Source organism: Chitinophaga sp. 22308 (assembly GCF_052045305.1).
GTDB classification, from domain to species: domain Bacteria; phylum Bacteroidota; class Bacteroidia; order Chitinophagales; family Chitinophagaceae; genus Chitinophaga; species Chitinophaga varians_A.
In genome coordinates this window covers 615,827-731,169 of sequence record NZ_JBQEOP010000005.1, presented here as the reverse complement: position 1 = coordinate 731,169, position 115,343 = coordinate 615,827, and the positions used below count along the sequence as shown (strand labels likewise).

Genomic DNA, 115,343 nt, shown 5'->3' with positions numbered 1-115,343 from the left:
TATCCTCGAAGGATATAAAGTGGCAGATAAAATGAAAGCCCATGGCGCCGGCGCCGGCACTTTCGCCGACTGGTGGGCATACAAAATGGAAGTACAGGACGCCATCCCTTACAATGCCGCCATCATGCATAAGGTAGGCGTGGTCACCGCCATCAACTCCGATGACGCTGAAATGGCCCGTCGCCTGAACCAGGAAGCCGGCAAAATCGTGAAATACGGTGGTGTGCCGGAAGAAGAAGCGCTTAAAATGGTAACGCTCAATCCTGCCCGCCTGCTGCATGTAGATAACCGCATGGGCAGCATCAAAGTAGGTAAGGATGCCGATCTGGTGCTGTGGAGCGATAATCCGCTGAGCATCTACGCCAAAGCAGAAAAAACAATCGTGGACGGTATCGTGGAGTTTGACCGCGACTATGACCTGCAGCTGCGTCAACGCATCGCTGCAGAGCGCAACCGCCTCGTACAGAAACTGCTGGGCGAAAAGAAAAAAGGCACGCCTACACAGAAAGCCGCCTTCACACCAGACGAAATGTACCATTGTGAAGATCTGCAGGCTGGTCACCAGGAAGGCCTCGGATTAACTACCAACGCCGGTTTATAAAAAACTGAAACATCATGAAAAGAAGCATATATCTACTGGCCCTGGCCTTCAGCGTAAGTTCCGCCTATGCCCAGGAGACCATTTTGCCGGCCCGCCCGCAGGACAAGCCGGTATATCTCACCAACGCAGTTATCCATGTTGGCAACGGTCAGGTGATTGAAAACGGCACCATCGCTTTTGCCAAAGGAAAAATAACGGCTGTCGGCGCGAGCGTGTCCGCTTCCGGCGACGCTACCGTGCTGGATATGAAAGGACAGCATGTGTACCCGGGCATCATTGCGCCGGACACCAAACTGGGACTGGTGGAATTTGAAAGCGTGAGAGCCACCATCGATGCCCGAGAAGTAGGGGAGATCAATCCTTCCATCCGCTCCATCATCTCCTATAATACCGATTCCAAAGTGATCAACACGCTGCGGTCCAACGGTATCCTGCTGGCGCAGGTAACGCCGGAAGGAGGCATTGTCAGCGGTACTTCCTCTGTGGTGCAGCTGGACGCGTGGAATTGGGAAGATGCTGCCTATAAAACAGACAACGGGCTGCATTTCTTTATGCCCCGCCTGATGAATGTAGGCTCCGGCCGTGGCTTCAGAGGTCCTCAGGCCAAAGATCCAGTGAAAGAAGGCCTGGAAAAAATTGAAACCGTCAGGGTGTTTTTCCGCGAGGCGAAAGCATATCTCCAGGAAAACAAACATGCTGCTACCAACATCAAATTTGAGTCGATGCGCAAGCTGTTCGGCCGTGAACAGAAACTGTTCATCCACTGTGAACTGGTAAAGGAAATGCTGATCGCCATTGACTTCGCCAAAGAGTTCAACATGGACGTGGTAATTGTTGGTGGAGCAGACTCCTGGCAGATCGCCGACCTCCTGAAGCAAAACAACATCGCCGTAGTGCTCACGCAGCCGCATAGCCTGCCGCTGATGCAGGACGATGATATTGATCAGCCTTATAAAACGGCCGCGCAACTACAGAAAGCGGGCGTGTTGTTTTGCCTGAGCAATGAAGGCTTCTGGCAACAGCGCAACCTTGGCTTCGAAGCCGGTACCGCCAGCACTTTTGGCCTGAGCCGCGAAGAGGCGCTGTCGGCAGTAACGCTGAATGCCGCTAAAATACTGGGTATTGACAAAATAGCCGGATCGCTGGAAACGGGCAAAGACGCCAATATCGCCGTGAGTGCCGGCGATATGCTGGATATGAAGTCCAGCGTGATCACACGCGCTTTTATCCAGGGCCGGGAAGTAAATCTGGACAACAAGCAGCATCAGCTGTATGAAAAATATCAACAGAAATACCAAATAAAGTAATTACGAATTACGAATTACGAATTACGAATTGAGGGCTTCCTTATAGAGCGGTTATTAAGTAACCTATCCATAAGGAAGCCCTCAATTCGTAATTCGTAATTCGTAATTTGTAATTGATTACACCGCTTTTACGAGGAAATAGTTTTTCCCTTTCTGGAGCAGTATATATTTATCCCGGAGGAGAGAGCTGGTGTTGATCACCATTTCGACACCGGGCACTTTTACTTTATTGACGCTTACACCGCCACCCTGCACGGTTTTGCGGGCTTCGCCCTTGCTGGGGAAGATACCGGTTTCCGCGAGGAAGCTAACGATATCTTTGCCTGCTTCGAGTTCTGCTTTCGCTACTTCATGTTGAGGCACGCCTGCCATTACCTCCACCAGGTCTTCTTCAGACAGGGACAGCAGCAGGTCGGCCGTATTTTTATTATACAGGATAGAAGAGGCTTCTACTGCGAATTTATAGGCATCTTCCCCGTGGATAAAGGTGGTTACTTCCTGTGCCAGCCTTTTCTGCAGCAGGGTTTTGCCTGGGTCTTGCCTGTGTTCGGCGATGAGTGCGTCTACTTCTTCCTTCTCCATGAAGGTGAAGATTTTGATGTAGCTTTCTGCATCGTCGTCTGTGGTGCGCAGCCAGAACTGGTAAAACGCGTAAGGCGAAGTCCTTTTCGGGTCCAGCCATACGGTACCTTGTTCGGTTTTACCGAATTTGGTGCCGTCAGCTTTTTTGATCAGCGGGCAGGTGAAGGCGAAGGCCTGGCCCTGCGCCTTGCGGCGGATCAGTTCTGTGCCGGTCACGATATTGCCCCATTGGTCGGAGCCGCCCATCTGCAGTTTACAGTTTTTGGCGGTATACAGATGAAAGAAGTCGTATCCCTGAATGAGCTGATAGGTAAATTCGGTGAAAGACATCCCGTTATCGCCTTCGATTCTTTTTTTCACAGAATCTTTGGCCATCATATAATTAACGGTGATGTGCTTACCCGTATCGCGGATAAAGTCGAGGAAGGAAATGTGTTGAAACCAGTCGTAGTTATTCACCATTTCCGCCGCATTAGGTTTGGCAGGATCAAAGTCCAGGAAGCGTTCCAGCTGTTTTCTGATACCGTCCACGTTTTTACGGAGGGTTTCATCGTCGAGCATCTTCCTTTCTTCTGCCTTGAATGAGGGGTCGCCCACCATACCGGTAGCGCCGCCCACTAACGCCAGGGGCTTATGTCCTGCCTTTTGCAGGTGCACCAGCAAAAGGATGGGTACCAGGCTACCGATGTGCAATGACTCTGCAGTAGGGTCAAAACCAATGTAAGCAGTGGTCATTTCCTTTTGCAGTTGCTCTTCCGTGCCAGGCATCATATCCTGTAGCATACCCCGCCAGCGCAGTTCTTCTATCAGATTCATGATTCAATAACAATTTTTGCAAACCTACACAAAAATGTCTGAACAGGGGAGATAAGCTGTAAAGCACTGTTTTTTCGGCAGCTTGCGGAAATGCCGTATTTTTAACCAGAAGCCATGATCAGGCTGGTTGCAATCACATTTATATACCTTGTTATATATTATTTCCAAAATTTATTTGTTATGAAAAAAGGATGGTGTTTTATCCTGATGTTACTATTGGCCGGGTCACTGTCAGCACAGGATTGTGCCGGTTATTATTACCTGCTCAACAATGCGCAGGTGGAAATGACCATGTACGACGGAAGCAACGCCGCGGTGGGCAAAACGGTTTATAAGGTGAGCAATGTACAGAAGGAGGCAACAGGCACCACCTCCAATTTCACGGCAACTGTATTTGATAAATCCGATAAGATGATCACCACCAGCCAGGGCACTTTCAAATGCGGTGGTGACGGTATTGCGCTGGATATGAAAATAGGCATGCCTTCACTCTCCCAGTTGAAAGACCTGAAAATGGAAGCTAAAACCACCAATGCCTTCCTGAATTATCCGGCTAATATGCAGGTAGGACAGGAGCTGAAAGGGGGGACATTTGAAATGGCCGGTAATATGGGCGGTATGGACATTGGCATTGCCTACACCGTGAGCAACCGGAAAGTGGTGGGCAAAGAGAAGGTTACTACTCCTGCCGGCAGCTGGAACTGCTATAAAATCAACTACAACCTCTCGTTTAAAATGCAGATGCTGGGAAACAGTGTGCCCATGGACCTGACAGCCACTGAATGGTTTGCGCCCGGGTTCGGGATGGTGAAGACGGTATCTTACAGAGAAGGAAAAGAGGCTGGCTCCACGATGATCACCAGCTTCAAAAAATAACGGCACTACTTAAATAAAAACGGCCTTGTATCACTACAAGGCCGTTTTTTATTTACATCCTCCGGAGGCATTTCACCAGGCTGTCGCGCCAGTAGGGAATATGTATGCCAAAGGTGTTTTTGATTTTTTCTTTGTTCAGTACGCTGTAGGCAGGCCTTGAGGCAGCTGTCTTGTATTTGTCGGAAGTAACAGGCAGTACTGTAGTGGTAGCAGCGGTGAGCTCCTTAATGGTAACGGCAAAGTCGTACCAGCTGGTTACGCCTTCGTTGCTATAGTGGTAAACGCCACCGAGTGAAGCGTCGGGATGATCTGCTTTGTATTGCAGGATGTCCAGCAGGGCAACGGCGAGGTCGCCTGCATAGGTAGGCGTACCTGCCTGATCAAACACTACGCTGAGCTCTTCTCTTTCCCGCATCAGTTCCTGCATACGTTTCACGAAGTTGACCGCGTACTCGGAATACAGCCAGGAGGTGCGTACCACGATAGTATCGGGGTTGTACCCGGTGGCAGCAGCTTCTCCGCGAAGTTTGGATGCGCCGTAGATGCTCTGTGGGTCGGTATCGTCGGTTTCTGCGTAAGGCACGTTCTGTTTGCCGTTGAACACATAATCGGTGGAGATGTGTATCAGCTGGGCGTTATGCTGTGCACAGATTTCCGCCAGTGATAAAACAGCCTGGAAGTTGAGCCTAAAGGCATTTTCCTCATCAGCTTCCGCTTTATCTACTGCCGTATAGGCGGCACAGTTAATACAGGCATCTATCTGGTTGGCGCTGAAATAAGCGGCCAGCGATTCAGCGCTGGTGATATCCAGTTCGTTGGCATCAGTAAAGAGCAGGTTGAACTGTGGATAAGCTGCTGACGCGCTTTTCAGGGATTGTCCCAATTGGCCGTTTCCGCCGGTAATAAGAATATTTTTCATGACAAATAGCTGCTGTTAAAAGACAAAGTTATGGGTAACATCTGCCAGTTTGGGCAGTAGGAGATCTTTTTCTGAAACCAGCGCCTTCTCCAGGTCAATGCCCCAGTCGATGTCCAGCGCCGGATCATTAAAGATAATGCCGCCTTCACTGCCTTTATGATAGAAGTTATCACATTTATACATGACTTCGGCGGTTTCGCTGATAACGGAATAACCGTGAGCAAATCCTTTAGGGACCAGCAATTGCTTCTTGTTTGCTGCGCTAAGCTCTATCGCGTAGGACTTGCCATAGGTAGGCGAACCTTTGCGGAGGTCCACTACTGCGTCTACGATAGCACCTTCCAGCACTCTGATGAGTTTGGTTTGTGCGTAAGGTTCCAGCTGATAGTGTAACCCTCTCAATACTCCGTAGGTGGAGCGTGCCTGGTTGTCCTGAACGAAATTGTATTCTATGCCGGCAGCACGAAAGGTATTAGCATTGTAGCTCTCGAAAAAATATCCACGATGGTCTCCAAATACGGTTGGCTCAAATATGATCAATCCGGGAAGTCCGGTTTCTGAAAATGGCATAACTATAATTATCTCTTTTGATATTGCTCCTGATAATAATTTTGATAATCGCCGCTGGTCACGTGTTGTAACCATTCTTCGTTGGCAAGGTACCACTCTACTGTTTTTTCCAGGCCTTCTTCAAACTGGAGGGATGGCTCCCAGCCCAGTTCCTTGTTCAGCTTGGTGGCGTCTATTGCGTAGCGCAGGTCATGGCCGGCACGATCTTTTACAAAAGTGATCAGTTGGGCGGAAGTACCTTCCTGGCGGCCCAGTTTCTGGTCCATGATACGGCACAACAGCTGTATCAGGTCTATGTTTTTCCATTCGTTGAACCCACCAATGTTGTAAGTTTCACCAATGCGGCCCTTGTGGAAAATAGTATCAATGGCGCGTGCATGATCATTTACATACAGCCAGTCACGCACATTTTCTCCTTTTCCATATACGGGTACCGGCTTGTTGTTCTTGATGTTATGGATCGCCAGCGGGATCAGCTTCTCAGGGAAATGGTGTGATCCGTAGTTATTGGAACAGTTGGAGATAATGGCCGGCAGATGGTAAGTATGGTAATAAGCCATTACAAAATGGTCGGAGCTGGCTTTGGACGCAGAATACGGTGAGCGCGGGTCGTAGGCTGTTGTCTCATGGAAAAAACCTTCTTCACCGAGTGAACCATATACTTCATCGGTAGACACATGATAAAACAGTTTGTTGTCCATGTCATCTTTCCAGTATTTGCGGGCGGTATTGAGTAATACGGCCGTGCCCATTACATTGGTCCTGATGAAAGCCAGCGGGTCCATAATAGAGCGGTCCACATGGCTTTCAGCAGCAAGATGTATTACGCCATCAAACTGGTACTTTTCGAAAAGCTGATCGATGAACGCTTCGTCAGTAATATCTCCTTTTTCAAAAATATAATTCGGAAGATCTTTTACATCCAGCAGGTTTTCGAGGTTACCGGCGTAAGTCAATGCATCCAGGTTCACGATCTGATAGTCGGGATATTTGGTGACAAATAATCTGACTACATGTGACCCAATGAAGCCTGCCCCGCCAGTAATAAGTATTCTCCGTTTCATGGAATGGATAATAATTTTTTTATTTTAATAATGCTTGTTTGAAATATTCGTAGGTGATCTTTAATCCTTCCTGTCTGCCCACCTTTGGTTCCCATCCCAGCAGGGTACGGGCTTTGGTGATGTCCGGCTGCCGTTGTTTGGGATCGTCTTTGGGCAATGGGTGATAAACGATCTGTTGTTTGGAACCTGTCAGTGCGAGAATTTCCTCTGCAAACTGGTTGAGCGTGATCTCTTCCGGATTGCCGATGTTCACGGGCAGATGGTAATCGCTCAACAGCAGGCGGTAAATACCTTCAACGAGATCATCTACATAACAGAAAGAACGGGTTTGTTTGCCGTCCCCGAACACGGTCAGGTCCTGTCCGCTCAGTGCCTGGCTCATAAAGGCCGGTAACGCACGGCCGTCGTTAAGGCGCATGCGTGGGCCGTAGGTGTTAAAGATACGGACGATCCGGGTTTCTACGCCATGAAAATTATGATAGGCCATGGTGATGGATTCCAGGAATCTTTTGGCTTCGTCGTACACGCCCCGTGGCCCTACTGGATTTACATTGCCCCAGTATTCTTCGGTTTGCGGATGTACGTTGGGATCGCCATATACTTCAGAAGTGGAAGCTACCAGTATGCGGGCTTTCTTTTCCTTGGCCAGTCCCAGTAGGTTGTGTGTACCCAGCGATCCTACTTTCAGGGTCTGGATCGGCATTTTCAGGTAATCTATAGGGCTGGCCGGCGAAGCGAAATTAAGGATATAATCCAGTTTGCCCGGTACATGGATAAACTTGGTCACATCATGATGATAATATTCGAAATCCTGCAAGGGGAACAGGTGTTCAATGTTTTTGATATTGCCGGTAAGAAGGTTGTCCATGGCAATCACATGAAAACCTTCCTTAATGAAGCGGTCGCAAAGATGCGAGCCCAGGAAGCCGGCGGCGCCGGCTATCAGGATTCTCTTTTTTTCCATGTATTCAGGGGTATGTGGTGATCGTTAAGCAATGGCAGCACGGCCTACACTCTCATAATGGTATCCCATCTCCTTCATACGCGCTACTTCAAAAAGATTGCGGCCATCGAAGATGGCTTTGTGTTTCAGTGCAGCGGAGATCTTGTTGAAATCCGGTGTTCTGAACACGCTCCACTCGGTGGCAATGATCAGTGCATCGGCCTTGTCCAGGCAGGTGTACTGATGGTCGGCATATGTTATTTTATCGCCTACTACCTGCCTTACGTTTTCCATCGCTTCAGGATCAAACACGGTAACGGTGGCGCCGGCGGCCAGCAGGGCATCGATGATGTACAAGGCAGGCGCTTCGCGGATATCGTCTGTGTTAGGCTTGAATGCCAGTCCCCATAATGCGAAATGTCTGCCTTTCAGGTCGTCATTAAAGAAGGCTTTTATTTTAGGCAACAAAAACAGCTTCTGTTTTTCGTTGACGTCCATAACAGCGTTCAGTATCCGGAAGTCGTAGTTGGCATCCCGGGAAGATTTTACCAGTGCCTGTACGTCTTTCGGGAAACAGCTGCCGCCGTAACCGATACCGGGGAACAGGAATCTTTTTCCGATACGGTCGTCGCTGCCAATGCCTCTGCGGACCATGTCCACATCGGCGCCCAGTTTTTCACACAACACCGCAATCTCGTTCATGAAAGAGATTTTAGTGGCAAGGAATGAGTTGGCGGCGTATTTGGTCAGCTCAGCGGATTTTTCATCCATGTATATAACCGGGTTGCCCTGTCTTACAAAAGGAGCATAAAGCTCACCCATGATTTTGCGGGCCCTTTCGGAATTGGTGCCGATGACAACACGGTCGGGTTTCATAAAATCGTCGACTGCCACGCCTTCACGCAGAAACTCCGGATTGGACACTACATCGAAAGGCGTCTTGCAGTTTTGTGCAATCGCTGCGGTCACTTTTTCGGCCGTACCTACCGGTACTGTGCTTTTGTCAACGATCACCTTATAATCGGTCATCAGTTTGCCCAGCTGGTCTGCTACTCCCAGTACAAAAGACAGGTCAGCAGCACCGTCTGCACCAGGGGGTGTTGGCAGCGCCAGGAAAACAACTTCCGCATGGCGGATGCCCTCTTCCAGGCTGGTGGTGAAAAACAAACGTTCTTCCTTGAGGTTGCGTTCAAACAGTTTCTCCAGTCCCGGCTCATAAATGGTGATCTGGCCGGCGGATAATTTCGCTACTTTGTTGACATCGATATCTACGCAGGTAACCTCATTGCCTGTTTCGGCGAAACAGGTACCGGTTACCAGCCCTACATAACCGGTGCCTACTACTGTAATCTTCATGCTGGGGGATGATTTAGAAATGATTTGACAGAATGAATAATGTGATCTAACTGATCTTTGTCCATTTCAGTGTGTATCGGCAAGGAAATCACCTTGGTGGTGAGGTTATCGGTTACGGGTAAATCAAAGGCCGCACTGCCAAAATGCTCGAACATTTTCTGACGATGGGCTGGTACGGGGTAATAGATCATGGACGGCACCTGTTTTTCTGCCAGGTATTGTTGCAGCTTGTTCCTGTCTGCTCCGTTTAACTGGATGGTATATTGGTGAAACACATGATAGCTGTTGGCGGCACGATGAGGCGTAGTGATCTGCGGCATATCGGCGAAAGCGGCGTCATAAGCATCAGCCACGGCCCTGCGGGCATTGATGTATTCGTCGAGTAATGGCAGTTTGATACGCAATACCGCTGCCTGTACGGAATCAAGGCGGGAGTTGACCCCTACCACGTCGTGATAGTAGCGGGCTGACTGGCCGTGGTTGGCCACCATCCTGATTTTGGCTGCCAGGGCGTCGTCGTTGGTAAACAGCGCGCCACCATCGCCATAACATCCCAGGTTTTTGGAAGGGAAGAAGGAGGTGCAGCCGATGTGGCCAATGGTACCGGCTTTTTTCACGGTGCCATCTGCCAGGGTATAGTTACCGCCGATGGCCTGTGCGTTATCTTCAATTACATACAGGTTGTGTTTGGCCGCAACAGCCATCAACGGCTCAAGGTCTGCCACGTGCCCGTACAGGTGTACCGGCACGATTGCCTTGGTTTTAGGAGTGATCGCTTTTTCCACGGCAGCCACATCAAGACAGTAAGTCTTAGGGTCTACGTCCACAAATACGGGCTTCAGCTGGAGGAGCGCTATCACCTCTGCGGTGGCGATAAAAGTAAAGGAAGGGGTAATCACTTCGTCACCGGGCTGCAGGTCCAGTGCCATCATCGCGATTTGTAAGGCATCGGTGCCATTGGCGCATGGGATCACATGCTTGATGTCCAGATATTGCTGCAGCTCTTCCGCAAACTTCTGCACGGCCCCGCCGTTAATAAAAGCGGCACTTTCCAGTACTTCCTGGATAGCAGCGTCCACTTGCGGTTTAATCTTCGTATACTGGCGTTTCAAGTCAACCATCTGAATAGGCACCATATAATATGTATATTTTTATTTTGTTTAAAGTGTGCAAATTTACAAATTTTGGGATTGGGTGGGGATTATCTTTGCAGGACGATTAAATTTCAGTAAAAGTACGCAGGCGAATGTTAGCAAGGGCAATTTATAATACAGGTATCCGTTTGTACAGGGCAGGAGTGGGCCTGGCAGCCATGGGCGGTAAAAAGAAGGCATCTTTATGGCTGAATGGCCGTCAACACTGGCGTTCACGGATGCAGCAGGCCGGTATCGGCCGGCACCCGCTGATTTGGGTACATGCCGCCTCCCTCGGCGAGTTTGAACAGGGCAGGCCGGTACTGGAAGAACTCCGCCGGCAGTATCCCGGATATAAAATTTTGTTAACATTTTTTTCGCCCTCCGGATACGAAGTCAGAAAAGACTACCCCGGCGCCGATTATGTATGTTACCTGCCGCTCGATACTTACCGCAATGCAAGGGATTTTATCGACATCGCCAGGCCTGCGCTGGCCATCTTTATTAAATATGAATTCTGGTACCATTTCCTCACGGAACTGTATACACGAAAAATACCGGTACTGCTCGTATCGGGTATTTTCCGGGAAGGCCAGATTTTTTTCAAAGGATATGGCGGCATGTTCCGCCGGTTGCTGCAACAACTGACGCATATCTTCGTCCAAAACGAAGCGTCCCTGCGCCTCTTACAGGGTATCGGCATTCAAACGGCCAGCATTAGCGGGGATACGCGGTTCGACAGGGTGGCGGCGCTGCTTACCGAACAGGTTTCCCTGCCGCTGATGGAGCAGTTTGCAGGTGGCCACCGGTTGCTGGTGGCGGGCAGCACCTGGCCGGAAGATGAGCAACTGCTGGCTTCCTGGTGGCAGCAGGCCGACCGTCAGGGCATGAAACTGGTCATCGCCCCCCATGAAATCCACGAATCACATATCCGGCAAATACAGTCACTGTTTCCCACAGCGGTGACCTGGTCCGCCCTGAAGGCGGGCGCAGCTCCCTCCGATGTGCTGGTTATCGATAATATAGGTATGCTCACTGCCCTGTATAGCTACGCATATATCGCCTATGTAGGTGGCGGCTTTGGAAAAGACGGTATCCATAACCTGCTGGAACCGGCAGTATACCGTAAACCCGTGATCATCGGTCCGGAGTACAGCAAATATTTTGAAGCGGTGGAACTGGTGGCGCTGAAAGGTGCGCTGGCCGTGTCGGGGCTCACTAACCTCGATGACTATATGAAACGGCTGCTGAACGAGCCCGCTTTTTATGAGAAAACCGCGTCTGTAGCGGGGAAGTATGTGATGGACAATAAAGGGGCTACCGGAAAAATCCTGCAATACATTCAGGAAAACCGTTTCCTCAGCAGGGAATAGAACTGCTTTACCAGGTGATGGTCATCCTGCCATCCCTGAATGATCTTGATTTCCCGCTGAATCCAATAATCGGCTTCCTGCAGAGTGTTACATTCATTAATGGTTTTGACAGAACGTTCGTAGAGGTCAGTGTCACCGCGGAACAGTTCCTGGATGAACTGGTACTTGTCGTTGATACCGATGGCTGCGCGCAGGTCTTTTACCGGCATGTCTCCCAGTTTCTGGGCTACTTCCGTTTGTTGCTGCCGCAGGCGGTCGTTCAGGGAAAGGCCGCTATGGTTGCCTACCAGTTCATTAAGGTCTTTGCGGATGCCGTTGGTGTCGGGTACTGCCTGGGATTTAGCAGGCGCCGGAGCTGGTGTGGGGGCTGGCGGCGGTGGGGCCGGTGCCTCGGTCTGGTCGAACAGGGTGGCCGGGGCTGGTGTCTTCTCCTTCTCTTTTTCCTTTTCTTTTTCCCTGACAGGAAGATCCTGGAAAACAGGTTCCTGTAAAGGCTCTCTGGCAGGGAGGGGGGTATTGGCGGCCAGCGTGGGAATAGGCTGGGCCGTTATTACCGGTTCCGGTTTGGAAGGAACAGGATCTGCTGCCACAAAGGATTGTGGATAACCTGCAGCGGGTACTTCCGGTTTATCTGCCGGTAATGTTGTAGTTTGCGCTGCGGTTGTAACCGGTACGGATAAGGGGGCCTGCACAGGCATGATCACAGCAATGTCTTGTCTGTTCTGCATCTCCTGCTGCTGTTGTTTGTTGCGCACATACAACACCTCCGCCTGCAGCAACTGTACATAGTATGAAATCGCCTGCAGGTCTGCACCGGAATTTTTCAATTCCTGTAACTTCTCAATTAATGCATTTATTTTTTCCATGCCTTAATTGTTAACGCTTAGTGATAGGAATTATTTTATTTAGATAAAATTAGCGTATTTTAATTAATTAGTAATCAAAATAATACAATATGTTTATTGAACCTTCTCTTGCAGGAGGACGGAGGGGCTGGATCGAGGTAATTTGCGGCTCTATGTTCTCGGGAAAAACCGAAGAGCTGATCCGCCGCCTGAAACGTGCCCGTATTGCCAACTTAAAGGTAGAGATCTTTAAACCGGTGATAGATACACGTTATGACGAAGGTAGCATAGTATCGCATGATGAAAATAAGATTGTTTCCACACCCATCGAGAACTCCCAGCAAATTTTGTTGCTTGCGCAGGGAGTGGACGTGATAGGCATAGATGAAGCACAGTTTTTCGATGCGGAGCTGCCCAATGTGTGCGACCAGCTGGCGTTACAGGGCATCCGTGTGATAGTGGCCGGACTGGATATGGATTATACCGGTAAGCCCTTCGGGCAGATACCGTTTATGCTGGCCAAAGCCGATTATATCACAAAACTGCATGCCATCTGCGTGTGCTGCGGCAACATCGCCAATTATTCCTACCGCAAATCAGCATCAACGGAAACGCTGCTGCTGGGCGAAAAAGACCTGTACGAGCCCCGTTGCAGGCACTGCTACTACGAAGTAAAATAACAGTATACATCATAAAAACGTATGGCCGGTCTCTGAGCAGACCGGCCATACGTTTTTATGAATAGATTGTTGCCCTGGGCTTCAGTCCCTGGACTTTTAAGGTGCTGGCCTCAGCCAGCGGTTTGTTTTACCTTAAAAGTGAATTTTTTCTGGGTGAGATAGCTGAAAGTGACTACCAGTGCTGTAGTGAAAATCTTGCCCACGGTAGGATAGAAGTGCAGTTTGTCTACAAACAGCTTCATGAAGAAGTAGTTGAGCAGAATGCAGATACCTACCAGCAGGAAGTAGCGGAACAGCTGCACACGGCCCCGGATATTGGAATCCGAGAACACCACGTATTTGCTGAGCAGGAAGCCTGTAGGGAACGTCACTGCCATAGACATAAACAGGGCCGCGATGTGGGCGCTGATGTCAATAAAGGGGAGATGTACCATTTCCTTCTGCAATACAAAGTTGTAGCAGATGAAATATAGAAAAATATCCATAGCCGTATTTCCGCCACCACAGGCAAGGTAACGAAAGGTCTGCCGGGGCATTACCCGGGCAAACGGCTGATAGAAAAAGTCGATTATCTGTAGTATGATCCTGCGTAACATGTTAAAAGCTGGCGCAAAGTTAGTCGTTTTCGAATTTTTCGCCGACCTATTTAAACTTATCTTAACATATTTCTTTTTTTCCAGGCAGATGAGGGCTGTTTTTCATAACCGGTCGCTGACTGTAAAGCTACGTTTTGTTGCTGCCACACCTGTGCAGCCAGTATAGCCGCCAGTTTATCTATCTCCGGGCGCTCTTCCAGCAAGGCTTGCGGCGTATAATATTTATTGATAAAATTGGTATCAAAACGGCCTTCAATAAACGCCGGCTGTTGCAGTGCCCAGTGGCCGAAGGGGAGGGTGGTGCGGATGCCTTTCACCTGGTATTCTTCAATGGCCCGGATAAGGCGGTGGCGCGCTTCTTCGCGGGTACTGCCCCAGGCAATAAGTTTGGCGATCATCGGATCATAAAAGATAGGGATGTTCATGCCTTGTTCGTAGCCGTCATCTACCCGCACACCGTAGCCCTGCGGGCGCACATATGTTTCCAGGCGGCCGGTGTCCGGCAGGAAGTTGTTGGCCGGGTCTTCGGCGCATATACGCAGTTCTATGGCATGTCCGTTGATGGTGAGGTCTTCCTGCGAAAACGACAGTTTTTCGCCGCGGGCCACCCGTATCTGCTCCTTCACCAGGTCGAGTCCCGTGATCAGCTCTGTGACAGGGTGTTCCACCTGCAGGCGGGTGTTCATCTCGAGGAAATAGAAATTCAGCTGCTCGTCTACCAGGAATTCCACGGTGCCGGCGCCATAATAATTACAGGCTTTGGCCACGTCCACTGCGCATTTGCCCATAGCGGCCCGGATAGCGGGCGTTAGTACGGACGATGGCGCTTCTTCTATCAGTTTCTGGTGGCGGCGCTGGATAGAGCATTCCCGCTCAAAGAGGTATACACAGTTGCCGTGCTGGTCGCCCAGTATCTGTATTTCAATGTGACGGGGAGCGCCCACGTATTTTTCAATGAAAACGGCATCATCGCCAAAGGCGCTGAGGGCTTCACTTTTAGCCAGCCGGATCTGTTCTTCCAGTTCTTCGGGAACGTTGACCACGCGCATGCCTTTGCCACCGCCGCCGGCGGAAGCTTTGATCAGGATAGGGAAACCGGTTTTTTTCACTACTTCCCGCGCTTCTTCCACGCTGCGCAGCGGCGTTTCAGTGCCAGGCACCATCGGTACCCCGAACTTTTGCGCGGCCTGTTTGGCGGCCAGTTTGCTGCCCATCACCTCAATGGAGGCGGCAGCAGGACCGATAAAAGTGATACCGGCGTCGGTCACCTGTTGCGCGAAACGCGCATTTTCGCTCAGAAACCCGTAGCCCGGATGGATAGCGTCTGCGCCTCTTTCTTTAGCCACTGCAATGATCTTTTCTCCCAGCAGGTATGACTGGCTGGAAGGTGCCGGTCCTATACATACCGCTTCGTCGGCATACTGCACAAAAGGCATGGTACGGTCGGCTTCAGAATAAACGGCTACTGTCTTGATTCCCATTTCATGCGCAGAACGCATGATGCGTAAGGCTATTTCTCCACGATTGGCTACCAGGATCTTTTTCATGCAAAAATTTTAACAGGCAGCTAATATAAGCAATTACGAATTATGAATTATGAATTACGAATGAAGGGCCTCCTCACAGCGCGTTTCCTTGGCAACCGTGCTACAAGCGGCTCCCTAATTCGTAATTCATAATTCGTAATTCGTAATTGGTTCTTCGTAATTTCGCCGGATGAAACAATCCGTCCACCAAATATATACCCTCGTCCGGAAAGACCTGGTGCTGGAACTGCGGCAGCAATACGCGTTTTATGGGGTGTTGTTGTATATCATTTCCACTGTTTTTGTGATCAACCTCATGATGGGCAAGCCGGACGATAAGTTGTGGAACGCCCTTTTCTGGGTGATACAGCTATTTGTGGCGGTAAACGCGATCGCTAAAAGTTTCATGCAGGAGAACAGAGGCCGGCTGTTGTATTTCTATTCACTGGTGCCTGCCAGGGTGTTCATCGCGGCCAAACTCATCTTTAATGTTATCCTGATGATGTTGATGAGCCTGATCGCACTGGTGTGCAGCTTTATGTTCCTGGGCAATCCCCTTCATAATACATGGTATTTTGTAGGCATAGTACTGTTGGGCGGCACGAGCCTGAGCCTGTTGTTTACCGTGCTGGCGGCCATCGCGGCCCAGGCCAACCACAACGCGGCCCTGATGGCGGTCATGGGCTTCCCCCTGATGATGCCCATGCTGATGCTGCTGGCCAATGTGTCCTTATCGGCTTTTGTGACAGTGTACCAGCCGGGACTGCCTAAGATGTTCTTCCTGCTGGGAGGAATGGACGTCCTTACCATCGCCCTTACCATGGTGCTCTTCCCCTTTCTGTGGAAAGACTGATTTTGAAATATCGAATATTTCTGCTACTTATATAAACGGATTTTAACGGGTAATTCAGGATTTTGGATAAACTTAAAATCGCGTAAAATCTTTGCGATTAAGGATAAAACGTGTAGGTTTGCCCCGGAATATAGCTATTAAAAATGGCCAGACATTGGTGGAAAGCATTAGCGATACTGCTTCTGATTTACGTAATTATCGCCGGGTTCACTATCAGGATACCAATCATAGGAACCAATGGACAATCATCCCGTGGATTGTTTTTTCATGTGCCAATGTGGATATGTATGTATACCATGTTCACCATCTCCGTTGTCAACTCCCTTCTTTACCTGTCCAAATATGATCTGAAAAAAGATGTATATGCCTCCAGTGCTGCACGGGTAGGCGCCTTTTTTGGCGTGTTGGGTTTTGCCACCGGTTCCCTCTGGGCTACCTATACCTGGGGCGGCACACTGACAGACGATCCCAAACAGATGTGCACCGCCATCGCCATCCTCATCTATATGGCTTACCTGGTACTGCGCATCTCCATCCATGATATTGATAAAAGAGCCCGTATCTCTGCGGTGTTCAACATTTTCGCCTTCGCCCTGCTCATCCCGCTGACGTACATTATCCCACGCATGGTGGATTCCCTTCACCCGGGAAGCGCCACTACGCCCGGATTTGCTTCAAAAGATACAGATGGCGGTATGAAAATGGTACTGTACCCCGCCTTTATTGGCTGGACCCTCCTGAGCGTGTGGATCTACACCCTGGTGGTCCGCTATAAAAAACTAGAGCTTAAAAATATTTTTAAATGATCAACAGAGCGTTTTCATTTTGCCTGACACTCACCCTCCTGCTGGTGTCTGTACTGGCAAATGCACAACAACAGGATACAGAGCATGGGGCTTTAAACCAGTTCTTCCGCAGCAATGACAAGATATATGTGATCGTGGGCGTTTTAGTGATCATCTTTCTGGGTATAGTACTCTTCCTCATTAACCTGGACAGAAAGATCAGCAAGCTGGAGCAGCGGGACAAAAAATAATCCGTGATAATCTAATCGTTATACCAAAACAATACATATTATGTCGCAAGATCAGCATTATAGCTTTTTCCAGAGTGTGGAAAGAAGTTTCGACAAAGCCGCGGTATTCACCAAGTGGGACAAAGGTATTCTGGAACAGATCAAGGCTTGTAACGCCGTTTACCAGATCAAATTTCCGGTAAGAATCGGCGATGGCGTACAGGTAATTGAAGCTTACCGTGTACAGCACTCTCATCACAAACTGCCTTGTAAAGGCGGTATCCGCTTCAGCGATGAAGTAAACCAGGATGAGGTGATGGCACTGGCTTCCCTGATGACCTACAAATGCGCGATCGTAAACGTGCCTTTCGGTGGTGCTAAAGGTGGTATCAAAATCAATCCCCGCAACTATACTCCTTTCCAGCTGGAAGCTATTACCCGCCGCTATACCGCGGAACTGGTAAAGAAAAACTTTATCGGGCCCGGTACAGACGTTCCGGCTCCTGACTATGGTACCGGCGAAAGAGAAATGAGCTGGATATTGGACACGTACATGAGCCTCCGTCCGGGTGAAATCGACGGCTACGGCTGCGTTACCGGTAAACCGGTATCTCAGGGCGGCGTACGCGGACGTACCGAAGCTACCGGCCTCGGTGTGTTCTACGGCCTGCGCGAACTGTGCAACATCAAAGAAGACATGGAACGCCTCGGCCTCACTACCGGCATCGAAGGCAAACGCGTAGTGGTACAGGGTATGGGTAACGTAGGTTATCACGCTGCCAAATACTTCCACGAAGCAGGTGCCAAAGTGATCTGCCTTATCGAATGGGACGGCGCCATCTTCAACGAAAACGGCCTCGATCCTGACGCAGTGCTGAAACACAAAAAAGAAACCGGCTCTATCATCAACTTCCCTGGCTCTGCCAACCTGAATAAAAATACAGACGGCCTGGAACTGGAATGCGAAATCCTGATTCCCGCAGCCCTGGAAAATGTGATCGACAAACACAACGCTCCCAACGTAAAGGCAAAAATCATCGGTGAAGCAGCCAATGGCCCGCTCACACCGGAAGCTGACGAAATCCTGAACAAAAAAGGTGTTATCGTAGTACCTGACATGTTCCTGAACGCCGGCGGTGTGACCGTTTCCTACTTCGAATGGCTGAAAAACCTGAGCCACGTACGTTATGGCCGTCTGGGCAAACGCTTCGATGAAAACATGAACATGCACATCCTGCAAACCATCGAAGACCTGACCGGCAAAAAAGTGTCTGATAAAGAAAGAAAATTCATCGCCCACGGTGCAGACGAAGTAGACCTGGTTTACTCCGGCCTCGAAGAAACCATGCACGCCGCCCTCCACGAAGTACGCGACGTGATGATGGCCAACCCGCAAATCCATGATATGCGTACCGCCGCTTACGTGGTAGCTATCAACAAAGTGGGCGCCGCTTACGAGCAACTGGGTATCTTCCCTTGATCGACAGACCATCTGGTTATTATTGAAGTTAGCTATTATAAAAAAACAGCGAAGACCGTCAGGCGCTTCGCTGTTTTTTATTGAGACAGGTTGCTGTCAGCTTTTAAAAGGCTGGTATGGCCTCCAGAAAGACCCATTGTCTTGACGCCGTCTGATAAGTGCAGCAAAAAGTATGGGTACCGTTGGTCATCACCAGGTAAGTGGCCGGAATAACCATATTATAACGCACCACCTGTTCCAGCGTTTGCTGGCTGATAGGCACATTCATCTCCTTGCACTCTATCAGCATCCAGGGTTCCATATTACGGTTGTACACTACAATGTCAAACCGCTTTTTCAGTTCTCCCAGCATAATCTCCCGCTCAATCCCGATCAGGGAAGCCGGATATCCCATGGACTTAACGAGGTAGTTAAGAAAGTTTTGCCGTACCCATTCCTCCGGGGTAAGCCGTACAAACTTCTTCCGGTAGCGGTCAAAAATCAGTTCCTTGTCCTGCTCCCTGCTAATCCTGAAATCCGGTGGTGGAAAGTTAATGGTGATCAATACCTTGATATTTATACTGGTACGAAGATAGGGGGATAATATGGAGAATAGCGAATAAAACCCTATATTTGCTTGTCAAAAGGCTATGAAGACAAAAGAAGAAATTGTAGCTAATTGGCTTCCCCGCTACACTGGTGAAAAGCTGGACCGCTTTGGGTCTCACATTCTCCTCACCAATTTCAGTAATTACCTGACCATGTTTGCCGAATGGAACAACGTCGAAGTGATCGGAGCTGGTAAACCCATGCAGTGCGCTACTGCCGGCGACATTACCATCATCAATTTTGGTATGGGCAGCCCCGGCGCCGCCACTGTAATGGACCTGCTCAGTGCCATCCATCCCAAAGCCGTGCTGTTCCTGGGTAAATGCGGCGGCCTGAAAAAGAAAAATGCCATCGGCGACCTGATACTACCGATAGCGGCTATACGGGGCGAAGGTACTTCCAATGATTATTTCCCGGCCGAAGTGCCCGCACTGCCGGCATTTGCGCTGCAGAAGGCTATCTCCACCACCATCCGTGAACTGGGCCACGATTACTGGACCGGTACCTGCTACACCACCAACCGCCGCGTGTGGGAGCACGACGCTGAATTCAAGCAATACCTCGAACGCGTAAGGGCCATGGCGGTAGACATGGAAACAGCTACTATTTTCTCCGTGGGCTTCTTCAACAAAATCCCTACCGGCGCCCTGCTGCTCGTATCCGACCAGCCCATGGTCCCGGAAGGCGTTAAGACCGAAGAAAGCGATAAAAAAGTAACCACCAAATTTGTGGAACGCCACCTCAAAATCGGTATTGAATCCCTGCAGAAACTGATCGACAGTCACCAGACCGTGAAGCACCTGCGTTTTTAGAATTGTTGTATCTTCCGGGCATGCATTCTACGCGCCTGGAGATACAAGATATGGAAGTCACCTTCCATGCACACGATACCACCGTTAAAGCTGTCAACCATCTGAACCTGTCTGTAGGCAGGGGAGAGATCATTGGGGTAGTAGGAGAATCCGGTTCCGGAAAATCTGTTACCTCTCTCTCCGTGATGCGCCTGATCCAGGCGCCGGGGAAAATTTCCCGCGGGAAGATCCTCTATCACCATGCCGACGATCAGGTTACAGACCTGGTACAGCTCTCCGACACTGCCATGCGGGCTTACCGTGGCAATGAAATTGCCATGATCTTCCAGGAGCCCATGACCTCCCTGAATCCATTACATACCTGTGGCGCCCAGGTCACAGAAGCTATCCGGCTGCACAAAGGCATTCCGTTGAAAGAAGCCCGTGAGCAGGCGAAAGCGCTCTTTGCCCGGGTGAAACTGCCCGATCCGGCGGCCATTATGGACCGCTATCCACATGAACTGTCCGGCGGACAAAAACAGCGCGTCATGATCGCGATGGCCATCTCCTGTGAGCCACGCCTGCTGATAGCTGACGAACCTACCACCGCGCTGGACGTGACAGTACAGAAAGCCATACTGGAGCTGCTGAAAGAACTACAGCAACAGATGGATATGAGCGTGCTGTTTATCACGCATGACCTGGGCGTGGTGGCTGAACTGGCAGAAAGAGTGGTGGTGATGTACAAAGGCAATATCGTAGAGGAAGGGCCGGTGCAACAGGTGTTCCTGCAACCGCAGCATCCCTATACCAAAGGGCTGCTGGCTTGCCGGCCACCGCTGGACAAGCGCCTGTCAAGGTTACCGGTGACCCGCGATTTTATGGAGACAGACGCAGAGGGGCGTATACAGGAAAAGGCTGGCGCCATAGCAGAAGTGGTCAACAGGCTGATCGTCAGTGACAGTGCATTAAAGGCCCGGCAGGCGTTGCTGGCCGGCAGTCCGCCGCTGCTGGAAGTACACGGGCTGCAGACCTGGTTTCCCGTGAAGAAAAGCATTACCGGAAAAGTGCTGCAATGGTACAAAGCGGTAGATGATGTCAGCTTTACCGTGGTGAGCGGTGAAACACTGGGGCTGGTGGGAGAATCCGGCTGTGGCAAGACAACTTTGGGAAGATCTCTTTTACGGTTGATAGAACCAACTGGTGGAAGTATTGTTTATAAAGGGCAGGACCTGCGTAGCCTGTCACCCGCAGGTATGCGGGCGCTGCGGAAAGATATGCAGCTGATTTTCCAGGACCCGTATGCTTCCCTGAACCCGCGGAAGTCCATCGGGGCGGCCATACTGGAGCCGATGCAGGTGCATGGCCTGTATGGCAGTGAGCGGACGCAGAAAGAAAAGGTGTTGGAACTGCTGGAGAAAGTGAACCTGCTGCCGGAGCATTTTAACCGTTACCCGCATGAGTTTTCCGGTGGACAGCGTCAGCGGGTGGTAATAGCCCGGGCGTTGGCGGTAGATCCTTCTTTCATCATCTGTGACGAGTCGGTAGCAGCGTTGGACGTGAGCGTGCAGGCGCAGGTGCTCAATCTGCTGATCCGCTTGCGTGAGGAGTTTGGCTTCAGTTGTATTTTCATCTCGCATGACTTGTCGGTGGTGCGCTTTATCAGTGACCGGATGATGGTGATGCAGAAGGGAAAAATTGTGGAGACAGGACCGGCAGACGAGGTGTATGGTCATCCGCAACATCCTTACACGCAGCAGCTGATTGCTGCCATTCCTAAAGGAATGTAATGCATATATAAATGATTATCATGCTTATATGTCATTTTTTGATGGAATAGGTAATAATCAGTACCTTTGCACCCACTAAAAATTTCTTATTCATACCGTAATATGAAACTATCACAGTTCAAATTCGATCTCCCTTTAAACCTGATCGCACAGCACCCTTCCAAGACAAGAGATGAATCACGCTTAATGGTGGTAAATCGCGCTACCGGAAAAATTGAACACAAGGTATTCAAGGATATCCTGGGTTATTTCAATGACAAGGATGTGATGATTGTCAACAACACCAAAGTGTTTCCGGCAAGGTTGTATGGCCGTAAGGAGAAGACAGGAGCAAAAATTGAGGTTTTCCTGCTGCGTGAGCTGAACAAGCAGAATCGCCTGTGGGACGTTATTGTTGACCCGGCACGTAAAATCCGCGTAGGCAACAAATTGTATTTTGGTGACGATGAGTCACTGGTGGCAGAAGTAATTGATAATACTACTTCCAGAGGCCGTACCATCCGTTTCTTATTTGAGGGCAATGACGACGAGTTCAAACAGGTGCTGGACACACTGGGTGAAACGCCGCTGCCTAAATATATCAAGCGTAAACCGGAAGAAGAAGACAAAGAGCGTTATCAAACCGTGTATGCCAAGTATGAAGGTGCCGTAGCAGCGCCTACTGCTGGTCTGCACTTCAGCCGTGAGCTGATCAAACGCCTGGAAATTAAAGGGGTGAAATTTGCAGAAGTAACGCTGCACACCGGTTTGGGAACTTTCCGCCCGATCGAAGTAGAAGACCTGAGCAAACACAAAATGGATGCTGAGTATTTCCACATCGAGGAGCATGCGGTAAAAGTGGTGAACAAAGCGAAAGAGGAAAACCGCAGGATCTGCGCTATCGGTACTACTTCCGTACGTGCCGTGGAATCTTCTGTTACTGCGCAAAACCACCTGAAAGCGGCAGAAGGCTGGACCAACACCTTTATCCATCCGCCGTATGATTTCGCTATTCCGAATGCGCTGGTAACCAATTTCCACCTGCCTAAAACCAGCTTGCTGATCATGGTGTGTGCCTTTGCGGGATACGATCTGATCATGGAAGCTTATCAGCAGGCCATCAAGGAAAAATACCGTTTCTTCAGCTATGGTGATGCCATGCTGATTATCTGATAACGACTATCGGAATTACGAATTACAAATTACGAATTACGAATTGAGGGCTTACTGTCTGAAAGGTTATTAAGTAAACCTTCGATAAGTAAGCCCTCAATTCGTAATTCGTAATTTGTAATTCGTAATTTTTTTATGGGCAATAGAAAAAAAACAGCCATCATTGTTGCAGGTGGCTCCGGTTCCCGGATGCAGAGCGCTGTACCCAAACAGTTCCTGGACCTTGCAGGCAAACCGGTACTGTATCATACTATTACAGCTTTTACGGAGGCTTATCCGGATATAGATATTGTGCTGGTATTGCCGGAGAATCATATCAGTTATGCCAACAATTTGTTGCAGGCTTTTGATAGTATTCCGGCCATCACCATGGTACAGGGCGGTGAAACGCGCTTCCATTCGGTGAAAAACGGCTTACAGCAGGTAAAGGAAGAGGGAGTGGTATTTGTACATGACGGGGTAAGACCGCTGGTATCGCCGGCGTTGGTGCGTACCTGTTATGAAGCTGCATGCAGCCATGGCAGCGCTATCCCGGTGATTGATATGAAGGACAGTGTCCGGGAGGTAAACGGGGAGCATAACAGGGCGGTGGACAGGGGGCGTTTCCGCATTGTGCAAACGCCGCAGACGTTTGTGTCATCGTGGATATTACCGGCTTTTGAGCAGCCTTATGATCCGTTGTTTACAGATGAGGCTACGGTAGTGGAGCATTTTGGGCATTTCGTGCATCTGGTGCCAGGAGAGGAATCGAACCTGAAGATCACGAAACCGCTGGATTTGGTGATGGCGAAGGCTTTCCTGGACCTGCGCGGGTAGATCACGCAAAGGCGCAAAGGTTTTTACAAGACTTACAGGAAAACAAAGGGGCGAAGGTCATATTTGATCTTCGCCCCTTTGTTTGTTTACTATTTTCTTCGTGCCTTTGCTGCTTTGCGTTTTGGCGTGAACCCTATGCTTTAGCGGTTTCGTTCAGGCTTTTATTGATTTTCTGCAGGATCTGATGGGCCACGTCCAGTGCCTGGAGGCCGTCGATGGCGTTTACGGGCACGGGTTTGTTTTGGAGGATGGCGTCGCGGAAGAGTTCCAGTTCCATGCGGATGGCGTTGGATTGTTTTACTTCCGGGTTATCGATCGCGATGGTTTTTTTACCGCTGTTGGTTTCGATATCGAGGGTGAAGAGGCCTTCGTCTTCCGGTGTTTTCAGTTTGATGATTTCTGATTTTTTATCGAGGAAGTCGATACCGATGTAGGCATCTTTCTGGAAGAGGCGCATTTTGCGCATCTTTTTCAGGGAGATGCGGCTGGAGGTAAGGTTGGCCACGCAGCCGTTATGGAATTCGATGCGTACGTTGGCGATATCGGGTGTGTCGCTCATGACAGCTACGCCGCTGGCCGATATACGGCTAACAGTAGATTTCACGATGCTGAGCACGATGTCGATGTCGTGGATCATGAGGTCGAGGATCACGCTCACGTCGGTACCGCGCGGGTTGAATTCTGCGAGGCGGTGCACTTCGATGAACATGGGCTTCAGGTCATAACCTTTTAAGGCGAGGAAGGCGGGGTTGAAGCGTTCCACATGGCCTACCTGGAATTTGATGTTGGCTTCATCCACCAGTTTCACCAGTGTTTTAGCTTCTTCCATGGTATTGGTCATGGGTTTCTCCACGAAGATGTGTTTGCCATTGCGGATGGCAAGTTCACATAATTTAAAGTGGAGGGTGGTAGGCGCTACGATATCGATGGCGTCTACGGCCAGGATCAGTTCTTCCGCTGTAGTGTACCGGGTGATGTTGTATAGCTCTGCCACGCTGGCCGCGTTGGCGTCGCTGGGATCATAGAAGCCAACTACTTCCACGTCTTTCATGGTTGAAAGTTGGGAGAGATGAATTTTACCCAGATGTCCTACCCCGAAGATTCCTATTTTGAGCATAGTGGTTCTTAATAAATAAATGCGAAAGTAAATACATTTGGTTATTTTTTGATTTTTATATCACACCTTCTTCCACGAGGCTGTAGTAGCCTGTTTCTGACACGATAATATGGTCCAGGACGTCTATGTCAAAGAGCTGGCCCTGTTCCTTTATTTTCAGGGTGATGCGGATATCGGCCTGGCTGGGCCGCAGGCTGCCGGAGGGGTGGTTGTGGCAGAGGAGCAGTTTACAGGCCTGGGCTTCGAGGGCTTCGCGGAAGATCATGCGGGTGTCCACGATGGTGCTGGTCATGCCGCCGGTGCTGATGCAGCGGTAGTTCAGCACTTTATTGGCCTGGTTGAGGAACATGACGTAGAAGGTTTCGAAGGAGTGGTCTGCCAGGATGGGTTTAAAGAAGAGGGCGGCATCTGCGCCTGCGCGGATAACGGTTTTTTTGTGGATGGGGCTTGCCTGCCTGCGCCGTGCCAGTTCCATGGCGGCGATGACGGTTACGGCTTTGGCACTGCCCATGCCGCGGAGCTTTTGCAGCTTCCGGACGCTGATACGGCCCAGTTCCGGTAAGTTGTGATGTGCCAGCTGTAATACTTCCCGTGCCAGGTCCAGGGCGGATTTGTTTTTATGGCCGGTGTGAAGCAAAATGGCGAGCAGTTCTGTATCGGAGAGGATGGCTGCACCATGCTGGAGCAGTTTTTCCCTGGGTTTTTCGGCATCCGCCCATTTACGGATGGCCACATGGGGTTGTGGTTTCGGGCTAACAAACATATTTCATTGCATTTCTCCGAATTTACGTAATCTTCCCCGGACCCCGGTCACTCATTCCTTACTTTCTTTTTGATAAAAACCATCGAAAAACAAACGTAATTATTTAATTTAAAATTTATTAGATATTTAAATTAAATTAAATCTAATTTTTGATCGAAAAAAAATCACGCCGGTAGCCCTAAAAAATCATAGTTTTGCCACCTCTTTTCTACTAGCAGTATGCAACCTTCAGTTAAAATCTTCACAGGCAACAGTAATCCGGCATTGGCTGAGAAAATTGCCAAAAGATACGGCAACGGACTCAACAGCCTCGGTAAGTTAAAAATTCAGAAGTTCAGTGATGGCGAGTTTCAGCCCGTTTTCCTGGAAAGTATCCGTGGTGACTATGTTTTTCTCGTGCAGGGCACCAACGCACCGTCAGACAACCTGATGGAGCTGTTGCTGATGATTGACGCGGCAAAACGTGCATCAGCCGGTTACATTACGGCGGTTATCCCTTATTTCGGATTTGCGCGGCAGGACAGGAAAGACAAGCCCAGGGTGGCGATCGGGTCTAAACTGGTAGCCAATCTGCTCACTTCTGCAGGAGCTAACAGAGTGATTACCATGGATTTGCATGCTCCGCAGATCCAGGCGTTCTTCGATATCCCGGTAGACCACCTGGACAGTTCCGCTATTTTTATTCCCTATATTGAGCAATTAAAGCTGGAAAATCTTACCTTTGCGTCCCCTGACGTGGGCAGTACCAACCGGGTGCGTGAAGTGGCCTCCTACTTCAATGCGGAGATGGTGATTTGCGACAAACACCGCAAAAGAGCCAACGAAATAGCATCCATGGTAGTGATCGGTGATGTGAAAGACAGGGACATTGTGCTCATTGACGATATTTGCGATACTGCCGGCACGCTGTCTAAGGCAGCTAACCTGCTGAAGGAAAAAGGAGCCAGAAGCGTTCGCGCTTTCTGTACCCATCCGGTGTTCAGCGGTAAAGCATATGAAAACATCGAAAATTCCGTACTGGAGGAGATCGTGGTATGTGATACCATTCCCATCCGTCCGGAAAGTTCTAAAGTGAAAGTGGTGTCTGTGGCAGAGCTCTTTGCAGTGGCCATTCGCAACATGCATGAGAACAAGTCTATTACCAGCCTGTTCATTCACAGCCACCGCAAGCAATAACAACGTATATTTTATCATTTATATAAACTGTATAAACAATGAATACAATAACCATCGAAGGACAACTCAGGAGCGAATTCGGCAAAAAAGCCACCCGCCAGATCCGTTCTGAGGAAAAAGTGCCTTGTGTTATTTACGGGGGTGCAGAAACTGTTAATTTTTCAGCTCCTGCCAAAGCATTCAAAAACCTGGTTTACACTGCTGCTTTCCAAATCGCAGAAATTAAACTGGGCGCTAAAACTTACAGATGCGTACTGAAAGATCTGCAGTTTGATGTGGTAACAGACGAACTGGCTCACGTTGATTTCATGGAGCTGGTAGAAGACAAAGCTGTGTCTGTAACCCTGCCTATCAAACTGGTTGGTTCTTCTGTAGGTGTAAAAGCCGGCGGTAAACTGGTAAGCAAACTGAAAGCGCTGAAAGTAAAAGCTCTGCCTAAACACCTGGTTGAGAACATCGAAGTGAACATCGAAAACCTGGAACTGAACGCCAACATCCGTGTTGAAGACGTGAAAGTGGAAGGTATCGAAATCACCAACTCTCCGCGTATTCCTATCGCTTCTGTGGTAATGACCCGTCAGCTGCGCCAGGAAGAAGCTACTGCTGAAAAAGACGCTAAAAAGAAATAATCTTTTAGAAATATTTTTCCAAAAAGCCTCTCTACTTGTAGAGGGGCTTTTTAATTTGAAACACGATGAAATACCTGATCGCCGGTTTGGGCAACATTGGAGAAGAATACCGTCATACCCGCCACAATATAGGGTTTGACGTGGCAGACGCTTTTGTGGCCAAACATAACGCCAGCTTCGATAACGACCGGCTGGCAGAAGTGGCAACCTGTAAATGGAAAGGCAAAACGTTTATCGTTATCAAACCCACCACCTACATGAACCTCAGCGGTCGCGCCGTCAAATACTGGATGGACAAGGAAAAGATCGCTATGGAAAACCTGCTCGTGGTGATGGATGAACTGGCGCTTCCGCTGGACGTGCTTCGCTTGCGCCCGGGTGGCAGCGATGCCGGCCACAACGGCCTGAAAAGCATTCAGGAATCTTTAGGCTCTAATCAGTACCCGCGCCTGCGCTTCGGCATCGGTAACGATTATCCTAAAGGACGGCAGGCGGATTTTGTGCTGAGCAAATGGAAGCCGACGGAAATACCGGTCGTGCAGCAAAAAATCAATGCCTGCTGCGATATCATCGAAAGTTTTGCAGGGATTGGACTGGCCCGTACCATGAACGAGTACAATAAAATGGTTTTTCCGCTGTAAAGTAAATTTGCAAATCTGCCCGCTATCTGCTTAATTTATCTTCTAAAACTCACGCATTATGAAAATTATTTGCGTAGGCAGGAACTATGCCGACCATGCCAAAGAATTGAAAAATGAGGTGCCAACTGAACCGGTGTTGTTCATGAAACCCAAGAACGCGCTGCTACAGAACGGCCACCCGTTTTATTATCCGGAGTTTACCACCAACCTGCATTACGAATGTGAGCTCGTACTGCGCGTCAGCAAAAACGGCAAACACATTCAGGAAAAATTTGCAGATAAATATTATGATAAAATTTCTGTGGGAATCGACTTTACTGCCCGTGACCTGCAGGATAAACAAAAAGCCAAAGGACTGCCCTGGGAAATAGCCAAAGCCTTTGATAACTCCGCCATTGTAGGCAACTTCATTCCCATCACGCCGGAGATGGACAAGAAGGACATTAACTTCTGCCTGTATAAAAACAAAACACTGGTACAACAGGGCAATACCAAAGATCTCCTGTTCTCCTTCGATTTTCTAGTTTCCTATATTTCGAAATTCTTTACCCTGAATATCGGTGACCTGATCTTTACCGGCACGCCGGCGGGGGTAGGACCTACCGCGATCGGTGATTCCTTTGAGGCGTTTATCGAAAATGACAGCCTGCTGGAATTCGCCGTAAAATAATTTACGATTTTTTGATTTAGAGATTTGGAATGCAGCGAGATCATCATCGCGCTTTTTTAAATCTCTAAATCAAAAAATCCATAAACCGTAAATCAGATTTTTGTGGGGACATTGTTATAGATCGTGTCCAGTATCCTTGTTAACTCCGCATAGTCAGCTTCTGTCAGCGATTTCCAGCCTGTTTTCCGCATTTCATGTACCAGCGGCTTTACCTGTTTGTATTTTTCCGTTCCTTCCGGCGTGAGCTGCAGATATACCTTCCTTCGGTCATAGGTATCGGCTTCCCGCTTTACCAGCCCCTTTTTTACCAGTAATTCTATAATACGGGAGATAGTGGTGATATCCTTGGAGGTATTACGGGCCAGCTCGTTATGGGTCGTTTTTTTATGCTTGTACAGGTTCTCGACCAGCAGCCACTGGTCCACCGTAATATCCATCTGGCGGGAATCGAACATTTTCTGCCAGTAGTTGCGCAGTTTTTTCAGGGTCGCATCCAGCTTAAAAAAAGAGGGATTATTGATAAAAGTATCAGCCATATTAATTAATTTGCAATAGCAATAGTTGTTATAGCAACTATTTTGCTTAAACTACCATCGTCATCACCAAAACAGTTTTACGTGTTTAAAGATAGTACAAGCGTTTCAACTTTAAAAGCCGGTACTAACGGCCAGCACGGGAAAAAGAGCGAGCTGGCGGAGTTACTGGCCGCTTACCGGTGGATGTGCCAGGCGGGCCAGATGGCCGCCACCTATGAGGCCAACCGGCCGATATGTAAGTATGTGCATTCCACTTCACGGGGGCACGAGGCCATCCAGATTGCCACGGGAATGCAGTTACGGCCATGGGACTTTGTCAGCCCGTACTATCGCGATGAGAGCATGCTGCTGGCCATGGGCTTCGAACCATATGAACTGATGCTGCAGCTGCTTGCCAAAGCAGACGACCCTTTTTCCGGCGGAAGGTCCTATTATAACCACCCCAACAGCCGCCGGCCGGACAAACCCCGGATTCCCCATCAAAGCAGCGCTACCGGCATGCAGGTAATACCTGCCACCGGAATGGCACAGGGCGTACAATACCTGGAAACCATCCACTCTCAGCTGTTACAGACAGGTCCTAACGGCGAGCTGCCGGTAGTAGTTTGTTCCCTGGGCGATGGCAGCGTGACGGAAGGGGAAGTCAGCGAAGCTTTTCAGTTTGCCGTCCTGAAACAATTGCCGGTCATCTACCTTGTACAGGACAACGACTGGGGCATTTCAGTCACCGCCGCGGAAGCCCGCGCCATGGACGCGTATGAATACGCCGCCGGCTTTAAAGGGATGGAACGGATGCGGGTGGACGGCAGCGATTTTACGGCCAGCTATGCCGCTATGGAAACGGCTATCGGGTATGTGAGACAGGAACGCAAGCCGATCTTAGTGCAGGCTAACGTACCGTTATTAGGGCATCATACTTCCGGTGTCCGGAAAGAATGGTACCGTACTGCTGAAGACCTCGAAAAACATACCGCCAAAGATCCTGTACCAAAACTACGGGCGTTGTTACTGAAACACGGCGTGGCAGAGGCTACCCTGCAGGAGATAGAACAAACAGCCAGTGAAGATATTGAAGCTGCTTTTGCGGCGGCTGTGAAAGCGGCCGAACCGGCCCCCGAAACTGTCCGTGAGCATGTGTTTGCGCCTGCTGCGGTCACACAGGAGGCAGGAACGCGCGTACCGGCCAATGGCAGCAAAGTGGTGATGGTGGACGCTGCCCTTCATGCAGTGGAAGAAATTATGCAGCAATATCCCGAAGCCATCTTCTTCGGGCAGGATGTGGGTAAACGGTTGGGCGGCGTGTTCCGCGAGGCGGCTACCCTTGGTGATAAATTCGGTGACCACCGTGTATATAATACCGCCATCCAGGAAGCATATATTATCGGCGCTACGGCGGGCCTGTCGGCCACTGGCGTAAAGCCCATTGTGGAAATACAGTTCGCGGACTATATCTACCCGGGATTCAACCAGCTGGTGACGGAAATATCCAAATCCTGCTACCTGAGCCAGGGCAAATTTCCGGTGCAAACACTGATCAGGGTGCCTATCGGCGCTTACGGTGGCGGCGGCCCCTATCATTCCGGCAGTATTGAATCCACTTTGCTGAGCATCAAAGGCATCAAAGTGGTGTACCCCTCCAATGCGGCAGATATGAAAGGTTTGCTCAAAGCGGCCTTCCTGGACCCCAACCCGGTAGTGATGCTGGAGCATAAAGGGCTTTACTGGAGCAAGGTGCCCGGTACCCAGGATGCCATGACCATAGAGCCGGCGGCAGATTATGTGCTGCCATTGGGCAAAGCCAATGTGGTATTGCAGGCACACCCAAAAGATGTGCAACGCGGGGAATCTGTATGTATTATCACCTACGGGATGGGCGTATACTGGGCAAAGGCCGCAGCACGCGCGTTCCCCGGAAATGTGGAAATAGTGGACCTGCGTACCCTCTTCCCGCTGGATGAAGAACTGGTGTTTCAAACCGTCCGCAAACACGGCAAATGCCTGCTGCTGACGGAAGAGCAGCTCAATAATTCCTTTACACAGGCACTGGCCGGCCGTATTCAAAAAGAATGTTTCCGGCAGCTGGACGCCCCGGTGCATATGCTGGGGGCGCTCGATCTGCCGGCGGTGGCGCTTAACACCAGCCTGGAAGCCGCCATGCTGCCTAATGCGGCCAAGGTGGAGGCGATGATACAAGCATTAATGTCCTACTGAGAACTAACCCATACGTTTATGCAACGAGGCCCTGCCAGAACACTGACAGGGCCTCTCTCTTTTTTATCGGGTAAGGATAGTATGAATATTTACCAAATACTGGTGAAGCCGATAGACGGCTTGTCTACACTGGTATAGCCAATGAGGAAACCACCGGGAAAGGTGGCATAACTGATGGCCAGCCTGTTGTTGGTCAACATATCCGTCAGTGGCTTGGCCTGCGGGCTGAGGGCATTGGCATTGCTGCCCTGCGCATCGGTTGCAAACGGCAATGGAGTGAAGGTATATACTCCGTTTGCTGTCCTGGTGTATTTAAAGGAATATCTGCCTACATAACTGGCGAAGGTGATATTCACATTCAGTACGCCGGGCACCTGGAAATCAAATACCACTTTGGATAACGGGAAACCCCGGGTTTTGAACTTGTTGGCCATGTCATTCCAGATGGCCTTAAAATCTGCTGACCAGCCGGGCAGCGCCAGTGAGCTGGGAGGTGGCAGCGTTTGCAGGCCGGACAGCTCTGTGCCCAGCAGGTAATGCGCTGGCAGCGGAGGAAGCGCGCCCTGCTCCAGGTAAGCTTTTGCTTTGTCGACTGTTGCATAGAAATTGAGCACATCGCTGTCCCAGTTCAGGGTAGTGAAGGCCTGGCCTCCCGCCTGTACGGGATGACGTAGCAGGATGCCGGTGGTCGTATAGGCGTAACCGCTACCGGCGGAGGTTTTGATATCATTGGCTACGGCCGCGAAGCCTACGCTTTTGTCAGACACATTGAAATACACCATGGTAGGCGCATTGTTTTGTTTGAGTGACAGATAGCCGGCGTTATTGATAAAATCCGTGGCCTGGCTGATCACAGCCTGCAGTTTACCGCTGGTGTAAGCTGTTTTTACCTGGGCGCCGGCTTTTACCAAACGGAGCTCATCACTGTACTTGTTGCCAAGCAGTACCAGGGTATCGCCGCTGATATACCGGAACGCATAGGCGGTGTCCACGCCTCTTTTGGAGACCAGTTTGATGTCCCCCAGCTGTGAACCGGCGCCGAAACTAATGGTGGGATTGACCTTCTGGGCAACGTACACGTTAAAAGGGCTTTTGCTGGGCGTGGCGGCACTGGTGGCGCTGAGGTCGGAGTACAGGGTGGCTTCACCCTTTCCATTGTCGAGTTGCAGGTATACGCTGAAGAGTTGATTGCTGCTGCCGGGAACGAGCGCGCCTACCCATCCGTCAGGTGCTGTGCCCAGTATGGTTTTGAAGGAGTCTAGCTGTTTGGACGGATCTGGGAAGGACGGCTCGACCGGAATGTCGAGTGAATTGTCCTTCCGGCAAGACGCCACTACCGTAGCGCATAAGAGTGTATATAAAGCGATTTTTTTCATTTGGAACGATTACGGTTGAACGAATTATCTGAGTGTGCCACCCAGTATGAAAGCAGGATCATCTAGGCCAAGAATGCGGCCCATCTGGGGATTGCCAGGCATGGAGAAATAATCCACCCGGTATTTGCCGGTGGCCAGTTTATCCAGCAAAGGCTGCATAGCAGGGAGGATAATGGAAGCCACGTCTCCCTTAACATCCTGTGGAGTGAAAGAAAATACGCCGTCTTTACTTTTCGTATAGTCGTATATGAAAGGAGCGGTGAACCTGTTGGCTCCCTGGTATACTTCCACAAGGACAACCAGCTGCTGATTGGCCGTATTGAATATGAAGTTCATGCTGGTGAGTTGCAGATTGGCGGCGGTAGTGGGTATCCTGGCTTTGATTGTTTTCCACATGGTCAGGAAGCCGGGAGAGAAAGAACCCTGCGAAGCGTCGGTAACGCTGATTTGTCCGTAGGCTATGCCCAGGAGCAGATGAAGGTCAAAGATAGGACCTGTTGCTTCCTGGAACTCGATGTTTTTACCGTTATCCTTCAGATATAACACCTGTTTTCCGGCATCAAAAAATACTTCCTGGTAAAAGCTGTTACCGATTTTAAAAGGATCTTTGGTGATGATGCCGGTTAACGTATAGGCGTAGGGGATAGACAGCGTTTTAGCAGTGCCGTTTTCTTCGTATATCAGTGAAAATACGCGGGAGTCGGGCACAATGGCCGTCTGTACCTTTTTACCGTCGGCCGTGGAAACATACAATGTCGAATGTTGATCAATGTAGTCTCCGACCGCTGTCCGGATCGTATTGAGGCCGCCTGCCTTGTAGGCTGTTTCCTCTGCGGCGCTGGCCCTTACCAGCAGCATCTTGCTCTTGTTGGCCGCACCGGTAAGAAATACCGTGTCGGTACGGGTAGAGTCATATCCAAATTCAAAGTCGGCATCATAACCTCTGCCACGCAGGCCGCCAAATACCCTGTCATCCGGATCAGACAGCATATGGATATAACTGTAGGTGTCAAATACGAGTGAAGGCCGCTGTAAGGCGCCCATTCTGTAGGAACTCTCGGCGAGGTCCTGCCCGGTGACAGGCGTCAGGTCGCCCAGCATATTCACCCGGTCATTCTCCCCGAATTTAAAATAGAAGCCGAAGCCTTCGCCGCCATCGGGGAAGAGATAGGCTTTCCAGCCGTTGGCGCCGCCGGTGAGTTGTTTTTTATAGGCCGTCAGTGTGGTGTTCATCCGTTCTTCCGGCCTGGTGCCGAAAACGGAGCCGTCATTGTCTTTGCGGCATGATGTAGCCAATGTGCATAACACCATTCCTGCTATGATAAATTTTTTCATATATCCGTTATAGTTATAATCCATTTACTTAAAAACTACTTGATCGCTTCGGCAATAGCAGTGGATGTTTTAGCCTGCAGGCTGTCAAAATTTATTTTCCAGCTGTTCTGGAAATAGTTTCTGACGATCTGTGCTTTCTGCTGTAACATGTTTTTGCCGTTGTCAGTAGCGGCCTGGTTAACTATTGCTTCAAAGCCATCTTTGCCTTCGGTGAGCATGGTAGACACCATTTCCACAAAGTCTTCATCTGCTTTGGACCGCGCATAGGGCGTGATAAAGCCAAGATCAAGCGCCTCCTGGTCGGTGGTGTTGTTCCACGTGCCGGTATAACCGCTGGGAGTAAGGGATTTGTACTCCTTTGGATAGAAGATGGTCTGATGCAGGATGTGTGCAAATTCATGGTGAATGGTATGTAACATGAACTTCACGAAACCTGCGTTCTTTTTGTCAAACTGGTTAAGCCGCAGCAGTTGTATGGTTTTACCGCCTTCCGCCTCCCCGAGGGTAATGGTACCGTTGGAGTTGTACCGGGGGCTGCCTACCAGTATGATCTGTTTGGGGCTGTATTTAAGAAAGAAGGGTAATCCAACTTCTTTGATATAAGGCTCCACCCAGGTTTTGTGTATGAGGTCCATCACCGGTATTACCATCGATTCTTTAACGGGGATAAGGGTTTTGTCGGTGGCCACCGCATAAGGGTCCCACTTGTATTTGACCTCGATATTGTATGGTTTGGTATAATTATCTGTGATCCAGTTGTCGAGCGCTGTTGGCTGCCCGGTGCTTTCCGGGAACAGGTTGGAGATATCCAGGTTTTCTTTTTTGCTGCAGCCGGAAAGAACGGTGATCAGTCCTGCTACCAGTATGGGAATGATATAATGACGTTTCATATTTACAAGTTTGAGCGGTGGTTATCGTGGATTTAATTCCAGGCCAGACAGTTGTGCTTCCTGTGGTATTTGCACCATTCGGCGCGGGTCGTTGGCGCCCAGCACCATTTTGGTCTTACCATCGAAAGAGGTGTGCACGACCGGTATTTTGTGGCGGAGAATATCGAACCACCGGAGGCCTTCGAACATATACTCCACCTTTTTGTAGTACAGGATGGCCTGAATGATGGCTGAGCGGCTGTCTACCGTGCGATAGTAGTTCCTAACCTTGCCTACGGAGAGGTTATGTGCGCTGGCAACATAACCATCCACGCGCTGGCTCAGGAAGTCGTTGATATCAGCGATGGCGGCATCGAAGTTGCCCAGCTCGGTATTGGCTTCCGCTCTGTTGAACAGCACTTCTTCGGCGGTGAACAATGGTATCATATCCCATCCGTCGCCGATGTTGGCGTTCTGGTCCACACGGATAAACAGTTCATAGAACTTGGGAACGAAGTAGTCTTCCGGCCGAGAGTAGTATACTTTATAGCTAAGTCTTGCACCGGAAGGGTTATCACGGCTGTTGAGCATGGCGCCGAGTACGGGGTCGCAGCCGTAGCGGTTGGTCCGCAGGTTCCTTGCCCACCAGGACTGGGATTCGGCCAGCAACAGGTTTGCTTTCTGTGTGGCCCTGGTATATTCCTTTCTGAGCACCAGTTCTTCCATGTTGTTGTAGGTGGAGTTTACCGGGCGCAGGTAAGGCAGTGCCCTGCCGGCCGGGAAGGTCTGGTTGGCATGTTCCACCACTTTGGCGTATTCTTTTTTGAACAGGTAGAAACGTGCCGCAAAAGCGTGTGCGGCTGATGTGGTGAAGTGATAGGAGGGGGCGTTGGTGTAGGAGTTGTCATCGATCAATGGCAATCCTTCCGTGAGGTCTTTCTCGATCTGTTCGTACACATACGCTACTGTTTTCCTTTCATATTTTTCCACCACTATTTTTTCCGGTTTGGTGACATAGGGGATACCCGGGTCTTTAGCGGCGGTAGCGGCATCATATGATTGGGAGAAAATGGTGACCAGCATAAAGTGTGCATATGCCCGGCAGAGCAGCGCTTCTCCTTTGGATGCGCTATAGGCGGCTTTGTCGCTGGCCTGGTTGATCACTTCCAGTGCCTGATTGGCGGCAGCGATGGCGGCATATGCTTTTTGCCAGTAGAAGTCCGGCGTGTCCTGGTCCCTGTCCGATGACACTTCCCAAAACCAGGGCTGACGATTATAACGGGTATTATCATCTGTACCTTTATCGTTGGCATTGTCAGACATGGCTTCGATGAACGGGATATAGTTGGCCCGGGGATAGGCGGAGGTAAGGAGTTCGGCCACCTTGGAAGGTGTATTCACTTCGGTACGTTGATCTGGCAGTTGCTCGAGGTATTTTTTACACCCGGGCGCAACGGTCATGATTGCTAACGCTGATATATATACGAGATTTCTTTTCATATCCAAAACTTTTCATTCAGGTTAAAAACCAACTTTTACAGACAGGGTGTATTGTTTGGGAACAGGTAACGCTACGCCACCGGACTGGAAGAACTCAGGGTCCTGGCCTTTCAGTTTGGGGTCGGCATAGATCAGCCACGGGTTGTTGGCCACCAGGCTGAGCGACGCATTGTTAAGGCCTATTGCGGAGGTGTATCTCAGCGGCAGGCTGTAACTCAGCGACACCTGTTTCAGGCGGATGAAACCTCCGTCGGCAACACGTGAAGAAGAATAGTTATAGGTATAATAGGGTGTTACGCCACTCAGCCTGTTGATCACACGGAGATCGGACAGCGAAGGGATGTCTGTCTGTTTTTCGTCGCCGGTCATCATCCAGCGGTCGAGGAACTCTTTCGGCATGGCCGTGAGATCGGTATATTTCTGCTGGAAGGCGGGATTGAGGCGGATCACATTTCCTGCGCTGAAGGTAAACAGGGCAGAGAAGGTGAAGTCTTTATAACGCACGGAGTTATATAAGCCTCCGGTTAATTTGGGATCGATCGGGCCGCTGTATTTCAGGTAATTGATCGCATCGCTCTGGAGGTTGACTTCATTCACTTTTTCACCTTTTTCGTTGATGAACACCGGGGTGCCGTCGAGGGCGGACAGTTCCTTCACGTCGATAGAGTAGAGGCCTCTGTAGGGGCGTCCGAGCATAGGGCCGCCATCAGGTCCGATCAGGTCCCAGATGTTGGGATTGGTTTTCAGGTTGGTGATTTTATTTTCGTTATAGGCTGCGGTGAGCTGTGTTCTCCATTGCCAGTTTTTCTGCTGCACAATAGCGCCGCCCACTGTCAGTTCCACGCCATGGGATTTCATGTCGGCGTAGTTGGCATTTTTGACAAACTGCCCGCCAATACCGGAGGTGCGGATAGGGCTGATGAGATCGAAGCCGTTACGGTTATACCCGTCGAGGGTAACGGTGAGGCGGTCTTTGAACATGCCAAGGTCGATGCCTACGTTGGTTTCGTATTGTTTTTCCCAGGTGAGTTCCGCGTTTTCCAGATCAGCAATATTGATCACCGATTCGATTTCCGGCAGGTAGGGGCGGTATGTTTTACCGCTGCGGGTAACGAGGCTGGAGTTGGTGGCCCTGCCCAGGCTGGCGGTGAGGCCATACGTAGCGCGGAGCGTAAGGCGGTTGATGTTCTGTACCGCTTTCATGAACTCTTCAGTGTCCACGTTCCAGGAGCCGCTGATGTTCCAGGTGGGCAGCCAGCGGGCGGTCCGGGATTTGCCGAGCAGGTTGGAGCCATCATAACGGATGGTACCGTTGAGATTGTATTTGCCTTTATAGGAATAAGCGCCGTTAGCCATGTAAGCGAGGAAGCGGTCATAGTAGTTCTGCATGCCGTAGAAATCGAAGCCGCTTTCCACAGCCTGTTTGATGATACGGGGATCTACATAGGGCACGCCGCCTTTGTCGAACTGGTAACCGTAGCCATTGGAAAATTTATTCTGGCGGTTGGCATACCTTAATTCCTGGGAGGCATAGGCCACGAAGATGTGGGTGTTGTTATAGGTTTTATTCCACTCGAGGGAGTTACGGATGTTGTAGCTGACCAGGTAATCATCATTGGTATTGTAGAAACCGCCATAGGGCAGCACTACCACGGGATAAGCCTCCGGGTCATCAGGATCGCGGTAGAGGAATTTATTGTTCTCCATCACATGAGCATTATCGGCGGCGCGGTAGGCCATGGCCATGTTGGAGTTTTCCCTCACTTTATGTTCCCGGTTGGTTTTGGCATAACGCAAAGCGCCGAGGAAGCTGTATTTGAGGGTAGGCGTGATTTTATAGCCGGCTTCACCCTGTAGTTTGATGTCCACCATGGTGAGGTCGAGCGTATTGTTGTTCAGTTCATTGATGATATTGAACGGGGCGAAGTTACGCCGGAAGAATTCCAGGTTGCCATTCTGGTCGTAGGCGGTCATGGTGCGGCTGGTATTGAGGGCGTAGCTGAAAGGGTTGATATCGAAATCGCGGTCGTATTTTCCTTCTACCGGATTGCTGACCCTTCCCACGCTGCCGGGGGCGCGCTGGTCCCTGATAGAGCCTTGTGTGATAAGGCCAATGTTCAGTTTGGGTGAGATGTTGAAGTTGGCGCGGGCGTTGCCGGTAAAGCGTTTCACCCTGTCTCCGATGGTCCAGCCGTTATCGTTGAGGAAGCTGGTGGAGAAATAGAGCTGTGATTTTTCCGTACCGGAGGAGATGCTCAGGGAGTGCTCCTGCAGGAGGGAGTTGCGGAATAATACATCGAACCAGTCTGTATTGGCCAGTGCGTATCTTTTGAGGAATTCATTTCTGGATTTCTCGTCATTGTAAACTGTTCTGTTGTTGATATTTTCCGCCAGTTTGGTGAATACGCCGCCGTCCTGTCTGGTGGCGAGGTCGCCGTATTGCAGGAATCCGCGGCTTTCCATGGATTTATATACCGACATCTGGTCGGCGGAGTTCATGATATTGAAATCTTTATACGTTGGTTTGATATAAGTGGAGAAGTTACCGGTATAGGAGATGAGAGGCTTGCCTACGCGTCCTTTTTTGGTGGTGATGACCACTACGCCGTTCATGGCGCGGGCGCCGTACATGGCCGTGGCAGCGGCATCTTTGAGGATCTGGAAGCTCTCTATATCGTCGGGGTTGAGGCCGGCCACAGAAGAGCCCAGCAGGGTGGTGGGGTCTCCGGTGGAGAGTTGTTCATTGGAGACGTTGACCACATCTTCCAGTACGATACCATCTACCACCCAGAGCGGTTTATTGTCGCCGGTGATGGAGGTGGCGCCACGGACGCGGATTTTAGGTGCCGCGCCGAAGGTGCCGGACACGTTTTGGATGGAAACGCCGGCCACGCGGCCTTCCAGCATGCGGCTTACGTCGGTGATACCTTCCCGTTTCACGTCATTGGCTTTGAGGGTAGCTGCTGAACCGGTGAAGAGTTTGCGGTCGATAGTCTGATAACCGGTCACGACTACCTGGTTAAGATTCGTAACGTTTTCTTCGAGGGTAATGATAATAGGTTTATCTGCGGTGGCTTTCACTTCCTGTGTTTTAAAGCCTACCATGCTAATGACAAGGGTGGCGCCGGGTTTCACGCGGATGGTGAACTCTCCTTTGCTGTCTGTGGCGATACCGTTGCCAGTGCCTTTTTCCACGATGCTGATACCGGGCACAAAGGAAGCATCACCGTTTTCCGCGCGTGTGCCCGCGCGTCCTTTAACGGTGATGACCTCCTGTTGTGGCGCGATTACTTCGGCGGGGCGTGTGAGCACGATCTTATCGCCGATTACTTTATGTGCTATGCCTTTGCTCTCGAGCAGATTAAGCGCCTGCTGCATAGAAATTTTATCGGGGTCTATTTCGACATTCATGTTTTTGTTGATGACCGCGGCATCGTATACAAATACGACGTTGTACTTTTTCTCCATCCTGCCGAGGATGACTTCCAGTTTCTCCCGGTTTTGCTCATTGGTCAGGGGCGCAGCCTGGTTTTCCAGGCATGCCACTGTCAATAGGGCAAGGAGCAGCTTCGATTTTGGTCTCTTCTTCTTGTAAAGGATTTCAAACATCGTATATAATTATTATAGGTTAAACGGGTCGGGAGCAGGCATAGGCGATGCGCTCCACGGGGAGCGGGTACATAGCCTGCAGGATGTTAATTGCATTTCCGGGTTGACAGAACTGCGATGTACGATTTCAGTTGACACATTGGGTTGCTAAACAACGGAGAAAGGCCAGACGGCAGGTGTTACCTGCCGGTGATCGTAATTTCCCGGTTGCGGTGCACTACCGTGATAGGGTAGGTAGCTTGCAGTACCTCCAATACTTCTTCCAGCTTATTGTTTTTAAATGTTGCATTCAGTTTTTTCACGGGGATTTTTCCCCGGAGGTTGATTTTAACCTGATAGAGCGCTTCCACTTTTTTGCATACTTCTGACAGCGGGGCATCCACGAAAACGAGTTCATGGGTGATCCAGGCGTCTGCGTTACTGTTGATGGCATTATACTGTTCCAGGCTGCCGGTGGCCGGGTCGAAGCGCAGGCCTTCGCCGGCGGTGAGGATGGTCTCCGCTGCATTGGTATGGCCGGAGGCGAACCTAATTTTGCCTGTTTTGACGGTGACGCCTATACGGCGGTCTTCCATTTGTATGTTAAAAGCGGTGCCCAGTACCGTGATGCTGGATTGTCCGACTTTAACCACAAAAGGCGTTGTTGTTTGTGTGGCCACGTCAAAATAGGCGGTGCCTTGTTCCATGATGACTGTCCTGTTTTTTTGCATTCTTTCCGGGTAGCGTACCCGGCTGTTCTTATCGAGATAAACGCGTGACTGGTCGGGCAGGAGCAGGGAGTCGATGGATGCCAGTGTCGCTTTTTCTTTGTAGGTGACCGTACTGGTGTGGTAGTAGTACCAGCTTGCGGCGGCCACAACAGGGATGATGACAGCAGCTGCGCGGAACCAGCGATAGCGGCGTGCAGGCAGTTGGATGGTTTCTTCTTCCGGCAGGGCTTCCTGGAGCCGTGCGATGGCCGCATCGGTATCGAGCTGGTCCAGTATTTTAAGGTCTGGTGACAGTTGCCATAGTTGTTGCACCTGCAGGAAGGTGGCTTCATTTTCCGGGGAAGCGGCGGCCCATTGCCGCACTTGCTGCTCCAGGGCAGCGTCCTGCGGGTTGTTCAGGTATTTCACCAGTTGCAGCCAGTTGATCGTTTCTTTTTCCATTGGACAGAAGCCTTTGTGTATTGTTACAATCCAGCGGAGGGGATACCCCCAGTGGTGAACGAAAAATTTTCAAATTAATATTTATATAATATAACAGGGAGAAGAGCGGAAGTGGCGAGTGCAGCGGTAGCCGCAGGCCGGGCGAGGGTTACAGCCGGCTTGCCAGCTCACCTGCAAGTGCAAGGAAGAGTTGCAGCATGCGGAGGTTGGCGGTATAATCGCGGGAATTGTCCTGGCGGTAAAAAAGATTTTCGCGGAGTGTTTTAAGGGCGTGGAGCATGTGGTTTTCCACTGTTTTCTCGGAGATCTGCAGCTGCGCTGCGATCTCGCGGTATTTGAGGCCATCGAAGCGGCTCATTTTAAACACTTTTGAACATTGTTTCGGTAGTTTTTCTATTTCCTGCCAGATGCGCATTTTCAGTTCCTGTTCCTCCTGCAGGTTATGCAGGTAGCTGTCTGTCAGTGATTCGGCAATAAGGGAGTGATGGCGGGCGATGTTTTTTTCCCGCTTAAGATAGTTGAGCGCATGATTGATCACTGCTTTGTACAGGTAGGCACGGAGGGCGCCGTTTTCATCCAGCAGGGCAGGGTTTTCCCATATTCTGATGAACACTTCCTGTACCAGTTCCTGTGCGATGCCTGCATCTTTGCAGTAACGGAAGGCCGCCATCACCAGTTCCCGGAAGTGACGTTCATATACATAGGTAAAGGCCTGCCTGTTTTTCGCATGAATTTCCCTGATCAATGCAGCCTCGCTCAGTTGGGCAATATCGCTGGTTCTCACCATTAGTTTTCCTACTCTTTTCCAGGTATCAGGGTATAAGGTATAAAAAAAATCATAATTCAGTTAATGGGAAAGAAAGAAAAGAATGGCAGGCGGGCTTCATATGGGTTATTTCGTTTTTTTCTGTTCTTTTGTCAGTTGGCGGGTAATTTATCATCAACCCGCTACCAGTGATAAAAAAAATTGCAAAAACGTTTTAGTTATCTGGAAATAATTATATTTTTATGTTCAGAGCGGTAGTGAAAAAGCCAAAAAAGTATGTGGATAATATGCCAGCTCAGATCTAAATCTAAAAAATTATTCACTTGTAATGGTAGCACTGTTAAATGAAAATCACTTGTAGCCGGCAGGAGTACTAAATCGATTCAGCTCCCGTCGCATTTCACGTTAGAGGTTGTAAGCCATATTTTTTTGAATCAGGCAACTGCCTTGTCTGGCAGTGTAAACAGGTATTTATCACATTAATTAAAACAAAATCGTTTTTGTACATCAGGGGAATGATCAATCATTAAACAAAATCGTTTTAGCACGTTAACAAAAGGCACCTTGAAAATTCCACAATGGTACCACGTTCATTGATGGACCCTTTTCCGGATAGCCGGAAGTAAATCAACTCAATGCTTCCACGGCATCTTCGTATAGCCTTTACCGTGTACGTTTCCCAGGTAGCGGGGTAGTTGGTACAACTGCCCTGTGTGGCAGCATCAGCCCATACAGCAGATTGTCAACAAGTGGATACTTTTTCCGGGTATCAGGGGTTTTCGCATCACTCCTTTTGTGACATGACCGCCTATATGTGCTTTATCAGCCACCGGCATGTGCTTCAGACGGCCCACCGTCCGCAGATACAACGCAGGCTGCCTGTCCTTACTGTATTTCAGCAATGCTTCCTTTCCTAAAATCATCCGGAAGGGATAACGGGTCCTCTTTGCAAAATCGTTTTAGCACAAACTCTTTAGCATTGAACCTTTATTAACCAAAAAACAAACATGTATGAAGAAAAAACTGACCTTCCTGGTACGGACCAGCTTGCAGAGCAGCTTCCTGCTATTGCTGTCGCTGCTGGCCTTCTCCCAGGGAAAGAAGATCACCGGTAAGGTGTTTGATGCACGGGACAACACGCCGCTTCCAGGCGTGACTGTGCAGGTGAAAGGCACCAACACCGGTACACAATCCGGCCCCGACGGCAGCTATACCATTAACGTACCCGGTAATAACACCACCCTCATATTTACTTTCGTTGGCTACACACCCACTGAAAAACTGGTAGGCAGCGCAACCACGCTCAATGCCGCACTGAGCACCGACGTGAAATCATTACAGGACGTGGTGGTAATCGGTTATGGTACACAGAAAAGATCTGACGTGACCGGCGCCGTTGCGTCCGTCAGGGCCGGCGCATTGCAGGAACGTCCTGCACCTTCGGTGAACCAGGCGCTCAGTGGCCGTATGCCCGGCGTACAGGTAAGCACCAACTCCGGTCGCCCTGGCGGCCAGACAAGAGTGCGCATCCGCGGTTTCAGCTCTATCAACACCACCAGTAACCCACTCTATGTAGTGGACGGAGTGGCACTCCCCATGGGCAACCAGACACAGAACTCTAACGCGATTGACTATATCAATCCGAATGACATCGAATCCATCGAAGTACTGAAAGACGCTTCCTCTACCGCCATCTACGGCGCCAGAGGCGCTAACGGCGTAGTCCTGGTGACCACCAAAAAAGGGTCTGCTACCGGCGGCCGCGTAACGTACGACAACTACTTCGGCATCAACACACCGGGCCCGCACCGCGTGAAAATGCTCAACGCCAAAGAATACCTCGACCTGGAAACACTGGGCTGGAAAAATGCACAGATCTACGATAAACCAGGATGGGACGCCGGCAACTACGTAAGCAGCAACCCTGCGCTGAAAAGAACGGATTCCCGCTTCTTTGATAAAGACGGTAACCCGCTGTACGATACCGACTGGTTCAAAGAATCCATCCAGCATAAACTTACACAGAACCATCAGTTAGGTTTCTCCGGTGGCAATCCTGATACACAATATGGTCTCTACCTCGGTTACCTCGATGATAACGGCCTGCTGCTGAATTCCTATCTGAAACGTTATTCCGCACGCTTTACCATCGACACCAAAATCAAGGAATGGCTGAAAGTAGGTGGTTCACTCAGTTATAACAACCAGGAAGAAAACCTCGTGGACATCGGTACCGGCGGTCTTAACTCCGTACGTATGATCACCGAAGCGCTGCCCTTCCTGCCGCTGAAACTGGCGGACGGCACCTGGACCAACAACAAGATGTACCCAGGCGCTGAAGGCGGTTCCAACCCGGTACAGATCCTGACAGACAGAAAATACATCCTGAACACACAGACCACCCTCGGTAACGCCTACGCTAACCTGACACTGGCCAAAGGCCTCGAACTGCGCAGCACCCTTGGCGCCAACATCGTGACACGTGGCCGTAACGAATGGAATGGCCGCTCCCTGCTGGATATCTCCGCTTCCCAGAAAGGTATTGCCATTGTGGCCAATGACCGCGAATCTTTCTGGTCCTTTGAAAACTACCTGACCTATAATAAACGTTTTGGTACTGACCACTCCTTCACCGGCATGGTGGGTATGGGTGCTTCTGAAAACAATTTCTTCACCATCAATGCAAGGGGCGAAAATTATTCCACCGATTACTTTGAGAACAACAACCTGGGCGCAGGTTCCGTGATCCCCGCCAGCGGCGTGGGCTCTAGCCGTACCCGGTTTTCGTTCTTCTCTTATTTTACCCGTTTGAACTATGCGTACAAAGACCGCTACCTGCTGACCCTCACCGGCCGCAGAGACGGATCTTCCCGCTTCGGCCCTTCCAACAAATACGCTACCTTCCCCTCCGCCGCACTGGCCTGGAGAGTGTCTGAAGAACCTTGGCTGAAAGGCAACCACCTCCTGTCCAACCTGAAACTGCGTACCAGCTACGGTGTGACCGGTAACTCCGAAATTCCGCCGTACCAGTCCCTCGCCACGCTCGCTGCCAGCGGTACCTACGCTGCCGTTATCAACGGCGCCAAAGTACAGGGCATCGGTACCAACAGGCTCGCCAATCCCGATCTGAAATGGGAGAAAACAGCACAGGCTGACTTCGGCGCGGAAATAGGCTTGTTCAACAACCGTATCAACCTGGAAGCTGACGTCTACTACCGTAAAACAACAGACATGTTGCTCGATGCGCCGGTACCTAGTACCAGCGGTTACACTACTATCCGTAAAAACATCGGCTCCATGGAAAACAAAGGCCTGGAACTGGCCCTGAACGCACTGGTAATAAGCGGAAAAGACTTTTCCTGGAACACCACTTTCAACATCTCCTTCAACCGTAACAAAATCCTGTCGCTCGCCACACCGGCAGATATCTTCGGCGTGGGCGGCCCCAACTTCACTAACCAGACCAACATCCTGCGTGTAGGCGAAGCCGTTGGTTCCTTCTGGGGACTGGTGCGTGAAGGTACCTGGAGTGAAGCTGAAAGAGCACAGGCAGCCAAATTCCAGAGCTACCGCGGTGGTAACACCATGCTGCCCGGCGATATCAAATACCGCGACGTGAACGGCGACAACATCATCAACGATGCTGACCGTATGATCATCGGCAACGGTAACCCGAAAGGATGGGGCGGTTTTATCAACAGCTTCAAGTATAAAAACTTCGACCTCACCCTCGAACTGCAATACTCTTACGGCGCCGACGTGCTGAACATGTCGCACCACTCCGGTGAAGACCGTATCAGTATTGCCAACAGCTTCAGATCCGTGCTGGACTACTGGACACCGGAACATCAGAACACACCGATCGCTGCTCCCCGTCCGGTGGCCGCAGGTTATGTTACCAACGTGGACACCCGCTGGGTGGAAGACGGTTCCTTCCTCCGTGGTAAAAACTTATTGCTGGGATATACTTTTCAACCGGAAGTACTGCAGAAAATACACCTGAGCCGCCTGCGTATCTGGGCTTCTGCACAAAACTTCTTCGTTTTGACCAAATACAGCGGCAACGACCCGGAAGTATCTACCTATGGCGATTCTTTCGCACAGGGACAGACATTCTTCGACTATCCCAAGCCAACTACTTATCAGCTGGGGTTAAACGTGGCGTTCTAATTTGTTCAGTATCAAAAAGACTTTATCATGAAGAGAAATATCATTCATAAAACGATACAGCTGGCGCTCTGCGGCGCTATGCTGATGGGCGCGGGCAGTGGTTGTAAAAAGTTCCTGGAAGAAAAGGACCCTTCCAACCTCACCCCGGACAGTTACTTTACTTTGCCTGAACATGCGGACGCGGCCATCTTTGCAGCCTATTCCAGGTTGCGCTTCATAGGAGAAGGCGCCGGCATCTTCACCAACAACTATGCCTTCCTGGACGCCGCTACCGGCACGGTAACTACCAAGACCGCCCAGAACTCCGACCTGAACAACCTCTTAGGTCTGGTGTACGATGGAGACAACCTCCAGATCGGTAACTGGTGGAAAGGCATCTACCGTGAGATTGCCCAGGCCAACCTGGTATTGGACAATGTGCCGAAAATCAATCCCATGGACGAAGCAGCCCGTAAAAAAGTAATGGGTGAAGCATACTTCCTGCGTGCATGGTCCTATTTTTATGCCGTAAGACTGTGGGGCGACGTGCCTTTGATCCTCAAGTCACAAACACCACAATCAACAGATTTCTCACCCAGCCGTACCAGTTCGGAAGAAGTGTATAAGGCTATCGTGGACGACCTGCAGAAAGCAGAAGCCGCAGGCCTTCCCTGGAAAGACAATACCGGTCGTGCCAGCACTTCCGCCATTAAAGCCCTGCTGGCCAAAGTATACCTGACCATGGCCGGTTTCCCGCTCAACAAAGGACAGGCATATTATAAACTGGCCGCTGACAAATCGAAAGAAGTGATTGACTATGCCAATGCACATCCTTCCGAAATTGGTCTGTTCACTAACTACGACGACCTGCACAGCGTTGGTACCAACAACAAACTGGAACTGCTGTTCCAGGTGCAATACCTGAGCGGTGTGGAAGAGAACCCGGTACAAACCACCATGCTGCCCAACAATGCACAACCTGATATCTCTGCGAAAGGCAGCGGTCAGGGTACGTACGTGCCTTCTGCATCTTTCTATAATTCCTATAAGAAATTTGAGCCGACAGATAAACGCCCTGATCAGCAGCAGTTTTTCTACACTTATTATTTCTTCAAAGGCAGCGGCGATACCATCAAACTGGGCGCTCCGTACATCTACAAGTTCTTTGACGTGATCTGTCATGGTGCCTCCGGCAGGCCCGGTACCGGTATCAGTAACCTGAACCTGACGCTGATGCGTTATGCAGAGGTGTTGCTGACATACGCAGAGGCACAAAACCGTGCCGATGGGTCACCTAACGCAGATGCCTATACGGCTTTGAATGCTGTCCGTCTCCGTGCCAACCTGCCTGCCAAAGCCGGTCTGAGCCAGGCAGACTTTGAACAGTCCGTATGGCGTGAGCGCTGGCACGAGCTGTGCTACGAAGGCGTGATCTGGTTTGATATGCTGCGCCTGCGTAAAGTATACAACGAAGACACGAACGGTTTCGACGATTTCGTTGGTCACGTTAACAAATCAAACGGCGCGGTACTGGCGAAGAAACACCTGCTGTACCCGTTGCCTGTATTTGAAATGAAGAACAACCCGAACCTGAAACCACAGAACGAAGGATACTAGTCATTTCTAAATTTTTGATTTTTGATTTTTTGATTTTTTGCGGACGATTACGAAGAAGACCGGGGCGAGCGATCGCTTCGGTCTTCGATTTTTATCAATCATTAAAATCAAAAAATCCGTAAATCAAAAAATCCCTAAATCTTTTCAAGGGTGAAATTAACAGCAGCAGTCAGTCTTTTCATGGCAATAGCCAGTTGGTTTTCCACTGTTTTAACGGAGAGATTGAGTATAGTCGCTACTTCTTTGTAACGCAGCCCGTATTGTTTTACGAGGATATACACCATTTTACATTTAGGGGGAAGTTGTTCGATGGTGTGTTCCATTTTGCGGATCATTTCCGCTGATATCATCAGTTGTTCGGGATCACTTTCGAAAGATATTTCCAGTTTGTCTTCTTCCGCGATGGTCACCTGCCGGGAAGCGGATTGTTTGCGCATATGATCAATGGCTTTGTTTTTAGCTACCACAAAAAGGTATACCTGCGGATTTTTTATGTCCGTCAACGATTGCCTTTTTTGCCAGCAATGCATAAAAACATCGTTCGTGATTTCTTCTGCTACCTCTTTGGAACGGGTGAGCGAGAAAGAAAAACGCAGCAGTTTTATGAAAAAATGATTGTAGAAAGCTTTGAAGGCTGTCTGGTCATTGTTCGCCGTGATGTTTTTGAATAGTTCATTGATAATACACTGATCCATCCCTTTTAAGCCACTGATATTGGTTGCAATAATATATAACGCAGATTACGCTAAAGTTAACAAAATAATTTATCCGGTAATTTTTTTTATCGATGGTGCTTTTTTGGCGAAAGGTGATGGTATCTAAGCCTGTATTAGCCTGCGCCCCCATATATGTCTCCCGCCTCCGCTGCTTGCGGAGACGTATCTGCTTCTGGTGCTGTCTAAGGTTGGTAATTCACCAGGTTATAGACGATAAAAATCACTGCCAGCATGGCGGTGAGCACAACGCCGCCCAATGCAATACTGATAACGCGGTAACGCTGCCATAGCGTTTCTATCATCCACCAGCTGAAGCCCAGGAGTATTGCAGCGATAATAGCGGCCCAGCAGAATAAACAAATCCCGGTATAAACATCCAGGTCCGAATTCGCAATAGTCCTGAGGGCACTCCTTCTGAGGATAAAAATGAAAGCAAAAGCCACCAGGGATATCAACAGGTTGGACAAGAAAACTTTTTTCCAGAAACTCCCGTTGAAAGGGATCGTGTCCGTTTTTCTGCGTAACAGACGGATGATACCATATAAGACGCCCACCCATAAACAACTTGTCAGCAACCATACTATCGGGGATACAAATGTGTCCATGATAGTGCCCTGCTGATAGGCATAGGAGGTCGTATTGGGCAACCCGTCCAGCTCATACAGGAACCCGAAAGGGAGGGAAATCATTTGATGACGGGAAGCTATCTGTAGTCCGGCAGCTTCCCATGTTGCGTTACCAGTGTTCTGCGCCAGCCGGGGAATACCGAAAATAGCCGTTACCAGCAATGCTTCCAGCAGCAGGATGTACTTGTATAGTTTATTTTCCATATGGGACAGGTTAACGCCTGCAAATATATTATTAAAAAAATTATCTGGGTGACCTCAAAAAAAATGTTAAAAAGCTTTTGGGGGTTTTTGATTTTCTTTTCGACCTTATTCTGAAAACACGGACTAAAAAATAAATGATCGAACGTAACCGGATAAATACCTTGATGGCCAGGAAGATATCCGGCGAGGCCACCATGGAGGAATTGAAAGAACTGGAAACATTGCTGATGCAGTTTCCGGAATTACAATATGCCTTTACCATTGTGGAAGACATACAGGCCGTGAACCCGGCCAACGGTTTCACGCCGGAAGAGGAGGACCGGCTGGCCAGCGAAGGGCTGGACCGTATGAACCTGTTCCTGCAACAGTCGCAGGACACGCCTGTTGTCAGAAGAATGGCCCCGTGGAAAATCATCGCCGGTATGGCCGCTATGGTGGCGGTATTACTGAGCGTATGGGCGCTGTGGCCTGTATCGCCCGACAGGCAGGCTTTTCGTAATGAAGTAGTTACCAAAACCGGCTCCAAAACCAGTGTGGTACTGCCTGATGGCACTACTGTAGTACTCAATGCCTGCAGCCGCCTGCAATATGATGCTACCCGTTTCCTCAACGGGGAAAGGGAAGTAGGCCTAACAGGAGAAGCCTATTTTGATGTAAAACACGATCCGGCCCATCCGTTTATTATCCGCACAGGACCTGTCAATATCCGCGTATTGGGGACCGTATTTAACGTGAAAGCCTATACGGAGGATGCCACCGTAGAAACCACCCTGCTCAGCGGTAAGGTGGAGGTGAGTTTTCCTCAGGGCAGCAGCGGCCAGCAAGTGGTACAGCTGCAGCCAGATCAGAAACTGGTCATTGCCAATCATAAAAACCAACCGGCACAGGACAGTAAAAAAGCCAGCTTTAGCATCACACCGGTAAAGAATGTCACTGCCGGCACGGTAGACAGTCCGGACGCGGAAAAACCAACCACCGCCTGGATCAACGACCGGTTCGACTTTGACAATGTAACATTTGAGCAGCTGTCGCACGACTTGGAACGATGGTACAATGTAACGCTGCGGTTTAAAAATGACCGTTATAAACACGAAGTATTTACGGGCGCTTTCCGTAAGCAGGGCATCGAAGATGTATTGCAGGCACTGCAACTGATGTCAGGGTTTCACTACGAAGTGAACACAAAAGATAATGTCATTTATATATGGTAAAAACGTATCAGGGAATAAAATGCCGGGTGCGGCAGACAACTATGGCGTAACTAATCAATAAAAAACTTTTTTGCGGACAGCAAAAAGGGAAATGCGGCAACATTCCCCTTTTACAATGCTGGCTAAACAATCTAAACCGATTCGAGAGAATCCGGTAATGGCTAATTATTTAACCTAACGAAACAAATTTATGAAAAAAAGCTTTTGGTGGCCTTCTGATATTCCCCGGCGGAATATGAGGAAACTGTTAATGCGTATGAAACTAACCTCCGTATTGCTCTGTGCAGGGTTTTTACAGCTTAGCGCACATGGTTTTTCCCAGGAGCGGCTCACTGTTAATTATAATAATATTAACATTGGAAAGCTCCTGAATGTGATCGGGCAGAAAAGCGACTACACTTTCGTGTACAAAAATGCCAGTATCCCCGACCGGAAGATCTCTATTGCCATGAAGGACGCTCCAGTACGGGATATCCTGGACAAGGCCCTGGAAGGCACCTCGCTGGGATATAAGATCATGAAGGATAACCTGATCGTGATCCTGGAAGCCGGTGAAACAGTACAGCACGTTCCCATCAAAGGACGTATCACCGACGAAGCCGGTAACCCGCTGATAGGTGTGACCGTGCTGGTAAAAGGCACTACTACCGGTGCTAAAACCGATGCCGATGGCCGGTTTAAAATGGAAGTCCCCGAAAATGCCATTATCGAATTCTCCTATGTGGGCTATGAGCCGTTACAGATGAAAGCCAAAGAAGGCGCTACTTTCAACCTCGCGCTGAAAGCCAATTCCAGCGGCCTGAACGAAGTAGTGGTAGTCGGTTACGGCAAACAGAAAAGAATAAACCTCAGCGGCGCGGTAGACGCTATTTCCGGCAAGGAACTGGAGAGCCGCCCCATCGCCAATATCAACAACGGTTTACAAGGCCTGCTGCCCAACCTGAACATCACCAACGATAACGGCCGTGTGTCGTCCGCTTCCAAGTTCAATATCCGCGGCGTGACCTCCATCAACAGCGGTGATCCGTTCATCCTGGTAGACAATATTCCTTTTACCAATGAAGAAGTGTCCCGCCTGAACCCTGCCGACGTTGAAAGCGTGACTGTCCTGAAAGACGCCGCTTCCGCCGCGATCTATGGCGCCCGTGCCGCCTTCGGTGTAGTGCTGATTACCACCAAATCAGGTAAAGACGGCCGCCTTCTCGTGAACGCCAATACCAACTATGCCGTGCGTACCCTCGGACTGGTGCCTAAAATAGTGACCGATCCGCTCACCACCATGGAGTACAAACACGATGCGGCCACCCCGCTGTACGACCTGTACCCCGCTGCTGAAAGAGCTTATGCCCAGAGACTGAAAGACGATCCATCCCTGCCTAACGTTATTGTCAACCCAACCGATAAAAACAAGTGGAGCTACTACGGTACTACCGACTGGCTGCATGAGGTTTACCAGAAATCAGCTCCGGCTTATAATGCCAACGTCAGCATCTCCCGCGGTGATGAGAAACTGAACTATTATTTCTCTGCTGATTATTATTCACAGGATGGTATGCTGCGCTATAATCCGGACAAATATGACCGTTATAACCTGCGCGCCAAAGCCACCTACACATTTAATGACCGTATCAAAATAGGAAGCAACACCATGTACACCAATACGACGTACGCACAACCGTCAAGTACCATGGATTACCTGTTTTTCCATAACTCTAACCGTACGCCTTCTCTCAGCGTGCCCCGTAACCCGGACGGCACCTGGACTTCCGATGGCGCCGCCCTGTTGGGCAACCTGCAAAGCGGTGGCCGCTCCAAAGATACCTGGAGCGAATTTATGACCACCCTCAATGCAGAAGTCGGCATTATCAAAGACATGTGGACACTGAAAGGCGACGCTACTTTCCGCAGAGGCAACCAGACCGGCAACACCTATGTGCTGCCTGTAGCTTACCGCAACGGCCCCGATCAGCCTTTCCTGTACACCAACGGCAACAAATCATCTGCCTCCAATCTCAGCTCGGATATAAAGTATAATGTCTATAACATCTATACAGACTTCCACAAAACCTTCAATAAAAAACACTATCTCGGCGCGCTGGCCGGTTTCAACCAGGAGTACCACTATTACAACCAGTTCACGGTTAAAAGACTGGACCTGATCAGCACCCAGTATCCTACTTCACAGCTGGCCACCGGTACTATCACCCAGAAACAGCAGATTGAAGACTGGGCCGTAAGAGGTATCTACTATCGCCTGAATTATATCTTCGATGATAAATACATCGCGGAAGTAAACGGCCGTAATGATGGCTCTTCCCGCTTCCGTACGGACCACCGCTGGGGCTTTTTCCCATCCGGTTCACTCGCATGGGTGGTGTCTAAAGAAAACTTCTTCCAGGGAATTAAAAACCGCCTGGGCATCGATATGCTGAAAGTACGCGGCTCCTACGGTTCCCTCGGTGACCAGCAATGGGACGCCTACGGTTATATGGAACTGATGACCTCCAATAACATCAACTCCGTATTGAACGGACAAATTCCTATCGGGGTGTTCTCTCCGTCGCCTGTAACCGCTACTTACAGCTGGCAGACCGTTAAAACTGTCAATGGCGGTATCGATATCTCGCTGCTGAAAGAAAAATTATCGTTCAGCTATGACCGTTATACCCGCTATACAAACGGTATGTTCGCTAAAAGCCAGGAACTGCCTGCTGTTTTCGGCGCCACGCCTCCTAAAACCAATTCTGCTGACCTGAAAACAAGAGGATGGGAGATGACCCTGTTCTGGAGAGACCAGTTTAAAATCGGTAAAGATGATTTCAGCTATGGCGTGAAACTCCTCCTGGCCGACAGCCGGTCTTTCATTACCCGTTTTACCAACCCTACCGGAACGCTCGCCAACTACGACCATTCCGATCCTAAAAAGAGAAACTACTATAACGGACAGGAAATCGGCGAAATCTGGGGCCTCGAAACAGAAGGCTTCTTCCAGAACGCAGATGAACTGAAAAATCACGCTAACCAGTCCAAAGTAGGTTCCGATGACCAGCAGTACCTGTTTTACGTAGGCGACCTGAAGTTCAAAGACCTTAACGGCGACGGCGTGATCGACTACGGCGACAACACCGTTTCCAACCCCGGCGACCGCCGCATCATCGGCAACAGCGCTCCGCGCCTGCCTTACAGCATTGACCTGACGGCTTCCTACAAAGGCTTCGATTTCCGTGCGCTGATACAGGGCATCGGTAAAAGAGACTGGTACCCTAACCCGGGCAACCACTACTTCTGGGGCGTGTATTCACAACCGTGGACTAACGTACAGGTGCATAACATGGACAGATGGACGCCGGAAACACCAAACGGTTATTTCCCCCGCCTGAAATCCTATATCGCAGAAGACGCCACCGAGCTGGGCGCACCACAGACAAGATATCTGCAGAACGCGGCTTATACCCGCCTGAAAAACGTAACACTGGGCTATACTTTGCCTAAATCCCTCACCGGAAGAGCGAAAATCACCCGTTTACGTGTATACGTGGCAGCAGAAAATATCTTCACCATCTCCCACCTGAAGGCCAATATTGATCCGGAAGGCCTGGACGGGTCGGTATATCCTTATCAGAAAACTTATTCGTGCGGATTGAACCTGAACTTTTAATTAAAGCAAAAAAGTGCAACATGAAAAACAAGAGGCTTATTATACCATTCATCATACTGGGTTGTGCGGCTGTTTCCTGTAATAAGGATTTCCTGCAAAGGATGCCACAGACGGAGATTGCGCCGGAGGCCTATTTTAAAACGCCGGGCGACCTGCAGACTTACGTAAATGGTTTGTACGACGACAACCTGTCTGCTCCCTATGATGACAATAACTCTGATAACGTATCCGGTAACACCGGCAGCGAAATGGACAAGCTGGTACATGGTACGCTGGACCCGACCACAGTAGATGGCTGGAACAACTGGAACGTGCTGCGTAATATCAACTACCTGCTGGACAACGTATACAAAACGCAGGGCGATGCCGTGGAAATCAAGCATTACACTGGTGTGGCACGTTATTTCCGTGCCCGTTTTTATGCAGAGATGATCGCCCGTTACTCCGATGTGCCGTTTTATGGACACGTGATGACCGATATCGATCCGGAGATCTACAAAGGCCGCGACTCACGCGCTAACGTAGCCGATTCTGTACTGGCCGACCTGCAATTTGCGGTAGACAATATCAAAGCAGACACCAAAGACAACGGCACGCTGGTGAACAAGTACACTGCGCTGGCGCTGATGTCGCGATATTGCCTGTTTGAAGGTACTTTCCGTCGTTATCATCCTGAGCTGAAGTTGCAGACTACCGCTGACGTATGGCTGAAAAAGGCCGTATGGGCTTCTGAGCAGATCATGGCCAGCGCCCGTTATGATATCTACAATACCGGCAAAGGCGGCGCTGATTACCGCGCACTGTTTGCAAGCACCACATTGGCTGGTAACAAGGAAGCCATCCAGTGGCGTGACTATCCGCAGAGCCTTGGTAAAGGAAACAACACCCACAGCGTGCTGGGCTGGACATGGTCACTCAGCCAAAGCCTCGTATACAGTTACCTGATGAAAGATGGTACAGCCTTCACTTCCCAGCCAGGTTATGACAAGATGGACTATACCACCACCTTTAAGAACCGTGACCCTCGCCTGGCTGAAACAGTGGCGTACCCAGGGTTTAGCACCACACAGGACAACAATCCGTACATCGCCAAACCTAACCTCGGCGGGTATGACCAGCTGAAGTTCTATCCGCGCGATCCCAAACAACGCCAGGGATGGGATGCCAACTACACCGCGTTGCCGGTATACCGTTATGCGGAAGTGTTGCTGAACTACGCTGAAGCAAAAGCTGAACTGCTGGACCTGTCACAGGCCGACCTGGACAACTCCGTGAACCTGCTGCGCCGCCGCGTGCAGATGCCGGACCTGAGCCTGGTGACTGCCAATGGCAATCCTGACCAGGTAATGAGCAATCAGTATAACGTGACCAGCGCCAACAAAGGCGTGATCCTCGAAATTCGCCGTGAGCGCCGCGTTGAGATGGCCTGCGAAGGGCAGCGCCTCAACGATATCAATCGCTGGGCTGCCGGCAGTCGCGTCAAAGAAGCGCCGGCTGGCATGTATGTGGCCGGCATGGGCGGCATCGATATGACAGGCGACGGCGTTGCTGATATCGCTATCCTGCCTAATCCCAATGACAGTTCTGCTATCGCCGGCCTGCCTGCTGATGTAAAAATCCGTCTGAGCCGTTTTTATCTGGCAGACAAAAACGGTGGCCTGAACAACTTCTACCTGGAGAATGGCACCAGCGGTCATATACTGTTTGCTACAGACCGCGCCGGACGCACCTTTACAGAACCTAAGTTTTATTATCGCCCGATCCCTAAACAACAGCTGGTACTGAACAGCAAGTTGCAACAGATAATGGGCTGGTAATAACTGACCGTAAAAAACGAATTACAGATAGCGAATTTTGCGGAAACGCTTGTCAAGCCTTATTGTTTCATATTGACAAGCATCCGCGGTTCGCCATCTGTAATTCGTATTTTTTTATATAAACATTGACGATGAAAAAGATTTTGTTTGCTTTCCTGTCCTGTTGCACCCTGCATACAGCCATGGCACAGCGTTTTACGGGAACAGTGTTTCTCGATGGCAATGCCAACGGCAAACAGGACGCTACCGAAGCCGGTGTTGCCGGCGTGAGCGTGTCTGACGGACTTTCTGTGACCACCACCGGCAAAGACGGCCGCTTTCAGCTGCCGGGACATGCCCGCGCCCGTTTTGTATTTATCACTACGCCTTCCGGTTATCAAACAACACGGGAGTTTTATATTCATACAGACAGCAGCCGTACGGCCTATGACTTCGGCTTACAGGCCCGCAGCAAGGCCGTTGCCGGTAAAGCCAGGTTTGTAAGGCTGGCCGATACCGAAACAACACAGTTCAACGCCTGGATGACCGAGGCCAAAGAATACGCCCGCAACGAAGACGCAGACTTTATGATCCATACCGGTGATATCTGCTATGAGAAAGGCATGGCGTTTCACGCACAGCATGTTAACAGCCGCACCATGGGGCTGCCGGTATATTACTGCATCGGCAACCACGATCTCGTCAAAGGCCCTTATGGCGAAGCTTTGTATGAATCCCTCTTCGGGCCGGTGTTTTATTCCTTCGAATCCGGCCCGGCGCACTTTATCGTGACGCCCATGCGTTATGGCGATTACCAGCCTTCCTACACGCCGGAAGATGTAGTGAAGTGGCTGAAGAACGACCTGGCACATACCGATCCGGCTAAACCGGTGATCGTTTTCAACCACGACCTGCTGACCTATGATACGTTGTTTGCCCTGCGGGCAGGCAATGACAGCATCAACCTGAACGAACATAACCTGAAGGCCTGGATATATGGCCACTGGCATATTAATTTTGCCCGTACCCATGGCAATACCGGTATCCGGTCGCTCTGCGCCGCACCTCCGCCGGATGGCGGTATCGACAATGCTGCTTCCAACTTTGACGTGGTAGACATCGATAAAAACGGTATTTCGTTGGTGCAGCGCCGTTATACCTATGTGGAAAACCAGCTGGCCCTGGTATCTCCAACGATCAACGGTACCGCCTTTGACCAGGATAAAATGGTAGTCAGCGTAAACGCCTATCATACGGCATCGCCGGTGAAGACAGTACGTTTCCGTATGTTCGACAAAAAAGGCAACCTGCTGAAAGAACTGCCGTTGCAGCAACAGACAGACTGGAACTGGCGCGCTACCACCGCAATACCGGTGGCTGCAAAAAATGACGTACATACGGCAACGGTAGAGGCCACCCTCGGCACCGGCCGCATGCTCTTTGTCCGCGATACTTTCCGTTTGACTAAAACAGTCCTTCCCGCCGCTAAAAGCGCGGAATGGCCGGAAGCCTTACAAAATGCGCAACGCACCGGCATCACTGGTCTTTCAGATGCAGGAACGCTCTCTTTGAAATGGACGGCCAACATTGGTGGTAACATCTGGAAATCATCTCCCATATGCGCCGAAGGCAAAATCTTTGTGGGCACCATCGATGACGAAGGCAACCATCATTGTCATATTACGGCGCTGGACGCCAATACCGGCCACCTGTTATGGCAGTTCCCTACCGGTAATTCCATTAAACACAGCATGAGCTACAGTAGCGGCGTATTACTGGCTACCGATGCAGAAGGCGTTACCTATGCGCTGGAAGCGGCCACCGGAAAACTGCGCTGGAAACATCAGGGCAATCAGCAATCGCTGCCTGGTTACAACTCCGGCGGGGTGGCACAGGACGGTGTGTACTACACCGGTGCGGCCAATAACCTGCAGGCGCTGGATATCCGCAATGGTCAGGTGAAATGGACCAACCGCGACTGGACGGGCGGCGAAGGTACGCCCGCCTCCATGGCATTGCGTAACGGTCAGCTGATCACCGGCTCCAACTGGAACCACCTCTACGCCCACGATGCAGCCACCGGCCGCGTACAATGGAAACGCAACGATGAAGGCCTTCGTTTCCGCAGCGGCACGCCTGCTTTCTTTGATGACAAATTATACGTACACGGCATCAATAAACTGCATGTACTGGAACCCGCTACCGGCAAGACTATCGACAGTATTCCGGTGACTGCCGAACTGAAGACCATGACGGCGCCGCTGGTGACGTCACAGTATATCATTACCTGCACTGCCTCCGGTGGCATGATGGCTTTCGATAAAAAGACGAAGGCGCAGGTATGGCAGTTTGTGCCTGGTGAAGCGCTGTTCTATACCGCTCCCTATACTACACCTTCTTCCACCACGATAGAGTCCACGCCGCTGCTGGCCGGCAATCGCCTGCTGGTGGGCGCTTCCGATGGATTTGTATATGCAGTGGACCTCGCGTCAGGAAAGATGTTGCGCCGCATTGCAACAGGAGCGCCTGTCTTCGCCGATATGGCGGTGTACAACGGAATGTTGTATGTGGCTGACTTTTCGGGGAATGTGAACGCGTATGCGTTGTAATGGTTACTATCCTATCTGCTATAAACAGAAAAGCAAAGAACGATCGTTCTTTGCTTTTCTTATTTCAACTGGTTTGATACGTCTTACTGGAAATCGCTATTTCTGGCTTCTTTTGCAGCGGCCTGGCTGTCGCGGGTGTTTTTCTGTACCGCGATGGCGCCGAAAATGCTCAGCAGGAACGCAAAAGCATAGAACCCTTTTTCGCTGGGGAGGAGCGTGGCATTCCACAAACCGATGATCAGCAGCACGATGGCTATCAGCATGGACACCCAGCTGATGCCGTAGTACATATCAGTTACGGGAATGTTTTCCAGCCTGTCGCGTACGCACTTCTGCACAGATACCGCCGCAAAAAGCGCATACATCAGGATGGTGAAATAATAACCTTTTTCATTCAGCTGCATAGTGGCGTTCCACAGCCCGATAAGGTATCCCACAACGCCGGCAAGCAAGCCTACCCAGGATGTGGCGATAAAGGCCATTGATGGTTTTTGTTTCATGGATTAATTGTTGTTAAAAAAAGGATGAACATTGTGGTGATAAGGATATCTCCGTTGATATATTTTACAATATAATAATACTATTTATTTCTGATACCGGAGGATATGTTGAGGAGAAAGACAATTGGGTCACCAAAATAAAAAAATCCCGGGCATTACCCGGGATTTTCTTTGTAGCGAGGAGCGGATTCGAACCACTGACCTTCGGGTTATGAGCCCGACGAGCTACCTCTGCTCTACCTCGCAATGAGGTTGCAAATGTAGGCAATAAAATCAAACTACAAAATTTAACAGAAAATTTTTTTGCTGTTAACGTGTAGGAAATGTGAACGATAATAGAGAACCATCCTGTTGGTATTTATCGCTTTTATATGCCAGTAAAGCGTTTGCTGGTTATCTTCCGGTGTCGTCTATACGCTCCTCATCACGCTGAAAATATTTTATTTATTTTTTTAGAAGGACAAAAAACGATGTACATCGCTATATATCTGAATAATCTGTGGGACGTAAAAATGTGATTTCGGATTTGGACACGTTGTGTGCATAACCCGGCATCGCCTGTAATTTTTTCCAGGCCGGGTCAGCGGAAAATGATTTCCAGTGTGCATCACGATCGGCTTTGTTGTTGAACGTTGTCATATACATGAGATTGGGCATACGGCTACCGGAAAGCACAGCGCCATAAAATACTGCATTGAAGCCCAGCTGCCGGAAAATACCGATCTCATCGCCGTCGTTGAACATCTGTACTTTGTTGACATGGTACTGCTCAGTAGGGCTCTCATAACTGCGTAATTCGTATACCCGTTCCGGTTTGGGAGCAGACAGCGCCGGCATGGTCATGACAGGCGCATTGGGGAAAGCCTGCAGCAGGATAGCCTCCAGCCGGTTGTAAGGAACATCGTTCCAGGCCGCGTCCAGGTAAGAACGGCCGGAGTCGTGGAAGGCCTTGTCAGCAGACAGCTTTTTGTCCAGCTGCAACAGCTGTTCCATATTCCGTAAAGGCACCAGCACATAAATGCGTATATCCGCGGTGTCTACGGCAACAGGTTTAAAGACGCCCACTGTACTGATACCCGCACGATGCAGGGCCGGCAGGTAAGCGGCTTGCAGAAAACTGTCCACCCTGGCTTCCTGGGCGGTTGTTTTCAGGTGATAGATCTTTATCTGGTAGAGTTGCCTTTCTTTGGCCATCAGCTGGAAACAACCCAGCAGCAGTGCTGTAAGCAGAAACGTGGAGAACTTCATGGTTGATGATTTATATCCAACAAAATAATAGATTTTGATCTGGAATGCTAGTCTCAGTGATGAATACATTATTTTTGGAGAATTCTGTATTACTAAAAAATTGATGTTATGCCCGATCCGGTTATGTTACTGGAAGAAACCAACAGCCGTAATACTATGTATGCGGTGGTAGAACAGGATGACAGAGTTGCTTATTTTTATCTGTATCCTTCAGAACTGCTGGCCAACAAATATTCGCCGCGGCCCTGCTGGCTGCGCAACCTGAAGCCGGCACCGCAGAAAAAAGATGTACAGGCCATGGAGGAAGGTATGGCCCCCATGCTGGAAGCCCGTTATTGTAGCCATCCGGAAGGGAAGGCACCATTAGACCCTGCCTTGATACGCATCGTATGGATGGAGGAAGGCGACGGCGCCGCGCTGATCTATGACGGTGAGCTGATGGCCGTTATCCCGGGCTGGACGCTATACACACAGGAACGTGCCGTTAGTTATGCAGCCGACTGCATCGACGCTGGTGAGGATAGCCTCATGTTCCCGCTGGGGACACCGGAAACCAATCAACTGCATAAAAAAGTAGCGGAAGCCACTGCCTTCTGGGACGACTGGTCCGATGAAACCAGCCAGACATGGAGCATCCTGCAACAGCAGTATCTCGATGCCTATGAAGCCGTACTGGGCCCGACTGTAAAATACTATGCCATAGATGGTGGCAAATGGCCTCCTATCGGTATGGCCCGTTTTGAGAAAGATGATGTGGTGTACTTCGTGACACTGGGCGTAAGCATCCGGCCAATGCCATGGGTGGAAATGCTGTACAATGACAAGGCGGCCGGGTTCCGCAGGATGGAGCTGGCGCTGGCCGTCAGCAAAAAAGACTTCGATGAGAAAACGATCATGAATTTTGCAGGCATGGTGTCTGGTCTGGCTGACCGTCCCTGGAGACAGGTCACCTGGCTTGGAGAAGGCCACACCATCACCTTCAGCGAGCTGCCGGCGCCCTACGAAAGCATGATATTGTCTTCGGCGCTGTATACCGGTCCTGCCATCGAAATGCCCGTGATGTACAATGATCCTGTTAACCTTTACTGGGCATCCCCGATCACCAAAGCAGAACGATTGTTTGCTCACGAACAACCCAACGGCGGCTATGTGCTGCTGGAGAAAATGATAAACAACGGTATCAATCACCTTATACAACCCCGGAAGGAGGTAGTGGCCGGTTAACGGCCACTATCCGCTCCGGCGAAGATGCCGGGTGCAAATGCTTTCAATGCCGCCACTGCGGCAGGTTTCAATAATATATAACGTTGATCTGTATACGATTCCCCGTCGCCTTCCAGCTGGTACAGCCGGAAAGCTGACCCCTGTTTGCCCAATGCTTCATTGATGACCCGAAGGGCATTTACCTGTTCAGGTTGACGGTCAGCAGAAAAAACAAAACGGCGCGCATGAAGCCGCTGCAGGGCTTCCTGTGTGCGGTGGGAAAGGCTTTGCAGGTCCGCCACGCTGCTGAACCAGGCAGGGGAGAAGGACAGCGCATCCTGGTAACCGGCGGGGTTCTGTTCGCGGATGGAAGCCTGTAGCAACGCTGTGTCCTGCTGCGGTAATAACTGGTGCTGGCGGCACAACGCCACAAAGGAATCGATTTGCTGCCTGTTCAGACGGGTACGGGTGTCGAAGTACTGATAAGGGTACACGGCATAGTCATAATCACCGGGACTGCCGTTGTAGCAACCTTCTATGCGGTCGAACAGGTAGGGCGACTGTAACAGTTTCGCCTGCGCTTCAGTGAGCAGCGCCAGGAACACGGTGTCGGGCTGTAGCGGCTCGTAGCGGGTAAAGCGGTTGGGCTGTATGAAAAAGAAACGGCGCTGATCGTGCTGGTCTTCCAGGTAATGATTGAGGAATTGCAGGTTCTCCGGCCGTATCCAGGATTCAAATTCTTTTTCGTCGATCGTCTCCTTGTACAGGTGGCCATTGAGCCGCAGCGTGGCCGACAGTATTTTGGCCGACCTGCTGAGCGCCAGTTGCTCCTGGTAAGGATACAGGCCATCAGTATTGGGGGCGGCTTTCTGTATCCGTATATCCGTTGCCGTTAAAGGGAACACCTGTTTTGATATTTTATCGGTGACCCGCTCAAAGAAAGACCGGATGGCGGTTACGGGGATTTCTCCGTAGTGGTTCACCGGTACGAGGTCGTAGGGCTGTATGTCTGTGGCGGTACAAAGCGGTACGGCGGATTTACAGTCAGAGAGGATATCAGTTGAGGACAGCAGGGTATATGGCCGGTAACGGGCGATGATCTGTTGTTTCGCGGCTTCGCTGATCAGTCCCGTTTGTTGCAGGCTGTCGAGGCATAGCAGCTGTTGTTGTTTCAGGTAAGGATATTTATCGAAGTAGGTGATATATCTTTCCAGCTCCCCGAGCGCATTGGTATGGCTGACGGACCCGTAGATGTTTTTTCCGTTTTGATAGTAGATGTTGATCACCGAATCTGTTTCAGGGAGGAAGCCTGCCTGTCTGAAGAGATTGACCCAACGGAGGTACGGGGCGTAGATGGCTGTTCTTTCCTGTTGGGCAGCCGGCGTGTCAGTTTGATCATTGACTGCCAGGTCGAGGGTGCTGTCTGCCATATAAGGCGCCATTGCGGGACCAAACCAGCCATGGAGGCGAACGGAGAGGGAGTCGCTGCTGTCGTAATTAGACCGGCAGTAATCGGCCGAGTGAAGCAGGAACCCGATAAGGTCGTGGCGGGAGGGAAACCGGGCCGCGAGAAAACGGGCTTCGGCGAACTGGTTGTCATGCCCTGACCATGGGTATTGCTGAATGGCCGCCAGAGAATCCAGTGTGGCCATGGGTATCCGGGTTTGCCCGGGGATGATGTCGAGGAAGTCGGCTTCCGCTACAAAAACGGCCTGCCTGGGCAGTTGCGTTTTATCTAGCCCCTGATATAGTCTGAGTGGTTGAACACCGGCAAACCGGAGCAGTTCTTCCTGTCCGGCAGGTGTTAAAACCTCCAGCTGCCCGAGTTTGCGGACCATGTCGGAGACAGCGGAAAGCGGTAGCTGTTGGGCGTTGGCGGTGATGTGGCTAACAAATAGCAATACTGACAGTAAGTATTTCATATTGACAATGGGTAAAATTCTGATCGAAGATAGTGTTATGGATAATTCTTTGAAAATGAGTTTCTTTAAATTTTTTTTTGAAAATGTTGTAACGAAAGGGCCGGCCCGGATACTAATGAGGAAAATGTACTAAAGCAATCCGTCTTGAAAAATAAGGAGCAGGAATTTCTGGCACATATAGAAAGTAACAAGGGGATCATTCACAAGATCTGTAAGATGTATATGGATACTGCTGATGATCAACAGGACCTGTTCCAGGAAATTGTTTATCAGTTATGGAAGTCGTACGGTTCTTTTCAGGAGCAGAGCCGTTTTTCCACCTGGATGTACCGGGTGGCGCTGAATACCGCGATTGTTTTTTTTAAGAAGGAGCGGCGGCAGATACAGACATCCGATACTATGCCGGAGCACCTGGCAGAGGAAGACCATCGCACATCGGAGCGGGAGTGGCAGTTGCATCATTTTTACAGGGCAGTGCAGCAGCTGGAGCGGTTGGAAAAAGCGCTGGTATTTTATCACCTCGAAAATTATTCTCACCGCGAGATAGCAGACAACCTGGGCATCTCGGAAGGCAACGCCCGTGTAAAGCTCAACCGGGCCAAAATAAAATTAAAGGAACTGATTAAACTACAAGGATATGAATTTTGATGATATACAATCACTGTGGAATGCAGATGACGGGGGGAAAGATATGGTGGTACCTGATAACGTGGAAAAGATAAAGTCTGCACATCATCCGGTGGTTAAAATCCGGAAGTCGATGAAGCGGGAAGGCTGGGTACAGTTGGCTTCCATTATCATACTGGCATTTGCGCCAATGTATTTTAAGTCTGATATACTGACAGTTGCTTATTACTGTTTGTATGGGGTAATGTTAGCGTTGAGCGGATATTATTTCTATCGTTTTTATCTGTTTTACCGCCGGTTGGGCACTGCGGTGTTATCTGCGAAAGAACATTTATATGAAGTGTATTACGACATACAGCTGCATATAGAGATGTACCGGTCGTTTTCATATGGGCTGATGATGTTGGCATTGGGATTTGTGACGATGTACGTACTGACTGTACCGGGGAGTTTACATGCCGCTATAGGGAATGATTTCAGGGGTACGACAGTGATAAAGACAGCATTTATTTTCGTGGTTTTTATAGGGGGGATAGTGGTGTCTACCGAAATGTGGATAAAGAGATGTTATGGGATGTATTTGAAGGAGATAAAAAATATAAAGGACGAATTAAAAGAAGACATTTGAAACAATCGGTTGCGAATGTGTGTTCCCGTTAATAATTGGTTAACGGGAATATTTTTTTATGGGTGTATTAGCGTGTAGTAAAGGGTTTGGGCCGGTTGTGACCGGGTATGCCATCGAGTTGTTAAAGAAATTTTAAAATGATGATGGCGGTCATCGCTGTGAAAATTATTTAGCTCTAATATTGTGTCACAAACCTTGATAAAAGAATGCGCATTTCATCATTCAGGTTGCTGTTTTCTCAAAACTTTTAAACCCAAAAAAAATGAAAAAGCTATTATTGTCTGCAGCTTTTGCAATTGCTGCCTTAGGCGGTTACGCGCAATCAGGATCTGCTCCTGTTTCTCCCAATTCCCAAGCCCCTTCATGCTGTGGTGTTTCTTCTGACTATTCTGCAGTGCTCGTTAGCCTTGAATTATGCAATGTAATTGAAATTTGCCCTCCGTTGGATGTTATGTGCGCAAAATTCGACAGCAAAGAAGATTATAACTGCGGTGAAGAGCTTGAAGACTTCTTCGGTCACAAATCTGCTAATTTTACTGTTAGCTCCAACAGAAACTTTAACGTAACTATCAAATCTTCTTCCCCTAACTTCTTGTATGTAGGTAGCGGTACTGGTAATACTGTTATGCCTTGCTCTATCCTGAAATACAACCTGAGCAGCAACGGTACTGGTGGTACTAACGCTACTCCGATGTCCTGGAATCCGCTGACAGTTGCTGCTGCTCCATTGATCAACAATGGCGTACACGGTGTCAACAAACCTTTCTCTGTGAAATTCAAAGCTGATCCAGGATGGGATTTCGCTGCAGGCACTTATGGTCTGGGTGTTATTTTGACTGCAACACAGTTATAATATCAAGGATTGGACGCTCAAGTAAGCCTTTTCAACGGAGAAGGCTTACTTGCCCAAAGACTTAAGCTGGATATTTTGTTGGATGTTATGTGGATGGATGGTTCGTTGGATGTTAGTATGTTGGATATTAGATGTTAGATGTTTGATGTTTTTTACGTTGGATGTTACCTCAATGAGTTGGATGTTACCTCTTTAACCTGGATGTTACCTCAATAAGTTGGATGTTTCCCGAGAGAGATGAAGTTGGATGTACCCCTTTTACCCCCTGTCAGCCAGATGAAACTGTCGTTACCCCCCATGTTGTGCATTTTGTGGCACCTCTGTTGCACTGTCTACATCCCGGAAGTTTCCGGGCAGGGAGTTGCCGGTTTTGTTGTAACGTTAAAAGATTCGCTGGCTGCCAATAAAGATAGCCGCTTTCTGTATAATAATATTCGGATCACCAATAAGTACCATCAGGCACAGTCCTTTCAGTTATCGGTGACGGTCCCGGATGGCTGGCGGTTGATGGCCCCTGCGAAGTCATTGTCAAAGGTGCTGGACCCTGACCAGTCGGAAGTGGTGCCTGTAATATTGATGCGGCAGCAGAATGCGCCGGCGCTCTGGAAACCCGTACAAGTGCAGGTTGATGCGAAGGCCTATCGGTTTTATATAAAAGCGGAACCCATCTGTGAGTTTTTGGTTACCCCTCTTACAAGTGTTATCCAATTAAAAGGTCAGGAAAAAGACTTTACAGTTACGCTCCGGGTCAGGAATACCGGTACCGTTCCCGGAGCTTACCTGGCCAATATCAGGAATCGCAACCTGGACATTAACAGTACCGAAAAATTTAGGTTGAAGCCCGGCACAGATACCGTGTACTCTTTTTCCTACCATCTGAAGGACAAGGCGATGAACATGCTGAAAGCTGAGAAGTTGCAGATCAATGTGGAAGACACGGCAGGCATAAGCTACATGAATTACGCCATGCTCGAGCGCGTACAGCATGAACGAAAGGAAAAAGAGTCACCCTATATTACCTTCCCGTTCTGGATAGAAACAGGCGTTATGATATGGGGAAAGCAAGTTAGTTACTATGGTGGTATGCACGGTGAGATCCCCATTGGTGACAACAAGCTTTCCTTTTTTTACCGCACCAAACAATATGGCCTCGGCAATAATCTGGAACAAAATGTGATGGGATTCAATTACCAGACAAAACATTGGGACCTCTACGCAGGGCATATGAGCGATATCAAATACTTTTTTACCTACGGCAATGGCGGTAAAATCACGTACAGGCCCAAACCCAATACGGAGTTTACCATCAGCGGCACCAAGCACAGTGATGCGCTTACCTGGTTTACCAATGACAACCTGACGATGACCGCCAAATATCCGGTAGGGAAAGTCACCGTGCTGCAAGGCATTGCAGGAGACGTAGACCATATACAGCGGCGACAGTCCTATCTTTTCAACAATGAACTACAGTTGATCAATACCCCCAAAGTGTTGTTAGCTGTAAACGCAGGGGTGGGCATGGACTTCTTCGCTAAAAAGATACCGGGCTTTCCTGACAAGCCAGGCATGGCATCGGGCTATAACTTCTCCTATCATGGAAAACGGATCGATTTCAATAGCCTGGTGCAATATTACAATGATTATTTCCCCGGGCTGAACAAAGGGCTGACGTATCAATTCCATGATATTAACTGGAAGTTCGGCAACAACGCTGTGGGTGCTTTTTACCAGTACAATCACTCCGGCGTGAATACGCTCCGCGATACGATTTACAGCACAGACGCCTTTAAGTTCAACATCGCCAAATACGGCCTTAAGTACAGCCATGGTTTTATGAACGGTTCCTTCTCCCTCAGTGGTGGTTTGATGAAACAAAGCATAGTCGTAGGCAGTACCATGCCCGAATATATTTTCGGAGAGATGTACCTGAAGCGGCAGACCGGCAAAAAATTCAGTTTCTTCCTGAACTCCATCAGCGGGTATAATGGTTCATACGGAATCGATAAAAAAGCTGTTTTTCTCACTAATACGAACATGTCGCTGGCTTATAAGGTCTTTGGCGTAAAAGGTACGTTTATGCAACAACCCGTGTTTGATCAGACAACAGAAAAGAATTTTCTGCGATATGTGCAAACCATGCTGGCCGGCCCGTTTATGACGTTTACTTTGTTTAAGCGGGTAAAGACAAATGTTTACTATAATTTCTCCAAATCGTTGTATGATAATCTGGTATATCATCAGGTAGGTGGCAATATTATGTACAGCAATCCAAAGAATGGACTGGACCTGAGCGCCTCTGCGATGATACCGCTGGAAAGCGGCAGCCTCGCCCCAAATGGCCTGGGTGAGAAATATATCAGCATATCAATGACTAAAAAATTTAATGTACCAATAATTTTCAGGAAAAAATACTTCACCTTGAACCTTTTACCATTTTTTGATGTTAATGGTAACGGAACCAGAGATGCCGGAGAGCAGCTTATCCCTAATCTGCAGATCAATATCAACAGTATTCCCTTTATCTCAGATGAAATAGGCTCTATCTCCTATCGAAATGTCACACCAGGTAAATACCAATTGGATTTTGGCGGCGCTAACAACGTCAAAGGCGTAATACCTGCTTCCGGTTTAACACAAACGGTTCCGGTGAACAAAGATCTGACTGTTCTGATTCCTTTTAAAAGGAGCCGGGTAATTACCGGGAAGATCATGATCAGTTCCGACTCCCTGGCCAGGAGCAATTTCCCTCGCAGCAACATCAAAGTAATCGCAACAGATAGTACAGGCATGCTGTATAGCACCCTGACAGACGACATGGGTAGTTATTTCCTGAACGTGCCTGCCGGCAAGTACGCCGTATCCTTGAATCCGGAGGCGTTCAGTGACAAAATAAGACCCAGGGTGATGTCCTATTCAGTGGACGTGGCTACCCGTCTGGAAGCAACGGCAGATTTTGAGATAGTTGACAAAAGCAGGGTAGTAAGGTTTTTTAAGAAAAAGTAAACAGACCTCGAATATCTAAATACTATGATCATGAAAAATATGAGATCTATTTGTTTAAGTATGCACCCCAAATCGTGATAGCTTTATCCTGATGATAACCCCGAAAGAAAACACCGTCTCTTTCAAGAAAATTTAACCATATCCCGTTTAATTGCTGGACCGTTCCCCCAAAAAAAACGTGTTAGTATGTATGTCATTGTCATGTCCTAATTAATTGCTGAAAGATGAAAAAGGTAATGTTTATTGAAGAGGAAGCGGATTGTAAACACTCATTAACCCCGGCTATGCATTCTTTTAACCCTGTTACCACTGTAGACGAACTGCTGAAAGCGCAGGTCGACGACGGCAACGTAATCAGTATTAAAAAGAAACGAATTATTTATGCAGAAGGCAAAACCGCGGCATCCATTTTCTACATCCTCAAAGGAAAAGTAAAAACCAGTAAATGGAATGAAGACGGAAAAGAGCTCATCACCGGCCTTTACCATGAAGGCGACTTTATCGGGTTCAATGCCCTGCTCGATAGCGGCAGGTACCGCGAAACGGCCGAAGTAATTGAAGATGCTGAACTCGTCATTATTTCCCGTACCGACCTGGAACTTCATTTCGAATACAACAGCAGCTTTCTGCGCAAGTTCCTGGACATACTCGCCGCCAATATCGCGGAGAAACAGGAACAGATGCTCCGGATGGCATACAGCCCGCTCCGTAAGAAAGTGGCAGAAGCGCTGCTGATCACCTGCAAAAAATACAATCCTACCAATCAGGGCGAGTTCAGTATGAATATCAGCCGCTGTAACCTGGCCGCACTGGCCGGCGTGGCGAAAGAATCCCTGATCAGGACATTGAGCGATCTGCGTGATGAAAACATCATCCGGATAAAAGACGGAAAAATTATTATAACAGATATCAGAAAACTGGAACACCTGATTTATTGCTCAGACGGAAAACCGAACATATAACCCAATATCATCAAATTCTACCGTGCTATGAAACAGTTGATGCTATTATTATTCCTGTCGTTCAGCGTTCTATTTATAAAGGCCCAGGATACTACCAGTAAAAAAAGTATGATCGTAAGGCCGGCAATTGATACCAGTAAAACAAGAATGACGGCCGGGTCGCCATTCGCTTTGAAAAGCCCGGCAAAACCGGCAGATACCACCAAAAGAGGGCTGACCATAAAACCCTCAACGATAGACTTTAAGCTGAATAACGGACAAACAGGTACTGCCCATGTGTATATCGTCAATCACCTGAACAAGAAGAAACAGTTTACGCTGTATCTCAGTGACTGGATCAGGGACTCGCTCGGCGTACATGTGTACACCGCGCCCGGCAGCACCGAACGCTCCTGCGCCCGCTGGATAAAACTGGACAGGACATTTGTGGAGGTTGACACAGGACAAACGGCTGATATCCCGATTAAAATGATGGTGCCGGATTCATCTGCCGTCACCGGTGAAATGAAATGGACCATGCTTTTTCTCGAAACAACAGAAGAACAGATCGTAGAATCGCCCACCGGGCTGAAAACCAACGTGACAAATAAAGTCAGGGTAGGGGTACACCTTTATCAGACACCCCCGTCCCTTACCTATAAAGATGTGAAAATACTCTCCTTTGACCACGCCGATACCAGCGCCCGGATATGTCACATCACGTGTCAGAATACGGGGACGGTGCAACTGGAATGCACCGGCTATCTGGAACTATCTAATATCGCCACCGGCGATAAAACGAAGATCGATGTACCCATGTTCCCGCTGTTCCCGGAACAGAGACGTGTGGTGGAATTTGTAATACCCGACAAAGTACCCAAAGGAAAATACTCACTCATAGGAGTGATCGACGCAGGAACAGACGTACCTATGGAAGCTGCACAGGAAATGATAGATATCTGAACTGTATCCACTTAGAATCTGATCCGGCACTATTCTTAGTGCCGGAAAATTTTTTTGGGAAAACTGTAACGAAAGTTTATCTGCTGCAACTAATACTGTAAATAAACTTTTTAACAATGATACAGTTGCTCAAAAAACTCTCCTTCGCCATTGCCACTATATGTACCGTTACTACTACGTCCTTTGCCAACACATCACCGCAGCCCACAACGAAAACAGTCCTGTGGAAAATATCCGGCAACGGACTGGATAAACCTTCCTACCTGTTTGGTACTTTTCATATGCTCTGTAAAGATGACCTCATCATCAGCGACAAAGCTAAAAAAGCCTTTGCAGGCACCAGTCAGCTGGTAATAGAAACCAACATTTTTGATCCTGCGGAAATAAAGCTGGCGCAAAAAGAAGTCATGTCCGATGTTCCCCAAAGCCAGCGATTGTCCAAAGAAAAATATGTGTTCGTGGATTCCGTGCTCCGCGCCAGGATAGGTGTGCCTTTACAGCGGTTTGACAGTCTCCGCCTGAGCGCGCTGGTAGGCGTGCTGGCACAACTGGGCTTCACCTGCCCACAGCCTGTCAGCCAGGAAGCAGCGCTTTATCAATATGCACAACAGCAACAAATGAAGTTCGCCACGCTGGAAACAATAAAAGAACAGGTGGACTACATGAACAAAGGATTCTCCGACGCCTACTTTTTTAAATTCCTCCAGGGCATCGACTCCCTGAAGCATGTAACTACGCGCATGGTCAACGCCTATAAAACGGAAGATATAGATGTGATACAGCAGGAAATGAACGACGCGGACATGAACTACTGGCTGCTGACACGCCGTAATGCAAACTGGGCTGTTAAAATGCCCGCCATGATGCAGGCCAATAGCTGTTTTTTCGCAGTTGGTTCCGGCCACCTCGCCGGAGAAAATGGTATCATTCAACTGCTGAAAGCCAAAGGCTATACGGTGACCCCTGTTTTAAATTGATTTGATCACACAAAAAAAACTAAAGTATCCCTGATAACGAGTAAAAAGAGCCGGGAACATCTGCCCGGCATTTTTATAAGCGGTTATTAAAATCCATGTTCCTTATGTATTTTGCAGGCTTTGACCGTACTGTATGTATAAATTTATCTTGTTGGTGCTGGCTAGTTTACCCACCTGCGTAACTGCCCAAAAAAAAGACTCAACCATTAAAGAACTGAAAGAAATCTCCATTGTGTCTAAAAAGAAAACGGTTGAGTTTAAAGATGGCAAAGTAGTGTATAATGTCAGTAACAGCGTAAACGCCATGGGCAGTAATGCGCTGGAGCTGCTGAAACGCTCTCCCGGTGTGATGGTGGACCCTACCAATAACATTTCACTCAACGGGAAATCAGGTGTTACGGTGTATATCGATGGTAAGCCCAGTTACATGCAGGGCGATGCCCTGGCTGCATTATTGAAATCATTGCAGTCTGCTAATATCCACAGCATAGAACTGTTGCCCAATCCATCCAGTAAATATGACGCTGCCGGCAGCGGTGGCATCATCAATATCCGCCTGAAAAAAAATACCGCCTCAGGACTTAACGGTGATATCGCTGCTGGTATGCATTTTGGGCAAACACCCAAAACAGAAGGAGCACTGAACCTGAACTACCGTACCGGTAAATTTAATCTGTATGGTAACTATAACCACTACTTCGGATATCATAACATGGAATATGATTTCTATCGCATACAGGAAGGGGAGATCATCGATAACCGTACCCGCGACGTGGATATGCGTAATCCTGTGAACTTCAAACTGGGAGCCGATTATAATATCAACAGCCGGCATACCGTAGGGGTAATGATGAACGCCAACCTGTACTTCGGTCCGGGGATGACCAATACCACCACCTACCTCTCGGATGCAGCCACAGGGCAGTTGACGTCCATGCTGAAAGCTACCAATGACTACTATTCGCAAAAACAAAACTGGAAAAACTACAACGTCAACTATCAATACAAGGATACCAGCGGCCGGTTGTTCACCACAGACCTGGACTATGGCTACTACAGGGCCCGTATCAAAAATATCCTGTACAACCATTTCCTGAAAGCTGACAGTGTGACCGAAACCGATCAGTATACGCTGCGTACTTTTAATAACAGCGACATCAACATCTACGGCATCAAAGCCGATTATGAACAACCGGTGCAACGCGGCAAAATTTACGCAGGCGTCAAAGCCAACGCCGTGGCTAGTGACAACTGGGTGCAGATCTTTGATGTAAAAGACAGAAAGGACTACCTGAACGAATCAAAAAGCAATACTTTCCGCTACGATGAAAAGGTATATGCAGCATATGCCATGGCCGACCAACAGTGGGGGAAATGGAAACTGCAGGCAGGTCTGCGCCTGGAACAAACAGTAGCAGACGGCGTGTTGCATGCCAAAAGCCTGGCTACCGGTAAAGATACTTCGCAGCAGGTGAACAACCGTTACCTGGACTTTTTCCCGTCTATGCAGTTGTCCTTCCGCCCGTCGGAGCTACATCACTTTTCATTGCTGTACAACCGTAAGATAGACCGGCCTACCTATACAGACCTGAATCCTTTTTCCTACCAGCTGGATGAACTTTCCTCCTGGCAGGGGAACGCCTTTCTGCGGCCACAGTACTCCAACAGTGTCACGGCAGGATATAACGCCACCGGCATCCTGTCGGCCTCATTAACGTATACCCATCGCCGTGATATGTTTGTGCCGATATCGGATAGCATCAATGGCAACAAAATGGTGATGACGCCAAAGAATGTGGGATCGCAGCACCTGTTGGCGCTGAACTTGTCTTCCAGCCTGTCGCCGTTGCCATGGTGGAGCATCTCCGCCAATGTGAACGCGTTCTATAAACAGAATCTTATCACCTTCGATGAACGCAGACACGCCCGATTAAGCGTTAATACCGTGCAACTGAATGTGCAGCAGGTATTTGATCTTGATAAGAAAACGCAGGCGGAAATCAGCGGTAATTATCAGTCGCCTGATATCTATGGCGGTTTCCAGCGAAGCAAACATAACTGGCAGCTGAATGTTGGCGTGCAACGTAAAGTGCTGAAAGACCAGGGAACCGTACGGATCGGTATCAACGACCTCTTTCAGACGGCCCGCTGGTATGGCGTCCGGGATTTTGACGGGCTGTACTACCGCAATAAAGGTTATGAAGATTCCCGTCAGCTGAGGATTGGCTTCAGCTACCGTTTTGGTAACGTAAAACTGGCCAGGGCAAGGGAACGGAGCTCCGGACTGGAAAGTGAATCCAGAAGGGTTAAATAATGCGGAGATGTCTTAATTTAGCAGTCTAAATAAAAAAGTACATGAAATACCTGATGTTTGTTGCCGCCATTTTAGGATGTTTGCGCCTCTCTGCGCAGGAAGATGTGCCGGCGGAGTGGAAATCGCCGAGCAAGTCCAGCGAAGCCTATGCCGCCTACCGGAGAAAATTAACCGTACCTCCCTATGGACTGGCAAAGGTAAAAGCACTGATCGAAAAAATCCCTTATCAGGAGGACGACAGCTCCCCGATGAGCAATAAAGATTACATGTCCCTGTCTTTACGGGAAAAGTTCACTTACCATATGATCCATGCGGAGATCAACGCGCAGAACTGCGATGTGCGCCCGCCCATCCAGGACGAAGACAAAAAAATATTCGGCCAGATGGCAGACGGTTCCGAAGAAAGCGTATGGAGCGACCGGCAAAGCAAATTCATGATCAGCAACCGCGATTCCGTGATGGCGCTGATCAAGGAGTCCACTGACCGCAGCAAGAGAATGGGTGCCAATTACAAAATGGCGATTGTAGAGATCAACGGGCGGGAGATGATTCCTTATATCATTGAAGTGTACAACAGGGATAAAAAAGACCGTGACCTGCTGACGCTGCTGATGCTGCTGATGAAGAACAATGAATATAAAGAATTCATGGCTTCCCAGTCTTACCGTAAACTGTACGGAGAGAAAGCCGACTATCAGTCTTATATCGATTTCAACAAAGGCAACGAAGACCTGATCATCAAAAGAGCCACTGATTACTACAATACGATCCGTAAATGAGCGGCTTTTTAACATATTGCCTGCAACGATTTACCCCGGTCCTGCTGATGCTGGCCGGGGTAAATGCTGTTAATGGCCAGACGTCGCGCCTGGTGCATGTACCTGCCGGAGACTACACCCTTGGCAGAAAAGGCTATATCAACAATCCGCTGCGTACCGTACATACCAATGGCTTCGATATCGCAGCTACGGAACTGACCAATGCCGAATTTGAAAAATTTGTACAGGCTACCGGTTATGTCACCGATGCAGAGCGGAATAAAAACGCGCTGGTATTTAGTCCGGGGCTGCGTGAGTTTCGCTGGCTGGAAGACACCACAGCCTGCTGGCGTTATCCCAACGGCGTTACCCGTGGCGGCATCGAAAATAAAATGGACCATCCGGTAACGACCATCAGCTATCGCGATGCTGTTGCTTATTGTAAATGGGCAGGCGTCAGGCTGCCCACCCTCGATGAATGGGAAATCGCTTCCCGTGCCGGCGCTACCACCACCTACTTCTGGGGTGATGATATGATGCCGCTTTCCACCTATGCCAACGTGTGGCATGGCCGCGACCACCTCCAGGCCGACAGTACCGACGGATATATGTACACCGCGCCGGTAGGAAGCTTTAAACCGAACGCTTGGGGCCTGTACGACATGTACGGCAACGTCTTCGAATACTGTGAAGGCCAGCTGCCGACAGACAAACCTGACAGCCGTTCCGTGCATGCCCGTGGCGGTTCCTGGTGGTGCAGCAAAAATTCCTGCGCTTTTTTTAATTCTGTGGATATCGGTAGGGTAAAAAGAGGGGCATCGTTTAGTAACCTGGGGTTTAGGGTGGTGAGGAAGTAAATACGTTACGTTTTTTGTAAAGTATTTTGTGTCTTTAGTAATGGAAATTATTGAACTTGCTTCAGGAGAAAGAAAAAGTGTCATAATAACCGAAACGCAGAAGAGTGACCTCAAAAATCTGACGGAAGAGAAATTTTTTTTAACTGGCGAGCGCTGGAAGGAGGTTCAATTGTATATCAGTTGCAACTAAAGGAGAAAGAAGGCATTCTGGGAGTTATGGGGCTTATTGATTTCCCGGATGAAGCCAGGGTGGCAGTTATTTCTGGACGGATGGCGTTTATTGAACATTGTAAAAAAATATGTTTTATGTATGTGAAGAAAGGTTTTTCAAAGAAAAAACTGGAAGAACTGGCGGATGATGTAGTAATGACTGAAAAACTTTCACCTGTACAAGAGGTTGAAGCCAGGAAACAGCTTGCAGCTGCACGTAAGAAAACAGGCGGGGATGACAGAGCAGGAGAGGTTGATTGCTAATTTGCTACAGTTGAAATTCCGCCTGGAAGAGTATATTGATAACAGAGAATTTGATGATAAACTGACATTCGGTTATTTCCTGAAAGAGTACCTACAGTTGATTCACAAGAAAAGAAACGAATTTGCTGCTGAAATAGATATTCATGAAACCCTGTTAAGCCAGTTGATAAACAATCACAGAACGCCCAGCGAAAGTGTTATAATCCGCCTTGAGCTCCATTCTAATAACGCTATACCTGCAACTTACTGGTATCGTCTTGTTGAAAAACAAAAAGAGCATTTTATTGGAACCAATAAAGAATTAAGGAAAATGGAAAAAAGTTTGTAAAAAACCCGCTTAGGGTTTCTATTTGATCCCTTTTACATCATGAAGAGTACTGCTAAAAGATGATGCTTCCTGTGGCGTACTCTTACAGTGATGATGCCGATACGCATTACCCCATTCATTCATGGCTTCAATAACTGGCCACAGGGATTCGCCCCAGCTGGTGAGATAATATTCTACCCGTAGGGGTACTTCAGCATATACTTTTTTATAGATGATATGGCAGGCTTCCAGTTCTTTTAACTGTTGGCTCAATACCCGTAGCGAGGCGCCGGGAATGTTCCGGCAAAGCTCACTGGGGCGACGTATGCCCAGATGTAGGCAGTCCAGTATACAGGCTTTCCATTTGCCGCCAAGGGCCTTGATGGTGGTGGCTACGCCATAGTCCAGTTCGGGTAACTTTTTGACATACATAAGGCACGGTTACATTTGCGGCCTCAAATATATCCATTTCAGGCCGCGATGCCTATGATGATAAATTTGTCCATATGGATCAATAGAAAATGCCTTCCCGTTTGCGGCGTTTTAGTTCTCTGCGACAAGGTGGCGCCCAGGTTGCCCTGGAGGTCGTTCAGTGCCACGTTTACGATGGCGGTGTCCAACAGCTCAGGAATGGCACATAGCATGGCGGTCAGCGTGATGGTGACCCGCCGAATCCCATATTTTACGACGGTATTTACCTGTTTCATCTTTTTTTGACAACAAATTTCGCCGGGGGGTGGGTGGGAATAGTTTGGTGAAGGGATTAAAAGGTATGCTAAAAGGATAATACTTAATTTTGCAGTATGTACCTGGACGCTTTATTGCCACATGCTATGCTGGTCAGAGAGAGCAGAGGGTACCGGCAGGCTATATTCATCACCTCCGGATGGAGAAAGCGCGTAAATTACTGCTGGAAGGAGAGCAGGTCAGCACAGTGGCCTACCTGCTTGGGTATAACACCCCCAATAATTTCAGTATTGCCTTCCGGAAAAGGTTTGGGATATCTCCCGGGAAGTTCAAACGGTAACATTTTCACCTGCTGTTCCGTTATACAGCAAAATATATTCATTCCATTTAAAAACCCAAATTATGAATCTGTCGAAATCATTGCTGGGAGCGGTCCTGGCAGGTATTACCCTACAAACTGCCCCTTCTTGTAATGTGCCCAAGGGCCCTGCGGTAAAAGAAGAGAAAAAAGCAGTAGAAAAGGATACGGTGACAGAGCGGAAAGATACTTCAAAGCCGCAGACCGCGGGAGATGGTTGTCCGGCATGCGGAATGGGCTGAATAAATACGTGAATCGTGTCGCAAATATTTTCAACAGTTGCCTGTAATCTGGACAACAACATCCTGGCTGCCTGCCTGCCCCTCATGGACGCAGCCAGGGTTGAAGCCATTGAATGGTCTTTTGACGCGCTATATGCGGTAACGGAAGTACCTGTCTGGTTTGAAGAACTACTCACCGTTTTCAGCAACGAAAACAGGCTGATTGGCCATGGTGTTTTTTTCTCTCTTTTTTCGGGGAGATGGCTGCCGGAACAACAACAATGGCTCAACGATCTGCGCGCCGTCAGCCGTCGTTACCAGTTTGATCATGTAACCGAACATTTCGGCTTTATGACTGGCCGCGATTTCCATCATGGTGCGCCATTAAATATTCCTTACACGCCAACTATCCTCGAGATTGGCCGTGACAGGCTGAAACGAATGCAGGAGGCTTGTAGTTGCCCGGTAGGCCTGGAAAACCTGGCTTTTTCCTATTCACTGGAAGAAGTAAAAAAGCAGGGTGATTTCCTCGATAAGTTGCTGGGGCCTGTCAATGGCTTTATGATCCTCGATCTGCATAATCTTTATTGCCAGGCGCATAACTTTAACCTCTCTTTTGAGGCACTGATCAGTTTGTATCCGCTGCACCGCGTCAGGGAAATACATATCTCCGGTGGCAGCTGGGAAGTGTCCGGCGCTGCGCCCGGAAAGACCGTCCGCCGTGACACCCACGACGACGCCGTTCCGGAAGAAGTCTTCGGCTATCTCGATAATGCAATAGATCTTTGCCCTTCACTGAAATATGTCGTACTGGAACAGCTGGGCGCCGGACTTGACAGCGACAGCAGCCGCGCCGCTTTCGGCCATGATTTCCTCCGGATGGACGACCTTATCAAACAAAAAAACGAAACAATTGCCCCGTTGAACAGTTTCCTGCCGGAAGCATTGCAAATACCGGCACAACCCCCGGAAGACGAATCATTGTACCGGCAACAGCTGGAACTGTCGCAGATACTGGAAACGGCTGTTTCTTTCGATGGACTTATGCAGGCGTTAAAAGCCTCGTCACTGGCACATTCCGCGTGGCAGATTGAAAGCTGGGACCCCGCTATGATTGAGACTGCGGCGCAGATAGCACAGAAATGGAAGAAACGTTAGTTAGCGTTTTTCCACTATGACAGGCTCCTGAAATAATTTCCGCTCCGCTCCGGGTTCCAGGGAAACCAGTTTACCGTTCTCAAAATGCAGGATGGTATTGACTTCGTACCAGAAATCTTTGTGAACGGTTTCCTTGTAATAAAAATCTTCATACAGTACGTCCCCCATTTGGGCGAAACTTTTCTTGAAAGGCTTGCCATAACGGGCAATAACGGCTTGTTTGTTCATTCCGGGTTGTATGTCTGCAGCAGAGAAACGGCTGCTGTTTGCGGTGGCACAGCTACAGAACAGTATGACTGTCGCAGTCATTAGCATAAGCATGATTTTCATAACACTGGTATTGGGTGATAAAGGAATGAATGAAATAACCGTACCACATTTATCTTTATGGCCCCAACTAGAGGTATATGATAACAAACAAGATAAAATGCGTCATATTTGATTGTGATGGCGTGCTGGTAGACAGTGAAATTATTGGTATCCGGGTGCTGCTTGGACTGGCGGCGGAATACGGCGTGGCCATGGAAGAACAGGAAGCGGTGCGCCTGATGAGCGGCCGGAACCTCGTGGAGGCGGTAGCCGTCTTGCAGGCGCTGACAGACCGTCCCTTTGCGGACGATTTTATTGAACAATACCGCACCCGCTCCTATGCGCTGTTTGAGAAAGAAGTAAAACCGGTGGAAGGTATCCGGGAAGTGCTGGAACAACTCACGCTGCCTTTCTGCGTGGCATCCAGTGGGCCGGTAAAAAAGATAGAGCTGAATTTACGGTTGACCGGCCTGTTGCCGTTTTTCGAAGGCAGGATATTCAGTGCCTATACCATCAACAGCTGGAAACCTGACCCGGGCATTTTCCTGCATGCCGCCGCGACGATGGGATTTGATCCTGCGGAATGTGCCGTGGTGGAAGACAGCCTGGCCGGCGTACAAGCTGCCAGGGCCGGCGGTTTCAGGGCTTTGGGATATGCGAGCGAACATAGTGCTGTGTATCTGGAAGAAGCAGGGGCGGAGATATTTTATTCGATGAAAGACTTGCCCCGGTTACTGTAAATGGTTAGAAGAATAGCTTGTTTCCTGATGGGAGGGTGTCTCGCTTAAAAGTTGAATCCTTACTTCCTTCAGATAGTTAAGCCAGTCTTTTAATCGACTTTTTTGTGTGTCGCTATTTGAGATTATATGGACTAAGAGCTTTATTAAAATAGCTATTGTCAGAAAGAACCCGATGAGGTTTGCAAAGAAGAAACTGTTTTCGTTAGGCGCTGTAGTTGTTATTATGGTGGCACATGAAGCTGCAACTGATGTAACTGCGGTAAGCGAAATTATCTTAAACGGTACTGCAGATGTTTGCCTAATATCTTCTTCGCAGTCTTTAATAAGACAATTTATTTTTTCCAGCATGTACATATTGAACTCTTGAAGAAGTTGTGTGGTCTTCTTAATGCGAATGCTCCTTATGGCTTCAATCCGTTCCTTGTTGGTAGAGATGTTTATTTTATGGCACTTCTTTATTACATAGGTATCTGCTTTTCTAAAGTATCGGAAAATTTGTTTAAATGCTATTATTCCAATGACCACTCCAAGAATAACACCAGGGAAAAATAATGACTTTTTTATCCAATAGACTAGCGTGGATAAGCCATATAATATGGCTATGAGTGACGCAACAATCTGTACGATCCATTTGTAGATTCGTTTTGCTTTGGGTGGATATTTATCTGCGATGAGTTTGCGTTCACTGCATTCGTTCCAAAATCTTTCTACAATTTTTGTCTTCATGTTATAGTTGTTTTGGCAACAATAACAACAACGGATCTCTTTTGTTGACCACTCTTAATACCAAAGGCCTCCTGCTTCACTAACCGGAAACAGGAGGCCTTTGTCATTCACTGTTCTCTTAATAACCCGGGTTCTGTCTGATATTGGGATTAGCGCCGGTTTCGGCTTCAGGGATAGGTTGCAGTCTTCTGAAGTCGGTGGTTTTTACAGTCGGATAACCGGTATAGCCTTTTACGCCCATATTCTGGCGGTTGATGTCTGCGTTGGTCCGTGTAAGGTCAAAGAAGCGGAGCCCTTCAAAGGCCAGTTCCTTGCGTCTTTCACGGATGATGGCGTCTGTCAGCGCGGTGCCACTGTACGTATAGGCTGTCAGCGCCGCGTCGCGGTTTTGTGCCACTTTGTTCAGGTAAAGCAGCGCATTGGCTTCGTCACCCAGCCTGGCGTAGGATTCGGCCAGTGTCAGCAGCACTTCTGCATAGCGTAACAGCTTCACTTCATCTTTATCGGTTTTATTGGCATTCTGGTATTTGTTGACGATATACGCCTGATAACCGCCGCGGAGGCTGTCGATGATCAGCGTCCTGCGTTTATCCGTTGCCGTATAAAGCGCATAGGTATCATCGGTGGCGAGCAGGTCGCCGAGGCCGTTGCGGGAATACATATAGTCCATTCCTTCGGGACCGTTGTTGGCTGCGGCGGAGTTGTTCAGTTCAAAAATCGTTTCCAGTTTATCGGTGCGTGCGGCAGATGATGCCCAATAGGCGTTGAAGCTGCCTGCATCGGGTGCCAGGGCGTAACCGCCGTTTTTTACCACCAGCAGCGCTGCATCACGGGCGTTGGCGTAATCGGCCTTGTACAGGTATGCACGTGCCTGTAGGGCCTTTACGGCCTGTTTGGCGATGAAATTGGAACTGGTGGTATGGATGGAAGGCGTGGCGTCGGGCATGATCTTATAGGCGCTGTCCAGATCGCTGATGATCTGATCATATACTTCAGCGACGGTGTTGCGGGCCGGTTTGATAAAAGCGCCGCCTGCATCAGTGGACAGCGTGACCAGCGGTACGCCGTCTGCGGCGGCCTTCACGGTATAAGGGGTGGCAAACCAGTTGACCAGGTTCAGGTAACACAACGCCCGGATGGTATATGCTTCACCTCTCAGTTGGTTCACGTTGTTATTGACATTGATACGGGCGCCGATGATGCGGTTGGCCTGCAGGATGCTATAATAGCTCTGCGACCATAGCAACTTCGCTTCCGGGCTGGACACGATGAACGTGTAACTGTACTGGGCCAGCAGGCGGCTTGAATTGGTACTGCTGAGATATACGTTGTCAGCCAGCAGGTCGCCGAATACAACGGCGTTACGGCCAAAAAGAAAATAGTTGTCCAGGTTCCGGTACAGGCCGGCTAGAGACTCCATCATGTCGGTATCGGTCAGGATGCCTTTCTCTATGGAAACGGACGTCGGCGGCTGCTCGTCCAGGAAATTTTTGCCACAGGCGCTTATCAGGGTGGTGGTGGCCATCAGGAGCGGCAACCATATATGTTTGTTGTTCTTCTTCATGGTCAATAGTTTAAAATCCTACGTTAATCCCGAAGGTGAAAGTTTTGTATTTCAGCATATTCTGATAGTCGAAGCCAGAATAGCTGACTTCAGGATCAAAAGGCAGACGGTCGTCGAAAGTTTTGGTCCAAAGGTTAGTGCCCCTGCCATACACATACAGCTTGTTAACGCCCAATCGTTTGGCCAGCGGCATGTGGCTGAAATCATAGCCGATGCTGATGTTCTGCAAACGGATATGATCGCCGCGGTACAGGCGGTAGGTACTCACGGAGTTGTCGGTGGTGGTACTGAATTTAGGCACGTCTGTTTGTTGACCGGGCGTAGTCCAGCGTCTGTCGTAGATAAACTGGTATTTGTTGTAGGTATAGTAAGCACCGGAGGTGAAGTAAATGTCGGACGCGCCGTATACCCAGTAGCCGAGATTATAGTTGAAATCCACACCGAGGCTGATCCCTTTGTAGGTAAATACATTGCTGAAGCCGCCCATGTATTTGGGAACGGATTGTTTGTTGAGCACTACGTATGTGGCCTTGGAGATATCGGTGGTGGTGGCGGAATGTCCGCCATCGGTATAATACAGCGGGCTGCCGGTTTGCGGGTCTACACCGGCGAATTCTTTCAGGTAATAGTTATTGAAACTGTACCCTTCCTTAAGATAGAACATGTCGTTGCGCTCCAGTGTTCCCTGTGGCAGGCGGGTGATCACGTTTTTGTTGAGCGCGAGGTTAAAATTACTGTTCCAGCTGAAGTCTTTGTATTTCAGGATGTCTCCTTTGATGGTGAACTCCCAGCCTTTGTTGACCATAGCGCCCACGTTCTGGCTTACAGATCCGAAACCGGTGGTCAGCGAGGTGTTCACCGCGCGGATGAGGCCATCGATGTTATTGTTATAATAATCCACGGTCAGTATAAAACGATCGTTCCGGAAACCGATGTCGACGCCGGCATCAAACTTTTTAGAGGTTTCCCAGCGCAGATCAGTGTTGCCGATAATGGAATACTGGCTGCCGTTATAACCGGCATAGCTATACGAACTGCTGTAGTTGGCCTGCGGCATCCAGTCGTAGTTACCAAGATTGGCGTTGCCGGTGGTGCCATAGGAGGAGCGGATTTTCAGCGATGACAATATTTGTTGCTGCTGGAAGAAATTTTCTTCATGCACGTTCCAGGTGCCACCGATGGAATAGAAGCCGGCGTTGCGGTTGTTGGGCGGGAACCGGGAAGAGCCGTCCCTTCTGTAAGAACCGTTGAGCGCATATTTGTTGCGGTAGTTGATACCGGCGCTGGAATATAAAGAGGTGAAGGCGTAGTTGCTGAACTGGCCATAGGCGCCTGTCGCGGTGGCGGCGTTACTCAGCGCGGTCAGGTCTTCATGTGCGGAAGGGAATCCGCTGCCTACTGCGGCCAGCAGGTATTTTTTTGATTTCTGCGCTTCATAGCCTACGGAGGCGGTCACGTAGAAATTGTCATATCCGGGGATATCGTAGCGGTAGTCCAGCTGGTTACGGGTAAGCCAGTTGGTATAGCGCGAATAATAGTTTTTGCTGGTGCCGCCGGCAGATACGCCGTCGCCCATGACCGGGTTCAGGAAGATGGTTTCTTCCAGTGTGTTGTAATCGATGCTGAAATAGCTGGTGTAGACGAGTTTGTCCCAGATGTTCCATTTCAGTTTGGCGTTGCCGAGCATTCTTGTTTCAGACAGGCGTTTGCTATCGTTTTTAGCGATCCATAAGGGATTGTAAATGCCCGGGAAATTCGTGTTGCCGGCGGTGCTGGTGTTGATGGAGCCGTCGGCGTTATAGGCCAGCTGGTAAGGGCGCAGCGCTCTTGCGGCCCAGGTGGGATTGCCGGAGTACTGGGTGCTGTAAGGCGTGTTCTGGTCTACGTTGGATATATTGACGCCGGCCGACAGGGAGAAACGTTTGTTGATCTGATGATCGAAGTTGATCAGGCCGGACACCCGTTTGAAGTCAGCCCCGATGGTAGTGGCCTGTTGATTGAAGTAGCCGGCGGAGGCAAACAGCTTTGTTTTTTCGGTGCCGCTGTTGAGGCTCACATTGTATTGTTGCTGGCGGCCGGTGCGGGTAACGAGGTCGTACCAGTCGTTGCTTTTACCGCTGTTGAGGCCATATTTATCGGCGAGGTCATTGGTCTGTGCATCGGTGTAACCGGAATTGCGGAGGCTTTCGCGGAACAGTTCTGCGTATTGCGCAGCGTTAAGCGGTCTGCCTGCATGGGGAAGGGGTATCTGGCTGGCGATGCCGCCTTCGGCGTCGGCCCTGACCTGTGTTTTTCCCATCCTGCCTCTTTTGGTGGTGATGACAATGACGCCGGTGCTGCCGCGGGAGCCGTATAGTGCGGTGGCGGCGGCATCTTTTAATACGTCGATGCTTTCGATATCATTCTGGTTGATGCCGGCGAGCGCGTTGGAAGTGGTGACGGCGCCGGAGAGCTGGCCGGAGTTGACGATCATGCCGTCTACCACGATCAGCGGATCGGAGGAGAGGGAGAGCGAGCCTACGCCCCTGATGCGGATGTTGACGTTGGCGCCGGGCTGACCGCTGGTAAGCGGTGCCGAGAGGCCTGCTATTTTGCCCTGCATGCTCTGCATGACGGTGGAGAAGGGTTTGTTTTCCAGTGCCTGGCCGCTGATAGTGCCGATGGCGCTGGTGTTGGCGGCACGGGTGGTGACGCGGTAGCCGTCGGTGACTATTACCTCGTCGAGCTGCCGGACGCCGGGCCGCAGGCGGACATACAGCGGCTGGCTGCCTGCTTTTATTTCCTGGGGCAGATAGCCCATCATGCTGAAGAGGATGATGGCGCCTGCCGGCACCTGTTTTAGTACGAAGTGGCCGGTGGCATCGGTGGTGGTGGCCTGTGAAGAGCCGTTCACTTTTACCAGTACGCCCGGCATGGGCGTGCCGATGCTGTCGGTAACGGTGCCGGTTACACGTAGTGTGTCGGTGCCGGCCAGCGCGCGGGAATGGCATAGCAATAACAGGAACAGGGAGAGCGCTGCCGTGAGTGACAATCTCAGGATACCAGGCCTGAACGTGTCAGTATTGCTCCTGGTATGGATGTTGAAAACCATATTTTTAAATTACAGGTTAAAAAATCCCGCAGGCCGGTAATGGCTGGCGTTGATGTTGGTTGCTTAGGTCTGTTATCAGTATACCGCCCTCTGTCCGGTTGATCACATACAAATCCTGTATCAGCCTTCGGCTGATGATTACGTAAAATGGTATGGCTGATTGGTTGATGTAATTCAATCGGCAGCCGGGAGGATGCCGCGTTGATTGGTTGATATTTGTGTTTGTGGTCCGGATAACCAACAGGCGACCCGGCGTATTAATTTATTTGTATACGAATATACATTTATTTTGTAAACAAAAAATTATTTTATCAAAATGTGAATACTATCCGGGGAATGATCGTGAATGCAATGCAATGGCGCTTTATGGTAAATAATACGCTTATTCTTTCAGCTTGATAAGACAGTTTTGTTTACCGGATTTGTCTTGTTTTGTATACAAAATGTCTCTATCATTGTAACAGCTTCATTATCTGTGAATGTAATTATCAACCAGCATGTGTATCGTTAATAATAGCAGGCGCTTTCTTCTGATCGTGGCAGGAGTATTGTTGTGCAGCATCACCACCGCACAGCAGTGGCAATGGAACGTGGACAAAGCGGCGGTCAACCGCCGTACGACCGAAATAGTGAAAGGGCCCGGAAAGATCAGATGGGCCACCCTGAAGGAAAACAGCCCTGCTACCATAGACAGCAGCCAAACGCCCGCCGACCTGACGTTTTCCGTCAGCCTCCCACGGGCAGGCACCTACGAAATGATCACTTATGCCGTCACAGCGCAAAATCTTGACTCCCTCGTAAAGCAAGGAAAGGTAGCCACCTCGCATATCAAAATACAATTCACCGGACAACGCCCCACCCAGCGCATCGTATTCGACAGCTGGAACCATGCCATACAGACAGCCGGTAAATTTGATTTTGCCTCACCGCAACAACAGGTGAAAATATGGCTGCCCAAAGGCATCCGCCTGCAATACATCGCGTTCAAGCCTTATGTGCCGCCGGCAATACCGGCCGCTGCGCAACACTATAAGCCCGCCATTGTGCCTCGTCCCGGCAGGCCACGTTTATGGCTAAACGAAGAATCACTGCCGGTGATCAAATCGCGCCTACTCACCGGAGAAAACAAAGCGGCCTGGGAAAAAGTGAAGGCATCAGCACTGCAGCCGTTCCACTTCGCCTTTGACCCGCAAAAGGAAGTGTTCTACAACGCCGCCCTGGAACAAGCCGCAGAAAAGAAAGCGTTCTATTACCTCATGACCGGCGACACGGCCATCGGCCGCCAGGCCGTGGAACTGATCACACAATACCTGTCCATGCTGGAATTTGGTAACGTGAAATACGGCGATATCACCCGTGAAGTAGGCCGTGCCATCTACACCGGCGCACTGGTGTATGACTGGTGCTATGCACTGCTGGACACACCGGCCAAACAAACATTGCGTTATCATATGATGCGGCAGGCCCACGAAATGGAAATAGGCTGGCCCCCGTTTGACAACAGCGCTATCAATGGCCACGGCAATGAAGCACAGGTGAACCGCGACCTGCTGGCCATGAGCATCGCCATTTATGATGAAGACCCCTTACCTTATCAATATACTTCCTACATCATCCTCGAACAGCTGGTGCCCATGCGGAAGTTTGAATACGCATCGCCGCGGCATAACCAGGGCGTGGATTATGGCGCCTACCGCTTCGGCTGGGAAATGCACGCGGCATGGCTGTTGCAGCGCATGACCGGCCGCCCCGTTTTTGATGACAACATCAAAAAACTGCCTTACTGGTGGCTGTATATGCGCCTGCCCGACGGCACCATGCTGCATGATGGCGATATGTTCAGCGTACGCGCCCATCGCCAGGCCAGCTACTGGAAACAGCCGCAGACCATGCTGCTCTGCTATGCCTACGCTAATGACCCGGTATTAAAAGCCGAATTTGAAAGAGAAGGAGGACTGCCGGACAACCCGGTGCTGTTCCTGCTGGTCAATGATCCGGCGCTAAAACCGGATACCAGCCTTGCTTCGCTGCCATTAACAAAAAGCTACGGCAACATTATCGGCAGCATGGTGGCCCGCACCGGCTGGAACAACCAGCCCGGCAGCAACGACGTGATCGCTCAGATCAAAGGTGGTGGTTATCATTTCGGCAACCACCAGCATGCGGATGCCGGCGCATTGGAAATATACTACCACGGCATGCAACTGGGACATATAGGACTGTACCTTTCGTACGGCACACCGTATGACTTTAATTTCAACAAACGTTCTGTCTCCCACAGCATGATGCTGGCCATTGACCCGGCAGAGCCGTTGCTGTTCCGCACAGAAGCGAATGATGGCGGTTCCCGCTTCAGTCAGCGTTTTCCGGTCACACCACAGGAAACAATTACCGATCCGTGGTTCAACTATGGCACTGTGACGGCTGCCGATTATATTCCCGCTTCATCACAGCAGCCAGGTTACAGCTACTTCAAAGCAGATCTTACGGCTGCTTACTCCGCCAAAATGCAGCAGTATACCCGTGGCTTCTGTTTCCTCGACCTCGGCCGCGATGATGTGCCCGCGGCCATTATCCTGACGGATGATATGACCACCGCACAGGCATCTTTCAAAAAGTACTGGCAGGTCACTACCTTTCAACCACCCGTGGAAACCAGCACCGGCGTTATATTACACAACGCAGTGAATGGCATCACCGGCAAAACATATGTGCATATGTTGCTGCCGGCGCCGGAAAACAGACATACGGAAATATTGGGCGGAGACAGCGCTACCAGCACTTTTAGCCATCCTTATCCGGTCAGTTCCCCCGCGGTATACCGCGTAATGGTGTCATCCGCAACGGCGCAGCAACAGGACCGCTTTCTGACTGTTTTTCAGATGGCCCGTGACAACGCAAAACCGCTGCCGGTGAGGTATTACGAAGCGGTACAACGATATGTGGTCACCATCGGTAACCGTATCGTGGTGCTGGCTTCCGGCTCAGGCCTGATAGATGCTGCGTTTGACCTCTCCGTGGACAATGATCAGCCTTATGAGGTGGTGATGACAGGCCTCGCGCCCGGCTTCTGGAACATACTGGACGGTGAGGGTAAAATAGTGGGCACGGTGAACATCGCCGCAGGGAAAAACGCCTGGTCTTTCCGCGCAAAAGCAGGAACATATAGGGTTTCGCCGGGACGGCCTTACCGTGATGTCAGGAAATAAAACTTCAGGAAGATAACGGTTCTCCGCAACCGGAAATCTCCACCAGCTTTTTCACGTCAGTGATGCAGATTTTCTTGCCGGCAATAGTAAGCACGCCGGCTTGTTTGAACGCTGATAAAAAGCGGGTCACATTTTCAACGCCGGTACCTACCATGTTGGCAAGATCGGTGCGGGGTATCTGTATCAGGATGTCTTCGCCTGCCGGGGTCTCGTCCTTAAACTTCTCCCGTAAAACTATCAGGGTAATGGCTAACCGCTCCTGTACAGACCGGTGGGTGAAAGCGGAAATACTGTTGGTGAGCACGGTAAACTCATGGCTCAGCGTTTTCAGCAGGCGCCGTGCGAGGGTGCCGGACCGGTTCAGCAGTTGCAGAAAATCATCTTTCGGTATAAAAGCAATGATGCTCTCTTCCAGGGTAGCGGCAGAGTCGGGATACCTGCCTCCGGCCAGGATGGCGTGATACCCTACCAGTTCACCGGTATTGGCCACATAAATGATCTGCTCTTTTCCTTCTTTATCGACCCGGTATTTTTTGACTTTCCCTTTTTGAATATAGTAGATACCGAAGGCTGGCGCGGCTTCGCGGAATATCACTTCTCCCTTGTTATAACGTTGGGTGGTCATTAGTGAGGCAAGGGCAGCACGTTCCTCTTCCGGCAGGTTGCTTAACACAGACCGGGAGCGGAAATTCCATTTATCAATAGGAAACAGGCCAGATAAACTCATAGCAGGCCAAAGGTAAATTTTAATTTTAAAATGCTAGTTTTGGTCGCAATGAGCAAAGGTGTCTTTCCGATAGACCAGTGGGATTTCAGAAGTGAATCCGTGTTGATGGACCTCCCACAGGAGGTGTACGACCGCCTGATGGTCCATAAGACAGAGCGGGTATATGAACAGCATGAAATCCTTTTCCGGGAAGGAGCTTTCCCTTCCGGGATATTTTATATTGTCAGGGGGAAGGTAAAAAAATACAAAGCCAACAGGGAAGGGAAAGAACAGATTGTTAACCTGGCCCATACCGGTCAACTGGTGGGCTATCATGCTGTTCTCTCTGAAGAACGTTACCCGGATACGGCCGCTGCGCTGGAAAAAAGCATGATCGCTTTTATACCGAAGGAAGATTTCCTCAATGCGCTGGACCATTCGCCACTGCTGACAACCCGGTTGCTGACTACCCTGAGCCATGAATTTGCGGTATTGGTCAATAACCTCACCATGTTCGCCCAAAAGTCGGTCAGGGAGCGGTTGGCGCTACAGCTGCTGATCATGCGGGAAAAGTTCCGGGATGACACCATTAACCTGAACAGGGAAGACCTGGCCAACCTGGTTGGCACGGCCCGTGAAAATGTGATCCGCGCACTGGCGGCTTTCAGGGAAGAAGGCCTGGTGGAAACAAAAGGCCGCAAAATTATCATCCGGGATGTGGACAAACTGATGGCGATCGCCAGCGCCCCGTGAACTAAGCCGCTGCAGGCGCATGTATGCGCCGCACCATCTTCCTCAGCCGCACGCGGAACAGGTCATAAAACATCGCTATCAGCAGCACACCGGCGGGTAGATAGAAAGTGTAATAAGATAACCGGAGAAAAGCAAACCCGCCTACAATACCTCCTCCCAGGAAAAAGAAAATGATGACCAGCCGGAGAATAATTTTTTTCCGGACATCGGTATTGCGGGATGCCGGATTAAACAACAAGGTATGGAGATCGATTCCAAGATCGGTGAACATGCCTGTCAGGTGCGTGGTACGCACCACATACCCCGAAATAGTGGATACCAGCGCATTCTGCATACCCATCGCAAAGAGCAGGCTGCCCGCAAAGTACTCCGTTTGAAGAATGCTTTGGCGGTAGGTATGCCCGAATGTGCCCACCAGTATAAGGATAAACATTTCGCAAAGAATGGGGATGATATAACCCCATCGTCTGAAAGGCCCGGTTTTACCGGTAAAAACGCTGGAGAAAAAAGCGCCTGCCAGAAAAAGCAACAACCATAACGCCACCATCCGGGCCGCCCTGAAATCGCCGGTGGCCAGCTTGTGGGCCAGCAGCGCGGCGTGCCCGGTCACATTGGTGGTAAGCACGGCGAAAGCGAAAAGCCCCGCCGCATTTACCATCCCTGCAGTAAAACACAGTAGTACCGCCAGTCGTAGGTTATGTTTGTAATTTCTTTTTCTTCCGGTGTGGCGCAACATGGCAGAGAGCTGTTTATTGCAGTTCAGGACATCCCCGGAGACAGATCAGCGCATAGCGGAAACTGCTCCATTGCGTGCTGTCCCATTCCAGCGGGGACTGCTGTTCCAGCCATATTTGCAGTTGAGCGGCCATATCATCGTGGGTGATGCCGGAGATAATTTGCGTCACCTGTTGTTTGTCTGTTGCCTGTTTTAATGCTTCAATCGTTGTTGCTATATGCTTCTCTGTTATCATGATGATTTTTTTAAGATCGTTTTACCCACATTTTCAGCAGGAAGTCCCCACTGGCGTCTACCAGCTGATAAGTTGGCGGTATTTCGTCTTCGAGGCTGTGAAAGGTGACCACCCGGGTGCCGCCCGGCTTATGGGCCAGTCCCTGGAACATTTGCCGGCAATAGTAATGATACAGGCTGGCGGAGTATTCCGTGTCCTGATCGATATGGCCGTCTTCGGCCAGGTTCTCAAAAAACGCGTTGTAAAAGTAAAAGTGGTCGAAGTCGTCAAAGTCTATCTGGGTAACGTTTCCATGGATAAACTGTACGTTTTCCACACCTGTCAGCCGCTGCGCGGAACGAGCGAAGTTATGCAGTTCTTTACGTTGTTCGATGCCATAGAAAGTACTTTCCGGGTAGTGGTGGCCGCCTATCAGGCAGAATTTGCCTACGCCGCTGCCTACGTCGAGGATGCGGTCGCCCAGGCCTGTAGCCAGAAAGCGGGCTGCTTTGCGGGCTACTTCCACTGGTGTCCAGTGCCGTCTTGATAATTGCTGGATTCGTTGAGGGTACAGCCAGTCAAAAGCTGCGTCATTTACATACCACGTCGGGCTTGCGGTTATTTCATTCATACCGGGTGCAAAGTTAGGCCACTGTGGCGTTAACGGCGCTGATACTTTTCAGGAAAAAAGCTGCAAAAAGTCACTTTTTGATATCTTCCGGGAGGGTAATATTTGCGAAGAAGCGGGTAATTTCTGAGAACAACGTACTTTGAATTCCTCCTAAATTTAATACCTTGGAAGAAATTTACAACCAGAATAATTGATCGCATGCCGGATGGGCTTTGGATAAAGGCCTACCGGTTTTATCTGTTTTAAAATTGCCAACCGTCCTACTATATGATGATACGGCCCTTTTTAAAAAGGTGGCCCAGGGTGATGAAACGGCTTTCCGGACACTCTTCGACCGATATTGGGATACCGTGCACGGGGTTGCTTTGGCGTTGACCAAATCGGCCACCACGGCAGAAGAGATGGCGCAGGACGTTTTCGTGAAGTTATGGCTGAAAAGAGATAAACTCGCGGCAGTAGCCAATTTCGAAGGCTACCTGTTTATAGTGGCACGCAACCATATCTTCAATTCTTTCCGCAAAAAAATACAGCTCACTTCGTTTACCGATCACCTGTTGGAATATGCTGCCAGCCATATGGCAGCCGCCGGTACGCCGGACGAACGGTTGCTATACAATGAACTGGAAACGCTGGTAACGCAGGCGGTAGACCAAATGCCGCCACAACAACGTTCTGTATACTGCATGAGCCGCCAGCAGGGCCTTAGCCAGGAGGAGATCGCAGACGCCCTGCATATTTCCCGGCATACCGTTAAAAGCCATATGAACAAAGCACTGCACCTGATCCGTAACTACCTGCGGGAACATGCTACCATCGAAATGCTGCTTCTCTTTTATTTTATGGCGATGAATGCCCGTTGAAAAAAAATTTTCTTCCAACTCATACCATCACTTTTTATCGGTGTCTTTATAGACACAGCAACCACCATTGCACATGGAACAGGCACGTTTGAAAACACTGCTGCAGCGCCATCTTGACAATTCCCTTCTGCCGGAGGAGCTGAAGGAACTGATCGCTGCACTGCAACAGGACACGCACCAGGACACATTTTTACAGGAGTTGCAACAGGCGCTGGCAGGCGGCGCCTATGTCACGCCCACTGATGCGGAAAGGAAGGATGTTATTTTTCGCAATATCCTCCAGAAAGCGGAGGAGCAGGAAGCAGCCTCGCTATTGCCACCGGCGAAGCACCGCATCTCCCTGTGGAAAGCGGCCGTGGCGGCTATGGTGATCATACTGGCAGGGGGAGCTGCCTACCTGGCCCTAAGTCACCAGTTGGCTGGCCATCGCCCGGCACTGGCCAGCCAGGATGTGCAGCCAGGCGGTAACAGAGCCCGGTTGCTCCTCGCTGACGGCAGTTACGTTACCCTCGACAGTACCAACAAAGGAGCCCTGGCACAACAGGGCAATGCTACCGTATCACAAACAGGCGGCGGTCAGCTGGCCTACGATGGCAGCAATACCAGTGATAAAGACATTGTATACAATACTGTTTTCACGCCCCGCGGCGGCCAGTTCCGCATCGTATTGCCAGACGGTACCAAAGTATGGCTTAATGCCGCCTCATCACTGCGTTTTCCGACTACTTTCCCGGCCAATGAACGCCGCGTGGAAGTGAACGGGGAAGCCTATTTCGAAGTGGCGCAACGGGAATCATCTCCCTTTAAAGTGATGGCGCGGGGCACGGAGGTAACCGTGCTGGGCACACATTTTAACGTGAACGCCTATACTGACGAAGCATCCGTTAATACCACGCTGCTGGAAGGCCGTGTACGCGTAGCCCATCAGGCGCACACTGTAACCCTTGTGCCTGGCCAACAGGCGCAGGTAAAAGAAGATATCCGCATATTGGAACAGATAGATACCGATGCGCTCCTGGCCTGGAAAAACGGCCGCTTCTCCTGTAATGACATTCCACTGGAAGCCATCATGCGGCAAATCAGCAGATGGTACGATGTACAGGTGGTTTTTAAAGACAATATTACCGATACCTATAGCATAGAAATTTCCAGGGACGTACCCCTGTCTAAACTGCTGCAATTCCTGGAATTGAGCGGGGGCGTACATTTTGAAGTCAATGAAAAAACAATTATCGTAAAAAAATAAAGAAAGACAACCATTCACGCAGTTATCAGATGCAATAAAAAACCGGGCAGTGTTCGCGGCACCACCCGGCGGATTGTTGGATCAGGACACTTATACAATCATTTTCGGGACTGCTAATTGTTTACATCCAAACTTTAACAAAAGTATGCAAAATGTTCTTTGTAATTCCACATTACTGAAAGACTGCCATGCCCCGGAACCACGGCGGCAACAGGCATTCACGGCCAAAATCGGGTTGATCATGAGGTTGACATTTATTCTTATGGTGGCGCTGATCATGCAGGTACAAGCTGCCACCAGCGCTCAGACAATTACGCTCTCGCTGAGAAACGTTCCGCTCAGGACGGTGTTCAAAGCTATCAGCCGGCAGGGCGGCTACAATTTCGTTTACAACAATAACCTCCTGCAACAGGCGGGCAAGGTGGATGTTGAAGTCAGCAACGCTCAGGTGGAGGACGTGCTGAAACAGGTTTTCCGTCATCAGCCGGTGACTTATGAAATTATCGATAAGACGGTCATTATCCGGAAACCTGCCGCTGTAGCAGCCCCGGCAGATAATGCCCGCCCCGCTGCGCAGGCTGCCACCGTCCGCGGCCGCGTGACAGACGAAAAAGGAGAGCCGCTCATCGGTGTGACCATCCAGCTGAAAGGCGCCGCTGCCGGCGCGGTGACCGGCAACAACGGCGAATTCCAGATCAACGTGCCGGACAATTCCTCCGGTATCCTCGTCTTCACTTTCCTCGGGATGGAAAGACAGGAAGTCCTGATCGGAAAACGTGTACACGTGGACGTAATACTGAAAAGAGCGGTGGCACAGCAACAGGAAGTGGTGGTAGTAGGTTACGGCACCCAGAAAAAAGCCACCCTCACCGGCTCCGTGGCCACCATTAAAGGTGAGGAAATTGCCCGGGTGCCAACAGCCAACGTGTCCAACGGACTGGCAGGCCATATCCCCGGCGTTATTGCCAATAACCGCTCCGGCCGACCGGGCGACGACTACTCCGCTATCAGCGTGAGAGGCTTCAACTCCTTCAGTGGCGGCACTGCACCCCTCATCATCATCGACGGTATCCCCGACAGGAACATGGACCGTATCAATCCAAATGATATCGAAAGTGTGACCGTGCTCAAAGATGCTTCTGCGGCCATCTATGGGGTACGTTCCGCCAACGGTGTGATATTGATTACCACTAAAAGAGGTAAGACAGGCAAGCCCACCATCACTTATGAAGGTACTTATGATATCCAGCAGCTCACCCGTATGGACCACCGCGTGAACGCCTGGCAATACATGACCTACTACAACGAACTGAGTGGCTACCAGGGAACTTCTATCCCTTATAAACAGGTTGACATCGATAAGTATAAAGCCGGCAACGATCCCAACTACACCAGCACTGACTGGCTGCGTACCGTGTTCCGGAAGAACGCGCCCCAAACCAATCATAGCATCTCCGTAAGAGGCGGCAGCGAGGCGGTGAAATTTTTCCTCTCCGGCCAATACCTTTCCCAGCAAAGCAACTGGGCCAACAGCGATGAGAATTTCAAAAACTATAACCTGCGTTCCAATATCGACGCGTCTATCTCCAAAAACCTGAAACTGACGCTGGATGTTGCCGCCAGAAAGGAAGACCGCACCTATCCCGCACTGAGTGCAGGAAGCATCCTGCATGAAACGGTGAGCATGTACCCATTTATCCCTGTACAATGGACAAACGGACTTCCTTCTGCCGGCATCGCCAACGGCCGTAATCCCTATACCATGACCTCCTCCGCAGCGGGGTATGATAACGTGACCGATCTCTTTGTACAGCCTAAAATCGGTTTCGACTGGCAACTGCCGGCCATCGTGAAAGGCCTGTCCATCAGTGGTTACGCCGCTTTTGACTACCGCCAGCGCAGCGAGAAAAATTTTAACCGCCCCTGGGACGCCTATACGTACAGTCCCGCTACCAATACCTACAACAACCAGAAAGCCAGCACGGCTATCCTGAGCCTCACCCAGGATGAACGCTCCTATAACGAAAACACCTACTTCTACAAAGTCTCTTTCGACAGAACATTCGGAAAACACAGCATCAACGCTTTTGCCGGTTATGAACAAACAGCTTCCACCTACCGGCAAACCATCGCTTTCCGTAAAAACCTGCTGAGCGATCAGCTGGACCAGCTCTTCACCGGGGGGACCGTTGACCAGAACGCCAATGGCAGCGCCAGCCAGGACGGCCGTGAGAGCTACCTCGGCCGGCTGTCCTATACCTATGCCGATAAATACCTGGCCGAAATAGTAGGCCGTTACAACGGGTCTTTCAACTTCCCGAAAGACAGGCGCTGGGGCCTGTTCCCGTCCGTATCGCTCGGATGGCGCATCTCTGAAGAAAACTTCTTCAAAGACAATGTGAAGTTTATCGACAACCTCAAACTGCGCGCTTCATGGGGCATCATGGGCAGCGATGCGGTAGCTAAATATCTCTACCTCGCCCGCTATTCCCTGGTGAGCAATATGAGCTATGATTATTTTTACAGCCCGAGAGAATATAATACCTACTTCGGGTCTGGCTATACAGAGGCGACAGCATTGTACCTGACTTCCGCCCCCAACACCAACATCACCTGGGAAAAACAGGACACCCGTAACTTCGGCCTGGACGCGACATTGCTGAATAACCACTTAAGCGTGACCATCGATTATTTCCGCAACGTGCGTAAAGACATCCTGGCGCCCAGGAATGCATCTGTACCGCTGTATACCGGTCTTATCCTGCCGGATGAAAACATTGGCAGAACACTGAACAGAGGCTTCGATTTTATCGTGAACTACAACGGACAGGCACGTGCCGTGAAATACAATGTGGGAGCCAACTTCACCTATGCAAAAAGCAAGGTGCTGTTCCGCGACGAGGCACCCAATATCCCCGATTACCAAAAATCTACCGGCCTGCCTATCGACTCCTGGGTAGTCTTTGAAACCAAAGGCATCTATCATACACAGGAAGAGGTGGATAAATCGCCGCATATGGCTGGCGCCAAAGCGGGCGACCTGTGGCTGGTCGATAAAAACGGCGACGGCGCCATTACCTACGATGACCAGGTACGTATCCCTGAATCCGCCACACCTAAAATCGTATTCGGTATCACCATGGGCGCTGAATATAAAGGCCTGGCAATAGACCTGGTATGGGCCGGACAGACAGAAGCCAAACAGCTGATCATCCCGCAGGGACAGAGCGCGGTGGTAGCGCCGCCGCAATGGCTGTATGACGGCCGCTGGACGCCGGACAACCCGAATGCCGAATATCCCCGCGCCTTCAACTCCAAAGATCCCCGGAACAACGTATATGCTGACTTCTGGCTGGTAGATGCTTCTTTCCTCCGCCTGAAATCCGCACAGATTTCCTATAACATCCCGAAAAACCTGTACCGCAGTATTGGCATCGAAAATATCCGGGTGTTCGTAAGTGGCTTCAATCTCTTCTCCATCGACAAGATGAAGAAATTCTACCGCGATCCGGAAACCAATGATATCACGGGCGTCAACTATCCGCAGACAAGGATTTATCGCGCTGGTATCACCATCGGCCTGTAACCACTTTTATGACATTTAAATTTATCTACTGTGAAAAGAATATACCGGAGAATAGGCGCTGCATTATTTACTGCTTTGTTTTTCATGGCCTGTCAGAAAAATGTGCTGGATAAAGTGCCGCTGGACTCGTTCTCAGACGAATCTGTCTGGAAAGACCTTCGTCTTGCCCAGGCCTTTGCCGATTTTCAATATAACATACTGCCCAGCGCCGGTCACTACTGGAATAACCTGAGTAACCGCTCCTGGGCCCTCTCCTCCGCCTGTGATGAAGCCTTCAACAGGTTTGATGATTACAACGCCTTTGTCATGAATTCAGGTTCCCTTACACCAGACAACCTGAACAACTTTGACATCTGGGAAGAAACATACAAACGTATCCAGGATTGTAATCTCTTTCTGTCCAAAATAGACGGCGTACCCGGCGATGATGCCGTACGCGGCCGGTTGAAGGCTGAAATCACGTACCTGCGTGCCTATGCCTACTTTAAGCTCATCAGCGATTATGGCGGCGTGCCGCTGGTGACCAAACCTTTTGACCTGAACAGTAATTTCGCCATGTCGCGCAGCACTTTCGATGAGTGCGTGGCTTTCATCGTAAAAGAATGTGATGCCGCGGCTGCTGTGCTGCCCGGCAGCTACGGCAACAGTGCGGCCGAATTGGGTAGGGCCACCAAAGGCGCCGCGCTCGCATTGAAATCACGGGTACTGCTATACGCTGCCAGCCCGCAATGGAATACCGGCAATGATAACGCCAGATGGCAACAGGCATCCGATGCTGCCAAAGCAGTGATCGATATGCCCAACTATCAGCTGTTTACCGGTAAGTATCCGCTGCTGTTCACCACTTACAATACAGAGCTGATCATGACCCGCGGCACCAACAAACAGTACCAGTGGTCCTCTTTCCAGGGCGTTGAAATGTTCCTTGCCCCGAATGGTTTCCGCGGCTGGTCGTCTTTTGCGCCCAGCCAGGGCCTGGTGGACGCTTTCGGAATGGCCGACGGTAAAGACATCAGCGACCCTGCTTCCGGCTATGATCCGCAGCACCCGTATACCAACCGTGATCCCCGCTTCTATCAGGATATTCTTTGTGATGGCCTCCCTTACGGCAGACCGGAATATTTCAAAGACCGTTACGATGCCGGTCATAGTAACGTGGTGGAAACCTACGAAGGAGGCCTCGACACTGAGACAGGCTGGGACACCTGGAACTCCAGCTTTACCCGCTACAGCTTCCGCAAATACCAGGATACCACCTATAACTACCGTGTGGAAACACAAACCAGCAAACTCTGGGTGATAGCACGGCTCTCCGAAATATACCTCAATTATGCAGAGGCAGAGTTCCATCTCGGTCATGAGAACGTAGCCCGCCAATACCTGGACCTGCTGCGCCACCGCGCCGGCATCACCACCGACCTGCCCGCTGCCCTCAGTGGCCCTGCCCTGCTGAAAAAAATCCAGAATGAAAGACAAATAGAGCTGTGCCTGGAAGGACACCGCTATTACGACGTACGCCGCTGGAAGATCGCCGATGTAACAGAAAACAAACCACTGAATGGCGTCGTGATCGTGAAGAACGCCGACGGTTCCAAAACCTATACCGTCACCAAAGTACAGGACCGCGTGTTTAAGCCGGAACATTACCTCCTGCCTATTCCCCGCGATGAGATCAGAAGAACAAACCTGCCTCAGAATCCAGGATATAAATGATAACCATTAAAGTGGTCAAGCGCATGAAACACCGATGCATAATGACACTACTGCTGGTAATACTGGGGGCGTGCAAAAAAAGCACCGCCCCCGACGGCGGTAGTCATCAAAATGATAAAATACAACTCGCTGTCACCGCCCCGGAGACAGGCTACATCTACCTCGACGGCGCATACACCGGCGTGCAGGCACCCGGAAATATCGCCGTTACCGCCGGCAAACACATAGTCGGCGTGGCTTTACGGAACTCGTGGCAGTACCTGCGGAAAGAAAGCAATGTAACTGCTGCGGCTACACTGAATTTCACGGCAGCAGACCAGCCCGCGCCTAAAGTATGGAAAGCGCTGTGGATAGGCCTGTACGAAACAAAAGGCATTTCCGGCACCGGCGATTGCAGTACCCATTTTTCCCAGGCGGAACTGAATATGGGCTATGACTTTTTCCAGTGGAGCATTCAGCAGCACTTTGAGAAATATGCCTATAACACCATCCACTGGGACATAACAAGGAAAGACATTACACAGGCAGTACCGCTTACACACGGAGCGAACGGCAATTTCACCGTAGAACCGTCTACCATCGCGGCATTGATGCCGGAGATACAGCCCGGGGCCTATGATTGTGTGTTCGTTTTCTGGCGGGAAAGTGAAGGCGCCTGCAGCTTTAAAAGCAATTACTTCGGCCTCGCATGGACCAATCCGCTGAAGGAAAACATCAAAACCGGCTATGTTACGGTTAAGTTCGACGCCGGCGCCAGCCTGGCAGACAGGATCAACTACTACAAAACCACTGATCCGGGCGTATGGCTGCACGAGTGGCTGCATACCGTAGGTGAAAATTTCTACCAGGACAAAGGCCTGCAATTGCCGGCCAAAGCAGGCGACGGCCTCGTAGTACACGCAGCGGAAATGTATAACTACGTTTTCCCGTGGATGGACTGGTACCGTGATTTCATGGCAGGCAGTGTGGTCAACGCCAGCGGCTCGCCACGTTACCTTGGCATCGGCCCGGAAGCTTTCCTGGGCTGCTCTGTCCGCGAAAAAGCAACCAATACCTGTAAGGATTAATCGTTCACCATCTCACAGAAAAAAAATGAAAAAACTGATATGCGGTATACTGGCACTAGCGCTGATGCATACCGCCAACGCACAGAAATTTGAAGGGCTGGCGCCTACGCCGCCTATGGGCTGGAACACCTGGAATACTTTCCAGGCCGATATGAGCGAGCAACTGATCATGGAAACGGCCGACATCATGGTGTCTTCCGGCATGAAAGACGCCGGCTACATTTACCTCGTCCTCGACGACGGCTGGATGACCATGGAACGCGACAGTCTCGGTAACCTCGTGCCGGACCCGAAGAAATTCCCGCATGGCCTTAAAGCCGTGGTGGACTATGTACACGCCAAAGGACTGAAATTCGGTATGTACAACTGCGCCGGCACGCTCACCTGCGCCAAATATCCCGGTACCCGCGGTTATGAATACCAGGACGCGCGCAATTATGCAGCGTGGAACATCGACTACCTGAAATACGACTGGTGCAATACCAAAGGCATCAACGCCCGCGAAGCATATACCACTATGAGCAACGCGCTGCGCAAGGCAGGCCGCCCGATGATATTCAGCCTGTGCGAATGGGGCGTTAACAAGCCATGGGAGTGGGGCGCTCCGGTAGGCCAGCTATGGCGTACCACCGAGGATATCTGGCAGGTGTTTGACTCCGTACACAGCCACGGCACCTGGGACGCCCTCAGCGTGATGCGCATCGCCGACCTGCAGGATACACTGCGCCGCTATGCAGGCCCCGATCACTGGAATGATCCGGATATGCTGGAAGTGGGTAATGGAATGACCTATGAGGAAGACAGGACGCACTTCTCCCTCTGGGCCATGATGGCTGCTCCGCTGATGGCCGGTAATGATATCCGTAAAATGACGCCCGCCACAAAAGCCATCCTCACCAATAAAGATGTGATCGCCATCGACCAGGACCCTTTAGGCGTACAGGGGTTCAGATTCTCCGGGAAAGACAGCCTGCAGATATGGTTTAAACCCTTGCAGCACGGCGATTGGGCCGTTTGTTTCCTGAACCGCGGCAGCCGTGAGACCGCCGTGAATTTCAACTGGAAACAAACAGCGGTGGTGGATAACGTTTTCCACTATACGTTAAAACAGGATATCAACTACACCCTGTACAACGTATGGACAGGCAAAAACGAAGGCACTACCAAAAAGCCGTTTACCGCTGCCATCAAACCACATGATATAGTGATGTTCCGGTTAAAGCAACAGTAACCCATGAAACGATTTCTATTGGCATGCTGCCTTGTCAGCAGCAGCATCACGGCCCTTTCGCAGGGCGCCGTTTTTATTACTACCGATACGGCGGTACAGCAGGCTTACCGCTGGGCTGCCGGTATGGTACAACATTACCGGGGCAATCCGAATGACGCCGTTGGTCCCTGGTACGAGGCCGCTTTGCCTTCCCGCAACGCCTTCTGCATGCGCGATGTGGCACACCAGACCATCGGGGCGGCCATCTGCGGGCTGGATAAGGAAAACAGCAATATGCTGCAGGCATTTGCCACGCACATAGACGAAAAAAGAGACTGGTGCTCTTATTGGGAGATCAACAAATTTGGTCTTCCTGCGCCGGAAGATTATCGCAACGACCGGGAATTCTGGTATAACCTGAACGCCAACTTCGATGTGATGTTCGCCTGTTTGAAGTTATACCGCTGGACTGGCGATCAGTCGTATATACAACATCCTGTGTTCGTTCGTTTCTTTGAGAAAACGGTGAATGAATACATTGACCAGTGGGTGTTGCAGCCGGATTCCCTTTTCACCAGGCCGCTGCATCCCAATGCCCCCGTGCCTTTCAATAAACAGGACTATTTCCATCGCTGCCGTGGGCTGGCCTCATATGTGGAAAATGTCCCGGACCTGAAAATGGGCGTGGACCTTATCGCGGCCATCTACCGGGGATTATCTTGTTACGCTGCCATACAGTCACTGAACGGTGATACCGCTAAAGCGGCCCTGTATCATAGAAAAGCAGATCAATACCGGGAAAAAATAGACGCTCACTGGTGGAATGCCGCTGATCATCGTTACTATACATGGTACAACGGCGCCGGTCAGTTCGGAACAGGAGAAGGAGAGATGTTCCTCCTCTGGTTCGATGCACTGAAAGACACCGCCAGAAACAACCAGACGATGGCACATCTGCTGGCAGGCCAATGGAATGTGGAAACTACTTCTTATCTGCCGGTGATCTGCTACCGGCAAGGCTACTGGCAACAGGCCCGCAACTATATCCTGTGGCTGTCTAATCCGGCCACGCCGCGGCGGGAATATCCGGAAGTGTCTTTCGGCGTAGTGGAAGGCGTGATACATGGCCTGATGGGCATAGAGCCGGATGCGGCATCACAGCGCATTACCACCCTCTATCGGGGCAACGCTGCAGATACCGCTATTGCACAGGGATTGAAAGTGATGAATACCGGGATAACGGTAACGCATACCGGAAAACAATCCACCTTTCAGCATACAGGCAAACAAACGTTGATTTGGCGCGCTGCTTTTGCGGGCAGGCATGACCGTATCATGGTGGGGAACACGTCCAGGGAAGCCAGTTTCAGGACAGACAACAACGGACATACCATTTCTTTTATAGACCTGAAAGTGCCGGCCGGTAGTATTATAAAGGCCCGGATAAAATAAGGAAGAAAGACACCAAAAAGGCCGGAAAGCATGTGCTTCCCGGCCTTTTTTATTTTAACCCGGATTTCGGCCGGAGAGATTAATAATTAACGGTGATGCCTATATTAAATGCTGTTCCTCTTCCTTTGGAATAAAATCCCGGGATCATGAACCATTGTGACCTGGCAGGGAAATAATCTGCGTTGAACAGGTTCTCGATACCTAATGTCAGCAGCGTATTACGGGCCACCCGGTAGCTGGCATTGAAGTTAAACAGGTGGTAGGCGTTGACAATGCCTTCATAGCCTTTGTACAGGCCGCCGGGCAGTTTATCGAAGCGGTCCCGCTTCAGGACGCCATTGTAGTGTACCTGTAATTCAAGGCCGCTCAGGGGGCGGTAGAAGATACTGCTGCCAACTTTAGGGGCGGCAATGCGCCGGTTGTTGAGGAACATGTTGTAGTCTCCTGTGCGGCCGGTATCTGACTTGCCTTCTGCATAGCTGAACGACAGGTTCAGGTCCAGTTTGGACACAGGCTGATAATGTGCAGTGGCTTCAAAACCATAGATGCGTTCCGGTGTGCGGCTCACCTTGAAGAGATCAGTCGCTGCGTCGTAGATCATTTCCGCGCCCAGTTTAGAGGTGCTGATAAAGCCGGTCAGCTCAAAACGGAACTGTTGCGCCTTGCTGACGAAACCCAGCTCATAATTGTTGATCAGTACCGCTTCTGTATTGATTTTGCTGATATTGTCCACTTTGGCGTCGCGCAGTGCAAGCCCTATATCAGCCACAGAGAAACCCTGGGAAAAGCTGGCATAAGGCTGGAAAGCCGGGAGGCGGTTGTAACGGACGCCTACGTTGAACAGGGTGGAAGTGTAGGTCAGATCGCCGCCTTTTACCGCAAAGCTGGGCGTGATCGTTTGTCCGTTGGCGTTGGTGATGCGCAGCGTGGTGTAGTCGTTCACACTGATTTTTACCCTTTCCATGCGAACACCGCCTTTCAGTATCAGGTCGTCAAACAGTTTCCATTGGGTTTCTGCAAATGGTGCTACGTTGAACATGTTCATCTCCGGTACCCAGATACGGCCGTCTACCAGCGGCTGGGAGGTGACGTCATTGACGAAGTCCGCGCCGTAAGACAGGCTACCCTGGCTGGTCAGCGGGGAGTTGAACATAAAACGGAACCCTTTTTTCTTTGACAGTGTATGAGATTGTCCGTCGCCGCCTTCGAAGCGTCCCAGTGAAACGTAAAACACATCGTCCCGCGATTCATAATAGGCGTCTGTTTGCAGGCTGGTACCACCGATCAGGCTGTCTGCACGCCATGATAGCTGCAGATTATGGTTACCGTTGATACCTGTCGGTTGACCGGCCTGTTTGCCCAGTACGCCGGTAGCAGGCTGCCCGGTGAGATAGTTGCCGTTCACCAGTGTGTAATTGGAGTGCTGCTGACTGTTGTAATAATTGTACATCAGCTGTATACGTTGGCGGCGGTTAGGAGCGTAGCCGAGTTTTACAAAGCCGTTATAACTGTCCGTTTCTCCGAGGCTGTAATTGGTGCCTATCAGTTTCCCTTTGGCATCTTTCCATTCGCCGGTACGTTCATATACACCGCTGACAGCATAGTCGAATTTCCCGAGCTTTCCATGCAGCAACTGTCCGATGCGGCCGCCTACGCTGCCTTTCAGGCTGGCGAGCGAACCGGTGAGGTTGATGGATGTTTTGCCGGCAATGGGCGTATTGTCTTTCGGGGTGAGGGTGATATAGTTGATTAACCCGCCGGAAGCGCCGTTTCCATAGATGGCGGTGGCGCCTTTGATCACGTCGATACGTTCCAGTACTGCCGGATCGATGGAGCGGAGGTCCACCTCGCCGTTACGCAGTGGCGTGGACTGCGGGATACCATCGATCATGATGAGCACTGAACGGCCACGGAGGGACTGCCCTACGTTGCTGTTGCTTTGTGCGGATGGTGCGAGGCCGGGAACTTCGTTGGCCAGTATCTGGGTGATATCGGAGGTTACAGCAAGGTTATCTTCCAGTGTTTTGCGGTTCAGTACGGTAACAGAAGATGGTACATTGTCCAGTGATTCCGGCTTACGGCTGGCAGATACGATCACCTCGCCGAGTGCGCGGGATGCCTGTTCCAGGGACCAGTCGGCCGTTGTGGACTGGCTGCCGGCAAAAGACCGCGTTTGCGGCGTATAGCCCATCAGGCTTACGGTCAATGAAAACGTGTCACGATTGATGGAAAGGGAATATTTACCGTCTTTGTCTGTAAAAGCTGCCTCTTTGGTACCGTTGACCCGCACGGTGGCATGCCTGAGCGGTCCTTCGGAAGAACGTACAGTACCGCTGATGGTGGCTTGTTGCGCTACTGCCGCCAGGGTAATCAGGCTGAGGAGAAAGCCTGAAACGATGGCTTTAAATGAAGTCGTCATGTTTGGTTGTAAGAATTTCCGCAAAACTATCCTGGTATGCAGCAGGCTGATAATCCAATCGGGAATTTGTTTTGCATGAAACGGAAAAAATGAAAGGCAGGAAATCGTTACCTTGAAATATCGATATGGAAAAAATTCCGGTTAGAAATATTCGGCGTGGCCATCCCCTGGACTTTGGTATCCAGGATATCCGGGAAAACATGGCGGACAAGGACATGGTGCAGGAACTGCACCGGCACAATTTCTTTTATGTGCTTGCATTGGAGAAAGGCGCCGGTGAGCATGAAATAGATTTTACGCCTTACCAGCTTCAGGACCGTACCATCTTTTTTCTGCGGCCGGGCCAGGTGCATCAGCTCCGGATCAAAGCCGGCAGCACCGGCTGGATGATGCAGTTTACCACCGGCTTTTACCACAACGCACAGCTGTTGCGCAAGATCGGGGCAGCCAACGTTTACGCCGACAGGGAAGGGAAGGCCCTGCGCCTGCTGGATACCATCTTCCGGGAATATCAACAACAGCAGGACCAATACCGGGAAGCCATCAAATCATACCTGCATGTCTTTTTGATCACACTGCTCCGGCTACAGCAGCAACCGGCAAAAAACAACGCTGACACCTATACGCAGGAACGGTTGGAAGCCCTGTTGGAACTGCTGGAAACACATATCCATACGCATAAACGCCCATCGCAGTACGCAGCGATGCTACACCTTTCTCTTTATCAGCTGAATGCGGTCACCCGCGAGGCGCTGGGCAAGACCACCTCTGCGCTGATCAATGAACAGATCATCCTCGAAGCAAAGCGAAACCTGCTGGCCACCACCGCGCAGGTAAGCCAGATCGCGGAACAACTGGGATATGAAGACGTCTCTTACTTCATTCGTTTCTTTAAAAAGCAGACGGGGTATACGCCGGAGGTGTTCAGGAATAATAACAGCTGATGCGGCAATAACTTCATTACAGTCCGGTTGAATTCCACTTTTGTCCTGTCCCTTTCCAGGCGGGCCACCGTACCTTTGAAGAAAAATAACCTGGCTATGAAACAGAAATGGGATGAAAGATACCAAAACGATTTTTTTGTCTATGGAAAGGAACCGAATGAATTCTTCAGGGAATGGTTGCCCAAATTCACACCCGGCACTATACTGATGCCCGCCGACGGAGAAGGCCGCAACGGCGTGTTTGCCGCGCAACAAGGTTGGCAGGTGACCTCTTTCGATCAAAGCGAAGCCGGAAAAGTGAAAGCCATGCAGTTGGCAGCAGAACGGCAGGTGTCACTGGACTATATTGTGGGCGACCTCGAAGACCTCCAGTTTGAAGCAGCTTCATTCGACGCCATGGGCCTGATTTACGCGCACTTTGCCGGGGATAAAAAAGCACAGTTCCACCATCAGCTGGACAGTTATCTTAAACCGGGAGGCATCATTATTTTTGAAGCTTTCAGTAAACAGCATCGGGGTTTTAAGGCTGCAAACCCTCGTGTAGGCGGCCCTGATGGAACAGACGACCTGTATTCAAAAGAAGAGATCACCACTTATTTCGGAAACTATGATATCCTGATGCTGGAGGAAGAAGAAATCCTGTTGAATGAAGGACAGTTTCATGTTGGCAAAGGGGCGGTAGTGCGTTTTGCAGGCCGGAAAAAATAGACGGTAACAGAGGGAAGAGTCCCTCCGTTACCTTTGAGTTTTAATAGTCCATTCCTCCCATACCGGCAGGAACGGCCGCCGGAACTTCTTTTTTCGGTTTGTCGGCCACCACACATTCGGTGGTAAGCAGCATACCGGCGATAGAAGCGGCGTTTTCAAGTGCTATACGGGTTACTTTGGCTGGGTCTATAACGCCGGCCTGAAGTAATGGTTCATATTGTTCAGTGCGGGCATTAAAGCCATAGTCACCCTGGCCTTCCCTTATTTTTTGTACTACCACGCTGCCTTCCATGCCGCAGTTGGCAACAATCTGGCGCAGCGGTTCTTCTACTGCCCGTTTTACGAGCGCGATGCCTGTGTTTTCATCCGTGTTCAGTCCCTTTAATTCCGGCAGGGCCGCCACCGCACGTACATAGGCCACCCCGCCGCCGGGTACGATGCCTTCTTCTATGGCTGCGCGGGTAGCGTGCAACGCATCGTCCACACGGTCTTTTTTCTCTTTCATTTCCACTTCCGTAGCGGCGCCTACATACAATACAGCTACGCCGCCGCTGAGTTTAGCCAGCCTTTCCTGGAGTTTCTCCTTGTCATAGGTAGAAGTAGTGGTGCTGAGCTGCGCTTTTATCTGCGCAATGCGGCCATCGATATCTTCTTTGTTGCCGTGGCCGTCAACGATGGTGGTGGTGTCTTTGGTGATGACAACGGAAGAGGCAGTGCCGAGGTGGCTGAGATCTGCGTTTTCCAGTTTGTAGCCCTGTTCTTCGCTGATCACAGTGCCTTTTGTGAGCACGGCCAGGTCGGTCAGCATCTCTTTCCTTCTGTCGCCAAATCCGGGAGCTTTAATAGCCGCTATTTTAAGCGTTCCACGGAGTTTGTTGACTACCAGTGTGGCCAGTGCTTCCCCGTCCAGGTCTTCTGCTACAATGAGCAGCGGCCTTCCGCTTTGGGCGGTTTTCTCCAGGATATGAAGGATATCCTTCATGGAACTGATCTTTTTGTCGCAGATGAGAATGTAGGGATTGTCCAGTTCTGTCTGCATTTTCTCTGTGTTGGTCACAAAGTAGGGCGACAGATAGCCGCGGTCGAACTGCATGCCTTCCACCACTTCTACAGTGGTATCGGTGCCTTTGGCTTCCTCCACGGTAATAACGCCTTCCTTGCCTACTTTGCCGAAGGCTTCAGCGATCAGCTTACCGATGGTATCGTCGTTGTTGGCGGAAAGGGCTGCCACCTGACGGATTTTCTCTTCGGTATGGCCAACCGGTTGCGCCTGTTCTTTCAGGTTTGCTACAATAGCTTCCACCGCTTTGTCGATGCCACGTTTCAGGTCCATCGGATTAGCACCGGCAGCCACGTTTTTAAGGCCTTCCCCAATGATGGCCTGTGCCAACACAGTGGCAGTGGTAGTGCCATCACCGGCAACATCAGCTGTTTTGGAAGCTACTTCTTTAATCATCTGGGCGCCCATGTTTTCGATAGGGTCTTCCAGTTCTATTTCTTTGGCTACACTAACACCGTCCTTTGTAATATGGGAGGCGCCAAATTTCTTTTCCAGTACTACATTACGGCCTTTAGGGCCCAGTGTAACCTTCACAGCGTTGGCCAGTGTGTCAACGCCTTTCTTCATTTTGTTTCTTGCTTCAACGTCAAAGAAAAGTTGCTTTGCCATAGGATTTGTTCTTTAAATAAATGAAAACATTCAATTAAATAATAGCGAGAATGTCGGATTCACGCATGATGAGTAAATCCTCATTGCCGATGCGGACTTCCGTACCGGCATACTTACCGTAAAGGACAGTATCGCCGGCCTTAACAGTTACCGGTTCGTCTTTTTTTCCGGGACCGGCAGCTACAATTACGCCGCGTTGTGGTTTTTCTTTGGCAGTATCGGGGATAATGATACCACCACTGGTTTTTTCTTCTGTCTGTGCGGGCCTGATGATGACCCTGTCATGGAGTGGAGTGGCCGTTAAATTGTTTGCCATAGTTCTTATGATTTTGAATTTAAGGTTAAACACAAAGTCATGTGATAAGGTATCGCAATCTTGACGGTGCTTGCTTTTAAAAATGGCTTTTCAAGTGGTGTGCCATCAAAAAAAGTAATTACATTTTGTCATTTTTCTTGAAAAAATGACAACTGACAGCTTGAAATTTTGTCACTTCAATTTGGCCAAGATCCACTAAATAAATGCACTTATGGCCAATTTGCCATGAGCTTTTCAACAAACCATCTTTGAGCCATACAACAAAGCTGCGGGCTCACCACCGGTGTACCTTTGAGGTATCATTAAAAAATCAGCAAAAATGGAAAAAGTATGGTTCATTACCGGCAGTTCCCGCGGACTGGGCCGGAGCCTCACAGAAGCCGTATTCCAAAACGGCGATAAAGTCGCAGCTACTGCGCGCAACATCAGTCAATTGGACGAGCTGGTACAACAATACGGCGATCAGATATTGCCGCTGGCGCTGGATGTCACCGACTATGAAAAAGTACATCAGGTGGTGGCCACAGCGGTAGCGCATTTCGGTCGTATCGATGTATTGGTCAACAATGCCGGCTTTGGCATTATAGGTGCGGCGGAAGCCTATACCGCTGAACAGGTACGCGGCCAGCTGGAAACCAACCTGTACGCCCCGATTGAAATCACCCGCGCGGTATTGCCTTACATGCGCCAACAGGGCGGTGGCAGAATATTACAGATCAGCTCCATCGGCGGAAGAGTGGGCAATGCCGGCCTGACCATGTACCAGGCGGCCAAATTCGGCCTGAGCGGCTTCACTGAGGCATTGGCCAAAGAAACCGGGCCACTGGGTATTTACGTGACCAGCGTGGAACCCGGCGGTTTCCGCACCGACTGGGCCGGCGCTTCTATGACCTATGCCCCGGAAATAGCGGCTTATGAGACTGTCAGCCAGCGTATTGCTTACTTCAAAGAAGGGAAGTTTGTGGCGGTAGGCGATCCTGTTAAGGCTGCCAAAGCCATGGTAGACCTGGCACAGCATCCCACACCACCGTTACACCTGGTACTGGGCAGCGAGGCAATCAGTCTCCTGAAAAATGCCGACAAAGCACGACAGGCGGAAATGGAAGAATGGCTGCCGGTAAGCCTCTCCACCGACCATGACGAGGCCGGGGTATTTCCCGAAACACAGGTGGCGCAGTGGGTCGGCACCGGCGTACAGCGTAAGAATTAAATAACGAACGAGGCAGACGGTATCCACATGCCGTCTGCTTTTTGTAATTTTAGATGATGACTGAACCGAAGACAAATCCATCCCGTATCGCTTATTCCTGTTACTACGCCCGTAACCGGGACGGGGAGCAGTTTATACCGGAACATGTGTTGAGTTACCAGGTCACTGGCCGGCTGACGCTTAACAGTGCGGATAAAACCTATGTTTTTAACGAAGGGGAACTCCGGTTTATCAAACGTAACCAGCTGGTGAAATTTCTGAAAGAGCCGCTGGAAAACGGGGTCTTTAAAACCATCTCCGTTTATCTCGATCAGGAAACATTAAAGAGCTTCAGCCTGGAATACGGCTATCAGGCAGCAACAACCGGTAATGCAGAAGAAGAGGGGGTAATAAGACTGGAGCACCAGCCCTTGTGTAAAAGTCTGATAGATTCATTGCTGCCCTATGTACAGGGAGATCACCTGATCAATGATGACCTGCAACGGCTCAAACAACGGGAAGCCATTATGGTCTTGTTGCAGACACAGCCGAAGCTGAAAGATATCCTGTTCGATTTCAGGGAACCGGGTAAAATCGACCTGGAAGAGTTTATGAACAGAAACTTTCACTTTAATGTTCAGTTGAAACGTTTCGCCTACCTTACCGGGCGCAGCCTTGCTACTTTTAAACGTGATTTTGAACATATCTTCCATACTTCCCCCAGCCGCTGGTTGCTGCACCGGCGCCTGCAGGAAGCGCATTTTCTGATAAGGGAAAAAGGGAAAGCGCCGTCCGACGTATACCTTGAAACCGGGTTTGAAGACTTGTCGCATTTTTCTTTTGCGTTTAAGAAGATGTACGGGGTAGCGCCGTCAAAGCTGTTAAGTTGAGGTCATTTCGCGGTATTGTTGTATATTCGGATAGCTGTGAACGTTATGAGTAATGCAGATACAAATAGAGACGACAGGGAAATCATCACTCCGGAGTATCCGAGGGTGTACCTGTATATCCGTATTGTTCAGGCCAAACTTTTTATAGACAATAACTATGCTGACGAAATAGATCTGGAAAATATAGCTGATGAAGCGTATTTCTCCAGGTTTCATTTTATCCGGCTCTTTAAATCGGCCTACGGCAAAACACCCCACCAATATCTCAAATCGGTAAGAATAGAGAAGGCCCGGGAACTGTTAAAAGAAGATAAAACGGTTGCGGAAGCCTGTTTTTCGGTTGGCTTTCAAAGCCTGACCTCCTTTAGCGGCTTATTTAAAAAAATAACGGGAGAGTCTCCGTCTTCCTATGCAGCCCGCCATAAAGCCATGAAAAAGAAAATCAGTGAGAAACCCCTCGCGTTTGTCCCTTCCTGTTATGCCTACCAGCATGGCTGGCTCGAAAAATAGCAATTTTGAAGAGGTGAATATTTAGGCAGTTGTTGATCTTTGTTTCAGTAACAAAAACGAAGACTATGATTACTAAAATGACCGTCACCAATATTCATGTACTGGACCAGGACAGCGCCTACGATTTTTATGTTAACAAACTGGGATTTAAATTGGTCGATGACATCCCTATGGGACCGGATACCCGCTGGCTTACGGTATCACCGCCGGAACAGCCCGATTTGCAACTGGTCCTTTTCCCTGTAAAAGTAAGCAAAATGTTTCCCCAGGAAACCGCAGACATGCTGATCACCCTGATCAAACAAGGGGTATTTGGTTGTGGCGTGCTCACCTGTACAGATATTTTCGCCACCTATGAAGAACTAAAGGCTAAAGGAGTGGAGTTCCTGAAACCACCCACAAAAGAGTTCTATGGCACAGAAGCCTTGTTTAAGGACGATTCCGGAAATTACTTTTCATTACAGTCCATCAATAATTTTAGCCATGAAGACAATATTTGACCACTCCACACGGACTGAATTAATAAACAGAATTGATACCCTCAATGACCGCAGCAAGGCGCAATGGGGAAAAATGGACGTCTGGCAGATGACCAAACACTGCACCATATGGTTTGAATGGATCATGGGAAAAAACAACCCAACATACAAACAGGAATGGTTAGGCAGGATATTCGGGAAAATGGCGCTGAAAAGTAATACCAAAGACGACCGGCCCATGCAGAAGAACATGCCGGCAGGAAAACAGGCCGTAAAAGAAAAAGGCGGTGATGTGGAGCAGCAGAAAAAAATATGGATCAACCTGATCGCAGAATGTGAACACTACTCAAATCCCGCCTTTGTCCACGATTTTTTTGGTAAAATGACAACAGAACAAATCGGCGTTTTCGCTTACAAACATGCCGACCATCACCTGAGGCAGTTTGGGGTATAAAGCAGTACTACCGTTCCTCTTTTTTACATTTCACTAAAAACATGGGATAGTTTTCGCTCACTTCAGTGATATCAAACAGTCCAGCAGTATCAAATGCTGCATGAACAGACTCCCGGTCATAGAAAAACATGTTGACGCCACCGAACATTTCGTAGCGGTCTTTGCTGATGAGCGTACCCTGGCCATAAGTGGATGCCGCCTTCGAAATCATGCTGAAAACCATGTAACCGTCTGAGGACAGCTGGTGGTAGCAGTCACGGATGAGTTTTGCCCTTTCATTTTCGTCCAGTAAGTGAATCAGCGCATGGCAGAATATGCCGTCATATTTCTTATCGTCAAAAGGCATGTCCGTTACAGACCCATGGTACACGGGCATGTCTGTGCCAAAATGTTTGTGTGCGATATCGATGGCTGTCTGAGATATTTCTATCCCCGTCACCGCCATGCCGTTGTCCCTGAAAATGCGGGCATTGCGGCCGTAGCCCATGCCAGGGACAAGCACGTTTTTGATGCCTTTTTCAATAAAGAGGTCTTTTGTCAGTATCGCGGAGTTGGCGGGCTCAAAGCCCCACATCTCCTGCTTTTCTACAAAAGCCGCTTCCCAGAATTCTGGTTTGCCGGTTTCGTTGTTCATCGTGAAAAGTTAAAATTTGCAACAAAGTTACAAAAATTGGTTGTGGTATAAAACATGAGGAAATTATGTCTTAAACCAGCGCAAACAACCTTATAGCTGAACTTGCCTATATTTGTTCCAAGACCGACTGGTATGGAACGCTACAACTACTTCAAACAATTTCATGATATCAGTCTGGCGGATTACAATCTGCTAACGGAGCATCTACAGCCTCGTTCCTTTAAAAAAGGAGAATCCATTATCATGCCCGGACAAGTCCAACGGGAACTGTATTTCGTCAAGAGCGGTGTACAGATGGCTTACTTTGATACCGATGATAAAACCTATGTCATCGACTTCAGCTATTTCCCGGGACTGTGTGCCATCGCGGAATCCTTCTCGTTTCAGGTGCCTTCCAAATATTTTATCACCTGTCTGACAGACAGTGAATTGGCGTATCTCAGTTATGAGCAGCTGCAAAAACTGCTTGACCAGTCCCGGGCAATAGAAAGGCTTTTCCGGCGGATGATAGAAGCCATGCTCGCGGATATGGTAGACCTTCATATTAACCTGCGTGCCATGACCATAGAAGAACGTTATCGGTCGTTTTGCAGGAAGAGCCCGCAGTTGCTGCAGCTGGTGCCACATAAGTATATCGCCTCCTATCTGGGCATAGACCCGACAAACTTCAGTAAATTATTTAATCAGGTAAAAATCTGATGTTGGTGTAAACCAAGAATCGTTTGCTTACTGCTTCCGAGCTTTGTGATAACAAAAACAGAAAGCTATGATGAATGTAGAAAGTCGCGGATGTTACGCCAACGTAAACGGATTAAAAATGTACTATGAGGTACATGGCCAGGGAAGACCTCTTTTCCTGCTGCCCGGAGCCGTCTCCGGAGTAGGTACTGCCTTTGGAAGCCTCATTCCGCTGCTGGCGGCGGACAGGCAGGTCATTGTCCTCGAATTCCAGGGCTATGGCCATACTGCCGATATCCCGGAACGCCCGCTTTCTTATGAGCAATTAGCAGATGATGTGATAACATTATCGCAGGTGCTGGAAATAAACAATGCGGATTTTTTTGGCTATAGCACCGGAGCCGGTGTGGCCTTACAGATCGCCATGCGTAAGCCTTCGCTGGTTGGTAAGCTCATCCTGGCTTCCTGTACCTTCAATAGTAATGGACGTCATCCGCAACTCAGCGGACTGGAGTCGCTGCTTACCGTTGAAGGCCTGAAAGGCACACCCTATGAAACCGAATACCTCCGGACAGCACCGAGGCCGGAAGACTGGCCCAGACATCTGGCTAAAGTAACAGCTTTCAACAAAGCATTGCAGGACTGGCCTGCTGATGACATCAGCCATATAAAAGCGCCGGCGTTGATCATTGCCGGCGATGCGGATATCGTTCAGCCAGAGCATGCGGTGGCATTGTTTAGGCTGTTGGGCGGTGGTACTCTTGGAGAATTGTCCATGCCTGCATCGCAACTGGCCATATTGCCAGGAACAATGCATACAGCTTTAACCACAAAGACAGCGCTGCTAACGGCGATGGTCTCTGCGTTTCTCTAAAATTCAGGGGACTATTTTTCTGCAATTAACGTGGTCTTTTCGCAAACATGACAGTACCAGTAAATTTTGACTTCATCTTTCAGCCTCATTTCACTTTTTGTACCGCAGGTAACACATATCCTCTCAAAGGATTCATCTTCCCATGCAATATAGCTGCAGTTGGAACAATTCCATGTTGTAGGGGGAGTGTTTTCTTCATCATAGGACCAGGTAAATGCCTGTTCCCGGCAGTTTGGACAAATGATCAATCCCATTTGAAATACTTTTAAAATGTTTGGACTGTTTAACCAGACCTGTGGGTTTAGATCAACAATATATTTAAAAACTTAATGACGACAAGTCGAAGATGATCAATCGCCCATAAATAGCTATCTTGAAATAAACTATCCAACGCTATGAGAAAACAATTTATTTCAGTAGCTGTAACCCTGTTGTTGGTTACATCATTTGCCAATGCCCAATCGGACAAGTCAACAGTTCACCTCATAAATCCTTCAGAAGTGGCTAAACCCAACGGATATTCACAGGCAGCTGTTATCAACCTGGGAACGGGTAAAATGATCATCCTTTCAGGGCAGGTGCCATTGAATGTTAAAGGAGAACTGGTAGGAAAAGATAATTTTGAGCAACAGGCAGAGCAGGTTTTTGTCAATATTCAAAAAATTATAGAAGCGTCCGGCGGAAAGATGTCGGACATCGTGAAACTATCCTATTTCATACTGGACACCAAAAATCTGAAAACACTTCGCGCAGTCAGGGATAAATATGTGGATGTACAACATCCGCCGGCCAGCACGCTGGTGCAGGTGAGCAGGTTATTTCGGGATGATGTTTTACTGGAAATTGAGGCCACTGCTGTTATTCCGGGGAATAAAATACAATGAAGCGATCCCGCAGAATACCGGTGATCATACTTTTGGTAGCTTTTATTATGTCACTTCCTCAGGTTTCCTGTTCAGCCCTGTTGATACCATCCTGAAGCCGGCAACCGGATTACTGGCTGAATGAGAAGAAGTCCGGAAAATCACTATCTTGTTTTAAGATCACAGGTCTGATTTGCCGAAGTTATATTATGAGCCAAAGACTAATACTAACTGTGTGAAATTTTTTATAACATTGTGGCTAATTCGGATCAATCAACTTATTAATTGTCAGGCATT

The 115,343-nt window shown here is 49.7% G+C and carries 101 protein-coding genes and 1 tRNA gene (2 of these 102 running past the window's edge); 61 read left to right on the top strand and 41 right to left on the bottom strand.

Features of this window, described 5'->3' with window-relative positions; translation table 11 throughout:
• Positions 1-601: the end of an amidohydrolase family protein gene (locus tag ACTJJS_RS23365; protein ID WP_440665438.1), read on the top strand. The gene continues 2,465 nt to the left of window position 1, outside the view; only the last 601 of its 3,066 coding nucleotides appear in the window; the start codon falls outside the window, past its left edge; its stop codon occupies positions 599-601.
• 14 nt (positions 602-615) lie between these two features.
• Entirely contained in the window at positions 616-1,908 is a 1,293-nt protein-coding gene (locus ACTJJS_RS23360; protein ID WP_440665437.1) for an amidohydrolase family protein, read from the top strand.
• Positions 1,909-2,025: 117 nt separating this feature from the next.
• Here the strand turns inward: ACTJJS_RS23360 and tyrS are convergent, their stop codons facing one another.
• Positions 2,026-3,306: a tyrosine--tRNA ligase gene (gene tyrS, locus ACTJJS_RS23355; RefSeq protein WP_168871633.1), complete on the bottom strand. Its 1,281-nt coding sequence runs from the start codon at positions 3,304-3,306 to the stop codon at positions 2,026-2,028.
• Positions 3,307-3,486: 180 nt separating this feature from the next.
• On the opposite strand from tyrS, the gene ACTJJS_RS23350 reads away from it, so the two are divergent.
• Complete coding sequence (locus ACTJJS_RS23350; protein ID WP_168871634.1) at positions 3,487-4,182, top strand: TapB family protein; 696 nt, start codon at positions 3,487-3,489, stop codon at positions 4,180-4,182.
• A gap of 52 nt (positions 4,183-4,234) precedes the next feature.
• On the opposite strand, the gene rfbD is transcribed toward ACTJJS_RS23350, so the two are convergent.
• The 6 genes from rfbD to ACTJJS_RS23320 are packed head-to-tail and all read right to left on the bottom strand — an operon-like array spanning position 4,235 to position 10,155.
• Positions 4,235-5,101 carry a dTDP-4-dehydrorhamnose reductase gene (gene rfbD / locus ACTJJS_RS23345; protein ID WP_440665436.1) on the bottom strand — a complete coding sequence of 289 codons (867 nt, stop codon included), beginning with the start codon at positions 5,099-5,101 and terminating at the stop codon, positions 4,235-4,237.
• A 15-nt stretch (positions 5,102-5,116) separates the two neighbouring features.
• Positions 5,117-5,671, bottom strand: coding sequence for a dTDP-4-dehydrorhamnose 3,5-epimerase (rfbC, locus tag ACTJJS_RS23340; RefSeq protein ID WP_168871636.1), 555 nt, complete (start codon positions 5,669-5,671; stop codon positions 5,117-5,119).
• Positions 5,672-5,679: 8 nt separating this feature from the next.
• Entirely contained in the window at positions 5,680-6,735 is a 1,056-nt protein-coding gene (gene rfbB / locus ACTJJS_RS23335) for a dTDP-glucose 4,6-dehydratase (protein WP_440665435.1), read from the bottom strand.
• Between the two features lie 19 nt (positions 6,736-6,754).
• On the bottom strand, positions 6,755-7,699 hold the full coding sequence (locus ACTJJS_RS23330; protein ID WP_168871638.1) for a UDP-glucuronic acid decarboxylase family protein: 945 nt from the start codon (positions 7,697-7,699) through the stop codon (positions 6,755-6,757).
• Between the two features lie 24 nt (positions 7,700-7,723).
• Positions 7,724-9,034, bottom strand: a complete 1,311-nt coding sequence (locus tag ACTJJS_RS23325) for a UDP-glucose dehydrogenase family protein (protein WP_440665434.1) — start codon at positions 9,032-9,034, stop codon at positions 7,724-7,726.
• Positions 9,031-10,155 (bottom strand): DegT/DnrJ/EryC1/StrS family aminotransferase, encoded by a 1,125-nt coding sequence (locus tag ACTJJS_RS23320; RefSeq protein WP_440665433.1) that lies wholly within the window; start codon positions 10,153-10,155, stop codon positions 9,031-9,033. The genes ACTJJS_RS23325 and ACTJJS_RS23320 overlap by 4 nt, the downstream gene beginning before the upstream one ends.
• Before the next feature lie 125 nt (positions 10,156-10,280).
• On the opposite strand from ACTJJS_RS23320, the gene ACTJJS_RS23315 reads away from it, so the two are divergent.
• Positions 10,281-11,540 carry a 3-deoxy-D-manno-octulosonic acid transferase gene (locus ACTJJS_RS23315; protein ID WP_440665432.1) on the top strand — a complete coding sequence of 420 codons (1,260 nt, stop codon included), beginning with the start codon at positions 10,281-10,283 and terminating at the stop codon, positions 11,538-11,540.
• On the opposite strand, the gene ACTJJS_RS23310 is transcribed toward ACTJJS_RS23315, so the two are convergent.
• Positions 11,510-12,406: a hypothetical protein gene (locus ACTJJS_RS23310; RefSeq protein WP_440665431.1), complete on the bottom strand. Its 897-nt coding sequence runs from the start codon at positions 12,404-12,406 to the stop codon at positions 11,510-11,512. The genes ACTJJS_RS23315 and ACTJJS_RS23310 overlap by 31 nt on opposite strands.
• 89 nt (positions 12,407-12,495) lie before the next feature.
• Between ACTJJS_RS23310 and ACTJJS_RS23305 the strand changes: the two genes are divergently transcribed.
• On the top strand, positions 12,496-13,065 hold the full coding sequence (locus ACTJJS_RS23305) for a thymidine kinase (protein ID WP_168871643.1): 570 nt from the start codon (positions 12,496-12,498) through the stop codon (positions 13,063-13,065).
• A 110-nt stretch (positions 13,066-13,175) separates the two neighbouring features.
• On the opposite strand, the gene ACTJJS_RS23300 is transcribed toward ACTJJS_RS23305, so the two are convergent.
• Together ACTJJS_RS23300 and accC are read right to left on the bottom strand one after the other, a co-directional pair.
• Positions 13,176-13,661: a GtrA family protein gene (locus ACTJJS_RS23300; protein ID WP_440665430.1), complete on the bottom strand. Its 486-nt coding sequence runs from the start codon at positions 13,659-13,661 to the stop codon at positions 13,176-13,178.
• A 56-nt stretch (positions 13,662-13,717) separates the two neighbouring features.
• A complete protein-coding gene (accC, locus tag ACTJJS_RS23295; RefSeq protein ID WP_440665429.1) occupies positions 13,718-15,208 on the bottom strand; it encodes an acetyl-CoA carboxylase biotin carboxylase subunit in 1,491 nt (496 codons plus the stop codon).
• 169 nt (positions 15,209-15,377) lie between these two features.
• On the opposite strand from accC, the gene ACTJJS_RS23290 reads away from it, so the two are divergent.
• From ACTJJS_RS23290 to ACTJJS_RS23275, 4 genes are all read left to right on the top strand, one after another.
• The gene (locus tag ACTJJS_RS23290) at positions 15,378-16,040 is read left to right on the top strand and encodes a heme exporter protein CcmB (RefSeq protein WP_168871646.1); all 663 of its coding nucleotides are present in this window, start codon (positions 15,378-15,380) and stop codon (positions 16,038-16,040) included.
• A gap of 143 nt (positions 16,041-16,183) precedes the next feature.
• Complete coding sequence (gene ccsA, locus ACTJJS_RS23285) at positions 16,184-16,846, top strand: cytochrome c biogenesis protein CcsA (protein WP_440665428.1); 663 nt, start codon at positions 16,184-16,186, stop codon at positions 16,844-16,846.
• Positions 16,843-17,076, top strand: coding sequence for a CcmD family protein (locus tag ACTJJS_RS23280; RefSeq protein ID WP_168871648.1), 234 nt, complete (start codon positions 16,843-16,845; stop codon positions 17,074-17,076). Before ccsA ends, ACTJJS_RS23280 begins: the two co-directional genes overlap by 4 nt.
• A 40-nt stretch (positions 17,077-17,116) precedes the next feature.
• Positions 17,117-18,535 (top strand): Glu/Leu/Phe/Val family dehydrogenase, encoded by a 1,419-nt coding sequence (locus tag ACTJJS_RS23275; protein ID WP_168871649.1) that lies wholly within the window; start codon positions 17,117-17,119, stop codon positions 18,533-18,535.
• A 103-nt stretch (positions 18,536-18,638) separates the two neighbouring features.
• Here ACTJJS_RS23275 and ACTJJS_RS23270 read toward each other — a convergent pair whose 3' ends face one another.
• Positions 18,639-19,079, bottom strand: a complete 441-nt coding sequence (locus ACTJJS_RS23270; RefSeq protein ID WP_168871650.1) for a type I restriction enzyme HsdR N-terminal domain-containing protein — start codon at positions 19,077-19,079, stop codon at positions 18,639-18,641.
• An 85-nt stretch (positions 19,080-19,164) separates the two neighbouring features.
• On the opposite strand from ACTJJS_RS23270, the gene ACTJJS_RS23265 reads away from it, so the two are divergent.
• From ACTJJS_RS23265 to ACTJJS_RS23250, 4 genes are all read left to right on the top strand, one after another.
• Positions 19,165-19,935 (top strand): AMP nucleosidase, encoded by a 771-nt coding sequence (locus ACTJJS_RS23265; protein WP_168871651.1) that lies wholly within the window; start codon positions 19,165-19,167, stop codon positions 19,933-19,935.
• Between the two features lie 20 nt (positions 19,936-19,955).
• Positions 19,956-21,704, top strand: coding sequence for an ABC transporter ATP-binding protein (locus ACTJJS_RS23260; RefSeq protein ID WP_440665427.1), 1,749 nt, complete (start codon positions 19,956-19,958; stop codon positions 21,702-21,704).
• Between the two features lie 102 nt (positions 21,705-21,806).
• On the top strand, positions 21,807-22,856 hold the full coding sequence (queA, locus tag ACTJJS_RS23255; RefSeq protein ID WP_168871653.1) for a tRNA preQ1(34) S-adenosylmethionine ribosyltransferase-isomerase QueA: 1,050 nt from the start codon (positions 21,807-21,809) through the stop codon (positions 22,854-22,856).
• Between the two features lie 135 nt (positions 22,857-22,991).
• Positions 22,992-23,672, top strand: a complete 681-nt coding sequence (locus ACTJJS_RS23250) for a 2-C-methyl-D-erythritol 4-phosphate cytidylyltransferase (RefSeq protein ID WP_440665426.1) — start codon at positions 22,992-22,994, stop codon at positions 23,670-23,672.
• A gap of 133 nt (positions 23,673-23,805) precedes the next feature.
• Here the strand turns inward: ACTJJS_RS23250 and ACTJJS_RS23245 are convergent, their stop codons facing one another.
• Both ACTJJS_RS23245 and radC read right to left on the bottom strand, forming a co-directional pair.
• Positions 23,806-24,789 carry a Gfo/Idh/MocA family protein gene (locus tag ACTJJS_RS23245; RefSeq protein WP_440665425.1) on the bottom strand — a complete coding sequence of 328 codons (984 nt, stop codon included), beginning with the start codon at positions 24,787-24,789 and terminating at the stop codon, positions 23,806-23,808.
• A gap of 55 nt (positions 24,790-24,844) precedes the next feature.
• Positions 24,845-25,552, bottom strand: coding sequence for a RadC family protein (radC, locus tag ACTJJS_RS23240; RefSeq protein WP_168871656.1), 708 nt, complete (start codon positions 25,550-25,552; stop codon positions 24,845-24,847).
• 219 nt (positions 25,553-25,771) lie between these two features.
• Here radC and ACTJJS_RS23235 point away from each other — a divergent pair, with 219 nt between their 5' ends.
• From ACTJJS_RS23235 to ACTJJS_RS23220, 4 genes are all read left to right on the top strand, one after another.
• A complete protein-coding gene (locus ACTJJS_RS23235) occupies positions 25,772-26,728 on the top strand; it encodes a ribose-phosphate pyrophosphokinase (protein WP_168871657.1) in 957 nt (318 codons plus the stop codon).
• 38 nt (positions 26,729-26,766) lie between these two features.
• Positions 26,767-27,357: a 50S ribosomal protein L25 gene (locus ACTJJS_RS23230; protein ID WP_168871658.1), complete on the top strand. Its 591-nt coding sequence runs from the start codon at positions 26,767-26,769 to the stop codon at positions 27,355-27,357.
• A 65-nt stretch (positions 27,358-27,422) separates the two neighbouring features.
• Entirely contained in the window at positions 27,423-27,998 is a 576-nt protein-coding gene (gene pth / locus ACTJJS_RS23225) for an aminoacyl-tRNA hydrolase (protein ID WP_168871659.1), read from the top strand.
• A 58-nt stretch (positions 27,999-28,056) separates the two neighbouring features.
• The gene (locus tag ACTJJS_RS23220) at positions 28,057-28,668 is read left to right on the top strand and encodes a fumarylacetoacetate hydrolase family protein (protein ID WP_168871660.1); all 612 of its coding nucleotides are present in this window, start codon (positions 28,057-28,059) and stop codon (positions 28,666-28,668) included.
• Between the two features lie 92 nt (positions 28,669-28,760).
• On the opposite strand, the gene ACTJJS_RS23215 is transcribed toward ACTJJS_RS23220, so the two are convergent.
• Positions 28,761-29,204 carry a MarR family winged helix-turn-helix transcriptional regulator gene (locus tag ACTJJS_RS23215; RefSeq protein WP_168871661.1) on the bottom strand — a complete coding sequence of 148 codons (444 nt, stop codon included), beginning with the start codon at positions 29,202-29,204 and terminating at the stop codon, positions 28,761-28,763.
• 81 nt (positions 29,205-29,285) lie between these two features.
• Here ACTJJS_RS23215 and ACTJJS_RS23210 point away from each other — a divergent pair, with 81 nt between their 5' ends.
• Positions 29,286-31,415 carry an alpha-ketoacid dehydrogenase subunit alpha/beta gene (locus tag ACTJJS_RS23210; protein WP_440665424.1) on the top strand — a complete coding sequence of 710 codons (2,130 nt, stop codon included), beginning with the start codon at positions 29,286-29,288 and terminating at the stop codon, positions 31,413-31,415.
• Positions 31,416-31,504: 89 nt separating this feature from the next.
• On the opposite strand, the gene ACTJJS_RS23205 is transcribed toward ACTJJS_RS23210, so the two are convergent.
• From ACTJJS_RS23205 to ACTJJS_RS23175, 7 genes are all read right to left on the bottom strand, one after another.
• On the bottom strand, positions 31,505-32,791 hold the full coding sequence (locus ACTJJS_RS23205) for a DUF4302 domain-containing protein (protein WP_440665423.1): 1,287 nt from the start codon (positions 32,789-32,791) through the stop codon (positions 31,505-31,507).
• A gap of 24 nt (positions 32,792-32,815) precedes the next feature.
• Entirely contained in the window at positions 32,816-34,126 is a 1,311-nt protein-coding gene (locus ACTJJS_RS23200; protein ID WP_440665422.1) for a DUF4302 domain-containing protein, read from the bottom strand.
• Positions 34,127-34,161: 35 nt separating this feature from the next.
• Complete coding sequence (locus ACTJJS_RS23195; protein ID WP_440665421.1) at positions 34,162-35,016, bottom strand: zinc-binding metallopeptidase; 855 nt, start codon at positions 35,014-35,016, stop codon at positions 34,162-34,164.
• Positions 35,017-35,037: 21 nt separating this feature from the next.
• Positions 35,038-36,495, bottom strand: a complete 1,458-nt coding sequence (locus tag ACTJJS_RS23190) for a RagB/SusD family nutrient uptake outer membrane protein (RefSeq protein WP_440665420.1) — start codon at positions 36,493-36,495, stop codon at positions 35,038-35,040.
• Between the two features lie 21 nt (positions 36,496-36,516).
• A complete protein-coding gene (locus ACTJJS_RS23185; protein ID WP_440665419.1) occupies positions 36,517-40,104 on the bottom strand; it encodes a SusC/RagA family TonB-linked outer membrane protein in 3,588 nt (1,195 codons plus the stop codon).
• Positions 40,105-40,283: 179 nt separating this feature from the next.
• Positions 40,284-41,255, bottom strand: a complete 972-nt coding sequence (locus ACTJJS_RS23180; RefSeq protein ID WP_440665418.1) for a FecR family protein — start codon at positions 41,253-41,255, stop codon at positions 40,284-40,286.
• Positions 41,256-41,403: 148 nt separating this feature from the next.
• Positions 41,404-42,042, bottom strand: coding sequence for an RNA polymerase sigma-70 factor (locus tag ACTJJS_RS23175; RefSeq protein ID WP_168871668.1), 639 nt, complete (start codon positions 42,040-42,042; stop codon positions 41,404-41,406).
• Between the two features lie 990 nt (positions 42,043-43,032).
• On the opposite strand from ACTJJS_RS23175, the gene ACTJJS_RS23170 reads away from it, so the two are divergent.
• Together ACTJJS_RS23170 and ACTJJS_RS23165 are read left to right on the top strand one after the other, a co-directional pair.
• A complete protein-coding gene (locus ACTJJS_RS23170; RefSeq protein ID WP_440665417.1) occupies positions 43,033-46,191 on the top strand; it encodes a SusC/RagA family TonB-linked outer membrane protein in 3,159 nt (1,052 codons plus the stop codon).
• A 27-nt stretch (positions 46,192-46,218) separates the two neighbouring features.
• Positions 46,219-47,787: a RagB/SusD family nutrient uptake outer membrane protein gene (locus ACTJJS_RS23165; RefSeq protein WP_440665416.1), complete on the top strand. Its 1,569-nt coding sequence runs from the start codon at positions 46,219-46,221 to the stop codon at positions 47,785-47,787.
• A 134-nt stretch (positions 47,788-47,921) separates the two neighbouring features.
• On the opposite strand, the gene ACTJJS_RS23160 is transcribed toward ACTJJS_RS23165, so the two are convergent.
• Entirely contained in the window at positions 47,922-48,482 is a 561-nt protein-coding gene (locus ACTJJS_RS23160; RefSeq protein ID WP_440665415.1) for an RNA polymerase sigma-70 factor, read from the bottom strand.
• Positions 48,483-48,685: 203 nt separating this feature from the next.
• Positions 48,686-49,333, bottom strand: coding sequence for a hypothetical protein (locus ACTJJS_RS23155; RefSeq protein ID WP_440665414.1), 648 nt, complete (start codon positions 49,331-49,333; stop codon positions 48,686-48,688).
• Between the two features lie 164 nt (positions 49,334-49,497).
• Between ACTJJS_RS23155 and ACTJJS_RS23150 the strand changes: the two genes are divergently transcribed.
• The 4 genes from ACTJJS_RS23150 to ACTJJS_RS23135 all read left to right on the top strand — a co-directional run bounded on the left by ACTJJS_RS23150 (position 49,498) and on the right by ACTJJS_RS23135 (position 58,607).
• The gene (locus ACTJJS_RS23150; RefSeq protein ID WP_440665413.1) at positions 49,498-50,544 is read left to right on the top strand and encodes a FecR family protein; all 1,047 of its coding nucleotides are present in this window, start codon (positions 49,498-49,500) and stop codon (positions 50,542-50,544) included.
• 256 nt (positions 50,545-50,800) lie between these two features.
• Positions 50,801-54,202, top strand: a complete 3,402-nt coding sequence (locus tag ACTJJS_RS23145) for a SusC/RagA family TonB-linked outer membrane protein (RefSeq protein ID WP_440665412.1) — start codon at positions 50,801-50,803, stop codon at positions 54,200-54,202.
• Between the two features lie 20 nt (positions 54,203-54,222).
• Positions 54,223-56,019: a RagB/SusD family nutrient uptake outer membrane protein gene (locus ACTJJS_RS23140; RefSeq protein WP_440665411.1), complete on the top strand. Its 1,797-nt coding sequence runs from the start codon at positions 54,223-54,225 to the stop codon at positions 56,017-56,019.
• A gap of 131 nt (positions 56,020-56,150) precedes the next feature.
• Positions 56,151-58,607 carry an outer membrane protein assembly factor BamB family protein gene (locus ACTJJS_RS23135; RefSeq protein ID WP_440665410.1) on the top strand — a complete coding sequence of 819 codons (2,457 nt, stop codon included), beginning with the start codon at positions 56,151-56,153 and terminating at the stop codon, positions 58,605-58,607.
• Between the two features lie 83 nt (positions 58,608-58,690).
• Here the strand turns inward: ACTJJS_RS23135 and yiaA are convergent, their stop codons facing one another.
• The 3 genes from yiaA to ACTJJS_RS23120 all read right to left on the bottom strand — a co-directional run bounded on the left by yiaA (position 58,691) and on the right by ACTJJS_RS23120 (position 60,355).
• On the bottom strand, positions 58,691-59,107 hold the full coding sequence (yiaA, locus tag ACTJJS_RS23130; RefSeq protein ID WP_168871676.1) for an inner membrane protein YiaA: 417 nt from the start codon (positions 59,105-59,107) through the stop codon (positions 58,691-58,693).
• A gap of 174 nt (positions 59,108-59,281) precedes the next feature.
• A tRNA-Met gene (locus tag ACTJJS_RS23125) sits at positions 59,282-59,353 on the bottom strand.
• A 234-nt stretch (positions 59,354-59,587) separates the two neighbouring features.
• Positions 59,588-60,355, bottom strand: coding sequence for an NIPSNAP family protein (locus tag ACTJJS_RS23120; protein WP_440665409.1), 768 nt, complete (start codon positions 60,353-60,355; stop codon positions 59,588-59,590).
• Between the two features lie 108 nt (positions 60,356-60,463).
• Here ACTJJS_RS23120 and ACTJJS_RS23115 point away from each other — a divergent pair, with 108 nt between their 5' ends.
• On the top strand, positions 60,464-61,579 hold the full coding sequence (locus ACTJJS_RS23115) for a suppressor of fused domain protein (RefSeq protein ID WP_440665408.1): 1,116 nt from the start codon (positions 60,464-60,466) through the stop codon (positions 61,577-61,579).
• Here the strand turns inward: ACTJJS_RS23115 and ACTJJS_RS23110 are convergent.
• A complete protein-coding gene (locus tag ACTJJS_RS23110) occupies positions 61,576-63,480 on the bottom strand; it encodes a hypothetical protein (protein ID WP_440665407.1) in 1,905 nt (634 codons plus the stop codon). The two genes, ACTJJS_RS23115 and ACTJJS_RS23110, sit on opposite strands and share 4 nt — an antisense overlap.
• Before the next feature lie 144 nt (positions 63,481-63,624).
• Between ACTJJS_RS23110 and ACTJJS_RS23105 the strand changes: the two genes are divergently transcribed.
• From ACTJJS_RS23105 to ACTJJS_RS23050, 12 genes are all read left to right on the top strand, one after another.
• Positions 63,625-64,128 carry an RNA polymerase sigma factor gene (locus tag ACTJJS_RS23105; RefSeq protein ID WP_440665406.1) on the top strand — a complete coding sequence of 168 codons (504 nt, stop codon included), beginning with the start codon at positions 63,625-63,627 and terminating at the stop codon, positions 64,126-64,128.
• A complete protein-coding gene (locus ACTJJS_RS23100) occupies positions 64,118-64,735 on the top strand; it encodes a hypothetical protein (RefSeq protein WP_440665405.1) in 618 nt (205 codons plus the stop codon). Before ACTJJS_RS23105 ends, ACTJJS_RS23100 begins: the two co-directional genes overlap by 11 nt.
• 262 nt (positions 64,736-64,997) lie before the next feature.
• Positions 64,998-65,588: a hypothetical protein gene (locus tag ACTJJS_RS23095; RefSeq protein WP_168871681.1), complete on the top strand. Its 591-nt coding sequence runs from the start codon at positions 64,998-65,000 to the stop codon at positions 65,586-65,588.
• 297 nt (positions 65,589-65,885) lie between these two features.
• Positions 65,886-68,591, top strand: a complete 2,706-nt coding sequence (locus ACTJJS_RS23090) for a hypothetical protein (protein WP_343743518.1) — start codon at positions 65,886-65,888, stop codon at positions 68,589-68,591.
• Between the two features lie 224 nt (positions 68,592-68,815).
• Positions 68,816-69,553 (top strand): Crp/Fnr family transcriptional regulator, encoded by a 738-nt coding sequence (locus ACTJJS_RS23085; RefSeq protein WP_168871683.1) that lies wholly within the window; start codon positions 68,816-68,818, stop codon positions 69,551-69,553.
• A gap of 27 nt (positions 69,554-69,580) precedes the next feature.
• On the top strand, positions 69,581-70,495 hold the full coding sequence (locus ACTJJS_RS23080; protein ID WP_440665404.1) for a hypothetical protein: 915 nt from the start codon (positions 69,581-69,583) through the stop codon (positions 70,493-70,495).
• Positions 70,496-70,611: 116 nt separating this feature from the next.
• A complete protein-coding gene (locus ACTJJS_RS23075; RefSeq protein WP_440665403.1) occupies positions 70,612-71,472 on the top strand; it encodes a TraB/GumN family protein in 861 nt (286 codons plus the stop codon).
• Between the two features lie 133 nt (positions 71,473-71,605).
• A complete protein-coding gene (locus ACTJJS_RS23070) occupies positions 71,606-73,786 on the top strand; it encodes an outer membrane beta-barrel protein (RefSeq protein ID WP_440665402.1) in 2,181 nt (726 codons plus the stop codon).
• 41 nt (positions 73,787-73,827) lie between these two features.
• A complete protein-coding gene (locus ACTJJS_RS23065) occupies positions 73,828-74,565 on the top strand; it encodes a hypothetical protein (RefSeq protein WP_440665401.1) in 738 nt (245 codons plus the stop codon).
• Positions 74,562-75,401, top strand: a complete 840-nt coding sequence (locus ACTJJS_RS23060; protein WP_440665400.1) for an SUMF1/EgtB/PvdO family nonheme iron enzyme — start codon at positions 74,562-74,564, stop codon at positions 75,399-75,401. Before ACTJJS_RS23065 ends, ACTJJS_RS23060 begins: the two co-directional genes overlap by 4 nt.
• 180 nt (positions 75,402-75,581) lie before the next feature.
• Positions 75,582-75,875, top strand: a complete 294-nt coding sequence (locus ACTJJS_RS23055) for a hypothetical protein (protein ID WP_440665399.1) — start codon at positions 75,582-75,584, stop codon at positions 75,873-75,875.
• Positions 75,847-76,203 (top strand): helix-turn-helix domain-containing protein, encoded by a 357-nt coding sequence (locus ACTJJS_RS23050; RefSeq protein WP_440665398.1) that lies wholly within the window; start codon positions 75,847-75,849, stop codon positions 76,201-76,203. The genes ACTJJS_RS23055 and ACTJJS_RS23050 overlap by 29 nt, the downstream gene beginning before the upstream one ends.
• An 18-nt stretch (positions 76,204-76,221) precedes the next feature.
• Here ACTJJS_RS23050 and ACTJJS_RS23045 read toward each other — a convergent pair whose 3' ends face one another.
• The gene (locus tag ACTJJS_RS23045) at positions 76,222-76,614 is read right to left on the bottom strand and encodes a winged helix-turn-helix transcriptional regulator (RefSeq protein WP_440665397.1); all 393 of its coding nucleotides are present in this window, start codon (positions 76,612-76,614) and stop codon (positions 76,222-76,224) included.
• A gap of 38 nt (positions 76,615-76,652) precedes the next feature.
• Positions 76,653-76,889, bottom strand: a complete 237-nt coding sequence (locus ACTJJS_RS23040) for a hypothetical protein (protein ID WP_440665396.1) — start codon at positions 76,887-76,889, stop codon at positions 76,653-76,655.
• Between the two features lie 89 nt (positions 76,890-76,978).
• Here ACTJJS_RS23040 and ACTJJS_RS23035 point away from each other — a divergent pair, with 89 nt between their 5' ends.
• The 3 genes from ACTJJS_RS23035 (at position 76,979) to ACTJJS_RS23025 (ending at position 78,606) form a co-directional block, all read left to right on the top strand.
• Positions 76,979-77,209: a helix-turn-helix transcriptional regulator gene (locus ACTJJS_RS23035; RefSeq protein ID WP_440665395.1), complete on the top strand. Its 231-nt coding sequence runs from the start codon at positions 76,979-76,981 to the stop codon at positions 77,207-77,209.
• A gap of 62 nt (positions 77,210-77,271) precedes the next feature.
• Entirely contained in the window at positions 77,272-77,469 is a 198-nt protein-coding gene (locus tag ACTJJS_RS23030; protein WP_440665394.1) for a chryseobasin-related MNIO class RiPP peptide, read from the top strand.
• Positions 77,470-77,484: 15 nt separating this feature from the next.
• The gene (locus ACTJJS_RS23025; RefSeq protein ID WP_440665393.1) at positions 77,485-78,606 is read left to right on the top strand and encodes a multinuclear nonheme iron-dependent oxidase; all 1,122 of its coding nucleotides are present in this window, start codon (positions 77,485-77,487) and stop codon (positions 78,604-78,606) included.
• Here ACTJJS_RS23025 and ACTJJS_RS23020 read toward each other — a convergent pair whose 3' ends face one another.
• Positions 78,607-78,936 carry a hypothetical protein gene (locus ACTJJS_RS23020; RefSeq protein ID WP_440665392.1) on the bottom strand — a complete coding sequence of 110 codons (330 nt, stop codon included), beginning with the start codon at positions 78,934-78,936 and terminating at the stop codon, positions 78,607-78,609. It lies immediately after the preceding gene.
• Positions 78,937-79,013: 77 nt separating this feature from the next.
• Here ACTJJS_RS23020 and ACTJJS_RS23015 point away from each other — a divergent pair, with 77 nt between their 5' ends.
• Entirely contained in the window at positions 79,014-79,655 is a 642-nt protein-coding gene (locus ACTJJS_RS23015) for an HAD family hydrolase (protein ID WP_440665391.1), read from the top strand.
• Here the strand turns inward: ACTJJS_RS23015 and ACTJJS_RS23010 are convergent.
• The 3 genes from ACTJJS_RS23010 to ACTJJS_RS23000 form a co-directional block, all read right to left on the bottom strand.
• Entirely contained in the window at positions 79,647-80,381 is a 735-nt protein-coding gene (locus ACTJJS_RS23010; protein ID WP_440665390.1) for a hypothetical protein, read from the bottom strand. The two genes, ACTJJS_RS23015 and ACTJJS_RS23010, sit on opposite strands and share 9 nt — an antisense overlap.
• Positions 80,382-80,499: 118 nt before the next feature.
• The gene (locus ACTJJS_RS23005; RefSeq protein ID WP_440665389.1) at positions 80,500-81,945 is read right to left on the bottom strand and encodes a RagB/SusD family nutrient uptake outer membrane protein; all 1,446 of its coding nucleotides are present in this window, start codon (positions 81,943-81,945) and stop codon (positions 80,500-80,502) included.
• A 10-nt stretch (positions 81,946-81,955) separates the two neighbouring features.
• Entirely contained in the window at positions 81,956-85,036 is a 3,081-nt protein-coding gene (locus ACTJJS_RS23000) for a SusC/RagA family TonB-linked outer membrane protein (protein WP_440665388.1), read from the bottom strand.
• Between the two features lie 497 nt (positions 85,037-85,533).
• Here ACTJJS_RS23000 and ACTJJS_RS22995 point away from each other — a divergent pair, with 497 nt between their 5' ends.
• Entirely contained in the window at positions 85,534-88,245 is a 2,712-nt protein-coding gene (locus tag ACTJJS_RS22995) for a hypothetical protein (protein ID WP_440665387.1), read from the top strand.
• Between the two features lie 4 nt (positions 88,246-88,249).
• On the opposite strand, the gene ACTJJS_RS22990 is transcribed toward ACTJJS_RS22995, so the two are convergent.
• A complete protein-coding gene (locus tag ACTJJS_RS22990; protein ID WP_440665386.1) occupies positions 88,250-88,972 on the bottom strand; it encodes a Crp/Fnr family transcriptional regulator in 723 nt (240 codons plus the stop codon).
• A gap of 30 nt (positions 88,973-89,002) precedes the next feature.
• On the opposite strand from ACTJJS_RS22990, the gene ACTJJS_RS22985 reads away from it, so the two are divergent.
• On the top strand, positions 89,003-89,704 hold the full coding sequence (locus ACTJJS_RS22985) for a Crp/Fnr family transcriptional regulator (protein ID WP_440665385.1): 702 nt from the start codon (positions 89,003-89,005) through the stop codon (positions 89,702-89,704).
• A gap of 1 nt (position 89,705) precedes the next feature.
• Here ACTJJS_RS22985 and ACTJJS_RS22980 read toward each other — a convergent pair whose 3' ends face one another.
• From ACTJJS_RS22980 to ACTJJS_RS22970, 3 genes are read right to left on the bottom strand one after another with little or no spacing between them, the layout of a single operon-like run.
• Positions 89,706-90,440 (bottom strand): YoaK family protein, encoded by a 735-nt coding sequence (locus ACTJJS_RS22980; RefSeq protein WP_440665384.1) that lies wholly within the window; start codon positions 90,438-90,440, stop codon positions 89,706-89,708.
• Between the two features lie 13 nt (positions 90,441-90,453).
• The gene (locus tag ACTJJS_RS22975) at positions 90,454-90,675 is read right to left on the bottom strand and encodes a hypothetical protein (protein ID WP_440665383.1); all 222 of its coding nucleotides are present in this window, start codon (positions 90,673-90,675) and stop codon (positions 90,454-90,456) included.
• 10 nt (positions 90,676-90,685) lie between these two features.
• Positions 90,686-91,285, bottom strand: coding sequence for a methyltransferase domain-containing protein (locus tag ACTJJS_RS22970; RefSeq protein WP_440665382.1), 600 nt, complete (start codon positions 91,283-91,285; stop codon positions 90,686-90,688).
• 248 nt (positions 91,286-91,533) lie between these two features.
• Between ACTJJS_RS22970 and ACTJJS_RS22965 the strand changes: the two genes are divergently transcribed.
• From ACTJJS_RS22965 to ACTJJS_RS22935, 7 genes are all read left to right on the top strand, one after another.
• On the top strand, positions 91,534-92,145 hold the full coding sequence (locus tag ACTJJS_RS22965; protein WP_440665381.1) for an RNA polymerase sigma factor: 612 nt from the start codon (positions 91,534-91,536) through the stop codon (positions 92,143-92,145).
• A gap of 73 nt (positions 92,146-92,218) precedes the next feature.
• A complete protein-coding gene (locus ACTJJS_RS22960) occupies positions 92,219-93,391 on the top strand; it encodes a FecR family protein (protein WP_440665380.1) in 1,173 nt (390 codons plus the stop codon).
• 145 nt (positions 93,392-93,536) lie between these two features.
• Positions 93,537-96,977, top strand: coding sequence for a TonB-dependent receptor (locus tag ACTJJS_RS22955; protein ID WP_440665379.1), 3,441 nt, complete (start codon positions 93,537-93,539; stop codon positions 96,975-96,977).
• A 30-nt stretch (positions 96,978-97,007) separates the two neighbouring features.
• A complete protein-coding gene (locus ACTJJS_RS22950) occupies positions 97,008-98,690 on the top strand; it encodes a RagB/SusD family nutrient uptake outer membrane protein (RefSeq protein WP_440665378.1) in 1,683 nt (560 codons plus the stop codon).
• 41 nt (positions 98,691-98,731) lie between these two features.
• Positions 98,732-99,757 carry a hypothetical protein gene (locus tag ACTJJS_RS22945; RefSeq protein ID WP_440665377.1) on the top strand — a complete coding sequence of 342 codons (1,026 nt, stop codon included), beginning with the start codon at positions 98,732-98,734 and terminating at the stop codon, positions 99,755-99,757.
• A 25-nt stretch (positions 99,758-99,782) separates the two neighbouring features.
• Entirely contained in the window at positions 99,783-100,988 is a 1,206-nt protein-coding gene (locus tag ACTJJS_RS22940; protein WP_440665376.1) for a glycoside hydrolase family 27 protein, read from the top strand.
• Between the two features lie 3 nt (positions 100,989-100,991).
• On the top strand, positions 100,992-102,419 hold the full coding sequence (locus ACTJJS_RS22935) for a hypothetical protein (protein WP_440665375.1): 1,428 nt from the start codon (positions 100,992-100,994) through the stop codon (positions 102,417-102,419).
• Positions 102,420-102,498: 79 nt separating this feature from the next.
• Here the strand turns inward: ACTJJS_RS22935 and ACTJJS_RS22930 are convergent, their stop codons facing one another.
• Complete coding sequence (locus ACTJJS_RS22930; RefSeq protein WP_440665374.1) at positions 102,499-104,838, bottom strand: TonB-dependent receptor; 2,340 nt, start codon at positions 104,836-104,838, stop codon at positions 102,499-102,501.
• Positions 104,839-104,963: 125 nt separating this feature from the next.
• On the opposite strand from ACTJJS_RS22930, the gene ACTJJS_RS22925 reads away from it, so the two are divergent.
• Positions 104,964-105,782 (top strand): helix-turn-helix domain-containing protein, encoded by an 819-nt coding sequence (locus tag ACTJJS_RS22925; protein ID WP_440665373.1) that lies wholly within the window; start codon positions 104,964-104,966, stop codon positions 105,780-105,782.
• Between the two features lie 96 nt (positions 105,783-105,878).
• Complete coding sequence (locus ACTJJS_RS22920) at positions 105,879-106,490, top strand: class I SAM-dependent methyltransferase (RefSeq protein ID WP_440665372.1); 612 nt, start codon at positions 105,879-105,881, stop codon at positions 106,488-106,490.
• Between the two features lie 40 nt (positions 106,491-106,530).
• On the opposite strand, the gene groL is transcribed toward ACTJJS_RS22920, so the two are convergent.
• Both groL and ACTJJS_RS22910 read right to left on the bottom strand, forming a co-directional pair.
• Entirely contained in the window at positions 106,531-108,159 is a 1,629-nt protein-coding gene (gene groL, locus ACTJJS_RS22915) for a chaperonin GroEL (RefSeq protein ID WP_440665371.1), read from the bottom strand.
• 34 nt (positions 108,160-108,193) lie between these two features.
• A complete protein-coding gene (locus ACTJJS_RS22910; RefSeq protein ID WP_168807040.1) occupies positions 108,194-108,475 on the bottom strand; it encodes a co-chaperone GroES in 282 nt (93 codons plus the stop codon).
• Between the two features lie 319 nt (positions 108,476-108,794).
• On the opposite strand from ACTJJS_RS22910, the gene ACTJJS_RS22905 reads away from it, so the two are divergent.
• From ACTJJS_RS22905 to ACTJJS_RS22885, 5 genes are all read left to right on the top strand, one after another.
• Complete coding sequence (locus ACTJJS_RS22905) at positions 108,795-109,685, top strand: oxidoreductase (RefSeq protein ID WP_440665370.1); 891 nt, start codon at positions 108,795-108,797, stop codon at positions 109,683-109,685.
• Between the two features lie 53 nt (positions 109,686-109,738).
• The gene (locus ACTJJS_RS22900) at positions 109,739-110,554 is read left to right on the top strand and encodes a helix-turn-helix domain-containing protein (protein ID WP_440665369.1); all 816 of its coding nucleotides are present in this window, start codon (positions 109,739-109,741) and stop codon (positions 110,552-110,554) included.
• Between the two features lie 45 nt (positions 110,555-110,599).
• Entirely contained in the window at positions 110,600-111,064 is a 465-nt protein-coding gene (locus ACTJJS_RS22895; protein WP_211092654.1) for a helix-turn-helix domain-containing protein, read from the top strand.
• Positions 111,065-111,129: 65 nt separating this feature from the next.
• Positions 111,130-111,564, top strand: a complete 435-nt coding sequence (locus ACTJJS_RS22890) for a VOC family protein (protein ID WP_440665368.1) — start codon at positions 111,130-111,132, stop codon at positions 111,562-111,564.
• Entirely contained in the window at positions 111,548-111,997 is a 450-nt protein-coding gene (locus ACTJJS_RS22885) for a DUF1569 domain-containing protein (protein ID WP_440665367.1), read from the top strand. The genes ACTJJS_RS22890 and ACTJJS_RS22885 overlap by 17 nt, the downstream gene beginning before the upstream one ends.
• Before the next feature lie 7 nt (positions 111,998-112,004).
• On the opposite strand, the gene ACTJJS_RS22880 is transcribed toward ACTJJS_RS22885, so the two are convergent.
• On the bottom strand, positions 112,005-112,631 hold the full coding sequence (locus ACTJJS_RS22880; RefSeq protein WP_440665366.1) for a class I SAM-dependent methyltransferase: 627 nt from the start codon (positions 112,629-112,631) through the stop codon (positions 112,005-112,007).
• Positions 112,632-112,763: 132 nt separating this feature from the next.
• Here ACTJJS_RS22880 and ACTJJS_RS22875 point away from each other — a divergent pair, with 132 nt between their 5' ends.
• The 4 genes from ACTJJS_RS22875 to ACTJJS_RS22860 form a co-directional block, all read left to right on the top strand.
• A complete protein-coding gene (locus ACTJJS_RS22875; protein WP_440665365.1) occupies positions 112,764-113,330 on the top strand; it encodes a Crp/Fnr family transcriptional regulator in 567 nt (188 codons plus the stop codon).
• Positions 113,331-113,397: 67 nt separating this feature from the next.
• Positions 113,398-114,183: an alpha/beta fold hydrolase gene (locus ACTJJS_RS22870; RefSeq protein ID WP_440665364.1), complete on the top strand. Its 786-nt coding sequence runs from the start codon at positions 113,398-113,400 to the stop codon at positions 114,181-114,183.
• A 395-nt stretch (positions 114,184-114,578) separates the two neighbouring features.
• Complete coding sequence (locus tag ACTJJS_RS22865; RefSeq protein ID WP_440665363.1) at positions 114,579-115,067, top strand: RidA family protein; 489 nt, start codon at positions 114,579-114,581, stop codon at positions 115,065-115,067.
• Positions 115,068-115,331: 264 nt separating this feature from the next.
• Positions 115,332-115,343, top strand: the 5' portion of a protein-coding gene (locus ACTJJS_RS22860) for an RNA polymerase sigma factor (protein ID WP_440665362.1). The gene runs 588 nt beyond the window's last position; only the first 12 of its 600 coding nucleotides appear in the window; it begins with the start codon at positions 115,332-115,334; the stop codon falls past the right edge of the window.

Coding starts and splice junctions, on each gene's coding strand:
- ACTJJS_RS23360 (WP_440665437.1), top strand. CDS start 616: ATGAAAAGAAGCATATATCTACTGGCCCTGGCCTTCAGCGTAAGTTCC.
- tyrS (WP_168871633.1), bottom strand. CDS start 3,306: ATGAATCTGATAGAAGAACTGCGCTGGCGGGGTATGCTACAGGATATG.
- ACTJJS_RS23350 (WP_168871634.1), top strand. CDS start 3,487: ATGAAAAAAGGATGGTGTTTTATCCTGATGTTACTATTGGCCGGGTCA.
- rfbD (WP_440665436.1), bottom strand. CDS start 5,101: ATGAAAAATATTCTTATTACCGGCGGAAACGGCCAATTGGGACAATCC.
- rfbC (WP_168871636.1), bottom strand. CDS start 5,671: ATGCCATTTTCAGAAACCGGACTTCCCGGATTGATCATATTTGAGCCA.
- rfbB (WP_440665435.1), bottom strand. CDS start 6,735: ATGAAACGGAGAATACTTATTACTGGCGGGGCAGGCTTCATTGGGTCA.
- ACTJJS_RS23330 (WP_168871638.1), bottom strand. CDS start 7,699: ATGGAAAAAAAGAGAATCCTGATAGCCGGCGCCGCCGGCTTCCTGGGC.
- ACTJJS_RS23325 (WP_440665434.1), bottom strand. CDS start 9,034: ATGAAGATTACAGTAGTAGGCACCGGTTATGTAGGGCTGGTAACCGGT.
- ACTJJS_RS23320 (WP_440665433.1), bottom strand. CDS start 10,155: ATGGTTGACTTGAAACGCCAGTATACGAAGATTAAACCGCAAGTGGAC.
- ACTJJS_RS23315 (WP_440665432.1), top strand. CDS start 10,281: ATGTTAGCAAGGGCAATTTATAATACAGGTATCCGTTTGTACAGGGCA.
- ACTJJS_RS23310 (WP_440665431.1), bottom strand. CDS start 12,406: ATGGAAAAAATAAATGCATTAATTGAGAAGTTACAGGAATTGAAAAAT.
- ACTJJS_RS23305 (WP_168871643.1), top strand. CDS start 12,496: ATGTTTATTGAACCTTCTCTTGCAGGAGGACGGAGGGGCTGGATCGAG.
- ACTJJS_RS23300 (WP_440665430.1), bottom strand. CDS start 13,661: ATGTTACGCAGGATCATACTACAGATAATCGACTTTTTCTATCAGCCG.
- accC (WP_440665429.1), bottom strand. CDS start 15,208: ATGAAAAAGATCCTGGTAGCCAATCGTGGAGAAATAGCCTTACGCATC.
- ACTJJS_RS23290 (WP_168871646.1), top strand. CDS start 15,378: ATGAAACAATCCGTCCACCAAATATATACCCTCGTCCGGAAAGACCTG.
- ccsA (WP_440665428.1), top strand. CDS start 16,184: ATGGCCAGACATTGGTGGAAAGCATTAGCGATACTGCTTCTGATTTAC.
- ACTJJS_RS23280 (WP_168871648.1), top strand. CDS start 16,843: ATGATCAACAGAGCGTTTTCATTTTGCCTGACACTCACCCTCCTGCTG.
- ACTJJS_RS23275 (WP_168871649.1), top strand. CDS start 17,117: ATGTCGCAAGATCAGCATTATAGCTTTTTCCAGAGTGTGGAAAGAAGT.
- ACTJJS_RS23265 (WP_168871651.1), top strand. CDS start 19,165: ATGAAGACAAAAGAAGAAATTGTAGCTAATTGGCTTCCCCGCTACACT.
- ACTJJS_RS23260 (WP_440665427.1), top strand. CDS start 19,956: ATGCATTCTACGCGCCTGGAGATACAAGATATGGAAGTCACCTTCCAT.
- queA (WP_168871653.1), top strand. CDS start 21,807: ATGAAACTATCACAGTTCAAATTCGATCTCCCTTTAAACCTGATCGCA.
- ACTJJS_RS23250 (WP_440665426.1), top strand. CDS start 22,992: ATGGGCAATAGAAAAAAAACAGCCATCATTGTTGCAGGTGGCTCCGGT.
- ACTJJS_RS23245 (WP_440665425.1), bottom strand. CDS start 24,789: ATGCTCAAAATAGGAATCTTCGGGGTAGGACATCTGGGTAAAATTCAT.
- radC (WP_168871656.1), bottom strand. CDS start 25,552: ATGTTTGTTAGCCCGAAACCACAACCCCATGTGGCCATCCGTAAATGG.
- ACTJJS_RS23235 (WP_168871657.1), top strand. CDS start 25,772: ATGCAACCTTCAGTTAAAATCTTCACAGGCAACAGTAATCCGGCATTG.
- ACTJJS_RS23230 (WP_168871658.1), top strand. CDS start 26,767: ATGAATACAATAACCATCGAAGGACAACTCAGGAGCGAATTCGGCAAA.
- pth (WP_168871659.1), top strand. CDS start 27,423: ATGAAATACCTGATCGCCGGTTTGGGCAACATTGGAGAAGAATACCGT.
- ACTJJS_RS23220 (WP_168871660.1), top strand. CDS start 28,057: ATGAAAATTATTTGCGTAGGCAGGAACTATGCCGACCATGCCAAAGAA.
- ACTJJS_RS23215 (WP_168871661.1), bottom strand. CDS start 29,204: ATGGCTGATACTTTTATCAATAATCCCTCTTTTTTTAAGCTGGATGCG.
- ACTJJS_RS23205 (WP_440665423.1), bottom strand. CDS start 32,791: ATGAAAAAAATCGCTTTATATACACTCTTATGCGCTACGGTAGTGGCG.
- ACTJJS_RS23200 (WP_440665422.1), bottom strand. CDS start 34,126: ATGAAAAAATTTATCATAGCAGGAATGGTGTTATGCACATTGGCTACA.
- ACTJJS_RS23195 (WP_440665421.1), bottom strand. CDS start 35,016: ATGAAACGTCATTATATCATTCCCATACTGGTAGCAGGACTGATCACC.
- ACTJJS_RS23190 (WP_440665420.1), bottom strand. CDS start 36,495: ATGAAAAGAAATCTCGTATATATATCAGCGTTAGCAATCATGACCGTT.
- ACTJJS_RS23185 (WP_440665419.1), bottom strand. CDS start 40,104: ATGTTTGAAATCCTTTACAAGAAGAAGAGACCAAAATCGAAGCTGCTC.
- ACTJJS_RS23180 (WP_440665418.1), bottom strand. CDS start 41,255: ATGGAAAAAGAAACGATCAACTGGCTGCAACTGGTGAAATACCTGAAC.
- ACTJJS_RS23175 (WP_168871668.1), bottom strand. CDS start 42,042: ATGGTGAGAACCAGCGATATTGCCCAACTGAGCGAGGCTGCATTGATC.
- ACTJJS_RS23170 (WP_440665417.1), top strand. CDS start 43,033: ATGAAGAAAAAACTGACCTTCCTGGTACGGACCAGCTTGCAGAGCAGC.
- ACTJJS_RS23165 (WP_440665416.1), top strand. CDS start 46,219: ATGAAGAGAAATATCATTCATAAAACGATACAGCTGGCGCTCTGCGGC.
- ACTJJS_RS23160 (WP_440665415.1), bottom strand. CDS start 48,482: ATGGATCAGTGTATTATCAATGAACTATTCAAAAACATCACGGCGAAC.
- ACTJJS_RS23155 (WP_440665414.1), bottom strand. CDS start 49,333: ATGGAAAATAAACTATACAAGTACATCCTGCTGCTGGAAGCATTGCTG.
- ACTJJS_RS23150 (WP_440665413.1), top strand. CDS start 49,498: ATGGCCAGGAAGATATCCGGCGAGGCCACCATGGAGGAATTGAAAGAA.
- ACTJJS_RS23145 (WP_440665412.1), top strand. CDS start 50,801: ATGAAACTAACCTCCGTATTGCTCTGTGCAGGGTTTTTACAGCTTAGC.
- ACTJJS_RS23140 (WP_440665411.1), top strand. CDS start 54,223: ATGAAAAACAAGAGGCTTATTATACCATTCATCATACTGGGTTGTGCG.
- ACTJJS_RS23135 (WP_440665410.1), top strand. CDS start 56,151: ATGAAAAAGATTTTGTTTGCTTTCCTGTCCTGTTGCACCCTGCATACA.
- yiaA (WP_168871676.1), bottom strand. CDS start 59,107: ATGAAACAAAAACCATCAATGGCCTTTATCGCCACATCCTGGGTAGGC.
- ACTJJS_RS23120 (WP_440665409.1), bottom strand. CDS start 60,355: ATGAAGTTCTCCACGTTTCTGCTTACAGCACTGCTGCTGGGTTGTTTC.
- ACTJJS_RS23115 (WP_440665408.1), top strand. CDS start 60,464: ATGCCCGATCCGGTTATGTTACTGGAAGAAACCAACAGCCGTAATACT.
- ACTJJS_RS23110 (WP_440665407.1), bottom strand. CDS start 63,480: ATGAAATACTTACTGTCAGTATTGCTATTTGTTAGCCACATCACCGCC.
- ACTJJS_RS23100 (WP_440665405.1), top strand. CDS start 64,118: ATGAATTTTGATGATATACAATCACTGTGGAATGCAGATGACGGGGGG.
- ACTJJS_RS23095 (WP_168871681.1), top strand. CDS start 64,998: ATGAAAAAGCTATTATTGTCTGCAGCTTTTGCAATTGCTGCCTTAGGC.
- ACTJJS_RS23090 (WP_343743518.1), top strand. CDS start 65,886: ATGTTGTGCATTTTGTGGCACCTCTGTTGCACTGTCTACATCCCGGAA.
- ACTJJS_RS23085 (WP_168871683.1), top strand. CDS start 68,816: ATGAAAAAGGTAATGTTTATTGAAGAGGAAGCGGATTGTAAACACTCA.
- ACTJJS_RS23080 (WP_440665404.1), top strand. CDS start 69,581: ATGAAACAGTTGATGCTATTATTATTCCTGTCGTTCAGCGTTCTATTT.
- ACTJJS_RS23075 (WP_440665403.1), top strand. CDS start 70,612: ATGATACAGTTGCTCAAAAAACTCTCCTTCGCCATTGCCACTATATGT.
- ACTJJS_RS23070 (WP_440665402.1), top strand. CDS start 71,606: ATGTATAAATTTATCTTGTTGGTGCTGGCTAGTTTACCCACCTGCGTA.
- ACTJJS_RS23065 (WP_440665401.1), top strand. CDS start 73,828: ATGAAATACCTGATGTTTGTTGCCGCCATTTTAGGATGTTTGCGCCTC.
- ACTJJS_RS23060 (WP_440665400.1), top strand. CDS start 74,562: ATGAGCGGCTTTTTAACATATTGCCTGCAACGATTTACCCCGGTCCTG.
- ACTJJS_RS23050 (WP_440665398.1), top strand. CDS start 75,847: ATGACAGAGCAGGAGAGGTTGATTGCTAATTTGCTACAGTTGAAATTC.
- ACTJJS_RS23045 (WP_440665397.1), bottom strand. CDS start 76,614: ATGTATGTCAAAAAGTTACCCGAACTGGACTATGGCGTAGCCACCACC.
- ACTJJS_RS23040 (WP_440665396.1), bottom strand. CDS start 76,889: ATGAAACAGGTAAATACCGTCGTAAAATATGGGATTCGGCGGGTCACC.
- ACTJJS_RS23030 (WP_440665394.1), top strand. CDS start 77,272: ATGAATCTGTCGAAATCATTGCTGGGAGCGGTCCTGGCAGGTATTACC.
- ACTJJS_RS23020 (WP_440665392.1), bottom strand. CDS start 78,936: ATGAAAATCATGCTTATGCTAATGACTGCGACAGTCATACTGTTCTGT.
- ACTJJS_RS23015 (WP_440665391.1), top strand. CDS start 79,014: ATGATAACAAACAAGATAAAATGCGTCATATTTGATTGTGATGGCGTG.
- ACTJJS_RS23010 (WP_440665390.1), bottom strand. CDS start 80,381: ATGAAGACAAAAATTGTAGAAAGATTTTGGAACGAATGCAGTGAACGC.
- ACTJJS_RS23005 (WP_440665389.1), bottom strand. CDS start 81,945: ATGAAGAAGAACAACAAACATATATGGTTGCCGCTCCTGATGGCCACC.
- ACTJJS_RS23000 (WP_440665388.1), bottom strand. CDS start 85,036: ATGGTTTTCAACATCCATACCAGGAGCAATACTGACACGTTCAGGCCT.
- ACTJJS_RS22995 (WP_440665387.1), top strand. CDS start 85,534: ATGTGTATCGTTAATAATAGCAGGCGCTTTCTTCTGATCGTGGCAGGA.
- ACTJJS_RS22990 (WP_440665386.1), bottom strand. CDS start 88,972: ATGAGTTTATCTGGCCTGTTTCCTATTGATAAATGGAATTTCCGCTCC.
- ACTJJS_RS22985 (WP_440665385.1), top strand. CDS start 89,003: ATGCTAGTTTTGGTCGCAATGAGCAAAGGTGTCTTTCCGATAGACCAG.
- ACTJJS_RS22980 (WP_440665384.1), bottom strand. CDS start 90,440: ATGTTGCGCCACACCGGAAGAAAAAGAAATTACAAACATAACCTACGA.
- ACTJJS_RS22975 (WP_440665383.1), bottom strand. CDS start 90,675: ATGATAACAGAGAAGCATATAGCAACAACGATTGAAGCATTAAAACAG.
- ACTJJS_RS22970 (WP_440665382.1), bottom strand. CDS start 91,285: ATGAATGAAATAACCGCAAGCCCGACGTGGTATGTAAATGACGCAGCT.
- ACTJJS_RS22960 (WP_440665380.1), top strand. CDS start 92,219: ATGGAACAGGCACGTTTGAAAACACTGCTGCAGCGCCATCTTGACAAT.
- ACTJJS_RS22955 (WP_440665379.1), top strand. CDS start 93,537: ATGCAAAATGTTCTTTGTAATTCCACATTACTGAAAGACTGCCATGCC.
- ACTJJS_RS22945 (WP_440665377.1), top strand. CDS start 98,732: ATGACACTACTGCTGGTAATACTGGGGGCGTGCAAAAAAAGCACCGCC.
- ACTJJS_RS22940 (WP_440665376.1), top strand. CDS start 99,783: ATGAAAAAACTGATATGCGGTATACTGGCACTAGCGCTGATGCATACC.
- ACTJJS_RS22935 (WP_440665375.1), top strand. CDS start 100,992: ATGAAACGATTTCTATTGGCATGCTGCCTTGTCAGCAGCAGCATCACG.
- ACTJJS_RS22930 (WP_440665374.1), bottom strand. CDS start 104,838: ATGACGACTTCATTTAAAGCCATCGTTTCAGGCTTTCTCCTCAGCCTG.
- ACTJJS_RS22925 (WP_440665373.1), top strand. CDS start 104,964: ATGGAAAAAATTCCGGTTAGAAATATTCGGCGTGGCCATCCCCTGGAC.
- ACTJJS_RS22920 (WP_440665372.1), top strand. CDS start 105,879: ATGAAACAGAAATGGGATGAAAGATACCAAAACGATTTTTTTGTCTAT.
- groL (WP_440665371.1), bottom strand. CDS start 108,159: ATGGCAAAGCAACTTTTCTTTGACGTTGAAGCAAGAAACAAAATGAAG.
- ACTJJS_RS22910 (WP_168807040.1), bottom strand. CDS start 108,475: ATGGCAAACAATTTAACGGCCACTCCACTCCATGACAGGGTCATCATC.
- ACTJJS_RS22905 (WP_440665370.1), top strand. CDS start 108,795: ATGGAAAAAGTATGGTTCATTACCGGCAGTTCCCGCGGACTGGGCCGG.
- ACTJJS_RS22900 (WP_440665369.1), top strand. CDS start 109,739: ATGATGACTGAACCGAAGACAAATCCATCCCGTATCGCTTATTCCTGT.
- ACTJJS_RS22895 (WP_211092654.1), top strand. CDS start 110,600: ATGAGTAATGCAGATACAAATAGAGACGACAGGGAAATCATCACTCCG.
- ACTJJS_RS22890 (WP_440665368.1), top strand. CDS start 111,130: ATGATTACTAAAATGACCGTCACCAATATTCATGTACTGGACCAGGAC.
- ACTJJS_RS22885 (WP_440665367.1), top strand. CDS start 111,548: ATGAAGACAATATTTGACCACTCCACACGGACTGAATTAATAAACAGA.
- ACTJJS_RS22880 (WP_440665366.1), bottom strand. CDS start 112,631: ATGAACAACGAAACCGGCAAACCAGAATTCTGGGAAGCGGCTTTTGTA.
- ACTJJS_RS22875 (WP_440665365.1), top strand. CDS start 112,764: ATGGAACGCTACAACTACTTCAAACAATTTCATGATATCAGTCTGGCG.
- ACTJJS_RS22870 (WP_440665364.1), top strand. CDS start 113,398: ATGATGAATGTAGAAAGTCGCGGATGTTACGCCAACGTAAACGGATTA.
- ACTJJS_RS22865 (WP_440665363.1), top strand. CDS start 114,579: ATGAGAAAACAATTTATTTCAGTAGCTGTAACCCTGTTGTTGGTTACA.